Origin of the sequence: Corynebacterium callunae (assembly GCF_046592015.1) — a bacterium.
GTDB classification, from domain to species: domain Bacteria; phylum Actinomycetota; class Actinomycetes; order Mycobacteriales; family Mycobacteriaceae; genus Corynebacterium; species Corynebacterium callunae_A.
In genome coordinates this window covers 1-99,931 of record NZ_JAWVOB010000011.1, presented here as the reverse complement: position 1 = coordinate 99,931, position 99,931 = coordinate 1, and the positions used below count along the sequence as shown (strand labels likewise).

Sequence of the window (99,931 nt, the reverse complement as noted above, 5' to 3'; positions counted from 1 at the left end):
CTGCACCCTTTTTTGGTGTTTGTGGGGTGGTGGTGGTGGGTGGGTGTGCCCTCTTACTCAGGGGTGGGCGGCGGGGAGAGGCGTCGAAAAGCAGCTTATTCAGCGACCAAAGACTCCAGGAAGAGATCAGGGTGTTCTTTCTCAATGAAGGAGAGACGCCACTTGTCGCTGAACAGAGCAATGAGCTCGCCGTCGGTGCGGGTGAAGATTTCCACGCCACGCTGCTTGGCAAGTTCCGGTGCGGACTCGGCGTTGGTGCGACGAGCGACGGTGTAAGGAATTGGGTCGGCAACGGTTTCGACGTTGTACTCGACCTCCATGCGGGCCTGCATAACCTCGAACTGCATTGGGCCGACGGCGGCCATGACTGGGTTGGCATCGCCACGCAGGTCGTTTTTGAGGATCTGAACAACGCCTTCGGAATCCAGCTGCTCCAGGGCCTTGCGGAATTGCTTGTATTTGCCCAGGGACTTGGCGCGGAGAATACGGAAGTGCTCGGGGGCGAACTTGGGCATGGGGGTGTACTGGATTTTGCGACCCTCAAAGATGGTGTCGCCAGGTGCAAGAGCACCAGCGTTGACCAGGCCGACGATATCGCCAGGATATGCAGTTTCGACGGTGGAACGGGTGCGACCAAAAACGGTGAGCGCGTATTTGGTGGAGAAACTACGGCCGGACTGGGAGTGGGTGACCTGCATGCCGCGGTCGAATTCGCCGGATACTACGCGCATGAAAGCGAGGGTATCGCGATGGTTTTTGTCCATGCCAGCTTGGACCTTGAAGACCATGCCGGAGAAATCATCAGTGGGTTCGCGGTGCTCGTCCATGGCAGTGGGGGAAGCTTCAAGAGCCTTGGGGTCAGCGTCGCGACCTGCAGGTGCAGGAGCGAGCAGGCACAGAGTATCCAAGATCTGGTGTACACCGAAGTTGAGCATGGCGGAGGCGAAGATCAGTGGGGAAGTGGTGCAGTTGAGGAACATTTCCTGATCGTGCACGGCGCCGTCGGCAGCAAGGAGTTCTGCTTCCTCAGCGGCGTTTTCCCAGACGTCGCCCTCGCGTTCAGCTGCTTGTTCAGGGGTGTAGAAATCTTCGGGAGCGATAGTGGAACCGCCGGCGGTACGGGTGAATTGAATGTATTCCTCTGCTTCGCCTTCTTCGTTGATGCGGGCGAGTCCGCGGAAATCGCCAGCTTCACCAACGGGCCAATAGAGAGGAGTCGGCTGCAGCTCGATTTCCTTCACGATCTCGTCGACAAGCTCTAGGGGGGTGCGGCCCACGCGGTCCCACTTGTTGATCACCGTAATAATTGGCAACCCGCGGGCTTTGCAGACGCGGAAGAGCTGGAGGGTCTGAGGCTCGAGGCCTTTGGCGGCGTCGATAAGCATTACGGCGGCGTCGACGGCCATGAGAACACGGTAGGTGTCCTCGGAAAAGTCGGCGTGGCCGGGGGTGTCGACGAGGTTGATCATGAAGGGTTCGCCCTGGTGACCCTCGGGTGCGTACTCGAATTGGAGGGCGGAGGAGGCGATGGAAATACCGCGGTCTTTTTCCATTTCCATCCAGTCGGAAACGGTGGCTTTGCGGCCAGCCTTGCCGTGGGTCGCGCCGGCTTCGGAAATAATGTGCGCGTGCAGCGCCAATGCCTCCGTCAAAGTGGACTTACCAGCATCGGGGTGGGCGATGACGGCGAAGGTACGGCGGCGATTTGCCTCGGCGGCAGTATTGGCGGGATTGGCAGTGCTCATGGCTATTAAGAATAGCGGTTGAGGTGGCTTAGTCCCTAGCTGGACCCTTCTTGGAGGTCAAGGGCGTGCAGGATAGGGAAACCCGATTTGGAACTAGGGCTTAAACGGCGCCTGGAGATATACCGGAACTTGGAGAACGGCTGCAGTAAGGATGTAGTAAGGCTGCAGAAAGCTCTGCGTGCATTTTATGTGGCGATTAGTGTGAAAGAGCATAACCGGCATGCTAAATTCTACCTATTAACCTATAGATAGATGTGTTTTCGCGTGTTCCCGGCATAGAGCTTCCTATTTGGAGCTCTTCAAAAGGGGCGTTTGAGCGTGTGGTCCTTCTGGAATTGAAAAGGTGCTTCATTTGTATTTACAAGCTCGTGACCAGGAAAAATTGATGATTGTGGTTGCTGCCGATCTTGCTAGGAGGAGGCAAGCCCGGGGGCTGAAGCTCAATTATCCGGAGGCGATTGCGATTATTTCCTATGAACTAATCGAGGGAGCTCGCGACGGTCGTACTGTTGCGGACCTCATGAGCTGGGGCACCACGATCTTGAAGAAAAGCGATGTTCAGGAGGGGATTGCAGAGATGATTCCTGAAGTTCAGATTGAAGCGACTTTTCCGGATGGCACCAAACTAGTAACGGTTCATAACCCGATTCGCCTTCCCTGACTTTCACGCCCGCCTTGTAGCTCAGGTTCCTAAAACCTCCTAGCACCCCTCAAAAATAAAACGTTCACAAAATAGCGATCCTCCAATTGCCGTTTCCCACCCTATTAGCTTTCTGCACAAGATTCACAAGATTCGTTCTGCACAAGATCCACAAGATTAAGGAAGAAAAATGATCCCGGGAGAGTACTTCTGCGCGACAGATCCGATTATTTGCAATCCAGGTAGGGAAGCGGTGGAGCTTCAGGTCACTAATACCGGAGACCGTCCAGTCCAGGTTGGTTCGCATTATCACTTTGCAGAGGCGAATCCGGCCCTCACCTTTGACCGTGTGGTGGCGCAGGGAAAGCGCCTAGATATTCCGGCAGGTACTGCAGTGCGATTGGAACCGGGAGATAAAACCACCGTTAGGCTCATCGACTTTGGGGGATCCCAGGTGGTGCGAGGTTTTAGGAACCAAGCAGTCAACCAGCCGCAAAAACCTTAAGCGCCCCAAAACGCCGCCCAACCCCCAACCTCCAACCCCCAACCCCCAAAAACCAAGAACCCCAAAAAACAAGCCCCCAAAAGACAGAACCAAGGAGCACCCACATGTTTGAAATGAGCCGGGAACGTCATGCTGCCATGTACGGCCCAACTACCGGGGATCGGGTGCGCCTCGCGGATACGGAGTTGCTCGCAGAGATCGAATACGACCTCACAGTTCCAGGTGAGGAGGCAGTTTTTGGCGGTGGCAAGGTTATCCGGGTGGGGATGGGACAAAACGGCGAGTTCACGCGCGTGGAGAATCCGGAGGTCCCGGACACTGTTATAACGAATGTTGTCATTCTGGATTGGTCGGGTATTTATAAAGCCGACCTTGCTATTAGGGACGGAAACATCACAGCGATTGGGCATGCCGGAAATCCAGAGACCATGGATGGGGTGACTATTCCCATTGGCGTGTCCACCGACATTATTGCTGGTGAGGGCAAGATCCTGACCGCGGGTGGCATTGATACCCATATTCATTTTATTTCCCCAGATCAGATTAATACGGCGTTGACCTCGGGAATTACCACCATGATTGGTGGTGGAACAGGACCTTCGGAGTCGACAAAGGCCACCACAATTACCCCGGGCCCATGGCATATTCATCAGATGCTGCGTTCTTTGGAGCAGTTCCCCATGAATTTTGGACTCCTTGGAAAAGGGCACGCTACCTCTTATGAGGCACTTGCTGAGCAGATTAAAGCAGGCGCAATTGGGCTGAAGGTGCATGAGGACTGGGGTGCCACGCCAGCCACTATTGATCTTTCCCTGCAGATCGCTGATGATTTTGATGTGCAGGTGGCGGTGCACACTGACACCTTGAATGAAGCGGGCTTTTTGGAGAGCACGGTGGAGGCTATTGCAGGCCGTGTAATCCACACTTTCCATACCGAAGGTGCTGGTGGCGGGCATGCGCCGGATATAATTGCACTGGCTGCACAGCCTAATGTTTTGCCGGCTTCTACTAATCCGACGTTGCCTTATACGGTGAATACGGCCGAGGAGCACCTGGATATGCTCATGGTGTGCCATCACTTGAATGCGGATATTCCTGAGGATGTCGCCTTCGCGGATTCGCGTATTCGTACCGAGACCATTGCCGCTGAAGATGTGCTGCACGATCTTGGCGTCTTTTCTATTACTTCTTCGGACTCGCAGGCGATGGGCCGGGTAGGAGAGGTAGTTATCAGGACGTGGCAGGTCGCTGATGCGATGAAGCGTCAGCGTGGACCGCTCGCAGGTGATAGTGAGCGCGCGGATAATAATCGGATTAAGCGTTATGTGGCTAAGTACACGATCAATCCGGCAATTGCGCAGGGTATTGATGCTGTGGTTGGTTCGGTTGAGCTGGGCAAATTTGCGGATCTGGTGTTGTGGGAGCCGAAGTTTTTTGGTGTGAAGCCCTTTATGATTCTTAAAGGTGGCCAGGTGGTGAGCTCGATTATGGGTGATCCCGGCGCCTCCATCCCGACGCCACAGCCGGAGATTTATCGTCCACAATTTGGGTCCTATGGTGCAGCGCCCTTCCAGAATTCAATCACCTTTTTATCGCAGGTCGCAATTGCAGCCGGGGTGCCTCAGCAGCTGGGTTTGAAGCGAAAAATCGAGCCTTGTCGCGGGATTCGCACGCTCTCCAAGCAGGATCTCAAACTTAATGGGGAAACCCCCAGCATCTCAGTTGATCCAGAAACTTATGAGGTGCGGGTGGATGGTGAGCTCATCACTTCCGAGCCCTCCGCCGTTTTGCCCATGGCCCAGCGTTATTTCCTCTTTTAGAAAGCCCATCATGATCATCACCAAAATCCTCGGCAATATCCACGACGATCCCAGCCTAATCACCCGCCACACGGAAAAGATCACGCTTGTCGACGCCGCCCTCGTCAAGCGTATTCAGCGTGTTCACAGCGACCACAACACCGAGGTGGGGTTGCGGCTGCCCTCCGGGCATCCACCGCTGCGCGATGGCGATGTGCTGTTTAGCGATGGGGATAATTCTATTGTTATTTATGCTGCTCCCACCGATATTTTGAGGATCACTCCCCAGGATATGAAGGAGATGGCGTTTGTAGCGCACTCTTTGGGCAACCGCCATTTGCCAGCGCAATTTAGCGAGGATGCGCTCATTGTGCAGTTCGATTCCACAGTGGTGGATTTCTTGGAACATCACAGCGTTGCTTATGTTCGCGAAGCCGCTGTAATGCCACAGCCTTTCCGTCATGCAGAGCACACCCACTAATTCGTTACAGCGCACCCTGGCTGCCATGCAGTTAATGGATTCCGCGCTGCCTACCGGTGCTTTTAGCCATTCTTTCGGCTTTGAAACCTATATGCACCGCGGAGATATTACCAATGCTGAAAGTTTTGCGCGCTGGCTGGAAGTTTTTTGTCGCGAACAGCTGACCTTTACGGATGCAGTGATTGTGCGCGAGGTGTTTGAGGCAGAAAATTTCGCGGAGATTATTGCGCTGGATCATCTGGTGCGAGCGCAAGCGGTGCCTGGGCAGGTGCGCCATGCGGGGCGAACAATGGGCGTGCGGATGTTAGAAATTGCCAGTGAGGGTTATTCTTCGCAATGGCTCAGTGAGTATCAGGTTTGCGTCGAAAAGCACCTGGCGGTTGGACACCCTGCCCTTGTGTGGGCGCTGGTGGCGCGCGACCTGGGGTTTGAAGTGGCTGAGGCGGTGGCGCAGCACCTTTATGCGACGGTGATTTCGCTGATTCAAAACGCGGTGCGCGCGGTGCCGATTGGGCAAAATGCCGGGCAGCGATTAGCCACGCAGGCACAGGAGTGGGTGAGTGAAGCGGTAGAAACCTCCGCTGAGCTGGGCTTAGAGGATTTGGGGGCGATTACCCCGGGTTTAGAAATCGCGCAAATGCAACATGAAAATCAACGTGTACGAATGTTTATGAGTTAGAAGGAAAAATGATCAGAATCGGAATCGGCGGACCAGTAGGCGCCGGAAAAACCCAGCTTATTGAGCGAATCACCCGCGCATTGGACGGCAAATTGTCCATGGCGGCGATTACCAACGATATTTACACCATTGAAGACGCCAAGATTCTTGCCAAAAACGGCATTTTGCCCGTTGAGCGCATCGTGGGCATTGAAACCGGCGGCTGCCCGCACACCGCAATTAGGGAAGATACCTCGATGAACGAGGCGGCCGCCCGCGATTTACAGCAGAGATTCCCAGATTTGGAGCTGCTTTTTATTGAATCCGGTGGCGATAACCTCTCGGCAACCTTTTCTCCAGAGCTGGTGGATTTTTCCATCTATATTATCGATGTCGCCCAGGGCGAAAAGATTCCGCGTAAGGCGGGGCAGGGCATGATCAAATCTGACCTCTTCATTATTAATAAGGTGGATTTGGCTCCTTATGTGGGCGCTGATCTTGAGGTCATGGTGAAAGATACCCTGCAATTCCGCGGGGATCGGCCTTTTGCGCTGACAAATTTGCGTACCGACGACGGACTTGATGCGGTTTTGCAATGGATTTCCCATGACGTGCTTATGCTGGACCTGAAGTAACTTTTGCGGTGGACAACAATCCAATTAGAGGAGAACTACAGCTTCGGATAGCCCGCGATCCTGAGAGCGGACGTAGCTATGCCAGTTCGCAGTTTCATCGGGGTGCCTTGAGGGTTTTGCGGCCTCACTACTTGGGTGGGTCCGGCGCTGGAGTCGGTGCCGGGGACGGGCAGGTGAGCTATACGCTTATCAATCCCGGTGGCGCTTATCTGGGCGGGGATAGATTTGAAATTGATCTGCACTTAGAGCCAGGTTCGAGTTTGAACTTGGGGACCCAATCTGCAACCAAGATTTATCGCACCCCGCAAGGTCCGGCCGTGCAAAATACGCGGATCTATTTGGGGGAGGGGGCAGTGCTAGAAAACCTGCCCGATCCAGTGATTGTGTACCGCGAGGGTTCTTATGTGCAGTCCACGCTGGTGGAGATCGAGCCGAGCGCGATGTATATCGCAGCTGAAAATCTCACACCTGGGTGGTCACCGGATGCTCGGCATTTTGCTTTTAATAAATTGCATATGCGAACCGAGATAAGAATGCAGGGTCGCCCGCTAGTAGTAGATAATTTGCGATTGGTTCCTAGCCGGGGAACCTCCGGATTAGGAATCATGGAGGGTTTCAGCCACTCGGGTTCCTTGATGGTGGTAGCACCGGAACTATTTTCGGGCGACGCGCGGGAAGAGCAAGCATATGCACAAATTTTCGAGGTGCTTTCCACCGTGACTTCCAGCTTGGAGGCAGCTGTGAGGTGTGGGATTTCGAAGATCGAAGGGGGATTTGTGCTGCGTTCTTTAGCTCATTCTTCAGAGGTTATAGATTTAATCCACCAGGAAATAATGGCGTCCGCGCGCGACATTGTAGGAGTGTCTAGGGTAATTTTTCGAGGCCAGGGGCTATAAAATTCCTCCCCACCCCAATTTGGGGGTATCAAATCAGTGGTGCAGATCACTTCATTCACAAGTCTGAAAATTTACCTATAGCATGACAGAAACTCTTAAAACTATAGAGTGATAGAAATTTGACTCTGGAGGATCCATGTCTGCAAATATGTCTCTTAACTCGACCGCAGGTTCGACTGCCAATGCGACTGCCCATGCATCCGCGTCTGCAAAAGCGACCGCGAAGGCAACTACAAGGGTGTCATCGAAGGTAGTAAAGCAAGCGTTGTCGATCTCAGCAGTTTCAGTCATGGCTTTGGCAATGGCGTCCTGCACCCGCGCCGCTGATGTGGAAAGTGGAGCAGCGGCCAGCTCTTCCTGTGTGGACACCTCCGGGGATTCCATCAAGATCGGATTTATCAACTCCCTTTCGGGCACGATGGCAATTTCCGAAACCACCGTCAATCAGTCCCTGCACATGGCTGCAGAGGAAATCAACGCAAATGGCGGCGTATTGGGTAAGCAGCTGGAGATCTCTGAGGAAGATGGCGCCAGTGAGCCAGCTACCTTCGCAGAGCGCTCCCAGCGTTTGATCCAGCAAGAGTGTGTGGCAGCAGTGTTCGGTGGTTGGACCTCTGCATCACGTAAGGCAATGCTGCCAGTTTTTGAGGGCAATAATTCCCTCCTTTTCTACCCAGTCCAGTATGAGGGCATGGAGTCTTCTCCAAATATCTTCTACACCGGTGCGACCACCAACCAGCAGATCATTCCAGCTTTGGACTACCTCAAAGAGCAGGGTAAGCAGAAGCTCTTCCTAGTGGGCTCTGACTACGTGTTCCCACGTACTGCTAATGCCATCATCAAGGAATATGCAGCAGCTAATGGCATGGAAATTGTCGGCGAGGATTACACCCCACTGGGTTCCACTGACTTCACCACCATTGCCAACCGCATGAAGGATTCCGGAGCAGACGCGGTATTTAACACCCTCAATGGCGATTCCAACGTGGCTTTCTTCCGTCAGTACAACTCCCTGGGCCTGACTGCAGAAACCTTGCCGGTCATGTCCGTTTCTATCGCCGAAGAAGAAGTTGGCGGCATCGGCGCCTCAAATATCGAGGGCCAGCTAGTTGCTTGGGATTACTACCAGACCGTTGATACCCCAGCGAACAAGACCTTCGTGGAAAACTTCAAGAACCTTTATGGCCAGGATAAGGTCACCTCTGACCCCATGGAAGCTGCATACACCAGTTTGTACCTGTGGAAAGAAATGGTTGAAAAGGCCGATTCCTTTGATGTCAACGCTATCAAGGAAGTTGCAGACGGCACCTCCTTTGAAGCCCCAGAAGGAACCGTGGTTGTGGATGGCGAAAACCAGCACATCACCAAGACTCCTCGAATCGGTGTCATCCGTCCTGACGGACTCATCGATACCGTATGGGAAACCGACGCCCCAGTTGATCCAGATCCATACCTTGAGAGCTACGACTGGGCAGCTAACATCGCGACCGCCACTTCCTAAGGATTCTAAAAAGATCCAAAAATCCTAAAAATTAACAAAGGATTATCCGCATGGATATTTTATTAAATCAGCTGGTAGCGGGCCTTTCTGTGGGTTCGGTACTGCTTCTGGTTGCGGTGGGGTTGTCCCTCACCTTCGGGCAAATGGGCGTAATCAATATGGCCCACGGCGAGTTTATTATGGTCGGCGCCTATACCGCTTATGTGGTGCAAATGGTGGTGAGCTCAGCGGGACTTTCCCTACTGATCAGCATCCCGCTGGCCTTTATTATCGGTGGACTTTTTGGAGTCTTGCTGGAACAAGTGTTGCTGCGTTATCTCTACCATCGCCCGCTGGATACGCTTTTGGCTACCTTCGGTGTGGGTTTGATTTTGCAGCAGCTAGCCCGCGATATTTTCGGAGCACCAGCAGTGGATGTGCGCGCACCGGAGTTCCTCCGCGGCAATGTCGAAGTACTGGGAACTCTCATCCCAACTTCCCGTCTCTTTATTCTCTTCCTTTCGCTGGCAGCGGTTGGCGGTCTTGCGGTTTTCCTCAACCGCTCTATGTGGGGCCGTCGCATCCGTGCGGTGGTGCTTAACCGTGATCTCGCGGAGACTAACGGCATTGATACCCGCGCAACTGACCGCATGACTTTCTTTATCGGCTCAGGGCTCGCCGGCGTGGCGGGTGTGGCCATCACCTTGGTGGGAGCAACAGGTCCCACCATTGGCCAAAACTATATTGTTGATGCCTTCCTGGTGGTTGCCGCCGGCGGTATCGGTCGCATCAAGGGTGCGGTCATTATGGCCTTTGCCCTCGGCATTATCCAAGCATTTGTGGAATACACCACCAGCGCCAGCATCGCGAAGTTTATCGTCTTGATCGCCGTGGTTGCCTTCCTCCAGTTCCGCCCTCAAGGCCTCTTCCAAACTAAAACTAGGAGCCTGGTATGAGTACTGCAACCTCAGCACCTAAGACCGAAAAAGCTGCTTTTCGACGAAAAACTCCCCAGCTTAAGGTCACTAATGCTCTCACCCTGCGCCAAGCTGGATTAGGGCTCGCAGTTCTCGCCGCTGTGCTTTTGTGCGCACCACTTGTTCTCACATCCTTCCAGCTCAACCTCATGGCTCGTCTGGTGTGTTATGCCATCGTGGCAGTGGGAATCGGATTGGCCTGGGGTAGGGGCGGCATGCTCACCCTGGGACAAGGCGTGTTCTTCGGCATCGGCGCTTATATCATGGCCATGCATATGCTGCTCAGCGATGCAGCCCTAGCTGGCCAGGAGATTCCCTCCTTCATGATGCTCTCGGGAGTAACCGAGCTGCCCTGGTGGTGGAAGCCATTTGCCAATCCAACGATAGCCCTACTTTCCGTAGTTCTTTTACCTGGCCTGGTAGCTTTTGTCCTCGGTTTCTCCATCTTTAAAAGGCGCATCAAAGGCGCATACTTTGCCATCTTGAACCAAGCACTCGCCGCAGCAGTGGTGGTGCTCTTGGTGGGACAGCAAGATGCCCTGGGTGGCTCCAATGGATTGAGCGGTTTTAAGTCTTTCCTCGGGTTTGCCCTTTATGATCCGATCAACCGCACCATGTTATACCTCACTGCCGTGGGATTCTTGTTGAGCTTAATCGCACTGTCCTATTGGCTGATGCGCAGCCGTTATGGCGAGCTCCTCGTTGCAACCCGCGATGCAGAAGAACGTGTGCGCTTCCTCGGATATGATCCAGCGCTGATCAAAACCGCAGCTTATGTCATCGCAGCGATGATGGCAGGCATTGCAGGTGCGCTTTATGTGCCCATTATGGGCATTATCTCGCCAGCTGAAATCGGCGTGGTTCCCTCCATTGTGTTTGTGATCGCAGTTGCCGCCGGTGGCCGTGCCTCACTATTCGGTCCGGTTATTGGAGCCTTGGTCTTGGGCTGGTTGCAGTCCAGCTTGGCCCAAACTTTCCCTAGCGTGTGGTCCTATTTCCAGGGCGCAATTCTGGTGCTGGTCATCGTTTTGCTACCGGGCGGTATTGCCTCATTGAGCTGGAAAAAAATTAGAAAAGAGAAGGCGTCATGAGTCTGGACATTAAAGACCTCTCAGTAAAGTTTGGCAGTTTCACCGCCGTTGATGGAATCTCATTCCAGGTCTCTCCCGGCGAGGTGCACTTCCTAATCGGTGCCAATGGTGCGGGCAAAACCACCTGCATTGACGCCATTAGCGGTTTGGCTCCGGGCGAAGGCTCGGTCAAGCTAGACGGCAAGCAAATTCTTGGCACTCCAGTTCACCGCATTGCGCGGATGGGCGTAGGCCGAACTTTCCAAACTGCCAGCGTGTTTGAAGAACTTTCAGTGTTGCAAAACCTCGACATCGCTTGTGGCTTGCACCGACCACTTCGTTCCCTCTTCGGTATTAGGCACAAGATTGATCCCCGGATTGAGCATGCGCTGGAGGTAACCAAGCTCGGTGCCTTGTTAAATAGCCAGGCTGGATCCCTCTCCCACGGCCAAAAGCAATGGCTGGAAATTGCCATGCTGCTGGTGCAAGATGCCCGGGTACTCATGCTCGATGAGCCAGTAGCCGGCATGAGTGAAGAGGAAAGGGTAGAGACCGGGCAGCTTTTAACTTCGGTGTCTGCCAACCGAATTGTGCTGGTAGTTGAGCACGATATGGAGTTTATGCGACGCTTCGCCACCTTCGTCACAGTGATGAACCGCGGAACCATCCTCACCGAGGGCACTGTCGATGAAATTCAGGCACACAAGGGCGTGCAATCCATTTATTTGGGAACAGCAGCAGGAGCTGGTGAATAATGTTGGAGCTAAAAAGCGTTAGTGCAGGTTATGGCCGCACAGAGGTGCTGCATGCGCTATCGCTAGAAACCAAAACTGCCGGAATTCTCTCAATTTTGGGACACAATGGTGCCGGAAAATCCACCATGTTGCGCGCAGCGGTGGGCCTGATCAAGCCCACCAGTGGGCAGGTCTTTTTTAAGGGCGAGGACATCACCACTTTGTCCCCACACCAGCGCGTAAAGCGTGGAATGGCCTACGTACCACAAGGTCAGCAGTCATTTACCCAGCTCAGCTGCATGGAGAATCTGCGCGTGGTGGCAGATCTGCAAGGCCGCGCCGGGCGCAGCCGGATCGAGGAAGCCCTGAGCCGCTTCCCGACTTTGGAGCAGGTGCTTGACCGCCAGGCTGGGTTGCTTTCCGGCGGCCAGCGCCAACAGCTGGCCATTGCCCGCGCGCTGATCACCGCGCCAGAGCTTTTGCTTCTCGACGAACCAACCGAGGGTATTCAGCCTTCGGTGGTGGCCGAGATCCAGCAGACGATTATCGATTTGGCCAAAACCGGTATGAGCGTCCTACTAGTGGAGCAAAATATGGGGTTCGCCCTCGAAGCCTCAGACAACTATGCAATTGTGGCTCGAGGTCGCGTGGTGGAAAAGGGTGATGCCAGCGAGGATTCTGCAACCAAGCAGTTCAAGGTGCGGGAGTCGCTAGCTATTTAGCATGCACCGTGTTCTGTGCCGTCGCCAAGCCGTGTTCAAGGATTAACATAACGGCTTCGGCGGCTAATTCTATTCCGGGCTGAGCACCAGCAACCGGCTCCAAAACATAATCAGGAACAGCCATTCCAGCAGGTGCTCGTGAGATTCCAATGCGCACGCGCAGATAATCGCGGGTTCCAAGCTCAGCGGTTAAGGATTTCAGCCCATTGTGGCCATTTTCATTGCCGCCCTTTTTTAGACGCACGGTGCCAGCGGGCAGATCAAGTTCATCGTGGACCACAATAATGTGATCGGCGGGAATACCCAGCTTTTCTGCCAGCGGTGCAACGGCCTCGCCGGAGTTGTTCATATAGGTGGTAGACCGCAGCGCTAGGGCGCTGTGGGGAAGTGGAGTGGAAGCAACCTTCAGGCCCCGGATTGGGGTGAGGGGCTGCGGCGAGTGGGCGTCGATAAGCATGTCAAGGCTGAGGTAGCCGACGTTGTGGCGGGTGTTTTCATATTTGGCGCCGGGGTTGCCGAGGCCGATGACGAGCCACTCGGCCGCGGGGAGAGCAGGGCTGAGGCGGGCTTTGATTTTTTCCAGAAAACTCACGGATTTTATTTTAGCCCGCGCCAAAAACTCTATGATGGGCGCCATGACCGTCCTTGAAAATGTGGATTTTCCAGTTTTGATTGCGCCGATGGCGGGTGGGCCGTCGACTCCGGCGCTGGTAAATGCGGCCGCGGAGGCGGGCACGCTGGGATTTTTGGCTGGTGGCACCCAGACTCTTGCGCAACTGCAAGCAGACCTAGGCCAGGTCAAAGCGCCTTTTGGGGTGAATCTTTTTAGGCCACAACAGGAGCATCCCAACCCCGAAGATATCGCTGCCTTGGAGGAAACGCTGGCGCCGGAGTTTCAGAAATTTGGGATGCAGGGTCCACAATCAGTCAGTCCTGATTTGAGTAATGGCTGGTCATCGAAGTTTCAAGCGGTGCTAGCGGCGCAGCCTGCGGTGGTGTCGGCAACTTTTGGCTGTTTTAGCGAGGCCGAATTCCAGCAGCTTAAAGCCCGCGGAATTGAAGCGTGGGTAACGGTGACTACCCCCGCGGACGCCCTGATAGCCCAGGAAAAAGGCGCCGACGCCCTGGTGGTGCAGGGCCCTGATGCCGGCGGACACCGTTCTACCTGGTCAATTGCCGCGGAGCCGGACACCCGCAGCCTCCCTGAGCTCCTCCTTGCCGTGCGCCAGGCGGGTGTCTCTATTCCGCTTGTCGCCGCGGGCGGACTGATGCGTGCGGAGGATGTGTGCAAAGCACTGCAGGCGGGCGCGGTGGCGGCATCCTGTGGCTCGGCCTTTTTGCTTTGCGACGAAGCCGGCACGAGCACCTTCAACCGGTGGGTTCTTAGCCACGCGCAGGAAGAAGGTGTGGGCTCGATTAGCTCCCGCGCTTTTTCTGGCAGGTTTGCAAGGGGAGTCTCCACAAAATTTGCACGCGAACACGAGGGGTTACCCCCGCTTTACCCATACCTCAATAAAATGATCACACCATTGCGTGATGCTGCGGTAGCCGTGGGGAACTGGGAATATGCCTACTGCCTGGTCGGATCGGGGGTTGCGCAAGTTGGTAGCGGAAGTGCGAAACAGATACTCATGTCTTTGAACCCTTCCGGTTTGAGTTAATGTTGGGGGGATTGTTCTCAACTACCCACGAAGGACGTTTAAATGACCCACAACCACAAGGACTGGAATGAGCGTATTGCCGTTGCGGAGGAGATGCTGCCTCTTATCGGGCGCCTGCACCGCAACAACAATGTGGTGGTATCTGTATTCGGTCGTCTCCTTGTGAATGTTTCCGACATCGACATCATCAAGTCCCACCGCTATGCCCGCCACATCATCTCCAAAGAACTTTCCCTGGAAGGATCTTTGGAGATTTTGCGTGAGCTAGTCACCCTGAACCTTGGTACTGCCTCGATTGACCTGGGACAGTTGGCATATAACTTCGAGCAGGCTCGCACCGCTGGTGAAGCAACCGAACTCCGCGCCTTCCTGGAAAAGGAACTCGCCCCTGTCATCGGCGCTGATTCTGAGAGCAAGCACACCGACATTGTGCTCTACGGCTTTGGTCGCATCGGTCGCCTCTTGGCTCGCATTCTGGTCTCCCGCGAAGCTGTCTACGGCGGCGCTCGTCTGCGTGCAATTGTGGTCCGCAAGAATGGTGAAGAAGACCTGGTTAAGCGTGCTTCCTTGCTGCGTCGCGATTCCGTCCACGGCGCTTTTGATGGCACCATCACCATCGATGATGAAAACAACATCATCTGGGCAAATGGCACTCCTATCCAGGTCATTTACTCCAATGATCCAGCAACTGTGGATTACACCGCCTACGGTATTAGTGACGCCGTGGTGGTTGATAACACCGGCCGTTGGCGCGACCGCGAGGGCCTCTCCCAGCACCTGCAGTCCAAGGGTGTATCCAAGATTGTGCTCACCGCACCGGGCAAGGGCGACCTCAAGAACATCGTTTATGGCATCAACCACGGCGATATCACCCCTGAGGATCAGATTGTCACCGCCGCATCTTGTACCACCAACGCAATTACCCCTGTGCTCAAGGTGATCAATGATCGTTATGGCGTGGAATTTGGACACGTGGAAACCGTGCACTCCTTCACCAATGACCAAAACCTCATCGACAACTTCCACAAGGGCTCTCGCCGTGGTCGCGCAGCGGGCCTCAACATGGTGCTCACCGAAACCGGCGCTGCCAAGGCTGTGGCCAAGGCTCTACCAGAACTCGAAGGCAAGCTCACCGGCAACGCCATCCGTGTTCCCACCCCAGATGTATCCATGGCTGTGCTGAACCTGACCTTGGAAAAGGAAGTGGATCGCGATGAGGTAAATGAATTCCTGCGCCGCGTTTCCCTGCACTCCAACCTGCGCCAGCAGATCGACTGGATCCGTTCTCCTGAGGTTGTCTCCACCGACTTTGTTGGCACCACCCACGCGGGCATTGTTGATGGCCTGGCCACCATTGCCACCGGCCGCCACCTGGTCCTCTACGTCTGGTACGACAATGAGTACGGCTACTCCAGCCAGGTTGTCCGCATTGTAGAGGAAATTGCAGGCGTGCGTCCTCGGGTTTACCCAGAGCGCGCCCTCCCCGCAAGCCTCTAGCCTCTAGCTGTTAGCCTCTGGCTTTCAAAAGGCTGAACCCCAGCGCCTCCTCGTTTAAAAGGGTGGAGCTGGGGTTTTCTCTTGCTCAAATTCTAGGAAAACATTAGGTAACCCAAGCCTTAAGCGACTAGGCTTAACACTATGAGTAAGCGGAATAGGACTAGCTCTTCCAGAGTCAAAGTCACCCACAATCCGCTGGGAATGAAGGTCAAATCGACCTGCTGTCGCAAGACCCCGCGGTGCACCGGCTGTCCGGTGGTTTATACCCGTCTGCTGCGTGCTGGAGTCTTGGAAAATGATGACGCAGACCTGCCGCGTCGCCTCAAAGAGGCCCGGCGGAAATAAGGCTCGGCTATGAGCACCAAGGCCCTAAAAATCCGCAAAAAGCTGGAAAAGGGCAAGGTTAAGAAGAAGTGTTGCCGCGATAATCCGCGCTGTTCCAGCTGTCCCACGGTGGCTCATCGGCTGCGCAAAGCGCAGGCCTTGACCCTTGATGATGCCGCGCTGCTTAAGGCTTTCAAGCACGCCCGGCGTTGGTAGCTTGCAAATGCTTTTCGACGAGATCCGCGGCGTCGGCAGCCATGATGGGGATATCCGCTAGTTCTTGTTTGCTAAAAGGTTTGAGCACATAACTGGCTGGATCCATACGTCCTGGAGGGCGTCCAATTCCTACACTGAGCTTGAAGTACTCTTTGGTGCCCAAGGATTTGGTGGTGGATTTAAGACCGTTGTGTCCGTGATCACCACCGCCTTGGCGTAATTTGATTACGCCAAAGTCCTGTTCCAATTCATCATGGGCCACGATGATGCTTGCTGGAGCAATCTTAAAAAAGTCACAGAGCGCCCGGATTGGGGTGCCGGAGAGGTTCATAAAGCTGCGTGGTTTGGCCAGGATCATGCCAGGCAGCTGCGCGATTTCGGTATTGGAGCGCTTGTGCACACTAAAGCTGGCGTAGTTGCGGGAAGCGAGTTCCTCTACAACTTCAAAGCCAATATTGTGGCGGGTTCCAACATATTTGGGTCCGGGATTGCCAAGTCCTACAACTAACAGCGGGGAGTCATTCACAACTCCTATCAAACCACGTTGGGTGAAGATGCAAAAAAGCGAGCTCCCGTCCTTCTCCCAACCCTGAGCGATTGTGCACTATCGACAGGGCTAAAAGGAGTGGGGAACTCGCTTAAGTATGTGAGAGTCTTACTCGGACTCGGAAGCCTCAGCCTCGGTTGCCTCAGCCTCGTCCTCATCGGACTCTTCTGGCTCTGGGTAAACAACGTTAGCGATGAGGGTCTCTGGATCCTCAACGAGGGTGGTGTCAGCGTCGAGCTCGATGTCGCCAGCGGTGATCTGTGCGCCGAACTCGAGGCCCTCAACGGTAACCTTGAACTCTTCAGGGATGGAGAGAACGTCAGCCTCAACCTTGATGGTGTCGGCATCCTGAACAACCATGGTGCCTGGAGCTGGCTCGCCCTCGACAACAACAGGAACGTCAACCTCAACCTTTTCGCCGCGCTTGATGGCGAGCAGGTCAACGTGGTCGATGTTGAAGGTCAGAACGTTCTGGTCGATGTGCTTGACCATGGTGAGGTGCTTTTCGCCCTCGATGTCGAGCTGCAGGACAGCGTTGACGCCGTGTTTACGGACCAAAGCTGCAAAGGTGCGGTGATCAACGGTGATGTGCAGGTTGGACTCAACGTCTGCGCCGTAAATAACAGCAGGGATCTGGCCGGCAACGCGGGCACGACGAGCGGAACCCTTGCCGAACTCGGTGCGTACAGCAGCCTCGATGGTTTCGTACTTAGCCATGTGGGATTCTCCTAATGGTTTTGGATGAATACTCGGCCGCGAAATCAAAAATAGCCCGCGACCGACTCGAATGTCTTGGTCGAGTCTTCGCAGGCAGCGGCACTAAAAATAATCTAAATGCCCGAATGAAGTCTAGATCGCGTCGATAACGGTAAATTATTGCTAATTTGCCCTCGCCGAGACCATAAAACCCTAGCATGAGCCCCGGTATTATTCCAAAAACTCACGCATAATGGAGTCGCATTCTCCCGCCAAACTATAGAAAGTTGCCTCCCATGGCTCGTCTTGCCCACGACATGATCTTTATCAACCTTCCCGTTTCCGATCTTGCAGCCTCCAAGCGCTTTTATGCAGGCCTCGGCTTTAAAGAAAATGAAATCTTTCGCGATGAGCACACAGCTTCCTTTGAGGTCAGCGACATCATTGTGGTGATGTTGCTGGAAACCGAGCGTTTCCAGGGCTTTAGTACACGTCCCGTGGTGGAAAAGAACGGTCCCCGCGAGGTGCTCAACTGCCTATCGGTGAGCTCCATCGAAGACGCTGATGAGTTTGCACGTCGCGCCGCAGAGTTTGGTGGCACCATCACCCGTGAGCTAGCAGCGGAAGGCCCCATGTACGGCGGCGCCTTTGATGATCCTGATGGACACGGCTGGGAGCTTATGTACTTTGATCCAGCTGCGCTGGCTCAGATGCAGGCTGAGGCCGGTCAATAATTCTGAGCGCTTCTCGACGGCTCAACGCGGCCAAGTCAGTAGCGGCAACGAAGGCGCGCACCCAGGAGGGATCGTGCCTGGAGAGGTCGCGCAGCGCCCACCCGATGGCTTTGTTGATAAAAAATTCTGGGGAGCCGAGGTTTTGGCCAATAATCCAGGCTAAGAGGACAGTGTCGGTGTTTTTCTTCCGTCCCAGCTGATGGATAATGGCGACTCGGCGCACCCAGAAGTTCTTGTCCACGGCCCATTCACGCATGGCCATATCATCATGATTGGCGCCGATGGGCTTGGCTAAAGCATCCACGGTATCCCACCAGGACTTGCTTTGGACAAGTGCTTTGGCCAGGCCCAAATCACTAATGCCCACGCGACGAATGTGATCGCAAGCGGCGTATTGGTATTCGCGCTCGGCTGCATTAAAGCAGTCTGCTACAAAGTCTTGGTCCAGGGTTTTCATCTCGCACAAAAGCTGCTTATAGGCATCTTTGCGAGCTGCTGAGGAAATACCCAAAAAAGAAAACTGATCCCGCATATATGCTGCCATTCCGGCAGCACGAGCGGGATCAGCCAAAGGCTCTAGTGCCTGCCGGACCTTGATAAAAGCGTCCGACTCGGTCATTAGATTATGCTTCGCCTTCGAAGAGGGTGGTCACAGAACCATTCTCGAAGATTTCGTTGATGGTACGAGCCAACAAAGGCGCGATGGAGAGAACGGTGAGGTTGCTCCAGCCCTCGGTGGACTGTGGCAGCGTGTCGGTGGTGATGACTTCCTCGGCACCGCAATCGGACAGACGCTGACGTGCTGGGTCCGAGAACACACCGTGAGTACAAGCAATAACGACAGACTTGGCGCCAGCCTTCTTCAGGACTCCCACGGCACCGGCAATGGTTCCACCAGTGTCGATCATGTCGTCGAGAAGCACGCAGTCCTTACCTGCAACGTCGCCGACCACGCGGTTGGCAACCACCTGGTTGGCAACCTCGGTGGAGCGGGTCTTGTGCACAAACGCCATCGGCGCATCGCCGAGGGTGTTAGCCCACTTTTCCGCCATCTTCACACGACCTGCGTCAGGGGAGACCACGCAGATGTTTTCCAGGTTGTACTTTTCCTTGATGTAATCAGTCAGGATCGGCATGGCGTGCATGTGATCAACTGGGCCATCAAAGAAGCCCTGAATCTGGTCGGTGTGCAAGTCCACAGAAACAATGCGGTCTGCGCCTGCGGTGAGCATGAGGTCTGCAATCAAACGAGCAGAAATTGGCTCACGGCCGCGGTGCTTCTTGTCCTGACGGGCATAAGGGTAGAAAGGCAAAATCGCGGTGATGCGCTTTGCAGATCCACGCTTGAGGGCGTCGATCATCAGCAGCTGTTCCATGAGCCACTTGTTCAGTGGCTGGGTGTGGGACTGCAGAACAAAGCAATCGGAGCCACGAACTGACTCTTCAAAACGAACGTAGATTTCGCCATTGGCAAAATCGCGAGCGGTCATTGGAGTAACTTCAATGCCCAGTTCGTCTGCTACGGCCTCAGCTAGGTCTGGGTGTGCTCGACCCGAGAACAGCATGAGGTTCTTATTATTTTCTTTCCAGTGAGCAGTCATGGTGCGGTCTGCTTAGCCTTCCTGGTTGAGGGACTTTTGTGCTGCCTCTGCGGCATCAGCTGCAGCAGTTCCCGGGCGCTTCTTTTGCACCCAGCCTTCGATGTTTCGCTGGCGTCCGCCGGACACGGCAAGGGCTCCCGGTGGAACATCGTCCTTGATTACTGTACCGGCTCCAGAATACGCGCCATCACCCACGGTCACTGGAGCGATGAACATAGTGTCAGAACCAGTACGAACGTGGCTTCCGATGGTGGTGTGATGCTTGTTCACACCGTCATAGTTAACAAAGACAGAAGAGGCGCCAATGTTGGTTTCTTCACCGATGGTGGCGTCACCAACATAGGTGAGGTGAGGCACCTTGGAGCCACGTCCGATGGTGGCCTTCTTGGTCTCCACAAAGCCACCGAGCTTGCCTTCGGCACCCAAGGAGGTGCCTGGGCGAATGTAGGTGAAAGGTCCTACAGTTGCGTTTTCACCAATGGAGGAGTCAGATCCGTGGGTACGAATAACAGATGCACCATCGTCAATGGTCATATTGCTCAAGGTGGTATCTGGTCCGAGCTCAACGCGGTCACCGATAACAGTGTTGCCCTTGAGTTGGGTACCAGGATTGATGATGACATCGCGGCCGATCTTAACGGCGACATCGATCCAGGTGGTAGCAGGATCAATGATGGTAGCTCCGCCACGCATAGCTGCCTCGACGGTGCGTCGATTAAGCTCTGCACCTGCTTCTGCCAGCTGCACGCGGTCATTTACACCTGCAAGTTCGCGGGCATCTGCTGCGGTATGTGCACGTACTGGATGGCCTTCGGCACGCGCAATGCCCAAGACGTCGGTCAGGTAGAGCTCGCCTTGGGCATTGTCGGACTTAAGTTGGGAGAGTGCATTGCGCAGGATGGCTGCGTCGAAAGCAAAAACGCCGGAGTTTACTTCGGTGATTTCACGCTCGGCCTCGGAGGCATCCTTTTGCTCAACGATGGCGGTAACTTCGCCTTCTTCATTGCGCACAATGCGGCCATAGCCGGTGGGATCATCAAGATGCATGGTGAGCACGGTGACGGCGGTGGGGACTGCGGTGTGTGCTTCCAGCAGAGCTGCCAAGGTATCGGCGGTGAGCAGTGGAACATCGCCATTGGTGACGATGATGGTTCCTTCAAAGCCTTCAAGCTGATCCATAGCGCACTGGACTGCGTGGCCGGTGCCATTTTGTTCTTCTTGGATGGCGATGCGGACTTCGCGCTCAAGCTGTTCGGCAACTGCAACAACGGCAGGACCGACCTGGTCACGGCCGTGGCCAATGACTGCCACGATGTGCTGTGGGTTGAGGCCCGCTGCTGCATGCAAGCTGTGGGAAAGTAGGCTACGACCGCCGATACTATGCAAGGTCTTCTGGAGATCGGACTTCATGCGGGTTCCAGCACCGGCTGCCAATACAACAACCGCGCTGGCGGAATCACTTGCGCTCAAGATGGTCTCAAATCCTTATAAGCTAGGGCACATTTACTTTATTTAGCATAGTGCCCATAAGCCCTTAGCAGCCTTATTTGGGGCTAATGTTTTCCCAAAGGCTTAAGATTTTTCTTAAGCGCCCTGTGAGACTTCCTTCAGTGATTTGGCAAAAAATACCCCACATAGTCCAATAATTGCTAAGAAGATGAGCGCAATATCATTGCCCAACACCGATAACGCACCAGACAGCGCTCCCACCAGCAAGAGGATAAGCCCCATGAGGGTGTTGGCATCTGCCACATAGCGGGTTCTTTGATCACCTTCGGCCATGTCTAAAACATAGGTTTTGCGGGCTACTCGCACGGCAGTATGGGCGATATTGACCAAGAAGAAAGCCAGTGGGTAAATCCACTGAGTAATGCTGGAACTAACCCAATATGAGCAAGAAACCACCACCAGCAAGATTATGGAAGCCCACAACGCACCCACCGCCATGACGTTTTTGGAGGAGCGATCGGACCACACTCCAGAAATCCGGCCGCCCACAATGGAGGCGAGCCCGGAGGCGATGAGGAAGAATCCTAAAGCGCTTAAGTTGTGGCCTGATTCTGCAGCCAGCGCCACTATGAAGGCGGTGGACAGGGACGTCACCAACATCATGGAACGCACAATGACAAATTTGCGGAAATCTTCATCGGTTCGCACAGTGTCAAAGCAGCGTTTAAGCCAATTTTCTGCGCTTTTTCGAGGGCTAGGGGTGCAGTCTGGGGTTTCGATCCGATTAAAAACGAGAGCGGCAACCAACCAGCTAAAAGAACACACAATCACAACGGTGCTGAGCAACCAGGTAGCGGCGTTATCGCCCACCCACCACGCCAGGCCAAGGCCGGTGAGCAGACCAAAAGCACCACCAATCATGGTGGCACGGCCGGTGATTTCTCCACGGTGGCCTTTAGAGATGGTGGCACCCTGCACGTCTTTGGATGAGATGGAACATAGTGCGCGACAGAGGGATAAACAGGCCAAAAGTGCAATCACCACCAAACCCAGTGCCCAGCCGTGTAGTACTAAGGCTGCGAGGCCAATGCCTAAAGCGCTGAGGAATTGGCCGAGTGAACCAATAACCCACACCCGCACCCGTGATTTTTGGGACAGCACCCAACCGGTGATCGCAGCTTGGGGCAGCATTGATCCGGATTCGCGGATCGGAACAAGCAACGCTAATAAAAAGCTTGGTGCGCCACCCATCTGCAGCAACCAAGGGAGCACGGTTTTTGCTGCCACAATTTGATCGCCAATATTTTGCAGGCCATTAGCCCAAATGAGGCGGGTGCCATTGCGTTTTTCTGTAGCGTCCATATCCACGATCTTAAACCGGCGCCCCGGTGGGGCCGGTACACCCGAACTGCAGAGCGGCGTCGAAAAGCGCAAAGGAGGGCATAACAGTACCTGGTTAGCTTCGGTGAAGAAGTATTGACTAGAAGACATGAAAGCAACGATTCTTTATGGCCCTGGTGATATCCGGGTGGAAAATGTCTCTGATCCGGTAATTCAACTTCCAACTGATGCCATTGTGCGCACCACGCGCAGCTGTGTTTGTGGTTCTGACCTGCATGGTTATCACGGGGAGGCCACAGGCGTTGCGCGTCCCATGGGGCATGAGCTCATTGGTGTGGTCGAAGAGGTTGGAAGTGCAGTGACCAGTGTGAAACCTGGGGATTTTGTTATTGCACCTTTTTCCTATCAAGACAATACCTGTGTGTTTTGTCAGGAAGGCATGCAGACTTCATGCCAGCACGGCGGTTGGTATGGAAATCCGGAAACTGGTGGTCTGCAGGCAGAAGTTGCTCGAATTCCGCAGGCCGATGGCTCTTTGGTGAAGGTTCCAGGCATTAACACTGACACTGCCGATGAAAGTCTGCTGGCTTCTTTGCTCACCCTTTCGGATGTGTATCTCACTGGCTACCATGCGGCATTTATGGGTCAGGTAGAACCAGGCAAGATCGTCACCGTCATTGGCGATGGTGCAGTTGGCCTTTCTGCAGTTTTGGCTGCGCGTCAGCTTGGTGCTGAGGAAATTATCCTGATGGGCCGCCATACTGAACGCACAGATTTGGGCCGCGAATGGGGAGCCACCGAAGTTGTTGCAGAACGTGGCGAAGAAGGAATTAACAAGGTTCTGGAGTTGACCAAGGGACTGGGATCTCACGTGGTCCTCGAAGCAGTGGGACTCATGCCAGCCTATGAACAGGCCTATGGAATTGTGCGTCCAGGAGGCATTATCTCCCGCGTTGGTGTGCCGCAGTATGAATCAGCCCCCGTTGGTTTTGGTTCACTCTTTGGCAAAAATGCTCGCCTTGCTGGTGGCCCTGCTCCGGTGCGCGCATATATGGAACCAGCCATTGAGCAGGTTCTTAACGGCGAAATTAACCCTGGCCGCGTGTTTGACCGCACTATTGCCCTCGATGATGTGGCAGCAGGTTACGCAGCTATGGACAACCGCGAAGCGCTGAAAGTGATGCTTAAGCCTTAAGCCTTATCCCTAAATTCTTCATAAAGGAAAACATGAACACCCCAAAAACCAGCCCAAAAACTCCTTCAGAAACCACGGTTTTATTTGTCGGTGCCACCGGCAGCATCGGTGAACTTGCCGTAGAACAGGCGGTCAAAAAGGGATTTCAGGTCCGCGCCCTAGTGCGGGATCGGGGCAGGGCTGAGCGGCTTTTGGGCACAGAGGTGGAGTTGGTGGTGGGCGATCTCACCCAGCCCGATTCTCTGCATACAGCGGTTGTGGGCGTGGACGCCGTGGTATTAACCCATGGTTCCAGCACCCGCGAAAGCGATGTGCGCGATATTGATTATGCTGGTGTGGCTAATATTCTGACGGCAGCCAAAGCTTCCTCGGAGCCCGCCTCAGAGACTTTAAAGATCGTTTTGATGACTGCAGTGGGCGTCACCCGGCCAGGGATGCCCTATGCCACCTGGAAGTGGCGCGGTGAGCAGCTGGTGCGTGCCAGCGTTTTTGATTACACCATTGTGCGCCCCGGCTGGTTCGACTATAACGATGCTGGTCAGCGCCAGATTCTGATGCGTCAAGGTGATACCAAGCGCTCGGCGTCCCCGTCAGATGGCGTGATTGGGCGCGATGAGATTGCACGGGTGCTCGTCGAGAGTATTTTGAGCACGGAAACCAGCCGTAAAACTTTCGAAATAGAGGCAATCAAAGGCCCTGAGCAGCAAGATCTCAGCGCTGATTTTGCCGCTCTCCAACCAGACTCAGAGGGCTCTTTGTACGGCGTTGAAGATTCCGGCATCCCGGAACTCAGCGCCGAGCCACAGAAGTTTTTGGATGACCTCTCCCGCATTCAGGCCAGTAAAAAAGATTAAAAGCGTGCTTGTCGACGCCTACCGCCAGCAACACTTTGGATTGCTGGCGCCTATATATCTGTATAGGAATATGCAATGATGAACCCGTGGTACAACCTCAAGGACATTTAGATGCAACGTTGATCGCCGCCGATATTTATGATGAGGCGCGCGACGTTGATCCTGAACGTATGGGCAAGTTGTCGCGCGATGGTTGGCGATACGCACTTAAGCGAGTGCTGCGAGACATCATCCCCGAAGGGCTGCTAGATCTCGCAGCGCTGCTTACCTTCTTTTCCATCCTTTCCTTGGCGCCAGCGCTGTTGGTGGGTTATTCCGCCATCACGTTGTTTTTGGCCAGTGATTCTCTCGAGGTGCTCACCCAGCTCAAGGCACAGATCCATAATTACGTGCCACCCGAGCAAGCTGAGGTAGTACTCGGAGTTGTTGATGCGGTGGCAGGTTCAGCAACGGGTGGTCGCGTGGGCGTGATCATCGGTGTGATTGTGGCGCTGTGGACTTCCTCGGCCTATGTCCGCGCATTTTCCCGCTGTGCCAATGCGGTTTATGGACGCACCGAAGGTCGTCCGCTTTTTAAACATTGGGGCATGATGCTGCTGCTCAACCTGGGATTACTTTTTGGCGCCATGGTTATCGTGGTGTCCTGGGTGATTAATGAAACCCTGGTCATGGGCGTGCTCGGCCCGATTGCCGAACCGCTACATCTCACTTCCTTGCTGAATTTCCTTAGCGAGACCTTCATTCCCATTTGGAATTGGGCTAAATGGCCAGTGATTGTAGTGGTTCTCATAACCTTTGTGGCAACCCTTTATTATTGGGCGCCCAATGTAAAACTGTGGAAGTTCCGCTGGCTCAGCCCCGGATCTATCTTTGCGGTGTGCGGCATTATCATCGCCGGTGGCGTGCTTAACCTATATTTCACTTTCTTTGCAGCCTTTAATACCTACGGCGCTGTCAGCTCCGTGATGGCCATCATTATCGCGCTGTGGATTTTTAATATCTGCCTGGTGCTGGGCCTCAAAATTGATGCTGAGGTGGGTCGTGCGCGTCAGCTGCAGGCCGGAATCCCCGCAGAGGAGCACAATATGGTGCCACCACGTTCTATTGATGAGGCTGCCAAGATGAAGCAGCGCCAACATGAACTCAACGAGGAAGGTCGAGACTTCCGCGAAAACCAGCAGAGCTAAACCCAGCAGAGCTAAGGGCTAAAGCCTAAGTCAGTGTTGCCTAAGATAGCCTGGTGAGATCATGAGAGAAAGGCTTCCATGACATCATCACAGGCAACCGGCGCCGGTATTTTAAAGCGCAGTATTAAACGTCAATGGAAAAATTCGCTAATTGGAGCGGCTTTCCTCGGGCTCTGGCAACTCAGCGAGGCACTCGTGCCCATTGCCATCGGTCTTATTGTTGACCACACCATCTTGAACCCCAACCTCTCACTTTTTGGCATAGGGCTGGTGGGCTTTGCCCTGCTTTTTGTGGTGCTTAGCTTTTCCTACCGTTTTGGCGCGCGTGCCCTCAACGTGGCAATAAATTTTGAGGCCCACGCCCTGCGCGTAGAGGTGGCCGAACACGCACTAAAGCGCCTAGCAGCCAAAGACTTGGTACCGGGGGAGGTGATGTCACGCTCCACTGCGGATGCTGATTCCGCTACTCGAGTATTTGGCCAGATCGGCACCGGCGTTTCAGCCGCAACTGGTTTTATCGGTGCAGCAGGTTATTTATTGTTCACTGATTGGCTGGTAGGTCTGGTGGTACTGGCCTTGGCGCCGGTGATCTCAGGGATTGTGGCCTTTGCTAGCAGGGGAATCTCTCAGCGCAGCTCCACTCAGCAAGAAGCCTTGGCGGCGGCGGGTGCACAGGTCGGCGATATTATGTCTGGCCTGCGTGTACTTAAAGCAATCGGCGGGGAACACTGGGCTAACCAGGCTTATAGGCAAGCCTCCCAAAAATCCGCCTCCGCAGCTATTAGCACTGCCAGAGCAGCTGGCAAAGTGGCTGGAGTGGGGGAGTTGTCTATTGCCTTAAATCTGGCATTGGTGCTGCTAGTGGCTGGATGGCGGGTAACAACAGGAGAACTTAACCCAGGTGAGCTAATTGCCATCATTGGTGTGGCGGTTTATCTCTCGGAACCGATTCGTTTGCTGAGTAATTCAATGAAAGAATCCGCCATCGCCCATGGCGCAGCGGCCCGCATTGCAGAATTTTTAAACTCCGCAGCTACAACGCAACAAACCCCAGACCTGGAGCTTAAAAAAGGTGCTTTTGTGGTGCTGGAACCAGGCACCCTCGAGCTACCTGCCAGCCATGAACAGGTACTAATTGCCCCACATCGGGCAGATATTTTTGAGGGTAGTATCCGCTCCAATATTGCGCTTAGCCATGATCCGGAGATCGCAGTGAGCTCGGAAATAATTGCGGCCGCAGGTATTCAAGAACTCAATCTAGATACCCCAATTCACGATGCCGGCAGCAATCTCTCAGGCGGTCAGCGCCAAAGATTAGCCCTGGCACGGGCTCTTTATACCGAGAGCGAGGTCCTTATTTTGCAAGATCCCACCAGCGCGGTGGATTCGGTGACAGAAGTGGCCATTGCAGCGGGAATTTATCGCCTGCGCCAGGGAAAAACCACGCTGGTTTTTAGTTCTTCACCAGCATTCAAAAGTGTGGCAGATGAGGTTAAACAATGAGCACAATTTTGCCTTCAGCCACCCCGCGCCGGGCATTTCAGGTGGCAGCCACAACCCTTAGAACACGAAATGCCGAGCTCATTGGAGTTATCGTCCTTGGGCTCGCAACTGCGATTGCTGGTCTAGCCGGTCCGTGGGCAGTGGGAAGAGTCGTCGACAAGCTTTTAACGGCGCCGGATTATGGCGAGGTTGCCTTGTACGCAGGCCTTATTATGGCAGGCGGGGTGGTGGCCAGCCTGGGAACCTGGTGGGGCACGGTGTTGTTGGCGCGGGTGTTGGAACCTGCCATCGCGCAGCTGCGTGAAGCGGTGCTGGAGGCGGCGCTGAGCCTGAATGCCCACACCGTGGAGCGCGCCGGGCGCGGCGACTTGGTGGCGCGCATTGCCGATGATTCCCGCGAGGTTTCTACCGCGGCCAGTACTGTGATGCCGCTATTTGTGCAGGCCACCTTTAGTGTTGTGGTCTCTGCACTGGGCATGGCAGCGGTGGATTGGCGTCTCGGACTGGTGGGCTTGGTGGCAATTCCTTTGTACTGGACCACATTGAAGGTGTATTTGCCCCGCTCAGGGCCGATGTTTACGCAAGAACGTGAAGCCTTCGGCGTGCGCACTCAGCGACTGCTGGGCGCGGTTGAGGGCGCTGCAACTTTGCAGTCCTATAACGCAGCCGAAGTGGAATTAAGCCGTATTGATGGGGCCTCTGCGCGAGCCCGGGATATCTCGATTTCTGTTTTTAGGTTCATTACCTGGGCGTTTTCCCGCAATAACCGCGCAGAGTGCATCACGCTCATCCTGATTTTGGCGGTGGGTTTCTTCCTCGTCGACGCCAAGCTCATCACAGTCGGCGCAGTATCAACCGCAGCGCTTATTTTCCACCGCCTTTTTGGTCCCATCGGCGTGGTCGTCGGCATGTTCGCCGATATCCAATCCGCCGGCGCCTCCCTCATCCGCATGGTGGGAGTCATCGATAGTGCTGAGCAGCTGCCGCGCGGCACCTTAAAGGTGCCTGCCCCTATTTCTTTAGAGCTTGTCGACGCAACCCAGCTTTATGAAGGCCAGCCCGCGTTAAAAAATATCTCCCTGACTGTGCATAGTGGTGAGCATATAGCCGTCGTGGGGGCCAGCGGTGCGGGTAAATCAACGTTGGCACTAATCGCAGCTGGCATGCTTCAGCCCACGCACGGCCGAGCGCAATTATCTGGCATTGATATCGCCCAGGTAGATCCGATGCTCTTGCGCTCGTACATCGCCATGGTGAGCCAAGAAGTGCATTGTTTCCGGGGCTCGGTGCGAGACAATATTCGCCTTGCGCGGCCAGCAGCCAGCTTTAAGGAAGTAGAAGCAGCGGTGCGCAAGGTGGGGGAGCAGTGGGTTGAGCGTTTGCCCCAGGGTTTGGACACCATCATTGGCGATGGCGGATTTAAGCTCAGCGCGGTGGAAAGCCAGCTTCTGGCCTTAACTCGAGTGGAGCTGCTTGATCCGGCGATTGTCATTTTGGATGAAGCCACTGCGGAATCCGGCTCTGACCAGGCGCGTTTTTTGGATGCTGCGGCCGCAAGGGTCTTAGCGGGACGCGGTGCCATTATTGTGGCGCATCGCCTTGACCAAGCAATGTCTGCTGATCGGATCATTGTGATAGACGCAGGCGAAATTGTGGAGGCTGGTTCTCATGAGCAGTTGCGCGCCCAACAAGGCCGTTATGAAAGGTTGTGGCGCGCCTGGAGTGCCTGAGTTTGGAGTGATTTCTTGGGAGAAGCCAATGATTGACCATTTGCAAGGTTAATCAAAGTGGTCTAAGGTTAACTTTAAGTTAACAAACGGGGTTAAGAAGATGAACCCCATTATTTCAGGGCAGCGCCCCCGAACCATTGGGGAGCGCGCTTTGAATTTTCTACCTCACTTCTTCTTCAAGAAAGGATTAACACTGTGAAGCACATCCATTCCGAGATTTCTCGCATCGAACGCAGCCATGACTACCTGTGGAGCATTCGTCAGGACCTCCACGAGCGCTTTGGTGACGAGCTGAAGGCACATATTGTAGACAGCATTCTCGATGCTGCCGCAGCAGGTTATGAGGGTCGTATCTCCTGTTTCCGCAAGATCTTCATTGAGAAGGAAGCTCGCGCACAGCTGGAGACCATTCGTTCTTCCCAGCCCAGCCACCTCATGGCACGCGCTGCTTAAGGCTTGAACTAAATAAAAAACAAGATCCCGGCTCCTTATGCAATCAAGGAGCCGGGATCTTTTTAGAGCTGTACTTAAATCAGCAAAAAGCCGGCAGCAAGAAGGGCGCCTGCTAGTAAAAAATTTAACTGGAAGGCGCCCGCTCCCTGCTTTAAGGCAGGTTTTTGCTTTCCCACCAGGACTCGAACCTAGAATGACGGTACCAAAAACCGTAGTGTTGCCGATTACACCATGGGAAACTGCAGTAACTGACTGCAACGATAGAGTTTACATGAAAGTTTAAAAAATCCAATTATTGGGGTCAGTGTTACTGCGATATTCTGGATTATATGGTTCGACAAAGGATGACCGGAATCGAGCGTCGGGAGCAATTGATCTCCATTGGACGTGAGGTTTTTGCAGAGCGCGGCTTCGAAGGCGCAAGTGTGGAGGAGATTGCTGCCCGTGCACATGTGTCCAAGCCCGTGGTCTATGAACACTTTGGCGGCAAGGAAGGCCTCTATGCGGTGGTGATTGACCGCGAAATGCTCAAACTAGAAGCCATGATTACCGGCTCCCTGCAAAAAGGACGCTCGCGTTATCGCATCGAGCAAGCCGTGCTGGCGCTGTTGACTTATGTGGAAGACGATACCGATGGCTTCCTAATTATGGTCCGCGATATGCGACCCGGGGAAAATCGTTCCTATGGCACCTTATTAAACGACGCTACCACCCAGGTTTCGCATATTTTAGGCAACGCCTTCCAGCGCTCCGGCTTAGATTCCACCAAAGCCATCCTCTATGCCCAGGCATTAGTGGGTATGGTGTCCATGACAGCCCAATGGTGGCTTGATGAGCGCAGCCCCAGCAAAGAAGAAGTGGCCGCCCACATTGTGAACCTGTGTTGGAATGGGCTGACCGGTATGGAAGCAGACCCCAAACTCACTCCCCAAAGTGGCGATCAAGGCGCAATTTTTGGCAAAGAAGCTGAAATTATTAACGTAATCAAGGAGATCGAAGCGTGACACCAATGTTGGCAGGCCTGCTTAAAGTAGCCGCAACGGACCCCAAGCTCAAGGGCCTGATCAGCAATGTCGGCGCCCCGCAGCTGCATATCACTGGTATTGACCAGGCCCGTCCGTGGGCGCTGGGCACGCTTGCCCACCACGCCCCGGTGCTGGTGGTCACCGCCACCGGCCGCGAGGCCGAAGACCTCACCGCCGAGCTCAAGGCCATGCTCGGCGATAAAGTGGCCTGGTTCCCCTCCTGGGAAACCCTGCCACATGAACGCCTCAGCCCGGGCGTTGATATTGTCGGGCGCCGCGCCGAGGTGCTTAATAAGCTTGTCGACGCCTCCATCGTGGTCACAGCAGCCCGCGGGTTTTGCCAGCCCGTGCTCAAAGAAGCAGCCGGCCGCACTCCTTTAACATTGACCGAAGGTGGCGAATTTGATTTTGCCACCCTGTCTAATGAACTTGTTTTCCGTGCTTATAAGCATGTGGATATGGTGGCCAAAAGGGGAGAGTTTGCTACCCGCGGTGGCATCTTGGATATTTTCCCCACCACCTCTGATTATCCGGTGCGTGTGGAATTCTGGGGCGATGAAGTCTCTGAGATCCGTCAATTCTCAGTAGCCGATCAGCGCACCATCCCTGAGATCACCATCAACAACATCGATATTTATCCAGCTCGCGAGCTACTTATCACTGATGAGGTAGCCAAGCGGGCAGCTGAGTTGATGGTTAAATATCCAGGCAATCCCACCTTGGTGGAAATGCTTTCGCGTATTGCTGACCATCAAGATACCGATGGCATGGAAGCGCTCATTCCTGCGCTTATTGATACTCCTATGGTTCCCATGCTGGAACTTATGCCGGAAAACACCCATATTGTGGTGATCGCTCCGGAAAAGGTTCGTACTCGTATTGCTGATTTGGAAGCTACCGATGCGGAATTCCTCATGGCCGGGTGGGAAGCTGCTGCCATGGGTGCCGATGGTCCAGTTGCAGTAGAAGGTCTTGATCTTGAAGGCTCTAGTTACCGCAGCTATGAGAGCCTGGAGAAGTCTGCGTCGAAAAGCGCTCTGAGCTGGTGGACCTTCGCACCACCGGGTATGTTTGAGGCCGCCGAGGCGCTCTCTTTGCCTTTGGAGTTTGAACCCGGGCCCACGCCACGCGGTGAACTGCCCAAAATCGATGAGATGATGGCGCAATTATTGGCGCACACCAGCGCCGGTGGGCGCGCGGCCTTTATCGCCCCGAATGAGGGCGCCATTAAACGCATGGTTGAGCGCTTTGCTGAGAAGGGAATTCCCACCCACGTGGCCGGCCCGGGTTGGGAACCCAGCCCCGGTGAAGTCACCCTTTATCATGCACTGAGCCATGCTGGCCTGGTATTTCCTAAGGTGCGCAAGCACCGCGATGCCGAGGCTATGCCGCTGGTAGTTATTACTGAAACCGATCTCACCGGTAACCGCGTTGGTGATATTGCAGGCGCTAAGCGGCGTCCTGCACGTCGACGCAATAAGGTTGATCCGCTGGCCCTGGAGCCGGGCGATCTGGTGGTGCATGAAACCCACGGAATTGGCCGTTTTGTGAAGATGACAGAACGTACCATTTCCGCAGGTGATGAGACCTCGCGCCGGGAGTATATTGTGCTGGAATATGCACCATCCAAGCGTGGACAACCAGGCGATCAGCTTTATGTGCCCATGGATTCCCTGGATATGCTCAGCCGTTATGTCGGTGGCGAGAAGCCTGCGCTTTCCAAAATGGGCGGCTCCGATTGGAAAAATGCTAAAACCAAGGCCCGCGCTGCAGTTCGGGAAATCGCTGGTGAGCTGGTGGAACTTTATGCCAAACGCCAATCGGCGCCGGGCCATGCCTTCGCGCCAGATACGCCATGGCAAAAAGAGATGGAAGATAACTTCCCCTATGTCGAAACTGAAGATCAGATGCTGGCCATCGATGCAGTTAAAGAAGACATGGAAAAAAGCGTGCCCATGGACCGCGTCATCATTGGTGATGTGGGCTATGGCAAAACCGAGGTGGCAGTGCGCGCTGCTTTTAAGGCAGTTCAAGATGGCAAGCAGGTAGCTGTCCTGGTACCAACCACCCTGTTGGCGCAGCAGCACCAGTCCACCTTTGAAGAGCGTATGGCTGGGTTCCCCGTCAAGATCCAAGGGCTGTCCCGTTTTACCTCCCGCGCTGAGTCCAAAGAAACCTTGGCTGGTTTGGCCTCTGGCGATGTAGACATTGTTATCGGTACGCACCGCCTGCTGCAAACCGGTGTGCACTGGAAAAACTTGGGCCTGGTGATTGTGGATGAGGAACAGCGTTTTGGTGTGGAACATAAGGAGCACATCAAGGCCCTGCGTACCCACGTTGATGTGCTGACCATGTCCGCGACCCCAATCCCTCGTACCTTGGAAATGTCTATGGCTGGTATCCGAGAGATGACCACCATTTTGACGCCCCCTGAGGATCGCCATCCCATCTTGACCTATGTCGGCCCCTATGAGGATAAGCAGGTTGCGGCCTCTATTCGACGTGAGCTTTTGCGTGATGGCCAGGTCTTTTTCATCCACAATAAGGTTGCCGATATTGAAAAGAAGGCCCGTGAAATCCGCGACCTCGTGCCTGAAGCCCGAGTTGTGGTGGCCCATGGCCAAATGAGCGAGGAGCTGCTGGAGCAAACTGTTCAAGGCTTCTGGGACCGCGAATATGACGTTTTGGTTTGTACCACCATTGTGGAAACCGGCCTGGATATTTCCAATGCCAATACCCTGATTGTGGAAAATGCTCACCATATGGGTCTGTCTCAGCTGCACCAGCTGCGTGGGCGTGTGGGTCGTTCCCGTGAGCGCGGTTATGCTTACTTCCTCTATCCCAAGGGTGCAACCTTGACCGAGGCCTCCTATGACCGTTTGGCTACCATCGCCCAAAACAATGACCTGGGTGCCGGTATGGCCGTGGCCATGAAGGACTTGGAGATGCGTGGCGCCGGTAACGTCCTGGGCGCCGAGCAATCCGGCCACATTGCCGGCGTGGGCTTTGATCTCTACGTTCGCCTAGTTGGCGAAGCAGTAGAGGCCTTCAGGGCGCTTGCCGACGGAAAACCCGTGGATGGCACTGTGCAGGGACCAAAGGAAATCCGCGTGGATTTGCCGGTGGATGCGCATATTCCAGAGAAGTACATCAACGCCGAGCGCCTGCGTTTAGAGATCTACCGCAAGCTGGCACAGTCCGAATCCGAGGTGGATCTACGCCTGGCGGTCGAAGAAATGGAAGACCGTTATGGTCCCATTCCAGAAGAGGTGTCCAGGTTGTTGGCAGTTTCTCGTTTGCGTCACCTCATGCGCCAGGCTCATCTCACCGATGTAGCAGTTCAGGGCACCCGCATTAAGATCCACCCCGTTGACCTAGCGGATTCCCAGCAGGTGCGCCTAAAGCGACTCTTCCCTGGAGCTACTTATCGCGCAGCTGCAAAGGCCATCCAGCTGTCTTTCCCCAAGGCAGGAAAGAAGGTAACTGATCCGCTGCTGCGCGATGTGGATCTTTTGCAATGGGTTGCGGACTTTATTTCCAAGATGTTTAACCTGGAAGAAATTGATGTCCGGGGTTCGCGTCCTGGAAAACAACCTCCGAAGAAAAACTCAGTTATCTCCGTGTCCCAGTAATTTGAGGCTAGAGAGCAAAGACCAGGGGAATCCATCCACATAGCAGCCCGCAATTGCCACGCCAATTGCGGGCAGGGCTAGTTCATCGCGATAGCTTAGGTACCAGCCGTGATGCTCTGGCTGGAACTTATTTTTGGAGGCAGCCAGGGATCGGAATCCATAAAAGGGTTCCATGGTGCGACCCATAAGATCCAAGGTTTTACCCAAAGCACCGGCATCTTGAAGCTCTGGGGGAGTGCTTAGTGGTGCTCCAGAAAGGGATACCCACTTAAGTCCGCGCTCTTTGGCATGGATGACTGCCTCAGACATAAGGAACTCAATGACGGAGCGGAAACCTTGAGGATCTCGGCGCATCACGTCGAGGGTGTATCCAATTACTTGGCCATTTTCATAAACCGGCAGCCAGCTGGTGATGCCATGAAGATGGCCTTGTTCATCAACTGCAAGCAGGAGCTGGGTGTAGGGATCTCGTAGTTCATTGACGGTGCCCAAGGTAAAGCCCATTTCCGGCAAGGCTTTTTCCGAGACCCACTCTTCTGAGAGGTCGAGGATCTCATTGTGCATTTCAGTGCTTGACTCCGCCCAAGTGGTCCATTGAGTGGTGATGCCTTCTTTGAGTGCACGGTTGCGGGCAGTGCGTACGTTCTGGAATTTTTTGCCTTTAAACTCCGCGAGCTCAGTGCTCAGCACGGCTTCTTCAGCAAGGCGCAAGCGTCGGTGGCCACGCAGCTTTAGCTCATCGGTGAAGTCCTCGCGCACCGAATACCAGGCCACTTGCCAGCCTTGGGTCATCATAAAATCCTCAAATTGCTGCGCGATCTCCATCCGCGCCGAGCCAACTCCGCCAGCGCCAGCCGCAGAAGTCCCAGTAGAAGTCCCAGCAGAAGCCGCAGCGCTCACAATGGGTTCGCCCAGGCTAATGGCCACGCCATTTCTGAGGCGGTAGGCAACGTAGCCCTTGTTGTCGGGAGCCCACCAATAGGAGTTTCCAGCCCAAAGCGTCATCCACGACAGGTGATCACCACTGCCTTGCCGCAAGATCTCGGAAGCCCGAGCGCGGTCTTGGGCAGCCTGGGTATTGGGCACACCCACCAACAAGCGGTAAATAATAAAGGCCGTGGCCAGCCAAAAGAGCGTTCCGGTCCATTCAAAAAGTGCCCAGGCTACGGCACTATGCGGGAAGAGATAATGGTTTAGAACTGTAGCCACCGTTGGTGGGAGATAGCGCAGAGGCAGCTCCTGCAAGGCCAGCAGGAAAGTCGCCTGTGGATGAAATGCATGGGGGATTAACAAAGCCCCTGCCAGCCACAAGATGGAAGTGGCAATAAACGCGAGTCCAATTTTGCCCAGAGTGCGGATAATGTTGGAAGATTCGATAGAGATCATAAAAGAACGGCGGAAAACCAGCAGCAGCCCCAGCACAATCAGCCACGGAATAAGTGCCTTCAAAATACTAAAAAGCCCAACGATATCGGTGATATCAGCGGTGAGACGGTTCATTTGGAAGAGCAAAACCGCCAGTGTGGCAATTTGTGCGGCCACAGACATCCACCAGGCGGCCCGGCGCCCGCGGCTAAGTCCCACTGCCAAAATGAGGGTCAAAATCACGGGGATCAGGTTGGCCAACATGGGAGTAAAACCATGTTGCTGCAATTGGGAAATTGATTCTTGGCAAGCGGTGGAGGTTGAGTCCACACGGCAAAGGTGGTGCATGCGTTCTTCAGTGACCACAGGTGCCCAAATAAGCCTGGTAGATGCTGAAAATGGGCCTTTGGTGAGGGGATTAAGTGCGGAAATTACCGGACCCAAAGTGCTGACGGACATCACGATAGCAACAATGATGCGGGTTTCGCGCACTGTCCAGGGGCCGGGACGGAAGGAGTTCCAAAAATTGAGTCCAGCTCTGCGCACGCGCAAAATTTCGCCCCACAAAGTACCCACCACCACGGCACTAAAAATCGCGGAATCGGCAACCGTGCCGGTATAAAACAGCAGGGTCAAAGAGATGCTAAAAAGCACAAGCCGGATACGCCGGCGCCACAGGAGCGAGCGATATCCTGAGGCCACCGCGGCGATGCCAAAGATCCAAAAATCCGGGGTGAGCAGGGTGGTAGAAAAAAGACTCACGGCACCGATCTCAACCTGTGCGCCCTCAAAAACCTCCACCAAAAGCAGACTGAGCGGAATGGACAGCAGGTAGAGCACGGAGGAAAAGAGGGCAAATTTGCGGCTACCGAGGGTCTTCTCCGCCGGAATAGCCAGCAGCACCAGCCATAAAGAGGACATCACAGCACCGCGCAGCGTGGCGGTAGTTAGCCCCGCAGTTGGCAGCAGCGGTTCACCCCATTGCCATTGCGTGCTCATACCCAGCTGATTGAGCAGCTGCTCACTATTGGAACCAAGCAGTCCCCACAGCAGCCACATCAGCGCCAGCGCAATAAAACTCAGCGGGGCTTGGCGTAGCTGGACCAGCACCCAGTGCTGGGCATTTTTAAAGCTTTTCGACGTCTGCTTCTCTTGGATATCCATTAGTTTGCTCCCAATCCGCCACGTTGGGCGGCCCACTCAAAACTATCGGCGAGGGCGACCCGCCACACTTGGAAGGAATGCCCACCGGGCACGCTATCAAATGAGGTGGACATGCCTGCCTGCGTTGCTAAATCATTGAGGTTTTGCAGGGCTTTCATGGCTTCTTTATCTGATGCGCCTGCGATAAATTTGCCACTTAAATGGGCATAACGCTTGTCTCCTGAGCTAGTTGCCGAGGTGAGTAAGTCAGCGGGATTTACGGCAATAAAGGCGGACTCGTCTCCGTCGAAAAGCTTGGTTACGGTGTCGGCGCGGGTGCCGAGCGTTGGCTCGGCCTGGCCGGAAAAGTCGAGGAAGGAGCCGTAGGCGGTGGGGTAGTTGGTGGCGATTTGGAAGGCGCAGGTGCCGCCATAACTTAAGCCACCAATAGTCCAGGTACTTTTATTCTGGTTGACCCGGAAATTCTCTTTAATGAGTGTGGGGACATCCTGGGACAGGTAGGTCATAACCTTGAGATCTGGGCCGTCCACACAAGCAGGGTTGCCAGCGAAGGAACCTGTGCCATCAACGCTGATCACGATGGGGCTTATGCCATCGTGGGTGGCCTGATAATTATCGGCAGTGGTTGAGGCATCACCGCTGCTAAACCATTGTGCAGGTTCACCGGGATTGCCCGCTAGCAGCACTATTACTGGCAATTGGATCTCGGGGTGGGTCCAATAAGCAGGCGGAATATAGGCGTAGGCATCGCGGGCATCAAAGCCTGAAGTCAGGCCGCTTTCGGTGCCGTCGAGGGATACCGTAACTAGGGCGCCTACCTGTTGCTCGGGATTTTCGGGCAGCGTTGGCGGCGCTGTGAGCTGGCTAAATTGCTCATAAGTCATTGCCACATTGGTCGGCTGAGGATTAAAAGAGCCGAGAGTGGGGTAGGACTGGTAGATCAAATTGCCCACCGCACCTGCAGTTAAGAGTGAAATAACGGTGAGGCAGGCAAAAAGAATACGTTGGCCACGCTGGAGGAAAACACTCAACAGCGTCCACACCGGTAGTACGCAGGCGGCGTAGATAACTAGGGGAGTGGCATCTGGAAAAGGCTTCCAGAGTTTTTCTACTAGCAGCCACGCCCCAGCGACCACGATTAATGCAGATCCCAGTGCCATTAGGGTGCGTTTGCGGCGGCGTGCCTTAAAAAGGCCACTAGCTGCGATCACAAAGGTTAAGGCAATCAAAGCCAAAATTACGGTGGTTGCCGTGGCATTAGTCAGCGAAATTGTACGCCATTCATTCACACCGTAATTATGCTCTGAATTTGTGCTGTTGCCTGCAGTATTAATATGAGCTCAGAGAATTTTTTCTCTGAGTAATGTGGCAAAAACTTGTGAGAAAGCTTAAAGGCTGAGAGTGCCGTTCAACAGTCCGATTGCGCCGGATGCAGCAGCAATAACCAACACCACAACCACACCCCATTCGAAGGTATTAAACACTTTCTCTTTTCGGTACAGGCGAGTCCACACATAAGGGATCAAACCTGGCAACAAAGCCATTGCGCCAAAGAGGACATATTGGGGATCGGCGGCATAAAACAGCCACAGCGAATAAACAGTTGCGATCACGCCAATAATAAGGTGCTTGCGGTTTTCCGCAGCGGGAATCTCGGGGCCGGAATCATCAAAACGAGTGCCTGCATGTGGGTGGGTAAGTCCCTTGCCACGCGTTGCCAAAAGCACCAAGTAGATCGCGGAGAAAAGATAAGGCACGAGGTAAAGGTTGGTAGCTAGCTGCACCATGGATACGTAAGTGGTTTCATTGAGGAAGAACACCACAATAAAAAGCTGGATCACAATGGTGGAAATCAGCTGAGCCATCCACGCGGCACCTCGGCTATTAATGGAACCAATCTTGCGGGGAATAAGGCCATCCATGGCCATCATGGCCAGGGGTTCCGCACAAAGCATCTGCCAGGACACATAGGCACCCAGCACTGATAGACATAGACCTGCAGAGATCAACGCTGCGCCCCAAGGGCCAACTACTGCTTCCAAGACAGAAGCCATGGAGTTGTCGGGAAGAGCTGCCAATTCTGCTTGGGTAAGCACACCGAAGCTCAGGGAAGAAATCGAAACCAGCAGGAGTAGCACGGCAACAAAGCCCAGGACTGTCGCACGGCTGACATCATTGCGGGAACGCGCCTGACGGGAATAAACGGAGGCACCTTCCACGCCAATAAAGACCCAGACGGTATAAACCATGATGCCGCGGACCTGCTCAAAGACACTGCCGATGCTGCCATCGGTAGCCCAAAAATCGATGGTGAACTTATCCCAGCTAAAGCCGAGGAAAGCAACCAAAATGATAAAGCAGAGCAGAGGCAGGATTTTTACCACGGTGGTCAGTGTGGTTAGGAAGGCAGCTTGGGTCACACCGCGGGCAACCACAGCGAAAACCAGCCAGGTCAAAAGGCTAACTGCAATTGCTAGGACAATAGGGTGGTCACCGGAAAAGAGTGGAACATAGTGGCCCAGCGTGGAGAAGAATAGGGTGGCATATCCAACCTGGGCGATGACCGAACCCAGCCAATATCCCCAGGCGGAGGAAAAGCCGACAAAGTCACCCAAGCCCACGCGGGCATAGGCATAAACGCCAGAGTCGAGGTTGGGCTTGCGGCGGGCAAGGACGTGAAAGACGAAGGCCACGGACAACATGCCTACGCCGGCGATGACCCATCCGATGAGCATCGCGCCGGGGCCAGCAACGGAACCAATATTTTGGGGTAGGGAAAAGATTCCGGCACCGACTGTTGATCCAATAATTAATGCGATGAGTGTTCGCATAGAAACTGTTTGGCTGGTGGCTGCAGTTCCGGTTTCAGTTTGATTGTGCACCTAACTAACTTAATCGACCAGCCCAAGGAAGCTAAATTGGCGTATTCTCGGATCCACAAGACCTCACATAGCTAGTTAGATAGGAACCTTCATGGGGATTTTTGATAGCGCAAAAGATAAGGCAGCTGAATTCCTCAACTCTGAGGCGGGCGAGGAAAAGTCCGACCAGCTGCTAGACAAGGTTGCAGAAGCTGCTGCAGGCCGTTTTGGCGAAGACAAGGCTGAGCAGATTAACCGCGTGCGTGACATGGCTGATGATCGCATCGGAACCACCGAGGATCCTGCCAACTAATCTGGACAGTTATGACTGTCATTTTGATTGATCCTACTCACCCCGTCCTGCCCGTATCCTTTTTGGAAGCGGTGTTGGGGCGGGGTGAAGCGGTTGAAATAGACCCAGATCTTTCCCTCGACCTTTCCACCTGGGGCATCAAAACGTCGAAAAGCGCCCCCTGGTTTATTACTGCCAACCCCAACCACGGACGCCCCGAGGTGCTTTTCGACGCCCGCCCGCACCCAGTGGTGGAGGCGGTCAGGGTCATGCAGGCGGCTGTAGGCCGCGGTGATTGGGAAAGAAGGCAAACTCATGAGAGTTTGATTCCTTATCTGCGGGAAGAATCTGAGGAATTTATTGAGGCGATTCGCAGTGGCAATGATGAGGAAATCCGCAAAGAATTAGGCGATGTGTTTTTGCAGGTGCTTTTTCATGCAGAAATCGCCGACAGGCGCGGACAGTTTGAGCTATCCGATGTGGCGGCGAGTTTTGTGGCCAAGATGCGTTCGCGTGCGCCCTACCTGTTTGATGGTTCCACCGGAATTGTTACTGAAGCAGAGCAGGAAAGATTGTGGGCGCTGGGCAAGGCTCAGGAAAAATTAGCCAAGGATAAAGCTTGAGGAGAGGTTTGAAGACAAAACCTGCAGTTGGGTCATGAAATCCTGAGGATCTTCCTGCACGATGCCACAGGTTAGAGCGCGGTTGGCAATGCGCTCCGAGTACGCAGCTGCAACCAGGTTCATTGGGGAAGGAAGCTGATCTACGGCAGCGGAAGTGCGAAGGGTGGAAGCTAGTTCGGAGCGAGTGGACTCTGCATTTGCCAGCCCAGACTGGTAGATAGCGGTCTCGAGGATCTGGCAATCGAAGTTATCAATTGCTTCATTGATAACACTGAAGTCTTGAGCGGAAGCGGCTGGGGTAAGGCCAGCGGTGAGTGCGATAGATGCAGCTGCGATGGTGGCAAGACGTAGCTTTTTCATGATTGTTCCTTAATGGCTCTGAGATATTTCTGAGGTTTTTGGGCAGGCATCACAAAAGATGACAAACGCCACAATAGTCAGAATCTTACGTTAAAGATGTGACTGGTGTGGCGTTTGTTTTCATTGATGCTACTGGGGTTGCCCCCGCAGCACGAGAAAATTAAGAGGAAAGGGTGGAGGTTAGCTCAGAGATGTAGGTATCTTCCTTGACCAGGCCACAAACCTGAGCGTGGTCTGCGATGGCTGCTGCTTGATCTGCATTCCAGGCGCCAACCTGTGGGTACTGAGCGGTCAGCCAGCCTTCGCCCTTAGCGGTGATAGCTTCTGCGAGCTCGCGGTTGTACTGGCCTTCTTCCAGGACGCCACCCTCAGAGAGCGCGACTTCCAAAGCGCCACATGGGATCCAGTTGTAACGATCGTCAAGAGTCTTGTTGATGGAGGACATGCTTGCAAAGTCAACGGCAGATGCTGGTGCGGCCATTGCTGCAATAGCGAGTCCAGCAGAAGCTCCGGCAATGGCAAAACGACGTGAAATCTTCACGGTGATTATCTCCTTAAACTAGGGACATTCAATTAAGAATGTCGGAACGTTTAAGGCAATTATAATAAAGTCCTTTGAAAAAATTTATCTCCCATTAGGTTAATATATATGTATATAAAAGCCTAAATTTGGTGGTTTTAGGGGGCGTGGTTGGGGGTTATGTGAGCTTCCTAGATCCTGTAATTCTGAAAGAATTTAATTATAAACTTAGAAAATCTCAGCTTTTTCTAACATTGGATGGTCGCCGAAAAAGCTGAGAATGCCAGACTTGGGCACACAATCGGTACTATCGAATCTCATGAGTTCAGGCCTTCAGAAGACATTGGGATGTGGCTGCAGTGCAGTGTTAGCAGTGGTCATAGTGATCTCTTTTGTTGGCTGGGCCCTAAGTTTGATGGATAACGTCGCCCCCAGCCGACAATTGGAGCAGATTCCCGCAGACGTTCCACCGGCGCGCGGTGAAGTGGTTCCAGAAATTGATATTGAGGCCGCGGGGCGAACCTCTCAGCATCTAGGTTTTTGGGCTGAGCCGATCGCAATCGACACTGGAATCTCGCCACAAGCACTCATGGCTTATGGAAATGCCGAATTGGTGGCAAGAAAACTTTGGCCAAATTGCAACATTGCATGGACCACTCTTGCTGGAATTGGACAAATAGAAACCCGCCACGGAACCTACAATGGCAAGCTTTTTGGCGGCAGTTCGCTTGATGAAAATGGTTATGCCGATCCTCCCATTGTAGGTGTACCACTTGATGGCTCCCCCGGATTGGCAGAAATCCCTGATTCTGATGGCGGAAAGTGGGATGGCGATACGCAATTTGATCGCGCCGTGGGGCCGATGCAATTTATTCCGGAATCCTGGGCGCGTTTAGGGCTTGATGCCAATGGCGACGGTGAAGCTAATCCCAACCAGATTGATGACGCCGCCCTAAGTGCTGCCAACCTTCTGTGTTCAGCCGGGGGAGACCTTTCCACACCTGAGGGCTGGACCACAGCGGTGCATTCCTACAACATGTCTAATCAGTACCTGCTTGACGTCCGCGACGCCGCGGCATCCTACGCCTTGCGACAGCCAGCAATCTAAAACCATAAAAACACAGTTTTTCGACCGCCATCTCCGCTGGGAAAATGTTGGATCATGTTGATTCGGACATAAATGGGCAGGAAAAGGGGTGTTATTCTCCACAAAATCCATGTCATTGCGTCATCAAAACGAGATTCATGCAACAATTGGAAACAGACGTGATTGAAAGCCTTGCCTTTATGGTTGGAAACTTTCATTTACGTAAAAAATTCTGGATAGCTCCCAAGATGGCATAGGAGGCCACAGTGGCTGAAATCATGCACGTATTCGCTCGCGAAATTCTCGATTCCCGAGGAAACCCAACCGTAGAGGCAGAGGTTTTCCTGGATGATGGATCCCACGGTGTCGCAGGTGTTCCTTCCGGCGCCTCAACCGGTGTCCATGAGGCTCACGAGCTGCGTGACGGTGGCGATCGCTACCAGGGCAAGGGCGTTCTCAAGGCTGTAGAGAACGTTAACGAAGAGATCGGCGACGAGCTCGCAGGCCTCGAAGCAGACGATCAGCGTCTTATCGACGATGCCCTCATCAAGCTGGATGGCACTGCAAACAAGTCCCGCCTCGGCGCAAACGCCATCCTTGGTGTTTCCATGGCAGTGGCAAAGGCTGCAGCAGACTCCGCTGGCCTGCCACTCTTCCGCTACATCGGCGGACCAAACGCACACGTCCTGCCAGTTCCAATGATGAACATCATCAACGGTGGTGCACACGCTGACTCCGGCGTTGACGTACAGGAATTCATGATCGCTCCAATCGGTGCTGAGACCTTCGCTGAGGCGCTGCGTCAGGGTGCTGAGGTTTACCACGTTCTTAAGTCCGTTATTAAGGCAAAGGGCCTGTCCACCGGCCTGGGCGACGAGGGTGGATTTGCACCTTCCGTTGGCTCCACCCGTGAGGCACTTGACCTGATCGTTGAAGCAATCGAGAAGGCTGGCTTCACCCCAGGCAAGGACATCGCTCTTGCTCTTGACGTTGCTTCCTCTGAGTTCTTCAAGGATGGCAAGTACCACTTCGAGGGTGGCGAGCACACCGCAGAAGAGATGGCTAACGTTTACGCAGAGCTCGTAGCTGCATACCCAATCGTTTCCATCGAGGATCCACTGCAGGAAGATGATTGGGAGGGTTACACCAACCTCACCGCTCAGATCGGCGACAAGGTTCAGATCGTTGGTGACGACTTCTTCGTAACCAACCCTGAGCGTCTGCAGGAAGGCATCAACAAGAAGGCTGCTAACGCACTGCTCGTTAAGGTTAACCAAATTGGTACCCTGACCGAGACCTTCGACGCTGTTGAACTGGCTCACCGCAACGGCTACCGCACCATGATGTCCCACCGTTCCGGCGAGACCGAGGACACCACCATTGCTGACCTCGCAGTTGCACTGAACTGTGGCCAGATCAAGACCGGTGCCCCAGCTCGTTCCGACCGTGTTGCTAAGTACAACCAGTTGCTGCGCATCGAGCAGCTGCTCGGCGACGCTGCAGTTTATGCAGGTCGCAGCGCATTCCCACGTTTCCAGGGCTAATACGCTTTTCGACGCCACACTCCACGCCCCAGCAGCCTCCCTGGTTGCTGGGGTTTTGGGCGCGTTAGGGCGTCGAAAAGCACCTTTTTGGGTGTTATGACTAAGATCAAGGGTTATGGCAAAGCAGAAGAAGTCTCATAAAGGAATCGTTCCTGTCTCCAGCAGAGAACGGCCGTCAGAGACGGTTTCTGCAGCTCGCGCACCCTTTAGATTGGGAGCAATGGGATTAGCAGCACTAGCGCTTGCGGTCCTGGTAATCCTTTTTGTTATTGCGATCCCCGTGCGCAACTATTTTCAGCTTCGTTCTGACATCGCGCATACTCAGGCTTCCATTGAAGCCAAACAACAGCAGATTGCGCAGTTGGAGTCTGACCTGGAGCGTTATCAGTCTGAGGCCTATATCCGCGAACAAGCCCGCCTGCGCTTAGGCGTTGTTGAACCAGGGGAAACGGCCTTTAGGATTTTGGATCCTGCGCTGGAATCAGATACCTCTGTGACCTCTGATGGCACCGAAGCTGAACCGCTCGGACCCTGGTATGAAAACCTCTGGGATTCCGTTACTGAGCCCGAGGCAGTAGGGGAGGGCGAGATCGCTCCGCCACCACCAGTAGATGTCCCTGAGACCGCTGTCGTGGAGACACCTGTGATTGAGACACCTACGCAATAGGAAACATCGATAGGGACGTCAGCCTAAACTCATGACAGAATAGATAACATGAGTGTTACTGATGCAGATTTAAAAGCTGTCGAAGAGCAGCTAGGAAGGGCGCCACGTGGCGTCCTTGATATTTCCTACCGCAGCCCAGACGGTGTCCCCGGCGTAGTTATGACCGCCCCTAAGCTTGACGACGGCACCCCTTTCCCAACGCTGTATTACTTAACCGATCCTCGTCTCACCACCGAAGCGTCCCGCCTTGAGGTCGCTTTGATTATGAAGTGGATGACTGATCGTCTGGCAACAGATGCTGAGCTGCGTGCCGATTACCAGCGCGCCCATGAGCATTACCTAGCCAAGCGCAATGCCATTGAAGATCTTGGCACCGATTTCTCCGGTGGCGGCATGCCTGATCGTGTGAAGTGCTTGCACGTCCTCATCGCCTACGCACTTGCCGAAGGCCCGGATCACTTCCGTCTGGGAACTGAAGCAGTTGCCTTGGCTGCAGAACACGCAGACTTGCGTGGCACCGCCATTCCTGCAGATTGGCCAACTTTGGAAGAACTCGGAATTGATATCACTGAGTTTGATTTCTCCCGAGCAGGTGGCGTTTAATGACGCGATTTGCTGCCGTGGATTGCGGAACCAACTCCATTCGCCTTTTGATTTCTGAGCTCACCGCTGATGGACTTCAAGAACTAACCCGCGACAATAAAATTGTGCGCTTGGGCAAGGGCGTTGACGCTACGGGACAACTTGATCCCGAGTCCATTGCACGCACTCGTGTTGCACTCGAGGAATACGTCCAGGTGATGGAGGAATTTGGCGTTAAAACCGTACGCATGGTTGCCACCTCAGCCACCCGCGATGCTTCCAACCGCGAAGAATTCTTTGATATGACCCGAGAGCTGCTTTCTCGAATTCAACCCGGTGCTCAAGCCGAGGTTATTAGTGGGGAGGAAGAGGCTGCGCTGTCCTTCCGCGGTGCAGTGGCCGACTTGCCAGCTGAAGATGGTCCATTCTGTGTGATCGACCTGGGTGGCGGATCCACCGAATTTATTGTCGGTGAGCACAATGGAGAAATTCTAGGTTCACACTCAGCTCAAATGGGCTGTGTACGACTTACTGAGCGCATTATGCGTAGCGATCCTCCCACTGCAACCGAGGTGGAAATCGCCCGCGACTATGTGGCTGAGCGCATTGAGGACGTCAAAAAGATTGTTCCCATCTCCAAAGCCCGTACCTTTGTGGGCTGCGCCGGCACCTTCACCACCATCTCGGCATGGGTACAAGGGCTCGAAAGCTATGACCGCAACGCGATTCACCTGTCAGTGCTCAATTTTGATGCCCTCCGGGTGGTAACCGATGAGATTATTTCAGAATCCTCAGCGCAGCGCGCCAGCAATCCAGTAGTAGATATTGGACGCGCGGACGTGATTGGCGGTGGCTCTGTTGTAGTGCAGGCGACGATCAAACTTGCAGCTGAAGAAGCTGGGGCCAATTCCATCGTGATCTCTGAAAAAGACATTCTCGATGGTCTCATTCTGGGATTGGTAGATCAGGTCCTCTAATTTGGGTTCTTGGAATTAATTCCCGACCCCAATTCCGAGGTTTATGGCACTATGTTCTATGATGTTCAAGTGTCTTAAACCTCGGTTTGGCACTTACCGGAGGTTTCTTTAAGAGGCCTTCGCCCCCATAGCCCAATCGGCAGAGGCGGTTGACTTAAAATCAATACAGTGTGGGTTCGAGTCCCACTGGGGGCACAATGACCAGCGGAAACGCTGGTAAATAGACACTATTTTGGCTTAAAGGCCGAAATAGTGTCTTTTTTGTGTCAGTTTATTGTTTCGCGGCGTTGGGGGACTTGCCGAGCTGGGCTGTCTTGAGGGGACTTGCCGTGTTGGGCTGCGTTGGGGGACGTTGCAGGACGCTGGTTTAAAAGCATTAATTGCAGTTTTCACTTTATTTATGAGGCTGCGCTTGCTCAATCTATTCAAGATTGCAAAAAGTCTTAAGTTAATTCTAGAGCGGGGCTGGGAAGTAACGCATTTTCCGGGTAGATGGGAAATGCCTGGTCAAGGTGGGGTAATGCAAGTGTGAATCGTTGGCCGGGGGTGAAATAAGTGGCGGTGAGACCTGGGCTTTTTAAAGCAATCACGCCGTTGCACTATCAATCGAAGTCGAACTGTGGCACACTGGAACATGGTCGCGGTTTCTATACGCAGTGTTTAGGCGCTTGCAAGAGATGTACACGCGAGCGCCCGGTTTTCCACAATCATGCAGTAACTGCGGAGGTTGAGGTCGCCGAGGAGTTTTAACGACCTGGGTGTCAGTGAATCATGCTGACGCACATAGCATCACCTCTTAAGAAATAAGGTATTAAAATGGCACAGGGAACTGTGAAGTGGTTCAACGCTGAAAAGGGCTTTGGTTTCATCGCTCCTTCCGACGGATCCGCTGACGTATTCGTCCACTACTCCGAGATTCAAAGCGGCGGCTTCCGCAGCCTTGAAGAGAACCAGCAGGTTGAGTACGAACTTGGCGAAGGCGCCAAGGGTCCTCAGGCTCAGCAGGTTCGTGCACTTTAAGCTTTAGGCTTGATTGCATACTAAACCGTTACACCTTCGGGTGTGACGGTTTTTTCACGTTCCTGGGGGATGACCAGGGGATAAAACTAGGGTTTAACTGAGTTTGGTAGGAGTCGTTAAGGTCAGTATTTCAGGTAATAAGGCACTATAAAGGGAAACCTTAAATTCCTAGAAAGTGCCCGCATGTCTTCCGATGATTATGACGATTTTGACTTCAATCCCGATGTCACGGTGGTTTATGATTTCCCCGATGCAACAACCGAGATCACCATTGAAATTCACCCACATGAGAATCGTGCTATCGATATTCAACATATGACCATGATTAATGGGCTGAGGGAATCAATCACCACATTTTGTCAGCTTCACCATTATTACCGAGAACAACCCGAATTATTTCCAGGCGCACACCAGGTGGTGGGTGCTGTGCAATATTATGTGGAGCTCGCCAATGCGCATGCGCTCATTGACGCTTTGCAAGACGATCGGCCACAAATAGATTTCACCCGACGTGTCCTATTGCTAAACAAACTGGTTGAGAGCCTCAGCATTGTTGTTCGTCGAAATGTAACCGCCTCCCAAGCTTTAGCGTGGGCACAAACCGCACTCCAAGCTGCGGAGGAGTTTGATTTGGAAGGCTCTGCCGATTTTCTTGACGGGCTCCATCGAGACATCCCTTATGATTACTCCCGGTATTTGCCCACTGATCCAGATGAGCAACAAGCGGTGGAGGGGCGGGAGGTCTTGGCAAAGGTGAATAATGCCGGTCAAGATTACCCATTTTTTATATTTGTTGATGATGCTCAAACCAATGAAGAATACCTCGAGGCCGACGAGCTCGATGATAAGTCCAAGCTTGTTGTGTTAAAAGGGGAGTGGCCTTTGACCTGGGATGACGTACATCCTCGGCGGAGAATCTTTATGCACACTGTGTAACTCCACCCGCCAATAACCAAGCCTCGCAGCTGCATTGTGAGCAGTTGTGGGGCGAGGTCATTTTTCCCTAATTCTTCGGTTTCTTAGGAACGGGGGTAGGGAATCGCGCGGGAATCAAAGCAGGTCGAAGAGTAGGAAACCTGGCAGGTTTGCTCGCCTTAGGATTCCTTTTTAGCCAGCTGTGGGTAAAGATCCTCCAAAGCGCCAGATAGGCCAGCTCGGAAATGCTTGGCGGTGGAGTCAGCAAGAATTTCATAGTTGCCGGCAGCAAGGCTATCAAAAACCTGATTTATCAAGTCTTCCGGGGCAAGCTTTGGAGCATCGGCATGCGCAGCCATTGGGGTATCAACAAATCCCATGTGCACACCCATGACATGGATGCCGGCAGGAAGCAGGTCCAAGCGCAGCGAGTTGGTGACAGACCACAAAGCGGCCTTAGTGGCGGAGTAAATACCAGCACCGGCGTACCAAGATAGTGCTGAGTGAATATTGATGATTGCGGTATTGCCGCTGTTCTTCTCCAGGATTGGCACAAATGCGCGGGAGGGGAAGAGCGGCCCGAGGAAATTGGTTTCGGTGCTGTTGCGAATCTCTTAGTCGGTGTGCTCCAAAATGCGCGTGGAAGGGGTTGAAACACCCGCATTGTTGATCAAGACCGTGACATCTGAGGCTTGCTCGGCCACTTCCTTGATGGAGTCAGGGTTGGTCACATCGAGTTGTAGAGGGATAACTCGCTCATCATCCCAAGTGCGTGGGGAGCGAGCTGTGGCATAAACTTTGGCCGCTCCGCGCGCGAGCGCGACTTTAACAAATTGATGGCCAATGCCACCATTGGCACCGGTGACAAGGACAACGGCGTTGGTGGGGGAAGTCATGATGGAGATCCATTAGCTTGTTCTATCTGCGGAAATTATAATGACTAACCTCATAACTGAGTCTAGTCATAGTTTATTTCCTCGACTGTCACTGCTACTATTCCCGTGATTCCCAACCTTTGCTGGGCCACAATAAAAATTATTCGTGGCTAAAATCATTGCCCTCATTCCAAAAAGCCCATTAAAGTCTCGATAATATCTATTCCATTTGAAGTGAGGTTAGCGTAACCTACATTGAGAAGTTAGAGTCGGAACATCCGGCGCAGTCAAGGAGGATTACTAATGAACACAGCCAGCCTAATTTGGTGCAGTGCGGGAACAACCACCATCCACGTGGCAGATGCTAGTTTCTTGATGGTCGCCGGAGACCTCCTCTACGTTCCCAACGGCATCTTTTGGCAAGAGCGAGATACCGCCCTCATTTTGGAGATCACCTGTGCTGATAACTCTGTCACAGGGCCTGCACGACGCATGCACCTTGGCAAGGCGTGGAATGAACGCCTCATTTTTGAATACAGCAGGAGCCTCCTCGGCGAGCACACGCTCTCCCCGGAAATCAAAGCGCTTTTCCAAGACCGCATCTCTGCACCGCCCCTGCCAACTCCGCGTAAAGCGCGCGCAGTTGCCCAGGTTTTGGCGTCCAACCCGGCCGATCAAACCAGCCTTGAGGATTTTGCCACGCAGCAAGGCGTGTCCGCGCGGACCCTCCAGCGCCAGTTCCTGCAGTCCACAGGACTGTCTTTTAGTGAGTGGCGCGCTGCTCAGCGCGTGTTTGTCGCCTCCAGCTTGCTGGCCCACGACTTCAGCATTGCAGTGGCCGCCAACCTAGTTGGCTTTGCGGCGACCAGCAGCTTAACGCGTGCTTTTCGACGACACACTGGTACGACTCCATCAGCTTTTAGTAGTGCCCAAATCGGCATGGGAACAGTGGGACGAGCTCCACATATTCCAGCTCAAACAACTTTCGCCGAGGCTCTTAATGACCAACAATTGTGGATCCACAGTGGAACCGCAACAGTAACCACTGATGGCTATTGCCGATTCCTGGGACAAGGCGATATGGCCACAATTCCCGCTGGAACCCATACCCGAATTGATGTGGCGGCCGGCTCAATCGCGTTGCCAGTTCCAATCGGCGTGGCAGAAGCAGGCATGAACCTCGACCGCGTGGTTAACCTGCATAAACAACAACGGCTGGAGCTTCGTGTAGTGGAAAGACCAGCTTTTTCAATAAATGCGCATTAAATAATTGTTTGAGGGAACTAAAAGCCGGCTATCGACGTTGATTTCTATGAAGTAAAAAAATCAACTGAAAGGATCGGGGACCCTCTTGCGAAGCAGCAATCCCGTTTTTAGTTCCCTCAAGGAAACTCAAAGGCCTCATGGCCAAAACCCATACGGCGGTTACGACAACTTCGGTGGTGTCTACCAGCAAAACTCTGCTCCTCAGGTTGCAGAGCGCCCCATGACCGTCGATGACGTGATTACCAAAACCGGAATCACTCTCGCGGTCATTGTCGTTTCAGCTTTGGTCACCTTCGGTGTGTGGCTTTTTAACCCAGCTCTCGGCATGATGCTCACCCTCATCGGTGCAATCGGTGGCTTTATTACCGTCCTGATCAGCACCTTCGGCAAGAAGTACGGCTCTGCAGCTGTCACCCTTACCTACGCAGTATTTGAAGGCCTCTTTGTCGGCGGTATCTCCCTTTTGCTCTCGGGCTTTAGCGTAGGAGCTTCCGATGCTGATGCTTTGATCGGCCAGGCAGTACTTGGCACTATCGGTGTTTTTATCGGCATGCTTTTTGTTTATAAGACCGGTGCTATCAAGGTCACTCCAAAGTTCAACCGCATTCTCACCTCCATGATGATTGGTGTGCTGGTTTTGGCTTTGGGTAACTTCTTCATGGCAATGTTCCTTGGCACCAGCCCGCTACGTGATGGCGGAATCATCGCCATTATCTTCTCCCTCTTCTGCATCGGTTTGGCAGCTTTTAGCTTCCTTACGGACTTTGATGCAGCGGACCGTATGGTCCGTCAGGGCGTTCCTGCCAAGATGGCATGGGGCGTAGCACTTGGCCTGGCAGTTACTCTGGTGTGGCTCTACACCGAGATCCTGCGTTTGCTTAGCTACTTCCGTAACGATTAATCAAGATAAACAAAAATCCGGTGAGTTCCTTAAAGGAATTCACCGGATTTTTTATTGGGCCAAATTAGAGGGTGATAACTTCACCGTCAACGCTGACCTGAGCGAAAACCAGACCCTGGGAGGACTCGGTAGGGAAGGAGAGCTCGACGTCTACATCCGCAGTTTCAGTCTTTTCACCGGTTGCAGAAGTAACAACGCGAGTAGCGGTACCAGTTGCAGAGGTGGTACCCCAAGCTTCCCATTTGATCTCGGTTAGCTGCTCGCTGTTGTCGAGGCAGTTAAGAGAGATGGTTGCAGGCTGCTGCTCAGGAGCGCCAACGCAGTCAATATAGCCAGGGGCATTAGCAGCTACAGCTACGGTGCTGGCAGTGGCGTGGGAGGTAGGAGCCTCAACACCAGTTGCGGTTGCGACCTTCTGGTCAGAATCTTGCTGGTGTGGGGGAGTACAAGCTGCCAAAGCCAAAGCAGCCACAGCTGCAGTAGCAGATGCCATAAACTTCTTGGAAATTGAAGACATTGTTAGATAAATTCCTTAGTCCTTGTCGCGCAGCACTGCTGCCTTTTCAGAGTTATAAGGTTCTGCGGAAACCACAGTGACAGAGATAACCGAACCATTAGGTGCGGTGTACTCGCGAGTATCACCCTCCTGAGCACCCAGGATTGCAGCGCCGAGTGGGGACTGCTCGGAGTAAGTCTCCAAGTCAGGGTTCTCAGAAGCGGCAGCGCGGGTACCGATAAGGAAGGTTTCCTTGTCGCTCTTGTCACCGTCATAATAAACGTGGACCACAGAGCCGACGTGTGCGACACCCTCGATGATGCCCTCACGCTCGGTGGTAGCGTTAGCCAATACCTCAGAAATCTGCTTAATGCGGGCTTCTTCTTGATCCTGCATTTCACGGGCTGCGTCATAGCCTGCGTTTTCCTTCAGGTCGCCTTCTTCGCGGCGCTCATTGATTTCTGCAGCTACGGCTGGGCGGTGGGCGATCAGAGCATTGAGCTCTTCTTCCAACTTTGCCTTGGTTTCAGGGGTGATGTACTGCTTTTCTGCACTTGCCATGGTGTTTACCCTCCCGGGAACTGTAGAGGTGGATCATTAGCCAATTGCGCTCATGTCATGATTTAAGCCCCGGTTTACCCCGGGGCCCTAAACACTTAATGTGCGTGGATATCGACTAACAATGTCAACGTACGCTTTCTGCTGCAAATTTTAGCACAGTGAAATTTTGAAGTTTTAGAAGTTCATATGTGAAGGAATCACCGTCGAACATCCATAAACGCCACCAGAAACGGCGATGTCACGAGTGGGGATCAGAGTGGAGATTCGAACAGTGGAGTGTTCACTCGGCTCAACCAAAACTTCTCGACGACCAACCTCAGCGTGTGAGTAGTCTTTTGCCGTTACAATGCAATATGCCTTTTGGCTGGGATCATCTCGGGTGACGTCCACTTCAAAGCGGAAGGTGTCATCATCAATGCGTTCAAAAGCACCCATTTGGCCGGATACAGTTTGGGCTTCACGCTTATTCATATAGCTGGCAAAGGCTACAACCAATGCAATGATCAACAGGACTGCGATAACCGCGATGGCTTTACCACCTAAATTCCGGCCACCGGGATTCCCCGCCGTAGCATTGTACCTACTGGCAGGACGCTGAGCGCGTGGAATTTTGGAATTAGATGAAGCGTTGGAATTTGTGCTCATGGCGAAGTTCGTCGACGTCCTCTTCAAAGCCGTGCATGGTAATTGTTGCACCGAATAATTCGGCGCACAGAGTGGGGATAGTCAATATATTAGTCGTCATTGTGAAAACTGATAACCGGGGTCTGCCAACATAGGGTTATCATGGATTGAATACAAATCAACTAATTTTTAGCAACGTGAAAATTGCTGCAGAAAGGATGAAACACGTGAGTGGTCTACGCCTAATGGCGATCCACGCCCACCCTGACGACGAGTCGAGCAAGGGCGCGGCCACGATGGCTCGTTATACCGCAGAGGGCAATCGAGTCATGGTTGTCACTTGTACGGGAGGTGAGCGCGGTGACATCCTCAATCCAGCGATGGACAAGCCCGGAGTTTTGGAAAACATCTCAGAGATTCGTCAAGAAGAGATGGCCAAAGCAATGCGCATCTTAGGAACCGAGCATCGTTGGTTGGGATATGTTGACTCCGGGTTGCCCCAAGGTGATCCGCTGCCTCCACTACCAGCAGGCTGTTTTGCTCTTGAAGATCTCGACAAAGTCACTCGTGACCTGGTCGCCGTTATTCGTGAGTTCCAACCCCATGTGATCATTACATATGACGAGAATGGCGGCTACCCGCACCCTGATCACATCAAGGTGCATGAGGCTTCTATGCAAGCATGGGAAAAAGCTGGGGATGCCAACTATGCTCCAGAAGCTGGCGCTCCTTGGGAACCGCTGAAGCTCTATTACACCCACGGCTTTATTCGTCAGAGAATGCAAATGTTCCACGATTTGCTCATTGAGGAAGGAAAGCCCAGCCCATACACCCCAATGTTGGAGCGGTGGCAGGCCAACCAGGCGGATATTATGGCGCGAGTAACCACCCAGGTTCCGAGCGCGGAGTACTTTGAGCAGCGTGACGCAGCCTTGCGTGCCCACGCAACTCAGATCGATCCAGCTGGTGCTTTCTTTGGAACTCCAGTGGAGGTACAGCAGAAGTTGTGGCCCACGGAGGAGTTTGAGCTGGCTAAGACCAGGGTAAAAACTTCTATCCCTGAGGATGATCTGTTTGCTGGAATCGCTCCCGATGCAGAATAATGCTTAAAGACGACATCCTTTAGGAAGGACTTTCCAGGCGTGATTGATTTCAGTCCCGTGTTTAATACTGCTGCTAGTGCGTATAACAACACCCAAATCCTTATTTTTGCGCAGCAACAAGAAGGTGGCCCACTGGGGCCTGAGTTCGGAAAAGCTTCTCCAGTTGGACTCTTTATTATTGTTGCCATGCTGGCGGCGGTGTTGACCCTGGGCTGGATGTTCCACCGCAGATGGTCTCGTATGAACCGTCGACGCATCTTTGCAGAGCGTCATGGACTTGATCCTTTTGATATTGAAGGAGTGCGAAAGGCCATGGCAGAAGCAGGTCTGAATGAAAAGTCCAAAAAAGGGTTTTTTTAAATAAGTTTTGTGTTAAGGTCTTGAACATGTTCGCAGCACGATTTTATTTTATGCCCGGCTCCGGGGTTCCCCGCGCAAGCTGGCCATTAATTGTGCCAAGTTAACGCGAACAAGTTCCGGAGTCGAGCAGCACCTCCCCGCAAGGGTTGAGGGGCTGCTTTTTTGTTTCCCATATAGTCTGCTAGCCCCGAAAGGCACCACATCCCATGAGCTCCCCAGTTTCCCTCGACAACGCAGCGTCCACCAGCAATAAGCGCGTCGTAGCTTTCCACAAGCTGCCCACCCCAGCTGAGCTGATTGCTGCCAATCCACTCACCGCACAGCAAGCCAATAAGGTTGAGCGCGATCGACAGGATATTGCAGATATCTTCGCTGGTGAAGATGATCGCCTCGTTGTTGTTGTAGGACCTTGTTCAGTCCACGATCCTGAAGCTGCCATTGATTACGCCAACCGTTTGGCACCTTTGGCTAAGCGCCTTGATGAGGACCTTAAGGTAGTTATGCGCGTGTACTTCGAAAAGCCACGCACCACTGTGGGTTGGAAGGGTTTGATCAACGATCCACACCTCAACGAAACTTACGACATTCCAGAAGGCCTGCGCATTGCGCGCAAGGTGCTTATCGACGTAGTAAACCTCGACCTTCCCGTCGGTTGCGAATTCCTTGAGCCAAATAGCCCGCAGTACTACGCTGACACCGTCGCTTGGGGCGCAATTGGAGCTCGTACCACCGAATCTCAGGTACACCGTCAGTTGGCTTCAGGAATGTCTATGCCAATCGGTTTCAAGAATGGCACCGACGGCAACGTCCAGGTTGCCATCGACGCCGTGCAGGCGGCGCAGAACCCACACTTCTTCTTCGGCACCTCTGATGACGGAGAGCTCAGCGTGGTAGAAACCGCTGGCAACAACAACTCCCACATTATTTTGCGCGGCGGTACCACCGGCCCGAATTATGATGCAGCTTCGGTGGAGGCCGCCGTCGAAAAGCTTGGTGACAATGCGCGTTTGATGATTGATGCCTCGCACGCCAACTCCGGCAAGGATGATGTTAAACAAATTGGTGTGGTGAAGGAGATTGCGGCTCAAATTGCGGAGGGTAATTCTGCAATTGCCGGCATTATGATTGAATCCTTCCTGGTAGCGGGTGCGCAGAATCTTGATCCTGCAAAGCTGCGTATCAATGGTGGTAGCGGTCTGGTTTACGGCCAGTCTGTTACCGATAAGTGCATTGATATTGACACCACTGTGGATCTTTTGGCGGAATTGGCAGCTGCGGTGCGTGAGCGTCGCAACGCAAACAAGTAATCTGCAACCGATTCGGAGGGTAGCTCCCATGCCACCTGGGTGTGGGGGCTAGACTAAGAACTGTGTTTAACCTGCCCCGACTGCTATACCCGGTTTATGAGCGCCGCCTGCTAAAAGCACTCCAGGACGCCAAACAGCCCGGTCACGTTGCCATCATGTGTGATGGCAATCGGCGCTGGGCGCGTGAAGCTGGATTTACCGATGTCAGCCACGGACACCGCGTAGGTGCCAAAAAAATTGGGGAAATGGTCCAATGGTGCCAAGACGTGGACGTTAACCTCGTCACCGTTTATCTCCTGTCCATGGAAAACCTCGGCCGTTCCTCTGAAGAATTACAGCTGCTCTTTGACATCATCGCCGATGTTGCCGATGAGCTAGCACGGCCGGAAACCAACTGTCGGGTGCGGTTGGTTGGCCATTTGAATTTGCTACCCGACGATGTGGCAGCACGTTTGCGCGCAGCGGAAAGTACCACCACCAATAACACCGGAATTACGGTGAATATGGCAGTGGGTTATGGTGGCCGCCAAGAAATTGTGGATGCGGTGCGGGAACTACTCCAAGAAGGCGCAAATGCCGGCAAGGACATTCCTGCCCTCATCGATAGCGTTAATGCAGATGCGATTTCCATCCATCTTTATACTTCTGGGCAGCCTGACCCAGATTTAGTGATTAGAACCTCCGGTGAGCAGCGCCTTTCAGGCTTTATGTTGTGGCAGTCGGCCTATTCCGAAATTTGGTTTACCGATACCTACTGGCCCGCTTTTCGACGCATCGACTTCCTCCGCGCCCTGCGTGATTATTCTCAACGCAGCCGACGCTTCGGCAAATAGGGCAAATAGGGCAAATGGGGCAAATAGCCGAAAATCGGGGGATTGAGCTCCTAAGCTGGACTTCAGAAGATCTTGCTGATGTCCAGCCAAATGAGGAGAAACATGCCTAAGGCCATCGTTGCCTATGAAACCACCTACGGTTCCACGCGCGAATATGCTGAAGAACTTGCAGCACGTTTGGGAGTTGCATCCTTAAGCTTTAAAGAAGCTGCAGCTGCGCTTAACCAAGATCCCACTGCTCCGGTGATCGTCCTTAGCCCAGTCCATGGCCCTATGCACCCAGGCGCAAAATTTGTTTCTGATACTGATTTTGGACTGCATCCGGTGGCCTTGTGCACCGTGGGAATGACTTTAGATGAGGTAGCAGAGAAGAAGGACGGCGCTGCCAAGGTTATTGGTTCCAAGGCAAGCACTGTAAAGCGTTTTTATTTGCCGGGTCGCTTGAATTACTCAGAGCTTTCCACCGCGCATCGCACCACAATGTGGACCATCGTTAATATGCTCAAGGCCAAGCCCATGAAAAGCGCCAATGACAAAATGATGATCAACACCTTTGATACCGATGTTGATCGCGTTGATTTTGGTCGTCTCGATGAGATCGTGGCTTGGGCACAGGGCTAAACCCCGCCCTACGCCGACACTGTGCCGACCCACACAGGCCCCTGATTCGCACCGCACCGCACCTAAAGCTTGCGCATGCGCACGCGCTCAACCAAATGGTCGCTACCTTTTTTGAGCACCAAAGATGCACGCACGCGGGTGGGCAGAATATTTTCCACCAAGTTGGGCAGGTTAATGGATTGCCACAGCTCACGGGCAACTGCGGAGGCGTCCTCATCGCTCATATTGGCATAGTGCGAGAAGTGCGCGCCGGGGCGTCTAAAGGCAGTGTGGCGCAGCTGGAGGAATCGGTCGATATACCACTTTTCAATATCGTCGGTACGGGCATCAACGTAGACGCTGAAATCAAAGAGGTCCGAGATCATTAGCGTAGGGCCAGTTTGTAAAACGTTGAGGCCTTCGACGATAAGAATGTCCGGTTGGGAGACTGTCGTAAATTCTCCCGGTACACGGTCATAGGCGGTGTGGGAATACAGCGGTGCCTTCACATCGAATTTGCCGGATTTCACATCGGTGACAAAACGCAGCAGTGCTCGCTGGTCATAACTTTCGGGAAAACCTTTACGGGACATCAACCCGCGCCTATTTAATTCAGCTGCGGGGTAGAGGAATCCATCGGTGGTGACGAGGTCTACGCGGGGGTGTGAATTCCAGCGTTGTAGCAGCACTTGTAGCAAGCGGGCAGTGGTTGATTTTCCTACTGCAACAGATCCTGCCACTCCAATAACAAAAGGCACATTGGTTCGGGGCAGGGGAACACTGGTGGAGGCACTCAAAAAGGTCTCAGTAGCTGCGGTTAGTTGCTGGCGGGCACTAACCTGCAGGTGGATTAAACGAGACAGTGGAAGATAAACCTCAGCAACTTCTTCGAGGTCAATATTTTCACCAATACCGCGCAGTTCAATAACTTCATCTTCGGTCAACACCTGGGGCATGGACTTTCTAAGCTCGCGCCATTGGGGGCGATCAAAGTCCAGGTAGGGGCTGAAATCCGGAGTGCGATTGGAGCTGCGCGCAAGCTGCGCAGCCGCAGCGGTGTGTTCTGCCATGTAGTCCATTGTGCACCTTTACGAGGAAACACAGCCCACGAGGGTCGGGTTGACCAGCCCCGGAGCTCCAACAAGACTCCAACCAAACTCTAACCCAGGTCAAAACCATCCAATCTTCAAGAAATCACACCTAAAGCCACTCAAACGCAGATATACCCACAATCGGAGCCCCCGAGGTGTGCCGTACTTTCAAAAATGGGGTTTTAAGGTCTATGCTGGAGGGCGTATCTATCCCGCGAGTGAGGTCTTACGCGCGGGATTCGTCTTGTGAAAGGTTAGCTGACCTGATGACCGATGCCCACCAAGCGGACGATGTCCGTTACCAGCCACTGAGCGAGCTTGATCCGGAGGTGGCTGCGGCCATCGCTGGGGAACTAGCCCGCCAGCGCGACACCCTTGAGATGATCGCGTCTGAGAACTTCGTACCACGTGCTGTTTTGCAAGCACAGGGTTCTGTTCTTACCAATAAATATGCCGAGGGATATCCCGGCCGCCGTTATTACGGTGGTTGCGAGCAAGTAGATATCATCGAGGATCTTGCACGTAACCGTGCCAAGGCACTGTTTGGTGCTGATTTTGCTAACGTGCAGCCACACTCTGGCGCACAGGCTAATGCTGCTGTGTTGATGAGCCTTGCCGAGCCAGGCGATAAGATCATGGGTCTTTCCCTTGCTCATGGCGGTCACCTCACCCACGGTATGAAGCTGAACTTCTCCGGCAAGCTCTATGAGGTTGTTGCTTATGGAGTAGATCCTGAGACCATGCGCGTTGATATGGATCAGGTTCGTGAGCTGGCTCTGAAGGAGCAGCCAAAGGTAATCATCGCCGGTTGGTCTGCATACCCTCGCCACCTCGACTTTGCTGCTTTCAAGTCCATTGCGGATGAAGTTGGCGCCAAGCTCTGGGTCGATATGGCTCACTTCGCAGGTCTGGTTGCAGCTGGTCTGCACCCAAGCCCAGTTCCTTTTGCAGATGTGGTTTCCTCCACCGTGCACAAGACCCTTGGTGGTCCTCGTTCCGGCATTATTCTTGCTAAGCAGGAATACGCCAAGAAGATCAACTCCTCTGTTTTCCCTGGTCAGCAGGGTGGTCCTTTGATGCACGCTGTTGCTGCAAAGGCTATTGCAATGAAGATTGCAGCTACTGAGCAGTTCCGTGAGCGCCAGGAGCGCACCTTGGAAGGTGCTCGCATTTTGGCTGAGCGTCTCACCGCTGCGGATGCTAAGGCAGCCGGCGTGGACGTCCTTACCGGTGGCACCGACGTGCACCTGGTTCTGGCTGATCTGCGTAACTCCCAGATGGATGGCCAGCAGGCTGAGGATTTGCTGCATGAGGTTGGCATCACCGTCAACCGCAACGCGGTTCCTTTTGATCCTCGTCCACCAATGGTGACCTCTGGTCTGCGCATTGGTACCCCAGCGTTGGCAACCCGCGGCTTTGACGCTGCTGGTTTCACCGAGGTTGCTGACATTATCGGTACTGCCTTGGCTCAGGGCAAGGCTGCCGATGTTGAGGCGCTGCGTGGACGCGTCGCAAAGCTAGCTGTGGAGTACCCGTTGTACGAGGGCCTGGAAGACTGGACTATCGTCTAATCTAGGTTTTCGCTTTGTGTGAAGGCATCGTCGGCTGCGGCCGCACGGTGCCTTTACCTTATTTCTGAGGATTTTTGTGCGCGTACTTATTGTCGATAATTATGATTCATTCACCTTCAACCTCGCCACCTACGTGGAAGAGGTCAGCGGGCAGGCGCCGACCGTGGTGCGCAATGATGAGATAATCGATGAGAAGCTTTTCGACGCCGTCATCCTCTCGCCGGGCCCGGGCCACCCCGGAGTTGCGGCCGATTTTGGTATCTGTGCAGGCATAATTAAGCGCGCCCAGGTGCCCATCTTGGGCGTGTGTCTTGGCCACCAGGGCATTGCGCTGGCGCACGGCGCCCGCATTGACCTCGCGCCCACACCGGTGCACGGGCAGGTTTCCACCATCAGCCACAACGGCAGTGCGCTTTTCGACGCCATCCCGGACTCCTTCGAGGTCGTGCGTTATCACTCTATGATCGCCAGCGACCTGCCCGAGAGCGTGGAGGCGACTGCTTGGACCGAGGACGGCTTAATCATGGCGCTGCAGCACAAAACTCTGCCGCAGTGGGGCGTGCAATTTCACCCTGAATCCATCGGTGGGCAGTGGGGGCATCAGATCATCCGCAACTTCCTGCAGCTAGCACGCAGCTACACCTGGGAGATTTCCGAACGCGTGCTGGATATCGCGGTCGACCCTGCCCGAGTTTTTGCCACCCTTTATGGCAGCTCCGAGCACGCGTTTTGGCTTGATGATGTGGAAGGCACCAGCTATCTTGGCGATGCCAGTGGCCCTTTAGCCCGCACCCTTAGCTACCGCGCTGGAAGTGGAGATTTTTTCCAGCAGCTAGCAGCAGACCTCGCCCGCAATACGGTTGCCCCAGGTCCAGGCTTTAGGCTCGGCTGGGTGGGCTATATCGGCTATGAGCTTAAAGCTGAGTGCGGGGCAGGGGCAGCTCATCACTCCAAGCTGCCAGATGCGCATATGATTTTTGCCGATCGTGCCCTGGCCATTGAAAAAGACCGCGTGCGCCTGATGTCCCTGCGCCCGGATGAGCAGTGGTTTGCCGAGGTTGAATCTGCTTTAGAGCAGTTGCTGCCACTGCCTGCGGTGCAGATTGCGCCCATTGAGCTTAAGGTGCGCGATAGCAGGGAAGAATATCTGGCCAAAATTGCCCAAGCCCAGGATCTAATTCGCCGCGGTGAGTCCTATGAGATCTGTTTAACCACGCAACTCTCAGGCACCTGCGAACAAGATCCTTTTGAGCTTTACTTAGGCTTACGCGCAGCGAACCCCACCGCTTATGCTTCCTTCCTCAAACTGGGGGAGACAAGCATTTTGAGCTCATCCCCAGAGCGATTTATCACCATAGATGCTGCTGGCCACGTGGAATCAAAGCCAATTAAAGGCACCCGCCCGCGTGGAAAAACACCTGCCGAGGACGCTTTGATAGCTGCCGAACTGCAAGCAAACCCCAAAGACCGCGCCGAAAACCTCATGATTGTGGACCTGGTGCGCAATGACCTTGCCCGCGGCGCCCAGCCAACCACTGTTAAAACCGAGAAGCTTTTCGACGTTGAAACCTTCGCCACCGTGCACCAATTGGTGAGTACTGTCTCTGCACAATTGGGTAACAAAAGCGCTATGGAATGTATCCGCGCTGCCTTCCCCGGTGGTTCCATGACCGGTGCTCCCAAACTACGCACAATGGAGATTATTGATGCACTAGAAGCCGCACCTCGCGGAATCTACTCCGGTGGCCTTGGTTATTTTTCTCTCGATGGCTCGGTGGATTTATCGATGGTCATCCGCACCTTGGTGGTGCACGCCGGTGAGCTGGAATATGGTGTGGGTGGTGCCATTTTGGCACTTTCTGATCCAGCTGCAGAATGGGAAGAAATCCGCGTGAAGTCCACTCCTTTGCTGCAGCTTTTTGGAGTGGAGTTTCCATGAGCTTTTTGCGCTGGGATGGCGTTGCATTAGAGCCGGGTGCCGCAGAGAAAGCGTTGGTGGTGGATTCTTATCTGCTGCGCGATGGCCGCGTAGTGCGCTGGGATCTGCATGAACAGCGCTTTGCCCGCAGTATCCCGGTGGATGCTTATCTTTTTTTAGACACCGTGCGTGCCGCTCTGCCACAGACGGGGGAGTGGTTTCCCCGCGTTGAATGGTATGGCGGAGAATCCTTTGGAGTGCATATCCGCCCAGCACCTGCTTTGCGGACTTCAACGAGCCTGTGGCTTTCTGATCTTGATGATCCCCGCACCCAGCCCCTGATTAAAGGCCCAGACCTAGATATTTTGGGCCGATTGCGGGTTATGGCCCAGGATCGTGACTGTGATGACACCCTATTAATCAGCGCAGATGGCACCGTCTTAGAAGCCGCCAATGGGGCAGTGGTGTTTTGGCAGGATGAAAATACAGTTATCCTGCCAGCCTCGCCGGTGTTGCCTTCGATTACGGTGCGGGCCACAATTCCGCTGTGGGAAAAAGCTGGAATTAAGGTGCAGCGTGCCAATATTAGGCATCTTGATCTTCCGGCCTGGTGTGGCAGCGCCTTGCACGGCTGGACTGCGGTGGAATATTGGGGCCGTGGGGACGGCAAAATAACTGCAGCGCCTGCTCCGCTGGTAAAACCGTGGAATCAGGCGCTGTGGGGCGCGTCGAAAAGCGCTTAGCTTTCCTGCTCTTCGCTTTCTTCTTCAGCGGTGGTACGACCCTCAGCCAGCTGGGTGCGCGCCAGGCGCAACCACTCGGGCTGATTTTCGAGCAAAGCCTTGATATCGGCGGTGGTCAGGGGCTTGTCCAGATCGTTCTTCTTCAATGCCGCAATGGTGATGCCCAATTTTTGGGCCACGACTGGACGAGGGTGTGGACCCTCGCGGCGTAGGGTTTGGAGCCACTCCGGTGGATTTTCCTGCAGTTGCTTCAGCTCTTGGTGAGTAACAGCGCTGCTTTGGAACTCCTCTGGCGTGGCGGGCAAATAGAGACCCAGCTTCTTGGCTGCGGTCGCCGGCTTCATGGCCGTGCCCGATGGCTTGCGTACAGATTCTTCGTTCACGCCCTCAACGGTAGCATTAGTTTCATGCTTATCTTAAGTTTCACCACCGGCACCGAACCTGGAAAGTGGTTTATGCGATTCCGGGAACGTACTCATCATGGCGGACTTGAGACGCTTGACTCCGACGACGCCCTGGGCGAGATGCTGGCCGGCAAGGCACAACTTGCGCTAACCCGCCTCCCAGATGCGCGTATCGACGAAAACCTGCACGTGGTTGAGCTTTATTCCGAAAGCCCAGGTGTGGCGTTTCCCAAAGACTATTTCCTCGCCGCCGAAGAAGGTGACGTAGACCCCGCTGAGCTCGAGGGTGAGATCATCAACTGGGAGATTCCAGAAAGTGGTGAAGTTGACGCCGCAGCTGTGCGAGAAGCTTTGCAGATTGTGGCTGCCAATGTGGGAATTGTTATTGCTCCACGTCCGCTCATCAAGGTGTTGAGCAAGAAATTAGTGGAACACCGCAGCCTCAAAGGGGGCAAAAAAACGACCATTGCCCTGGTGTGGAAAAAATCCGATGATAATGAAGAAATTCAAGATTTTGTCGGAATTGCCCGCGGACGAACCGCTAATTCCAGCAGGCAGCAGACCATAAAACGTAGCGCCCGCGAAAAAACCCTTGCAAAACAGGCCCGTAAGCAGGCAGAAAAGAAGTCCGGCGCGCGACACCAGCAGGGGCGAAAACCACAGCGAAAACGGCGATAATTTTTAGTGTGCATGTCCGGTTGCCGAGAGCAGAAAAGATAAGGACAATTGCGTTCATGGTTGAAAGAGACTTTCTGATCCGACCAATCCGTGAGGGTGATTTCCCTCAGGTGCGGGAAATCTACGAATTGGGCCTGGAGACGGGACATGCGTCATATGAGACATCTGGTCCCACCTGGGAGCAGTTTAGCTCAACAAAAATCATGGACACTGTTCTCGTTGCAGTAGAAAAAGACGATCCAGACTTCATTCTGGGTTGGGTATCTGCTGCGCCGATTTCTACCCGCCAGGTTTTCCACGGGGTAGTGGAAGACTCCATCTACATCCATCCCCAGGGCCAAGGCCGTGGCGTGGGTGGCACCTTGCTCAGCACCCTTATCGAGCTTTGCGAATCCCGCGGTATGTGGGCGATCCACTCCTGGATCTTCCCCGAAAACGAGGGCTCCGCAAAGCTGCACGCCTCCCGTGGCTTCCAAAAGGTGGGCACCATGCACCAAATGGCGCGCATGACCTATGGAGAATTGGAAGGTCAGTGGCGTGACTGCGATCTATGGGAGCGTCTACTCGCTACTCCGGAGTAATCTGCCGGAAGCGAATTTTATCGCCTGGAGCCAATTGGGCAGCCAGGTTTGAGGCCTGTGCCGAAAGCACCGCTATTACTGGATAGCCACCAGTAACTGGATGATCAGGCCCAAAAATCACGGGATGACCGCCGGGTGGAACTTGAATCGACCCGCGGACCATTCCTTCACTTTTTAGCTCACCTGCTTGAGCCCGGACCAGGGGAGTAGGGGAGTTAAGACGAATGCCAATGCGGTTGGAATCCTGGCTGACTTCAAAAACCTGATTATAAAAATCCTCTTGTGATTGCTGGCTAAACCACTCGGCACGCGGCCCGTGGATGACCTCTAGCGTGGTGATTTCTTGCAGTGGCCAGCGCAAAGGCAGATGGCGCAATAAAGGCCACCACGACGTGGAAAGAGTGTCCTTGGCGATGGAGAGCATATCTCCACTTTTTAGCGGCGCTGGTCCAATATGCGACAACAGATCAGCCGAGGCAGAGCCTAGGACTTTAGGAGCATCAAAACCACCACGAACCGCCATATAACTCCGCATACCTTTGGTTGGGAGTTCCAAGCGGATATGATCGCCTGATTCCACATCAATGATGGTATTGCTGAGGGCTTGGTGAGGTATTGCAGTTTGAGTTGCTTTAGTCTTGGCTTTGGTGATGGTGGCTCGGGCCTGGGCGCCGCAGAAAATAACGGTGGCAGGGTGAAGAACTTCTAGTTCAAAACCGCCGAGCACAATTTCAAGCACCGTGGCCGTGGGTTGATTGCCCAGCGCATAATTAGCCCGCGCTGCAGCAGCTCGGTCAAAAACACCTGAGGTTCCCACACCTGAGCTGGAAAAACCAAAACGACCAAGATCCTGAAAAAGTGCCTGTGGTCCAGTGGCAAGGACTTTAAAACTCAACTGTTAACCTCCACAAAGCGAACGCTATCTCCCGATTTCAATAATGAAGGCTGCGCTCGGTCAATATCCCACATGGCAAATGGCGTGGAACCAAGCAACTGCCAGCCACCTGGGGACTGCTGCGGATACACCGCGCTAAATTCTCCAGCTACTGCTACTGAACCAGCGGGAATTTTGGTTCTGGGGGATTCCAAGCGCGGAATATCCCACAGTGGCGATTGCGGCACAAGGTAATAAAAACCTGGAGCAAAGCCCCCAAAGGCCGCCGTCCACAGCATTTCACCGTGGGCCTTTTTGACCTCGGCAACACTGAGCTGAGTGTGTTGTGCGACAGCTTCCAAATCTGGTCCGTTGTAGATGACGGGGATTTCTATAATGTCTTGCACCTGCGCCTGAGCTGCACTGTGTTGAGCGAGCTCGATGCCGGACAGCTGCTCTTTAAGCTGGCCAAGGGAGGTTTGCCGAGGATCAAAGGTGACCAACAAGGTCTGCGCAGCCGGAATGGTGTCTACAACTCCCGGAAGTTCTTGCGCAAGCACCGAGGAGTTAAGAGAAAGCACCGCATCAAGCACGGTTCCTTGGACAGCTTGAGCATCCGCCTCATTGAGGTCGATGATGAGTGCTTGATCACCACAGAACTTAACGTCCATGGGAGACCTTGATGCCATTGGCCGATAAAGTGCTGATGATGTCTTTGATCAATGCGAGCGCTGCTGGATTATCGCCGTGCACACACAATGAATCTGCCTTAACTAGGACATCCTCGCCGGTGATCGCCTTAATGGGCTTGCCTTGAGCAAAGGCAAGAGCTTGGGCTGCAGCTACCTGGGGATCATGGTGCACCGAGCCGGGTTGACTGCGGGAGACTAATTGACCATCGGCAGTGTAGGCGCGGTCAGCGAAAGCTTCTTCCTGCACTTGAAGCCCCATTCCGCGAGCTTGTTCCACGATGTTTGAGCCTGCCAGTGCCATGAGCTTTAGGGTGGGATCTACTCGGGTGATGCCTTCAATGACGGCATCTGCTTGGGATTCATTTCCCGCAATGGTGTTGTATAGCGCGCCATGCGGCTTGACATAGTCCACCACTGCGCCTGCAGCGGTAGCTACTGCTTTAATGGCACCAATTTGGTAGATGGTTTCTGCCACTAGGTCTTCATGGGAGTAATCAATGAATCGACGGCCAAATCCAGCCAAATCGCGGTAGCCAATGTGGGCGCCAATGCGCACCCTACGAGCATATGCAGCGCCGACTGTTTTGAGCATTACTGCGGGATCACCGGCGTGGAAACCACAGGCGATATTTGCGCTGGAGACGAGGTCAAGCACGGCATTGTCATTGCCCATGGTCCAGTTTCCAAAGCTTTCGCCGAGGTCACTATTGAGGTCAATGGTGGTCATAGGGTGGCACCTTTCAGGAGTGTGCATGCTTTTGGCTGAGGGGAGTGGCACTGTTTGCTGAGCTGGAAATGGAGCTATTGGCTGATTTATTGGCTGAGCAGATCGAAGACGTTGCCGAAGGAGACGTAGGCCAAGAACCAAGCGATGGCTAGCCCGATTATGCCAATAACAATCAGCCACTTCGGGTATTTATAGCCCTTGAGCAGATCCTTTTGGCGGAAAATAGCGACGTAAATCATGAGGGTAAAGCCAACTGGCAGGACCAAGCCATTAAAAGCTCCAGCGAAAACCAGCAGGATTGCAGGCGCAGTTCCAAGGAATACGAAGACCGAGCAAGAGATGAGGATGAAAACGATGGTCACCCAGTTTTGCAGCTTCCTTTTCTCCGGGCGGTTGGCAACTAGGAAAGTGGCCGAGGTGTAGCTTGCTCCAATAACGGAGGAAATTGAGGCGGCCCACAGGACTGCGCCGAAGATACGTAGTCCAACTTCGCCGGCTGCGTGTTCAAAGGCGGCTGCTGCCGGGTTGGTTTCACCCGTGAGTGAGATGCCGCCAGCTACAACGCCGAGAACAGCGAGGAAGAGGACTACGCGCATAAGTCCGGTGATCAAAATACCGGTGACAGAAGAGTTGGAAACGGCCTTGATATTGTCAGGCCCGGTTTGTCCGGAATCCAACATGCGGTGAGCGCCAGCGTAGGTGATATAACCGCCAACTGTGCCGCCAACGAGAGTGGTGATCACAAGCCAGTCAATGGTGTCTGGAAGTACGGTATTTTTCAGTGCGGAACCCACGGGAGGACCAGAGACAAAAGCTACATAAACGGTTAGTGCAATCATGATGATGCCGAGGACAACGAGGAACTTGTCAAGCGCATCACTAAGGCGTTTAAACAAGAAGATGGCAATGGCGATAGCCGCGGTAAGGACGCCACCAATTTTGACGTCTAGTCCCAACAAGGAATTAAGCCCCAGACCGCCACCGGCAATATTGCCGATATTAAATACTGCGCCACCGATGCAGACCAGTACTGCAAGCAGCCAACCAAGTCCTGGGATAACAGTGTTTCCCAGTTCCTGTGCACGCATTTCAGAGATACCGATGATGCGCCAAACGTTGAGCTGCACCGCGATATCGATCAGGATTGAGACGAGGATGGCAAAGGCAAACGCTGCGCCGAGCTGATTGGTAAATACTGCGGTTTGGGTGAGGAATCCCGGTCCAATGGCCGAGGTTGCCATGAGAAAGATAGCGCCCATGAGGGCACTGCGCCCGGAGGCGCTGGCAGCTGCTTGTTTAAGAGACGGGCTTTGGGCCTTAGCTAAAGCGGCAGCGTCTTGGTGTTCAGTCACTGTCTCACTCCTTTCAATGCGGTTTTTAAAGGTCAATCCCCAAGACCTGGTGGATTTCGGCGGATTGTTGAACAATTCTGGTGAATTGAAAGTGAGTTTAGACCCCCTGTGGCTGTCGACACAATACCTAATAGGGAATTGGTATTTTTTAATTCCACAATGGGCTGCACATCCCATAAAATCGTGGCTATGACCACCGCAATGGCTACCTCACAAGAGCTGGCAGCACTGATTACCTCCAAAATTGATCGCGGAGAATTAACCTCCGGTACCCGCCTTTCTGAGGTGTCTTTGGCAGAGGACTTAGGAGTGTCACGTAATACCTTGCGCGAGGCTTTTAGGGTGTTATCCCAGGACGGCTTGGTTGATCATATCCCTAACCGCGGAGTTTTTGTCCATCGTTTTTCCAAAAGCGATGTCAATGACATTTATGCCTATCGCCTCTTTGTAGAATTGGCTGCAATTAGGTCAGCCCAAGATCATCCAGAGCAGGTAGAGCGTTCGCTGGTGCAGATGCGCCACGCCTATCAGAACGCCGTAGCAGCCAATGAGCAAGGTGATTGGCAAACTGTGGGTTCGGAAAATAGTGCCTTTCACCTTGCAATTGTTGAGCTGGCAGAGGTGAAGCGGTTAGTGGTTGAGGCCCGCAAGGTGTTGGCTTTAGCGCGGATTGGATTTTTGGAGACCCGAGAATCGGAAACTTTCCATTCCCCATATGTGAACCTCAACGGTGAAATTTTGCAGCGTCTGGAACGCCGGGACTTTAAAGCTGCGGAAGATTTCTTGCAGGAGTATTTGGAGCGTTCGCGTCAGGACTTACTTTCCCGTCTGCCGGAAAAGTAAGATTAGACTAGGATTATCTATTTAGCAGTGTCCTAGCAGAGGTTAATTCCTGAGCAAAGGCGTGAGTTAAGCGTTGAACGCCCCTTCCTTTTGCTTGTAGCTTGGGCTATAGCAACAACAAGGCCACGGAAGGAGATTGACTCCATGGCATTTGGATTTTTTCAACGGCGAAGGAAAAAGAACCAAGAGGAAACCCCTCAAGGCGGTTCAAGCGTGCCGGAAAACGTCTCGGACTTAAGCACGTCCAATGTGCGTCAACCAGGCGAGCCTATTGAACAAAAGGTAGATAGGGATAACCAAGGCCAGCTCACCCCAGCTGATCTTTTGCCTGATATGGACCTGCCGCAGCTTAACCGCACCCGCGCTGATCTCTTGCGACGCGAGCTGGAATATCGTTTTGCCCTCCAAGATGCGCATATTCACATTGAGGGCAGCACCGCGCGTGTTTTGCGAGCTGATGGCGGTTCGGCGCAGGTTTCTTTGCGAACCTTAGCCATGAATGCTGCTGGTCTGGGCGATATAGATCAGCTCCCGGAGCTTGTCGAAAGCTTTGTTCATGGCACTTTAGCTGATGCCACCTTGAGTGATATTTCCACCGCAACGCTGTACAAGAGCTTGCGTTTGCGCCTGCTGCCCACCCCAGAAGCGGAGCCTGAACTGGAGGAACTAGGTCTCAAAGATGACATTGAGGAACAAATCCGCGATGATTCAATTCTGCGGTCTTTTACCTCCGATATGTCCATCGCTTTGGTGCTCGACACCGAGCATGCAATTCGGATTCAGCCACTCCAGGAGCTCGAACGCTTTGATGCCATTGACGTGCTAGAGCGGGCTGCGGACCGCAACACCTGGCAAGAGCTTCTCGACGCCTCCGTGGATGCCAACTACATCACCTCGGAGGAGGGCGGCGAAGGTGCCAACTTCTGGGCTTTTGAATCAGATTCTTATTACCTAGGCAGTGCACCGCTGTTCTTGTCGGACCTTTTGCGCATGTGGGCTCCAGATCTTGATCAGAGCAATGGCGTAATTTTTGCTGTTCCAGATCGTGACCTTCTCATTGCAAGGCCAGTGACCACCGGCGAAAACCTCATGAACGGCATTACCTCGATGGTACGTATCGCCATGCGTTTTGGCCTCGGAAGCCCAACGTCGATTAGCCCGCGTTTGCACCTGCTGCATGAAAACAACATCAATACCTTCACCGATTATCGATTCATTCACCCAGAAGGTTCAGGGGAGTGGGAGGACAGTGTCTTTGAAACTCCACCTGCTGGTGCCATCGGTATTGAAGTACGCCCGGATGCCTATTTGATGGAGCGTTTACAAGAAGGTGGCTTTGGAGATTTTGGGGAAGAGCCCCGAGAATTCGATATCTAACACAAACCAAAAGGTGGGTCCTAGCAAAAGCTAGGACCCACCTTTTAATTGTTCACTTTAGAACTTGTTAGCACGCTCGGTGTGTGCCATGGACAGAACGTCGAGACGCTTGTCCAGTTCTTCTTCGGTGAGCTTTTCGCCATCAACAAAGCCGAGATCGATAACGGTCTGGCGGATGGTCTTGCCTTCCTTCAGCGCGGTCTTTGCGACCTTAGCTGCAGCTTCATATCCGATTGCGGAGTTCAGCGGGGTAACGATGGAAGGTGAAGACTCAGCGAGGTTCTTCATGTGCTCTTCGTTTGGCTCGATGCCATCAACCAGGCGGGTTGCAAAGACGCGAGCGGTATTAGCCAGCAGGCGAGCAGATTCGAGAACGTTGCGAGCCATCACTGGGATGAAGACGTTGAGCTCGAACTGACCCTGGGTGCCAGCGAAGCCAACGGCTGCATCGTTGCCGATAACCTGAGCGGAAACCTGGGTTGCGGTCTCGCACAGAACTGGGTTGACCTTGCCTGGCATGATGGAAGAGCCTGGCTGCAGGTCTGGGAGACGGATCTCGCCAAGGCCGGTCAGTGGGCCGGAGCCCATGAGGCGGATGTCGTTAGCGATCTTGTAGAAGGAAACCGCAACAACGCGCATTGCGCCGGAGAACTCAACAAGAGCGTCACGGGCAGCCTGTGCCTCGAAGTGGTTTTCAGCTTCCTTGAGCTGCTCCACACCGGTGAGCTTGATGAGCTCTGCAACAACCTGACCGCCGAATTCTGCGGAGGTGTTGATGCCGGTACCTGCTGCGGTACCACCAATTGCAAGCTCGCCGAGGCGAGGAAGGGTTGCTTCAATGCGCTCGATACCAAGCTGGATCTGGCGAGCGTAGCCGCCGAATTCCTGGCCGAGGGTAACTGGGACAGCGTCCATAAGGTGGGTGCGTCCGGACTTAACAACCTCAGACCACGCGGTTGCCTTCTTAGCCAAGGACTCGTGCAGCACCTTCAGGCCTGGGATGAGGTCATTAACAGCAGCTTCGGTAGCAGCAACGTGGGTTGCGGTTGGGAAGGTGTCGTTAGAGGACTGGCCCATGTTGACGTGGTCATTTGGGTGAACCTCAACGCCATTAGCCTTTGCGATAGAAGCAATGACTTCGTTGGTGTTCATGTTGGAAGAGGTGCCGGAACCGGTCTGGAAGACGTCGATTGGGAACTCTGCATCGTGCTTGCCGGATGCGATCTCCTTGCCAGCTGCGATAATGGCATCGGCCTTCTCTGCGTCGAGAGCTCCGGTGTCCTTATTAACCTGCGCACAGGCTGCCTTGAGCAGACCCATTGCGCGGATCTGTGCGGATTCCAAACCACGACCTGAAATAGGGAAGTTCTCCACGGCGCGCTGAGTCTGTGCTTGCCACAGTGCCTTTGCCGGGACCTTCACTTCACCCATGGTGTCGTGTTCAATACGGAATTCCTGCTCGGTCATGAAATCACTCATTTCTTACTGAGAGTTAAATACGGCTGTCCCAAGCTTACCCTCACCTTTAGTGATCCACATTGGCCTCCCCCATAAATGTGGCATATCTCTTTAGGTGGGGGTAAGGGGTAAAAACGACAACCTCTAAAAAATAAAGGACAGCGCTCCAAAAGTGGAGTCACTGTCCTTTAAAAGTGGGGGTTAAGACTAGTTGCTCTTGCGGACGGTTTCCATAGCTTTGGTCCAAACAACAACCTGCTCAAGCATGGCGTCAACGGTGGTTGCGCTCTGCTCGGTTGGCTTGAAGGTTGGGTACTCGAAGTCGGTGAAAAGGCCAAACATGCCGGTCTTCTGAACGTGTGCAATCTGCAGCTCGGAGAGGATTCCACGCAGGTGCTCGGTTGCACGAACACCGGAAGCGGAACCGTAACCAACGATGCCGGCAGCCTTGTTGTTCCACTCTGCGGAGAGGAAGGAAAGGGCTGCTGGGATGGAGTGGTTGTACTCGCCGGTGACAAAGATGAAGCCGTCGAATTCAGCAATCTTTGCAGCCCAAGCCTTGGTGTGCTCGTTGCTGTACTGGCCGTAACCTGCTGGCAATGCCTCATCAAGCAGTGGGAAGTTGAAGTCAGCGATGTCGACCAACTCATACTCTGCATCGTTGCGCTGGGTAGCGCGATCGAGGACCCACTTTGCAACGTCAAGGTTGACGCGGCCTGGGCGGGTGGTGCCGGTGATGATAGCGATCTTGCTCATGATTTCTCCTTATATTCGCTCTATGTTGACATGTCAACAATTGATATGGAAAGTATAAATTAACTTTCCGTAGCACGCAAATTTTTTCAAAAATGCGCTGTGAACTGCATAAATGGCGAGCTGATGATCCGTCTTCCATTCATGCTGAATGTTCTCCTTGTTGCCCCCGGTACGGCTTCCTTAGAGTAGACCGCAATCTAGACAAAGATGTCTATTTTGAAAAAGGAGTTTAATTAATGACTACGTCCAACCAGGAACAACAAGTAGACCGCAAGGTCTTGTTCAACGCTTTTGATATGAACTGCGTTGTCCACCAATCACCCGGGTTGTGGACCCACCCAGATGACCGAGCTCGCGACTATAACACCATCGACTATTGGGTAAACCTCGCCCAAACCCTGGAAAAGGGACTATTCGACGGCCTTTTCATCGCTGACGTTTTGGGAACTTACGACGTCTACGGTTCCAGCAATGAAGCAGCACTGAGCGCTGGTGCCCAAGTTCCAGTCAACGATCCCATCCTTCTGGTCTCGGCAATGGCACATGCCACCAAGAACCTGGGCTTTGGTATCACCGCAGGCACTGCCTATGAGCACCCTTATCCGTTTGCGCGTCGCCTGGCCACGCTGGATCACCTGACCAAGGGTCGTGTGGGCTGGAATGTTGTTACTGGATACCTGCCCTCAGCTGCACAAAACCTGGGCGATACCGATCAGCTTCCGCACGATGAGCGCTACAACAAAGCCGATGAATACCTTGAAGTTGTCTACAAGCTACTCGAAGGCTCTTGGGAAGATGACGCCGTTCAAAATAACACTGAAACCGGTGTATTTACAGATCCGGCCAAGGTTCATGCCATTAACCACCACGGCAAATACTTTGATGTCCCAGGCATTGCCATCACTGAGCCCAGTGTGCAGCGCACCCCGATGATCTACCAAGCTGGTGCATCACCGCGCGGACTAAAATTCGCCGGCGAAAATGCAGAGGCAGTGTTTATTAACTCCAATACTGTTGCCGGCATGAAGAATACGGTGGCAAAGATCCGTGCAGCGGCAGAAGCTGCCGGCCGCGATCCTCACTCCATCAAGATTTTCGCCATGCAGACCATTATTACCGGCGCCACCGAAGCTGACGCGGCCGAAAAATTAGCAGAATTTAGCCAATATATTGATCCAGTTGGTGGCCTCACCCTCATGTCTGGATGGACCGGTGCAGACCTCTCCCAGTACGAACTGGATGAGCCCATTACCAATATCGAGTCCAACGCCATTCAGTCCACCGCTGCCACCATTAGTAATGGCACTGGCGAAGGCGCCTGGACTGTGAGCAAGCTAGGCGAAGCAACAGGCATCGGCGGTTTTGGTCCCGTCATCGTTGGCTCTGGCGCCAATGTGGCTGCAGAACTTGCACGCATCCAAGACGTCACCGATGTTGATGGCTTCAACTTGGCCTATGCCATCACCCCTGGAACCTTTGAAGACATTGTCGAATTTGTGGTTCCTGAGCTGCAAAAACTTGGCCGTTATAAGACGGAATACGCACCGGGTTCCCTGCGCAACAAGCTCTTTGGCCAAGGCGATCGCCTTGATGAATCTCACCGCGGTGCCTCCTATCGCCTGGGCGCTAAGAACTCCACTGCCACCACTGATCTCACCTCTATTTCTGCACAACTCGTCTCTCAGGGAGCTAACTCATGACCACACCGCAAGAAATCATCGATAATCTCAAGCCTGTTTTTGCTGAGATCGCAGCAACTGCTGCTCAGCGCGAAGTAGATCGCGAATTCAGCCGCGAGTTCGCCGCGCAGCTTAGTGCGGGTGGATTCACCAAGCTGCGCGTTCCGCAGGAATTTGGCGGTCTGGGCTTTAGCTTGACAGAAGCTTTTGAAGTACTTGTTGCTCTAGCCAAGGCTGATTCAAATATTGCCCAGGGCCTGCGTCCGCACTTCTTGGCGGTGGAAAGTCTCTTGACAGCGCCGGATTCGGAACACCGCAGCAAGTGGCTAAGAAAAATCGCCGAGGAAGGCGTGGTCATTGGCAATGCGCTCACAGAGGTGGGCAATAATCCAGGGGAGCTCAAAACCCAGATCCGCCCAGAGCGTGACCACTATGTGCTCTCAGGCACCAAGTTTTATAGCACTGGAAGCCTATACGCGGACTGGATTCAAGTCCACGCCCTAGATGAGGAGGGTAAAGATGTTTTCTCCTTTGTTGATCGTGATGCCTCAGGTGTGGTCCTGGTGGACGATTGGGACGGATTCGGACAGCAGCTTTCTGCCTCCGGCACCAGCTTTTTTGAGAGGGTGGTAGTAGATCCCCTCGATATCGCCGTCCGCGATTACACTGCCCCCAGCCCATTCCAGGCGCTTGCGCAGTCCCACCACCTCTCCACCTTGACCGGAATTTCGCAGGCCATTACCCGCGACACGGTGAATTATGTGCAAAACCGCACCCGCATCTTCAGCCATGGCAGTGGGGAATTACCCCGCTTTGATCCGCAGGTACAGCAGGTCGTTGGCGAGGTTAAAGCGAAGTCCTATGCCGTGGAGAAAATTTTCTACGGTTTTGTTCAAGAGCTGGATCTTGTCGTCGATAAGGCACAAGCCGCAACTGTCAGCGAGGCTGAGCTTTCGCAGATCGACCTCAGCGCCTACCAAGCCCAGCTTTCAATAGCACCTTTGGTGCTATCTCAGGCCACTGAGGCCTTTGAGGTCGGTGGCGCCTCCGCGGCGTCAAAGAAGTTGGGCCTGGATCGGCACTGGCGCAACGCCCGCGTGCTAGCCAACCACAACCCCATTATTTATCGTGCGCGCTTGCTTGGCGCGGACGCCCTCAACGGTGGCCACGTGGCCTCCCAGTACACGATCGGATCAGTATCATGAGCAAAGAGATTTCAAATAACTACGCACCTGTCCTCGAAAAAATTCGAAAGGGCGCAGGAGCCCGGGAACTTCAGCGCAAGCTCCCCGTGGCTGAGATTAAAGATCTGGTAGCACTAGGTTTTGCAGGCCTGCGGGTACCAACAGAATTTGGCGGCGCTGGTGCCTCTCTGGAAAGTGTGGTGGAGCTGCTGGTGGAAATCGCCACCGCAGATTCCAACATTGCGCAGGCTTTGCGCGGACATTTTGCCTTTGTGGAGTTGCTGCTGGAAGCTCCGGAAAGCGAATTCCGCAGCCATTGGCTTAAAGAGGTCGCCTCCGGCAAGTTGGTGGGCAATGCCGAAAGTGAAAAGCGCGGCGTTTATGGCGATCCGCACACCTTTATTGATGAGGTGGAGGGCGATAACGGCACCATCTTTGTCCTCAATGGCACCAAGTTTTATACCACCGGCACCTATTTTGCCGATTACACCTGGACCACCGCACTCCTGCGCAGCCTCAATGGCGAAGAAACCCTGGTCAGCCTTCCTGTTGACCTCAGCGCGCCGGGAGTTGAGGTGATTGATGATTGGAATGGCTTTGGCCAAAAGCTCACCGCATCTGGAACCACCACTTTTAAAGACGTGGAAGTTGATCAGCGCTGGATCATTCCGCGCACCGATACTCCCACCCTTGTGTGGTCATATCTGCAGCTCAACCTACTTACGGTGCTAGTGGGCAGCGCACAGGCAGCAGTAAATGAGGTGGTCACCCGCGCACTTTCCTCCACCCGCAACGCCTGGAACCCGGGTGTGGAACACCGTAGCGATCCCGCAGCCACCCTGGCCATCGGCGATGCCCAGAGCCGAGTCACTGTGATTCGCGGAGCGCTTATCGACGCCTCCCGCCGCGTGGCAGATGCCGCTGCGGTGGCAACCCCTGAGGCCTTCAACGAGGCTGACGCCGTAGTGGCAGCACTCTGGCCCATTGTCTCGGAGCAGGCTTTGGTGGTTACCTCCTCAGTATTTGATGCGGTTGGCGCCTCCGCTGTGGCTCAGGATCATGCCATCGACCGCCATTGGCGAAATGTCCGCACCGTCTCCTCCAATAACCCAGTGTTCCTAGCCAAGAACGCAGTGGGGGAGTACGCCCTCAACGGCACCCCAGTTGGCACGAATATTGGCAAGGCTTTGCAGCGTCCCGTGGCGCTGAGCAGCTAAAAATCTGCGCAATTGAGGTCCCCGCATGCTTTGGCGTGTGGGGACCTTCTGCATTTTCGGCCCATTTACAGAGGTATTTTTTCCAGCCTGGTTATATCCGTTGAGGAAAATATAGACAATGTAGTCTACTTTAGGGATGACTGAACATAACCCCATCACTTTGCACTGGTTCCTGCCCACCTATGGAGACTCCCGCGGAATTACTGCCGGTGGACACGGATCTGGATTCCTCACCGGCAGCCGTCCCGCAGACCTGGATTACCTCACCCAAATCGCATTAGCCGCAGAACACAATGGCTTTGAATCTGTGCTTACTCCCACTGGCCTGTGGTGTGAGGATGCTTGGATCACCACCGCAGCTCTTATTTCTCGTACCTCAAAACTAAAATTCTTGGTTGCTATTCGCCCTGGTCAGGTAAGCCCCACGATCATTGCCCAGCAGGGTGCCGCCTTCCAAAAATTCTCCGATAATCGTCTGCTAGTTAACGTAGTTGTGGGCGGCGAAGACCATGAACAGCGCGCCTTTGCTGATTATTCTTCCAAGGAAGAGCGCTACCACAAGGCCGATGAGACCTTGGAGATTATCGATCACCTCTGGTCCAGCCCTGAGCCACTGAATTTCCAGGGCGAATTCTTAAGCGTTGATGATGCCGTGCTGAAGGAACAGCCTGAGGTCTCCCCACCGATTTACTTTGGTGGCTCCTCCCAACTGGGCATTGAAATTGCAGCTCGTCGTGCCAATGTGTACCTCACCTGGGGCGAGCCTGCGGAAAAGGTTTCAGAAAAACTCGATCGAGTGCGCGCCGTAGCAGCGCAAAACCAGCGCGAGCTGGACTATGGCATTCGCCTGCATATCATTGCCCGCGAGACCGAGGCAGAAGCCTGGGAGGTAGCCCAGCGTCTGCTTGATCAACTTGATCCGGAAGAGGTTGCGCGCATCCAGGCTGGTTTGGCTCGCTCACAGTCCGAAGGTCAGCGTCGCATGACCGAACTCCACGGTCAGGGCTCTGCTTTTAGCGCTGGTGCCGGTGCCCGCACCCTCGAAATCGCGCCAAATCTGTGGGCTGGTGTGGGGCTTGTGCGCGGTGGCGCTGGAACTGCGCTGGTGGGTTCTTATGAGCAGGTGGCACAAACAATTTTGCGTTATCGAGACATCGGGTTGGACCACTTCATTCTCTCCGGCTACCCACACCTGGAGGAAACCTATCACGTTGGAGAAGGCGTGGTACCTGAGCTGCTCAAACTCGGTGTGGCCGTGAAAAACCACGAGAATCGCCGTTCGGCAAAAGTGGCAACCCCCTTTATCTCCCGATGACCCCGGCGCTTTTCGACGCCGCTCAGCAGGTAGCCTCCCGCTTCACCACAGCGGGCATTAGCGCCGCAGTAGTAGCGCTTAAAGAATCTGGATTATTGGCAGCCCATGTACCGGCCAGGCTGGGCGGACCGGAATTGGCGCTTTCAGAAATCGCAGAAATCACCCGCATCCTGGCAATAGCTGATGGTTCTTTGGCGCAGATCCCTCAAAGCCACTTCACCTTTAGCTGCTGGCTTTTTATGGGCGATCACCCAGACCAAGAAGAACTATGGGCCAAGCGACTTTTGGGTGGTGCCCTTATTGCTAATGCTCAGGCTGAATTTGAACCACTCACGCTGCAGGATGGCCGCCTAAATGGAGTGAAGAAGTGGTGTACCGGATCAACCTGGGCTGATTATCTGGCGGTGACGGTGCGTTCCGATGATCTGGGTGTATTTATTCCTGCCGATGCTCGCGGCGTGCGCATTATTGATGATTGGCGTGGCTTAGGCCAGCAGGGCACCGGTTCTGGAACCATTAAATTTGAACAGGTGGCTGTGGACCTCACCTATAGTCGAGCGCACGCCCTGGCACTGCCGGCTTATGGTGCCTTTGCATACTGCTATTGACGCTGGGATTATGCGTGCTGTGGTGGATGAAACCACCAGGCGCGTGAAATCCGATGATCGGCTGGTGTATTTCCAATCGGGCGAATTAGTGCAGCAGGCCTGGGTTGCAGAAGCAGCACTTGCTCAGGCAGCACGCGGGGTTGATGGGGTAGTGGCAGGTGAGGTAGATGCGCAAGCAGCGGCTTTAGGGGTGGCTGCTGCGAGATCGTGGATCGCTAAAGCAGCGGTGGAGGTGGCCTCTGGAAGATATGAACTCTTAGGCGCTTCTCAAGCCACTCAAGATAGTGGGATGGATATTTTCTGGCGTGATCTGCGTACCCATACCTTGCATGATAAGCGCCGGGAAAAGCTGGAAATCTTGGGCAAAACCGCAATTAGTGGGGAGCTTTCACAGCTTGGAACCAAGATGTAGACCACTTGGTCTAAACATGAAATCGCTTTGAACTGGGTCAATGGGACTTCTTTTCACGTTGGAAGGAATGGTAGGCCAGATCGTAGACTACATGGTCTACTTAGTTCATGACTTCAACACATGTTTCCGTAACCGACCTTCGCACTGTTCTCCGCAACGTGCCCACACCAGTTGCTTTTATCGCTACTCACACCGAAGTGCCTCGCGGCATGGTTGTTGGCACCTTCGTCAGCATTAGCTTGGATCCACCACTCGTGGGAGTATTCCTGCAGAAATCTTCTTCTTCCTGGCCTGAAATTGAGCGCGCTTTAGTGACTGGTCAAGAATTAGGAATTTCCCTGCTCGGTGCTCAGCATGCAGATCAGGTTCGTAAATTAGCTGGCCCTGCTGAGCAGCGTTTTGAAAACCTTGAGTGGTTCGGCACCAGCGGGGGAGCAATTCACCTGCATGGCGCCGATGCTACCTTGACTACCAGGCTTAATGATCTTCAAGATATTGGCGATCACTACTTCGCAGTTTTAGAGGTCGCACATGCAGCAACCGATGCTGATAATTCTTCGGCTTTGGTATTCCACCGCTCCCGCGTGAGCTCGCTTTAGTCCAAGATCCACAAAGCCCTCTGCGGAAAAATTTTTCCGCAGAGGGCTTTAACTATATGTAGCTACTTTCGGCGCAGCCTTCCAAACTTCCGCTGGAAGGCGACGTCGAAAAGCGTGGTTTTTTAAGAATTGCGGGTGTAGTCAACCACGGAGTATTCCTGCAGCTTTGCCAGCTGGTGGACGGACTCAATGTGGCGGATGGTGCCGGACTTGGAACGCATAACCAGGGAACGAGTGGTAGCGCCATTGGCGCGGTAGGAAACGCCGCGCAGCATATCGCCGTTGGTCACACCGGTTGCCACGAAGTAGCAGTTCTCGGAGCGCACGAGGTCATTGGTGTGCAGCACCTTGCCGAGCTCGAGGCCAGCGTCATAAGCCTTCTGGCGCTCAAAATCATTCATTGGAGCCAGGATGCCCTGGATTTCGCCGCCCATGCACTTCATAGCGCAAGCGGTGATAATTCCTTCAGGAGTTCCGCCGGTACCCATCATCATATCCACGGAGTTGGAGTCCTGAGCTGCAGCAACAGCACCTGCAACGTCGCCATCAGAGATCAAACGAACCTTGGCGCCAGCGCGGCGGATATCGGCAATGAGCTCGATGTGGCGAGGACGGTCAAGAACCATGACGGTCACGTCGGAAGGGTTAACGCCCTTGGCCTTAGCCACTGCGTTGATGTTGTGGGAAACAGGAGCTTCGATATCAACCTTGCCAGCAGCGTCGCGGCCGACAGCCAGCTTCTTCATGTAGAACACAGCGGAAGGGTCGTACATGGAACCGCGCTCAGCAGCTGCCAATACGGAAATTGCGTTGGGGCGACCTTCGGCCATCAAGGTGGTGCCATCAACTGGGTCAACAGCGATATCAACCTCAGCGCCGAGGCCGTTTCCTACCTCTTCGCCGTTGTAGAGCATTGGGGCTTCATCTTTTTCGCCTTCGCCGATAACAACGACGCCCTTCATGGCTACAGAGTTAATGAGGCTGCGCATAGCGTCAACAGCGGCGCCGTCACCCTCATTTTTCATTCCGCGACCAACCCAGCGGCCGGAAGCAAGTGCTGCAGCTTCGGTGACGCGCACCAATTCCATGGCGAGGTTACGATCCGGCAATTCGGGGTGCTTAGCGTTCATAAAAAGAGCCTCCTGAGGGCACTGAAGTTGTTCTAGCTGGGCATTTAGCGTCCGATACTGGAGTTAAATTTACCAAGCCGCAAAGGGTTAAAACAGTAAAAAGATGAGTTTGGGTGGCGCGAGCGTAACTTTTGCCAACCACACCTTCCATTGTTGCACTTTTTGCTGTCTGGATATGGTTTTTGGGCACCCAAAAGGGGGGCTTTGGCTTAACTCATTTAAGTCATGCCATACTAACTAGGTGGCTGAGAAACGACCGAAGATATTTGAGGGCAGTAGGGACATCTTCCTCTCGCTCGTAGTTTCTGGAATTATCATGGTCCTGGCGGTGAGTTTCACAGGCATGTGTTCTTTTAATACCGGGACCCCGGAAAATGGGCAGGTGCCTGAGGTCGATGCCTCCACATTTATGTCCATGGAGGCGCGTTCCATGAGTGACCACGCCACCCGTTTGCCGGCGACCCCGGAAGGTTGGGTTACCAACTCCGCACGTCGCACCATGGTTGATGACACCCCAGCTTCAGTGGTGGGATATGTCACCACCGACGGCGGCTATATTCAAATGACTCAAACCGGCGAGAATGTTGCGGACGCCGTTGCAGGTTATGACGATCGCTGGCGAGATCCCGCCTCCACCTATGACCTCAATGGGCAGGAGATTTCCATTTATTCTTCTACCGAGGATGAGGTGCGAGATCTTCGCGTCATGGATTTGGGTGATGAACGCGTCATCGTTACAGGTGCTGCCACCGATGAAGAATTTAACGAGCTACTCACTGCAGTCGCCGAATCTGATCCGCTGCCTACAAACTAAAAAATGCTTTTCGACGTGCACCTGCCTCAGCACCTGAGGCAGGTGCTTTTTTCGGCGTTATGTTCGAGGACTTCACAAACTTGGAAAGCCCATGTCCTGGGCGCCCACTAGGGTGTTCAACTATGACATCCCACATCTCTTCAGACCGCATTATTGACCGCAGCCGCGGCGTGTTATTAGGCCAGCTTATTGGCGATAGCTTGGGAAGTTTGGTGGAGTTTCAAACAGCTTTCGAAATCACGAAGGTATATCCAGCTGGGGTTCGTGACTTGGCAGCCGGTGGACCTTTTAATTTGGACGCCGGTCAGCCCACCGATGATTCCGAAATGGCGCTAACTCTGGCTCGTAGTTTGCGGGCTGTGGGAGATTACGATCCGCTGGAGGTGCATGAATCCTATGTGGAATGGGCACTTTCTGAGCCTTTTGATATTGGGCAAACCACCTTCTCCGCACTGCGACGTGATGAGCTCTCGATGGAATCACAAGCAAATGGGGCATTGATGCGCGTTTCTCCCATTGCCATTGCCTTTGCCGGTGATCCGCTAGGAGCGTCCCGGGCAGCACTACTGGATGCTGCGATGACCCACCCCAACACCATTTGTCTAGAAATTAATGCGCTTTTTGCAGGTGTACTTTCTGAGGCAATTACCTCAGAGTGGGATGCTGCCCGCACCTTTGCGGAGTTTGAAAACCGCGCTACGCCTGATTTAGCAGAGCTCATCAGTGTGGCCAAGGAAGTGCCTCCCACTGACTTTATGACGCACCAAGGTTGGGTAAAGATTGCCTTCCACAATGCTCTCTTTGAACTCGCCAACGGCGAAAGCTTTGAAGAGTCTTTGGTTCGTACAGTGGGTCGTGGAGGAGATACTGATACCAATGCGGCCATTGCCGGCGCCTTGCTCGGTGGGATTTATGGACTCTCCGCTATGAATCGAGAATGGGTTGGTACTGTGCTTTCCTGCAGGCCAGATGCAGATTCCCGTCGGCCTCGTCCTGAGCAGTACTGGCCTGGGGATGCAATTGAGCTTGCGGATAGCCTTTTAGCATTAGAAAAACCTAATTTCTAAAGCCCTGCGCATTCTTGGAGTTTGCCCTAAAATGGTGTTTCTAGCTGGGGTTAGAAGCAGTTTCGAGGCGTTCTGGATTTCGCCCTCATTTTGATAGTGGGGGTAAGGGGGAGCAAATTCAGAAGATTTGCTCAAAATATGGCGCTCAGTATTTCCTAGTGATAATTTAATACATGATTTCTAAAGGACACCGCTTTGCTTGTTGGCTGAATTTGGAGCTCTTTGATTCATTTTGGGTCTCAAGGGAAAGAAATAAGGACCTTTTTATGGCTAAAACTCAGCTATTATCTGCCCGCTGGTTAACCAGAGCATTCACCTCACTATTTCTAGTGGTGGTTTTTGTCCTCGCTCAGGTAATGCCAGGAATTGGTTTATTAACTCCACCTGCAGCTAATGCGCAAACTGGCGCAAGTTGTCACTATCGCGTCAGTGGTTACCTCGATACCTCACTGTGCTGGATCGAATTAACCACTATTAATAAAACCAGTGCCGGTGCAGCTAACGGACAGAGGGTTACGATCCAGATTGATAGCACCCACACCATGAGCTTCACGGTGAAATACAATCAGGGAAATACTTTTCCTGGCAGCATCATCGGCAATGTGATCACCAAGGCGCTTCCCCTGTGGAGTGGTGGCGTTATGGGAAACACCATTAATGGCACCACCTATTACAAGGCTCCAACGGGAGTGCCGGCGTCTACTCCAATGGCCTTTTATTCATCTGGCATTTCGGGCACCAACCAGGTAAATCCCCAGGTTGAGCTGCGCGATATTGTAGTGAGAAATTCTAGTGGCTTTTCCCCAAGCTTCGGCATGGTGATCGCTGATGCAGAGTCAACAAACTCAGGTGAAAATATCACCATGCTTTCCGATACTGGAGTTTCTGTACTCGGAAAGTTCACACCTTCTGGTTATACGGCTCCTTGCGCGAATAATGGCCCATCAACGGTAACCGGTACCGGTGGTTCAGCAGGCGTTGCAATGAGCGGTTTGCGCTGTAATGGTATCGCCGGAAATGTTGGCATGCTCTTGGGACAGTCCACCAATCCAACCAATATCAAAGTGGAACTTAATTCACCTACTGGTGGTCTCCAGGGAGTTTCCTTCGCAGTATTGATGGGTGGAGCCAAAGGTACGGTTGCAACCGATCAGAAAGCTGATCAAGGTTTGACCACCAAGACTAATTTCAACATGGAAATGGCTATTGGCGGTGTAGCTCTTGGTTCCACTGTTACTACCACCGGAACTGCGGTTTCTTCTACTTCGGGAACATTCCTTCTGGATTCCACCAGAAAAACGGTGACCTTTAAATCCACGCCAACTACTAACGTATCCACCGCATGGTTGCGGTATACTCCAACGTGGACTTGCACAGTCACTGGATCAACTGGCACAACTGTCTCGCGGACCCCGACCATTACGCAAGTGGGGAATACCTCACAGGCCGGTGTGACAGTCAATGCTGGTGAAACCGCCAATTGTGATGTTCTCTGGGTAAGTAAGTTTGACCTAAATGCCACACTTGATCTGGGCAAATTTGTCATCGGTAGTGCTTCCACTTACAGTCCGCCTGCGGGAACGGCCTATACCTTGGCTTATGTTTGTACCCCACCTACTGGATTCGCAGCTGCATATCCTGGATACACCGCTTTGACCGGCAGTGTTTCTGTCACTGATAACCAGCGCAAGACCGTTTCTGGCCTGCCTGTCGGCGCAAGCTGTGTGATCACCGAAACTTCTCCCTATACGGATAGAAGCACCAGCCTTGTTACTGGTTGGACTACTGCAACCACCAAGCCGACTACCACAACGGCGGCTGCTTCCCACACCGTAACTTTGGTCAGCGGTACCAATAGCGTTGCTGCCGTCAACCAGTACACCCCTGTAATGGGAGACTTGATAGTAACCAAACAAATCACCGGTACTGCGCGTAGTCAATTCCGCACCACCGCATTCCAAATTGAGTACCGTTGCCAAGACGATACTGCTGGCGTGTGGAAGCCAGTTAACCTCCCGGCCGTGGGCAGTGATGATACTGAAACGATCACCCTCAGTGGGGTTATTCCAGTGGGTAGAAATTGCCAGATTCGTGAGGTTAATCCGCCCACTGCAGCAAATACCAGCGCTGCCACAATCCAAGCAACCGTGGGAACCGGCACTGCTACCACCGTGACCGCTGGGCAATCGACTGCCTTCACCGTGCCAGTACCAACCACTGTGGGCGTTAAATCCTCCCAGCAGATTAAGTACGTCAATAAGTATGACTGGAACTCCGTTGCTGTGAGCCTGGCTAGCTCCAAGTTGGGTACCGCGCGTGACCTCTACACTGGCGATTTTGGCTATGACGTTGTCTGTACCCTCAATGGTGCCAATTCCTACCAAGGGATTGTGACTATTCCTGCAGCAAGTGTGGGCACGGGCTACTCCCTGACTAACTCCCAGGTCACTCCAACTGGTGCTGGCACCGGTAACCCTCAAACCTTCCAGGCTCCTCCGGGATCCTTGTGCAAGGTTACTTTGAGGGCCCCTGCGAGCACTGCAATTGCAGCACTTGCGCCAACCGGTGGACCTTCTACCATTAACCGTGAGCCCTATACCTATTTCTTGGACAACAACGGAAATACCCGCGTATCTACCTCCGGTACAGCTGCAGATGGATCCACCAATATGACTACTAATGGAGTAAGCCTCAATGGCAGCACCATTAACGTCGGCGGGACAGTAGGAGATGCTTGGAAGACTCACTCCTATAGCTTCGTGGTTCCTGCACCTGTGGATTCTCCAACGGCTCCGGTCTACCGGGTTTCTGCAGCTCATGTCTACAACCTGGATGCCCGAGATGTGATCGTAAACAAGGTTGTCCAGCCGGAAAGTGTTGATGCGGGCAATTTCAACTTCACCTATACCTGCGGGCCAGCAAATAACCCCAGTGCATCCGGAACTGCCACCATCGCTGACGGTGAGAACTTCACCATCAAGCAGGTTCCAGTCAATTCCAGCTGTTCAGTGTCTGAGGATCTTGGTGATAACCAAGCAGGACCAATTACCTCTTGGGCAACAGGAGCACCAGGAGCTAATCCAGCCACTGCGCTGCCAGGTGAAATTGTGGCAACTACTGACGGCCCTGCCTCTCGCACCACCTTTAGCGTGCCAACGACTGCAGTTAGTGACACCACCACTACCGCCTGGCAGGTAACTGCCACCAACCGTTATGCCGTAATTGATGTGGAAAAGACCATCACTGGTGGCGGGGTATCCAGTGGGCAAAATACTCCACTTGATACGGCGGTGTTGGGCACAGACCAAACATCTATGACCATCACCTATACCGTGACAAACAATGGACCATTTGCTTTTAAGGAGTTTGTACTTTCCGATCCAAGTCTGCAGGGCTACACCCTTACCACAGTAAATGGACAACCAGTCACGCTTGGCACTGATGGTCGTCTAAACGGACTGAACTGTGCTCAAACTACTTCACTGGAACCCGGCGCAAGTATTACCTGCCAGGTTATCGCACAGCTAGAAGCAGATACTGCGGTTAATTACCGAGGAGCTGTGAATGTCATCGGTTATGTTGATGCAGCTGCTGGTCGTGGACTCCAAGCAACAGATGAAGATACCTTCGGTGCGCTCCGAATGCCTGCTGCAGTGTTCGGCCTACCAATAACTGGTGGCTTGGGTGTCTGGGGCATCCTCGGTGGAGGTGCCATCCTGCTGCTACTCGGTGGCCTTGGATACTTCTGGATGAAGAAGCGCGATAGCGATAGCTAACTCCTAAAACACGAGGAGAAAATACAAAGAGGGCGACAATAACTGTCGCCCTCTTTTTCCTATTAAATGGTTGCCTTATTCTCCAGCAGCGGAGTTAAGTGCTTGCTCAACGCGCTTGGAAGCGCCAGCAAGGTGTTCTTCGCAGCGCTTAGCCAAAGCCTCGCCACGTTCCCAGTACTTCAAAGATTCATCAAGGCCCATCTGGCCAAGTTCGAGGATCTTGACAATCTCCACCAATTCATCGCGGGCGCGCTCATAGGACAGGGTTTCTACCGGCTCAAAGGCAGTTGCTCCGGTGCCAGCTCCGATTACATTAGGGTTGCTCATGGTTTTAGTCTCCTTATAAAAGTGTCTTAGTTGGCGGGCTGGGTGCCCATGCTTGCAGCAGTAATGGATCCATCGGCAACGCGGATGCGCAACTGGCTGCCAGGTGGGGATTGTTCAATGCTGGTCACAACCTCTGCTTCGCTACCATCTCGGGGAATTACCTGGACCACGGCATATCCACGGGCCAAGGTGGCTGAAGGCCCCAGCGCAGAAACCTGAGCTCTTAAAGCGGTAACCCAGGCCTGTTCGGTGCGCAGCAGATGGGTAATATCGCGGCGCATCAAGTTGCGGGCGCGCTCAACTTCTTCTTGGCGGCGCACAATCGGTGAGAGGGGATCGGCCAATACAGGTCGGGAACGCAATGCCGAAAGGGCTTGGTGTTCGCGCAGTACCCAACCACGCAGCGCTGCAGCAGAGCGTTCACGTAGCTGTGCAATAAGCAGGCGTTGCTCGGCCACATCGGGAACTACTCGCTTGGCAGCATCGGTGGGGGTAGCAGCGCGCAGATCAGCTACGTTGTCCAGAACTGGGGTATCGGGTTCATGGCCAATGGCTGATACCACGGGGGTATGTGCAGCGGCCACCGCACGCTGCAGGGCTTCCTCAGAGAAGGGGAGGAGATCCTCAACTGAGCCACCGCCACGAGCAATGATGATCACATCTACTTCGGGGTCATTGTCTAGTACTCCGAGAGCTTCAATAATTTCAGGTACTGCCGTGGCACCCTGAACGGCAGTGTTAATCACGTGGAACTGCACTTCTGGCCAACGATCTTTGGCCACACTGAGAACGTCCCTTTCAGCTGCTGATCCGCGTCCGGTAATCAAGCCAATACGATGGGGCAAAAAGGGCAAGGCCTTCTTGCGGGAGACGTCGAAAAGCCCCTCGGCGGCCAGCCGTTTGCGCAGCTCCTCGATGCGGGCAAGCAGTTCACCGATGCCCACCGGCCTAATATCAGTGACCCACAGGGAAAAGGTGCCGCGGCCGGCATAAAATGCCGGCTTGCCGTAGACGATGACGCGGTCGCCATCTTTGAGGGGCGTGGGGCGGTTCCTGATAATTTCGGTGGGGCAGGTCAGCTGTACCGAGACCTCTTGTTCCACATCTCTTAGGGTGAGATAGGAGAGTTTCCAATTGGGCTTCACATTGATTTGGGCCAATTGCCCCTCAACCCACAGATGGCCGAGTCTTTCGATCCAGCTTTTGACCTGATTATTTACTTCGCGTACGGGCCAGGGTGTTTCTGGTGTTGATTTAGCAGACGGCACAGCCTTGTGACCCTCCTTAATTTCCTTGCATAAAAGTGAATTCCCCCGCCTTTGGTGGGGTGGTTGACTTACCAGTCTAGGTGTTTGGGGTAAACCTTGGATACGCTGGGAGGTATGAGCTCACCTGTAATTAGCCCAGAAATTAAGACTGGAAAGAAGATCCTGCTGGCAGCCCCTCGCGGATACTGCGCCGGCGTGGATCGTGCCGTAGAAACTGTCGAGCGAGCGCTGGAAGAATATGGCGCTCCTGTTTATGTTCGTAAAGAGATCGTCCACAACCGTTATGTCGTAGATACCCTGGCAGAAAAGGGTGCCATCTTTGTTGATCAGGCATCTGATGCGCCAGAGGGTGCGAACATGGTGTTCTCTGCTCACGGCGTGAGCCCTGCAGTCCACGCTGAGGCTGCAGCCAAAAATATTAAGGCCATCGACGCCGCCTGCCCGCTGGTTACCAAGGTGCACAATGAGGTTAAGCGCTTTGATAAGCAAGGCTTCCACATTCTCTTCATCGGCCACCAAGGCCACGAAGAGGTGGAGGGAACCATGGGCCACTCCATCGAAAAGACCCACTTGGTTGATGGCGTAGCTGGTATTGATACCCTGCCTGAATTCCTCGCAGATGAGCCTAACTTGATCTGGCTCTCCCAGACCACCTTGTCGGTGGATGAGACCATGGAGATCGTGAAGGAGCTTAAGGCTAAGTACCCACAGCTGCAGGATCCTCCATCCGATGACATTTGTTATGCCACCCAGAACCGTCAGGTTGCAGTCAAGGCCATTGCCGAGCGCTGCGAGCTGATGATTGTGGTCGGTTCCAAGAACTCCTCCAACTCCGTTCGCCTGGTTGAGGTAGCCAAGCAAAATGGCGCCGACAACGCCTACCTGGTGGATTATGCCCGCGAAATCGATCCCGCTTGGTTCGAAGGCGTGGAGACCATCGGCATTTCTTCTGGTGCTTCCGTGCCTGAGATCCTGGTCCAGGGCGTAGTAGAGCGCCTCGCCGAGTTCGGCTACGACGACGTTGAGGAAGTCACCTCAGCAGCCGAGAAGATCGTCTTCGCCTTGCCTCGCGTTTTGCGCCACAAAGACTAAGCAAAAAGTCCCGCTTTTAAGCAGGACTTTTTCTAGCTATAAAGGTCGTCGTCTAGTGATCCACGGCGTCTAGGTGCTTGTCGACGTTCCCCTGCCTCAGGGCGTTGCGGTTGTTCACGGGGGCTCAACGTTTGCTGAGGCTGAACACGTGGCTTGGGGGCCACGACTGGACCTGGAGTAGGCGTAAAAGGAACTCCACGGGCAGCTTGTCGCTGTGCCACCTCTTGACGGCGCTGCTGGCTCTTGAGGATCAATTCATCAACAGTGACCTGCGTGCCGTCAGCGGCACCTTGAGCCCGTCGGCTGCGCACTCGGGTGGTTTGTGCTCGCGCGCGCCGGGCTGCCTTGGTATTAGCCTGATCTGCTTCTCTTTGTGCTCGACGAGTGCGCTCTTCTGTGGACTGCAGCTGCTGCTGATTTTTGCGCAAAAGTCGGATGCGAACGATCGCAATAATCGCGGCAACGGCGGTGACCAGCATCAAGGTGGGGAAAAACTGGGCTAGGGGATAAATCGCAGCCAGAATTTCAGTGGTCGATACACCGGGGGAATTACCGCTGGGTCCTTGTTGGGAGACAAACCAGGAAGTAAGGGGCGTAAAAATTCCAAACAAGATGGGAACGGAGGCCACCGTAATAAAAAGACCGCGGGCCTCGACCAACAAGGTGATGATGAGCGTGGCGATGATAAAAATCACCTGGTAAGGAGTGCCAATTTCGCCAAGTAGAAGGCTTAGGAGCAGTCCCGTAACAAGGGAAGCAAAAACCACTGCAGGTCCAGACCAGGTGGGCAATCCCACAAAGGGGGCATGCGATGTTGATCTGGAGCTTTTTCTCGGCGAAACGGATCCATGTGACACGTCTGATCACTTTACCGGTCAGGCGCTAAAAACCAGAGTTACCGCTCTTAATTTAAGATTAATCATTTATTTCGGCGTAGTTTATCGAAGGCTTGGGTGGTGATATTGCGTGCTGTGGAGAGTCGTTTTTTCAATGCGCTGCGGCGCAGTTCATCAAAATCAACCTCGGAGCGATCTCTTTCCACAAAGTCGGGCACGCTTAAATCATTGGCCTCAGCATGGGCAATGAGATGTTGGTAGTGGCGCTCGCGGAAAATTCCACCTTCGGCCTCCATATGACGGCCAGCTAATTGACCATAGGGGCTTTGATAATGCAGATCATCGGCAGATTTTTCACCGGCGCGTAGGGAAGTCATGTCCTGGAAATAACGGAAAGCCACCGCGATCATTGCAGCTACTGGAACCGCCAAGAAGGCACCAACAATTCCAAAGAGTGTGCCACCCACGGTTACCGACAACAACACAATGACCGGGTGCAGATTCATGGCCTTGGACTGCAACAGCGGGGAGAGAATATTTCCTTCAATCTGCTGCACCGCCACCACCAAAATCAGCACAAAGATTGCCTTGGTAAAACCGAGGGATACCAATGCCACCAGCACCGCGAGAGCGCCAGCGGTAAACGCACCAATGATCGGGATGAATCCGGCTACGAAGGTGATAACAGACAGTGCCAACGCCATTGGCACGCCAATGACCAAGAGTCCCAAACCGATAAAAACGGCATCAACTGCAGAAACCAAGGCCTGCGCACGCACAAATCCAGAAAGTGTTTTCCATGCGCGGGTGAGCAGTTCAGTGAGGTGCCAGCCAGAGGTTTCACCGACGATATGTCGGGCCCAGGGGAGGAACCGATGGCCGTCTTTAAGGAAGAAGAAGGTTAAGACCATCACCACACCTAAGGTGACAACCACGCTGGTGGCCATGCCGAGGCCGGAGAAAATTTCACCAGCAATGGCACCAGCTTGGTTTTGCATCCAGGTAGCTATCTCATTGAAGAAACTGTTGAGATCTTCAGAATTGAGGTTAAGCGGTGGACCTTGCAGCCACAGCTGGACGCTCAGGATACCTTCAAAGGCTTGGAAATAAAGGGCCTGGGATTGTCTGCCGATGCTTGGTGCAATCACCCAAAAAACCGCGCCGATGGCGGCAAAAAAGATACCGATGGTCAAAAATGCGGCAATTGCACTAGGGACTCCGTGTTGGCGCAGCCATTTATTAGGTGAGGACAACACCGTGCACAAAATCAGAGCCAGCGTAACTGGCAGGACTCCTTGCCAAAATTGGCCGAGGGTCCACCAACTGACATAGGCTGCAGCAGCAATGAACAGAATCCGCAGGCACCACATGGACAGGCTTCTGATGTAATCCGCGATGACAATTGACCTATCGATGCGGTCGATCGTGGAGTAGTTGCCCTCAGACTCCATGGGGTGAGCGGTTTTTCCTGACGCTTCTCCAGGCGTGCCAGTTATGGGGTTGTCTTTGCCTTGGCCGACAACACTTTCAAGTTCCTCTGGGAATTCATCCATCCTTGCCACAATTATCCATTCTGCCTGCAAAACATCGACAAAGGGAGAGACACTCCCAGAAGTGAAATTCTGGAAGTGTCTTTAGTCTATCTAGTGGCGATGGAATTCCTGATCAATGAGGACCTCATCGGTGGCATATGTGGAGGTGCCGAAGTCTCCAACGCTCTCATCAGGGGAACGTCTGAGGGCAATTGTGCTTAAGACCAATCCGCCCCAGATGATGAGGATAAACAACACCATCATGATAATTGCGGTAGTACTCATTACTTGGACTTCCCTTCGCTATCAAAGGCGACAACAGGATCATTGGATGCCCAACGGCGTGGGCGGTGCAACACGCGACGGAATTCAGGCTCCACACCGAAGTCAGAGCCGGGAGGGCCATCAACGAGGGTGCCCTGAGGCCATGGGATAAGCGGTCCGACGATAGCCAGAACCACAATGAGACCAATGACGCCCCAGCCATAAAGGCCATTTTGGAGCAGGGTGTATCCGCCATAAGGCTCATCAACCAGGGTGATTAACTCTTGGAGGAGGTTGTATCCCAGCACCAAGGTGGTGACGTTAACAACGCAGATACGCCACACGGTGTTGACCTTAAAGGAGGAGATTGCGTTGAGGTGGAGTGAGAACTCGTCAATACGGCGATAGATCCAATCAATGACAACCACAGCGATCAAGGCGATAGCCACGATGCCGATGTTGTTGGTGAACTTATCCATAATGTCCAAGGTGGCTAGACCAGAGGTGGTGGAGAAAAGGCCCAGGGACAAAACGGCCATGACTACACCGACGCTAATCGCTGCGCCCTTGCGGCTCATATTGAACTTATCTTTCACCGCAGAGATAACCACTTCCAAAAGTGAGAAGAGGGAAGTGAAACCTGCCAGGGTCAAGGTGGTGAAGAAAAGGAAACCGAAGAGCACACCAAAAGGCATTTGGTTGATGATCGTTGGGAAGGCTACGAAAGCCAGGCCGATGCCGGAGGTAGCGACCTCATCAACACCCACACCAGCGTTCTGAGCCATAAAGCCCAATGCGGCAAAGACACCGATACCTGCCAACACCTCGAAGGAAGAGTTAGCAAAGCCAGTGACCAAGCCAGTACCAGTGAGGTTGGTACGAGGCTTGAGATAGGAGGAGTAGGTCAGCATAATGCCGAAACCTACGGATAGAGAGAAGAAGATCTGGCCATAGGCGGCGATCCATACGGTGGGATCTTTAAGAGCTTCCCAGTTTGGGGTGAAGAGTGCATCAAGGCCAGCGGCTGCTCCAGGAAGGAACACTGCCTGGATAACCACAATGATGAAGATGATGACCAACACCGGCATGAAGATCATGTTGGCGCGGCCGATGCCCTTATCCACACCCACTGCGAGCACTGCAATGGCAGCAATCCAGACGATGAAAAGGGCGATGGCGATCTGCGGGACAATATCTAAGGAGAAAACAGCAGTTTCATCAAATTGCAGGAAGTCACTGAAGAAGTAGGTATCTGGATCAGAACCCCATGCCTTAGTGAAGGATTTCACGGCATAAAGACCAGCCCAGCCGATAATTGCCGCATAGTAAATGGTGATAAAGAAGGCGATTCCGACTTGGATCCAACCAATAGCTTCGGTTTGTTTTTTAAAACGCCGAAAAGCAAGGGGCGCTGAGCCCCGGTAACGGTGGCCGAGTGCGAAGTCCAAAAAGAGCAGCGGGATACCCGCAGTCAAAAGCGCAATCAAATAGGGGATGAGGAATGCTCCGCCGCCGTTGTCGTAGGCGACGTAGGGGAAACGCCAGATGTTTCCCAGGCCGACGGCGGAACCGATTGCCGCCAGAATAAAGACGGATCGGGAAGAGAAAACTTCGCGACGCTCAGCCTTTTGTGGAGTTGACATGTCAGGGTCTCCAGTCATACAACAGGAATATTAAAGTGCCCTTAGCGCGGAGCAATCCTTTATTGGGTTTGCGTCCTAACATTCCTTATCTCTTCCTATGGGTGGGGGAGAGGTGAGGCTATGGGATTTATTGGTTTAGATGAAATTAGCACATGGGTGTTTTGAATCACTATCTATCTATATGATCGGCGATTAAGTGGGGGTATTTAGCGCATTTAAGGCAGCCACCTTTTAGTAAATCCGCTCCGGTTGCTAGGATTGGTGGCCGTGACCCTTACTCTTGGAATTGTCGGTTTGCCCAACGTTGGCAAGTCCACCCTGTTCAACGCTCTTACCCGCAACGATGTTCTGGCAGCGAACTACCCCTTCGCTACCATCGAGCCAAACGTGGGACTTGTGGAACTTCCCGATGCGCGTCTAGGACGCCTCGCTGAAATCTTCGGCTCCGAGCGTATCCTGCCTGCCACTGTGTCCTTTGTTGACATCGCTGGCATCGTTAAGGGAGCTTCCGAAGGTGAAGGCATGGGTAACGCATTCCTTGCCAATATCCGTGAAGCAGACGCCATCTGCCAGGTTGTGCGCGCCTTTGCTGATGAAAACGTGATCCACGTTGATGGTGAAGTAAACCCAGCTGAAGATATCTCCGTTATTAATACTGAGCTGATCCTGGCTGATCTGCAGACCGTGGAAAAGGCATTGCCTCGCCTGGAGAAGGACGTCCGCAAAGATAAGAGCCTGGCTGATGTGGTGACCGAGGTGAAGAAAGTACAGGAAATCCTCAGCGATGACCGCACGCTCTTCTCTGCAGCTAAGGCTGGTGAAGTGGACCTTTCCCTCGTCCGCGACCTGCACCTGATGACGGCAAAGCCTTTCCTCTATGTCTTCAACTCCGACGAAGCTGTGCTTACCGACGAAAAGAAGAAGGAGGAGCTACGCGCTTTGGTAGCTCCAGCTGACTGTGTGTTCCTTGATGCTCAAACTGAAACTGAGCTTCTGGAACTTGATGAAGAAGATGCCGCAGAGCTTTTGGAAGCTGTGGGACAGACCGAGCCAGGCCTGCACTCTTTGGCACGTGCTGGTTTTGAGACCCTTGGTCTGCAGACCTACCTCACCGCAGGACCAAAGGAATCCCGTGCATGGACCATCCGCAAGGGTGATACTGCACCTCAGGCTGCTGGTGTGATCCACAGCGATTTCGAGCGTGGCTTCATTAAGGCTGAGATTGTGTCTTTTGTTGATCTCGATGCAGCAGGTTCCATGGCTGAAGCTAAGGCTCAGGGCAAGGTCCGCCAAGAAGGTAAGGACTACATCATGGCTGATGGCGATGTGGTGGAGTTTAAGTTTAACGTTTAAGTTTTTTGGCCTAATCGCCCTCAGTTCCTTGGGAACTGAGGGCGATTTGCTCGTTAATTACTAGCGGTGCGCGTGAAGATGTGCCTGTTCGCCGTCATGATCAAAAATGGTAAGAATCTCTGCCTGGCCTTGATGAGCTTCCAAAAGGTGGGGAGTCATCGTAGAAAATTCCACGGCTTGGCCTGGCGTTACCATGATTGTCCGGGTTCCCAAAGTGAGTTTAATAATGCCGCTGAGTACGGTAAACCATTCATAACCTGGGTGTACCGCGGGCTCAAAAGCAGGGCGGTCCTCAGTGATACGCATCTTGCCGATGGTGACTCCGCGTCGGTCACGTTCTCGGGAGAGTAGCCAGAATGTGGTTCCATCGATCATCTCTGGTTCGGGGCGAATTACCACGTCCTCATCACCTTCAGGTTCGACAAGCTGATCAAGTGTAGTCCCGAGTGCTTTGGCGATGGCCACTAATTGTTCGAGCGCGATTCTTTGGTGGCCGGTTTCAATCCTGCTTAGTGTTGACGCAGAAATGAAGCACCGCCCCGCGAGTGTTTCAAGTGTCCAATTGCGAGCTAGCCTTAAGCCACGGATCCGCTGTCGGACGATAGTTTCGGTGTCTTTTTGCATCATATGCAAGAGTGTATGCGTTTGATGGGATAGTTGCCTAAAGTCACTGTTATGACACAACACCAGCACCACTCTGAAAAAGAGCCTTGGCATAATCTCCCAGCGGGCTTTGCGGACTTCCTTGAACTTGAGGCACGCCTTAACGCACCACTGCGCAACTCCGCTTTGAGCCTTTCAGCAGCTGCACTTTCTTCCCAACCCCAACACATCGTTGATCTGGGATCAGGAACCGGAGCTAATGCAATCGCACTGGCTAAGCGATTCCCTGACGCTCAAGTCCATGCTTTAGATGTATCCGCAGAACTGCTTGAGCGCGTGGAACAAGCTGCACTAGAAGCAGGCGTCAATGATCGGGTAAAAACTCACCACGCAGACCTTAATGAAAAATGGGCTGCGTATCTCCCAACCGATGTGGATCTTGTGTGGGCAGCGCTAGCGATGCACCACCTCCAAGATTCGGCCAAAGTAATCGCCCAGATTTTCCAGTCTCTGCGCCCAGGTGGCGTCTTTGCGCTGATTGAAATGTCGGGAGAAACCCGATTTGAGCCCCAGGAACTCCAGAATTTAATGCCGAGCGCCCCAACACATCACCTCACCGACTGGAAGAAGTTGCTGGAGGAGGCGGGTTTTTCCGTGGTTCACCAAAAGGAGCAAGACTTCATTGCCCAAGCTTCCACTCCAGATGGAAGTGGCTATGTGGAAAGGCACATGCGCGGGCGTGGAATAGAACTTGAGGAACATATATCCAAACAAGAGGTTTCGTTTCGGTCTGGCAGGACGGTGTGGGTTGCCGTTCGCCCGAACGAGGAGGGCGGCGTCGATAAGCAAAAAACCATCACCGCTGATGTGGCCGTAATTGGTGGCGGTCCGGCAGGGCTGACGGCGGCGGTTGCATTGGCGCGTTCGCGCCGCAATGTAGTGGTAATTGATGCTGGTTTGCCACGCAACGCCCCTGCTCAGGGGGCTCATAATGTGTTGGGAAATGAGGGAATTTCGCCTTTGGAACTGTTGGCTAAGGGCCGTAAAGAAGCAGAATCCTATGGCGTGAAGTTTATTATGGGGCAAGTTTCCCAGCTCAGCGGGGAGATCGATAATTTTGAGGTGCAAGTTGGTGCGGGGGACTACCGTATCAATGCGCGCCGGATCATTCTTGCCACCGGGTTGGTTGATGATTTGCCCAAGATTCCGGGTGTGGAAGCAGGCTGGGGAGAATCTGTGCTGCACTGCCCGTTCTGCCACGGATGGGAGGTGCGGGATCGGAAAATTGCGATCTGTACCCGTGATGAAATTGCTATCCACCAGGTTCTGCTTTTTGGACAGTTGAGTGATAAAGTCACTGTCTTTTTACATGATGCGCCGGAACCAACCGCGGAACAGCTAGAGCAATTAGCTGCGCTCAATATTCCGCTGGTGCGCACCAAGGTTGAGCAATTGCTTATGGATGGTACTCAGGTTCGTGCGGTTCAGCTAGAAAGCGGGGAGACCTTTGAAGCTGATGCAGTTGTGGTGGTTCCGCGCTTTAATTCCCGCACTGACCTCTATGAATCGCTAGGGGGAACTGCGCAGGAGCTTCCATTTGGGTGCCATATTCCGGTAGATCCACGCGGGATGACTCCGATCGCTGGGGTGTGGGCTGCGGGAAATGCCGGAGACCCCATGGCTACAGTTTCTGTTTCAGCTGCTGCAGGTGTTAGTACCGGCGCAGCTGTCCATGGTGACCTGGCTTTTGCTGACCTTAATTGTGCGGTGGAAAAGAATCGGGTGCATTCTCATTAAGAATTAACTTGCAATATCCGTCCTTTAAGGGTGGGTCTTTCCGGTGATAGCAGTAAGAAGACCTTGCTCCAAATGTGCTTTTGGAGATATGTAAAATCAGGAATGCCACATATTAAAGAAAGTAGGGAAATCATGCATTATGTCGTTTTACAGGTAGTTCTTAAAGAAAAGCTCATCGGAACCGGTTCCGGTAACTTGACCGCGTTGGAAAGTACTATCAACCAGCAAGCGGCAAAGGGGTATCGCCTACACACGATTTCAACTACTAGCAGTGGCAGTAAGGGCCTCATCGGCGGTGACCGCATCCAGGCAACTTTGGTGTTTGAAAGCCTTACCTAGAGTAAATTCAGCCTCTTCGCACGCATAGCCATAAAGTAGATCAAAGGGGACTCGAACACGAACACCATTGATGCTAATAGAGTACGCCGAGCAGTTCTCATCGTTGCGACCCTCAACTTTGGCTATTTCTTTGTCGAGTTCACCATTGCTCTGGCTGCTAATTCAGTATCACTACTGGCAGATAGTGTTGATTTCCTTGAAGATACCTCTATCAACCTGCTGATTTTTATCGCATTGGGGTGGACTCTGGCTAAACGTGCACTCGTGGGCAAAGTCATGGCAGTGGTGATTATAGGTCCTGCAGTTATAGCTGGCTGGGAAGCGGTGCAACGTTTTAGCAATCCACAAACCCCGGAAGTAGCTGCGGTCATTCTCGCGTCGCTAGGCGCAATTGTGGTTAATGGCACCTGCGCAGTCATTATCTCCCGGGTAAGAAAACACAGCGGTTCTTTGGGGAGTGCCGCATTTTTGTCGGCTCGCAATGACGTGCTGATCAACGCTGCCATCATTGCCATGGCATTGATCACTGCATTAACCGGGTCCGGTTGGCCAGACTTAATCCTCGGTGTGTTTGTCATTTTGCTTGCTTTGCACTCAGCCCATGAGGTGTGGGAGGTTAGTGAGGAAGAACGCCTGGCCTCCAAGGCCTTGGCTGGCGAAGCACTAGACTAGCAAAAAGCTAAAGGGCCTAAAGCATCAGTTTTTCGTCGAAAAGCAGCTATTGAAGGAGGAGTGCGCAGGTGGGGTCGCCGGAGAATATTTTGCTGCAGCTAGCTCCGGAAAATGAGGAGCAGATCAACCAGATCTATACGCAGCTGGCTGAGCAGGGTTTTCCGGCGCAGCAGCAAACTCCGCACATAACTGTCACTTTTTCTACGCAGATGCCAGAGCCCGTGGTGCAGCGCGCAGCAGAACTTCTGCCAGCGTTGCTGCCTGCGGATTTTCTCCGGGTGGGCACGGTGGTTTTTGGCACCAAACGCAAACAAACCGTGGCCTGGTTGCTGGAAACCACGGAGGAATTAGAAGCAGCTGCCCGCGAGATCAGCGCGTTAAATCCAGATGGGCGCGGCCTGCGCTGGACTCCACACCTGACCATGGGTCTGCGGCTACCACGGGAAATGGTGGGAGACTATATTATTGCGCTGGACCAAGCGACCTCCTCGCACTTTAAGCAGATGAGTGCAACGCAGGCGGTGCTATGGCAGCCGGGGCAACAACGCTTGACAATATTGTCCTAAAAACCGCTTTTTAGATGTAGTTTTAAGGTATGTCTGGCACGCCCAACACCCGAAAATCCCCGCAGCCGCCACACGCTCAACCACCCAAAGCTCAGCCCCACGCAAAGCCCCAAAAGTGGATGAACTTGCTGCCGGGTATTGCGGTGATGCGCAGCTATCGAATGTCGTGGTTACGCGGTGATGTGCTGGCTGGTGTAACAGTAGCTGCATATTTGGTACCTCAGGTGATGGCCTATGCAGTTATCGCGGGGCTGCCGCCAGTGGTTGGACTGTGGGCTGTGTTGGCGCCGATGGCTATATATTTCTTCCTCGGCACCTCCCGCAAACTATCCATCGGGCCGGAATCAACCACCGCGCTGATGACGGCCGCCGGAGTGGGCGCGCTGGTCGGGGCAGCAGGAACCGATCCAGCCAGCACTCAAAGGTACGCCGAGGTCGCAGCCCTATTAGCAATTGCAACCGGCATAGTCTGCCTTTTTGCAGCCATCAGTCGCCTTGGATTTGTCAGCCGACTCCTCTCGCGGCCTGTGCTTATTGGCTATCTCATTGGTATTGCGCTGCTCATGATCATCAGCCAATTGTCCAAAGTGACCAAGGTGCACCCCCAAGGCGCAAATACCTACCAAGAGCTCCGCTCCTTTGCCGCACAGCTTTCCCACATCCACCTGCCCACGCTCATCTTTGCAAGCCTCATCCTGGCAGCTCTTTTTGCGGGCCGAAAATTCTTCCCACACATTCCCTCAGCACTGGGTGTGCTTCTACTAGCGGCAATCGCGGTCACCACACTAAACCTGCAAAATTACGGCATCGAGGTCATTGGCGAGGTACCTGAGGGCTTGCCTCAACCGCAGCTGCCTCACCTCGGAGATCTGCAGTTGTGGTCACTTTTCCCCTATGCGATCGGTATTGCCATTGTCGGTTTTTCCGACAATATTCTTACTGCCCGTGCCTTCGTGGCAGAAGAAGATGAGCCCATTAATCCCAATCAAGAGCTCCTCGCACTGGGAGCCGCGAATATTGCCAATGGATTTTTCCAGGGTTTTCCGGTTTCTTCCAGCGGTTCGCGCACGGTGCTAGGTGTTGCTGCCGGCGCGCGTTCACAGGTGCATTCCCTGGTGGTCATCGCGCTGATGGTGCTGGTGCTGCTTTTTGCAGGCCCCATTTTGCAGACGTTTCCGCAGGCAGCGCTTGGCGTCTTGGTCATTTTTGCTGCCAGCCAACTCATTGACATTAAAGAGGTGCGTCGAATAGCGCGGTTTAGGCGCAGTGAACTGGTGCTTACCCTGCTCACCGCAGCTGCCGTGGTGGTTTTGGGGGTTCTTTATGGCATTGGCGTGGCCATCGCGCTCTCCATTTTGGACCTCATTCGGCGTATTACCAGACCTAACGCCGACGTCCTGGGCTTCGTGCCGGGAATTCCGGGCATGCACAGTATGGACGATTATCCCAACGCCACCTCGGTGCCGGGGCTCGTGGTTTTCCGCTACGATTCGCCCTTCTTTTTTGCCAATGCCGAGGATTTTTATACCCGCGCGCTGGAAGCTGTGGACGCCACACCGCAGCCAGTGCACTGGTTTTTGCTCAACGCGGAGGCCAACACGGAAATTGACCTGACCGCCGTCGATGCTCTGGAAAAACTCCGCAAGACCCTGCATGAGCGGGGCATTCGCTTCACCATGGCGCGGGTAAAAATGGAACTGGCCCAGCAATTAGCGCCCACCGGCTTTTTGGAACACGTGGGCAAAGATTATATTTTTGCCACCCTGCCCACCGCCGTTGCTGCCTATGAGCAGGCCTTTCCCCAAAAATAACGCTTTTCGACGCACCCCTGCAGGTGCCACTTGAGCCCCGTAACCGGAGGCTACGGGGCTCAAGGATGTTGG

98 protein-coding genes, 1 tRNA gene and 1 pseudogene are annotated in these 99,931 nt (G+C 53.6%); 66 read left to right on the top strand and 34 right to left on the bottom strand.

Annotated features, from left to right (window positions below):
- Positions 1-95: 95 nt before the first annotated feature.
- Complete coding sequence (locus SFC07_RS12020; protein WP_411208543.1) at positions 96-1,745, bottom strand: peptide chain release factor 3; 1,650 nt, start codon at positions 1,743-1,745, stop codon at positions 96-98.
- A 352-nt stretch (positions 1,746-2,097) separates the two neighbouring features.
- Between SFC07_RS12020 and SFC07_RS12015 the strand changes: the two genes are divergently transcribed.
- The 12 genes from SFC07_RS12015 (at position 2,098) to urtE (ending at position 12,342) form a co-directional block, all read left to right on the top strand.
- Entirely contained in the window at positions 2,098-2,406 is a 309-nt protein-coding gene (locus tag SFC07_RS12015) for an urease subunit gamma (protein ID WP_411208541.1), read from the top strand.
- Between the two features lie 169 nt (positions 2,407-2,575).
- The gene (locus SFC07_RS12010) at positions 2,576-2,890 is read left to right on the top strand and encodes an urease subunit beta (protein ID WP_411208539.1); all 315 of its coding nucleotides are present in this window, start codon (positions 2,576-2,578) and stop codon (positions 2,888-2,890) included.
- Positions 2,891-2,994: 104 nt separating this feature from the next.
- Positions 2,995-4,710: an urease subunit alpha gene (gene ureC, locus SFC07_RS12005; RefSeq protein ID WP_411208538.1), complete on the top strand. Its 1,716-nt coding sequence runs from the start codon at positions 2,995-2,997 to the stop codon at positions 4,708-4,710.
- Positions 4,711-4,720: 10 nt separating this feature from the next.
- Positions 4,721-5,170 (top strand): urease accessory protein UreE, encoded by a 450-nt coding sequence (gene ureE, locus SFC07_RS12000; protein ID WP_411208537.1) that lies wholly within the window; start codon positions 4,721-4,723, stop codon positions 5,168-5,170.
- On the top strand, positions 5,151-5,849 hold the full coding sequence (locus tag SFC07_RS11995; RefSeq protein WP_411208536.1) for an urease accessory protein UreF: 699 nt from the start codon (positions 5,151-5,153) through the stop codon (positions 5,847-5,849). Before ureE ends, SFC07_RS11995 begins: the two co-directional genes overlap by 20 nt.
- An 8-nt stretch (positions 5,850-5,857) precedes the next feature.
- Complete coding sequence (gene ureG, locus SFC07_RS11990) at positions 5,858-6,463, top strand: urease accessory protein UreG (RefSeq protein WP_411208534.1); 606 nt, start codon at positions 5,858-5,860, stop codon at positions 6,461-6,463.
- Positions 6,464-6,636: 173 nt separating this feature from the next.
- Positions 6,637-7,359, top strand: coding sequence for an urease accessory protein UreD (locus SFC07_RS11985; protein WP_411208532.1), 723 nt, complete (start codon positions 6,637-6,639; stop codon positions 7,357-7,359).
- A 238-nt stretch (positions 7,360-7,597) separates the two neighbouring features.
- Positions 7,598-8,860 carry an urea ABC transporter substrate-binding protein gene (gene urtA, locus SFC07_RS11980; protein ID WP_411208550.1) on the top strand — a complete coding sequence of 421 codons (1,263 nt, stop codon included), beginning with the start codon at positions 7,598-7,600 and terminating at the stop codon, positions 8,858-8,860.
- A gap of 50 nt (positions 8,861-8,910) precedes the next feature.
- On the top strand, positions 8,911-9,795 hold the full coding sequence (urtB, locus tag SFC07_RS11975) for an urea ABC transporter permease subunit UrtB (RefSeq protein WP_411208531.1): 885 nt from the start codon (positions 8,911-8,913) through the stop codon (positions 9,793-9,795).
- Entirely contained in the window at positions 9,792-10,907 is a 1,116-nt protein-coding gene (gene urtC / locus SFC07_RS11970; RefSeq protein WP_411208530.1) for an urea ABC transporter permease subunit UrtC, read from the top strand. The genes urtB and urtC overlap by 4 nt, the downstream gene beginning before the upstream one ends.
- Positions 10,904-11,641 (top strand): urea ABC transporter ATP-binding protein UrtD, encoded by a 738-nt coding sequence (gene urtD, locus SFC07_RS11965; protein ID WP_411208529.1) that lies wholly within the window; start codon positions 10,904-10,906, stop codon positions 11,639-11,641. Before urtC ends, urtD begins: the two co-directional genes overlap by 4 nt.
- A complete protein-coding gene (gene urtE / locus SFC07_RS11960; protein ID WP_411208528.1) occupies positions 11,641-12,342 on the top strand; it encodes an urea ABC transporter ATP-binding subunit UrtE in 702 nt (233 codons plus the stop codon). The genes urtD and urtE overlap by 1 nt, the downstream gene beginning before the upstream one ends.
- Here urtE and pth (SFC07_RS11955) read toward each other — a convergent pair.
- Positions 12,335-12,979, bottom strand: a complete 645-nt coding sequence (gene pth, locus SFC07_RS11955; RefSeq protein ID WP_411208527.1) for an aminoacyl-tRNA hydrolase — start codon at positions 12,977-12,979, stop codon at positions 12,335-12,337. The genes urtE and pth (SFC07_RS11955) overlap by 8 nt on opposite strands.
- On the opposite strand from pth (SFC07_RS11955), the gene SFC07_RS11950 reads away from it, so the two are divergent.
- The 4 genes from SFC07_RS11950 to SFC07_RS11935 all read left to right on the top strand — a co-directional run bounded on the left by SFC07_RS11950 (position 12,978) and on the right by SFC07_RS11935 (position 16,040).
- On the top strand, positions 12,978-14,003 hold the full coding sequence (locus SFC07_RS11950; RefSeq protein WP_411208525.1) for a nitronate monooxygenase: 1,026 nt from the start codon (positions 12,978-12,980) through the stop codon (positions 14,001-14,003). The two genes, pth (SFC07_RS11955) and SFC07_RS11950, sit on opposite strands and share 2 nt — an antisense overlap.
- Before the next feature lie 42 nt (positions 14,004-14,045).
- Entirely contained in the window at positions 14,046-15,500 is a 1,455-nt protein-coding gene (locus tag SFC07_RS11945) for a glyceraldehyde-3-phosphate dehydrogenase (RefSeq protein WP_411208523.1), read from the top strand.
- 141 nt (positions 15,501-15,641) lie between these two features.
- On the top strand, positions 15,642-15,845 hold the full coding sequence (locus SFC07_RS11940; protein WP_411208521.1) for a hypothetical protein: 204 nt from the start codon (positions 15,642-15,644) through the stop codon (positions 15,843-15,845).
- A 9-nt stretch (positions 15,846-15,854) separates the two neighbouring features.
- Positions 15,855-16,040 (top strand): hypothetical protein, encoded by a 186-nt coding sequence (locus SFC07_RS11935; protein ID WP_411208519.1) that lies wholly within the window; start codon positions 15,855-15,857, stop codon positions 16,038-16,040.
- Here SFC07_RS11935 and pth (SFC07_RS11930) read toward each other — a convergent pair.
- Together pth (SFC07_RS11930) and SFC07_RS11925 are read right to left on the bottom strand one after the other, a co-directional pair.
- On the bottom strand, positions 16,018-16,566 hold the full coding sequence (pth, locus tag SFC07_RS11930; protein WP_411208517.1) for an aminoacyl-tRNA hydrolase: 549 nt from the start codon (positions 16,564-16,566) through the stop codon (positions 16,018-16,020). The genes SFC07_RS11935 and pth (SFC07_RS11930) overlap by 23 nt on opposite strands.
- A gap of 129 nt (positions 16,567-16,695) precedes the next feature.
- Entirely contained in the window at positions 16,696-17,304 is a 609-nt protein-coding gene (locus tag SFC07_RS11925) for a 50S ribosomal protein L25/general stress protein Ctc (protein WP_411208515.1), read from the bottom strand.
- 275 nt (positions 17,305-17,579) lie between these two features.
- On the opposite strand from SFC07_RS11925, the gene SFC07_RS11920 reads away from it, so the two are divergent.
- Positions 17,580-18,017: a VOC family protein gene (locus tag SFC07_RS11920; protein ID WP_411208513.1), complete on the top strand. Its 438-nt coding sequence runs from the start codon at positions 17,580-17,582 to the stop codon at positions 18,015-18,017.
- Here the strand turns inward: SFC07_RS11920 and SFC07_RS11915 are convergent.
- The 4 genes from SFC07_RS11915 to SFC07_RS11900 form a co-directional block, all read right to left on the bottom strand.
- Positions 17,962-18,636: a DNA alkylation repair protein gene (locus SFC07_RS11915; protein WP_411208511.1), complete on the bottom strand. Its 675-nt coding sequence runs from the start codon at positions 18,634-18,636 to the stop codon at positions 17,962-17,964. The two genes, SFC07_RS11920 and SFC07_RS11915, sit on opposite strands and share 56 nt — an antisense overlap.
- 4 nt (positions 18,637-18,640) lie before the next feature.
- Complete coding sequence (locus SFC07_RS11910; RefSeq protein ID WP_411208509.1) at positions 18,641-19,618, bottom strand: ribose-phosphate diphosphokinase; 978 nt, start codon at positions 19,616-19,618, stop codon at positions 18,641-18,643.
- 12 nt (positions 19,619-19,630) lie between these two features.
- Positions 19,631-21,088, bottom strand: a complete 1,458-nt coding sequence (gene glmU, locus SFC07_RS11905) for a bifunctional UDP-N-acetylglucosamine diphosphorylase/glucosamine-1-phosphate N-acetyltransferase GlmU (RefSeq protein WP_411208507.1) — start codon at positions 21,086-21,088, stop codon at positions 19,631-19,633.
- A 114-nt stretch (positions 21,089-21,202) separates the two neighbouring features.
- Complete coding sequence (locus tag SFC07_RS11900; RefSeq protein ID WP_411208505.1) at positions 21,203-22,429, bottom strand: MFS transporter; 1,227 nt, start codon at positions 22,427-22,429, stop codon at positions 21,203-21,205.
- Between the two features lie 127 nt (positions 22,430-22,556).
- Between SFC07_RS11900 and SFC07_RS11895 the strand changes: the two genes are divergently transcribed.
- From SFC07_RS11895 to mfd, 8 genes are all read left to right on the top strand, one after another.
- The gene (locus SFC07_RS11895; RefSeq protein ID WP_411208504.1) at positions 22,557-23,603 is read left to right on the top strand and encodes an alcohol dehydrogenase catalytic domain-containing protein; all 1,047 of its coding nucleotides are present in this window, start codon (positions 22,557-22,559) and stop codon (positions 23,601-23,603) included.
- 32 nt (positions 23,604-23,635) lie between these two features.
- Positions 23,636-24,457, top strand: a complete 822-nt coding sequence (locus SFC07_RS11890) for an SDR family oxidoreductase (protein ID WP_411208502.1) — start codon at positions 23,636-23,638, stop codon at positions 24,455-24,457.
- A gap of 86 nt (positions 24,458-24,543) precedes the next feature.
- Positions 24,544-25,644, top strand: a complete 1,101-nt coding sequence (locus SFC07_RS11885) for a YihY/virulence factor BrkB family protein (RefSeq protein WP_411208500.1) — start codon at positions 24,544-24,546, stop codon at positions 25,642-25,644.
- A gap of 78 nt (positions 25,645-25,722) precedes the next feature.
- A complete protein-coding gene (locus SFC07_RS11880) occupies positions 25,723-27,147 on the top strand; it encodes an ABC transporter transmembrane domain-containing protein (RefSeq protein ID WP_411208498.1) in 1,425 nt (474 codons plus the stop codon).
- Positions 27,144-28,877: an ABC transporter ATP-binding protein gene (locus SFC07_RS11875; RefSeq protein ID WP_411208496.1), complete on the top strand. Its 1,734-nt coding sequence runs from the start codon at positions 27,144-27,146 to the stop codon at positions 28,875-28,877. Before SFC07_RS11880 ends, SFC07_RS11875 begins: the two co-directional genes overlap by 4 nt.
- A gap of 195 nt (positions 28,878-29,072) precedes the next feature.
- On the top strand, positions 29,073-29,330 hold the full coding sequence (locus SFC07_RS11870) for a hypothetical protein (protein WP_411208494.1): 258 nt from the start codon (positions 29,073-29,075) through the stop codon (positions 29,328-29,330).
- Between the two features lie 329 nt (positions 29,331-29,659).
- Positions 29,660-30,334 carry a TetR family transcriptional regulator gene (locus SFC07_RS11865; RefSeq protein WP_411208492.1) on the top strand — a complete coding sequence of 225 codons (675 nt, stop codon included), beginning with the start codon at positions 29,660-29,662 and terminating at the stop codon, positions 30,332-30,334.
- 5 nt (positions 30,335-30,339) lie between these two features.
- Entirely contained in the window at positions 30,340-33,987 is a 3,648-nt protein-coding gene (gene mfd, locus SFC07_RS11860) for a transcription-repair coupling factor (RefSeq protein ID WP_411208549.1), read from the top strand.
- Here the strand turns inward: mfd and SFC07_RS11855 are convergent.
- From SFC07_RS11855 to SFC07_RS11845, 3 genes are all read right to left on the bottom strand, one after another.
- On the bottom strand, positions 33,964-36,516 hold the full coding sequence (locus tag SFC07_RS11855) for a bifunctional lysylphosphatidylglycerol flippase/synthetase MprF (protein WP_411208490.1): 2,553 nt from the start codon (positions 36,514-36,516) through the stop codon (positions 33,964-33,966). The genes mfd and SFC07_RS11855 overlap by 24 nt on opposite strands.
- Positions 36,516-37,805: an alpha/beta hydrolase gene (locus SFC07_RS11850; RefSeq protein ID WP_411208488.1), complete on the bottom strand. Its 1,290-nt coding sequence runs from the start codon at positions 37,803-37,805 to the stop codon at positions 36,516-36,518. The genes SFC07_RS11855 and SFC07_RS11850 overlap by 1 nt, the downstream gene beginning before the upstream one ends.
- A gap of 99 nt (positions 37,806-37,904) precedes the next feature.
- Positions 37,905-39,398: an amino acid permease gene (locus tag SFC07_RS11845; RefSeq protein ID WP_411208486.1), complete on the bottom strand. Its 1,494-nt coding sequence runs from the start codon at positions 39,396-39,398 to the stop codon at positions 37,905-37,907.
- Positions 39,399-39,489: 91 nt separating this feature from the next.
- On the opposite strand from SFC07_RS11845, the gene SFC07_RS11840 reads away from it, so the two are divergent.
- Together SFC07_RS11840 and SFC07_RS11835 are read left to right on the top strand one after the other, a co-directional pair.
- Complete coding sequence (locus tag SFC07_RS11840; protein ID WP_411208485.1) at positions 39,490-39,690, top strand: antitoxin; 201 nt, start codon at positions 39,490-39,492, stop codon at positions 39,688-39,690.
- 11 nt (positions 39,691-39,701) lie between these two features.
- On the top strand, positions 39,702-40,292 hold the full coding sequence (locus SFC07_RS11835; protein ID WP_411208483.1) for a MazG nucleotide pyrophosphohydrolase domain-containing protein: 591 nt from the start codon (positions 39,702-39,704) through the stop codon (positions 40,290-40,292).
- Here SFC07_RS11835 and SFC07_RS11830 read toward each other — a convergent pair.
- Positions 40,272-40,652, bottom strand: a complete 381-nt coding sequence (locus tag SFC07_RS11830; protein WP_411208481.1) for a hypothetical protein — start codon at positions 40,650-40,652, stop codon at positions 40,272-40,274. The genes SFC07_RS11835 and SFC07_RS11830 overlap by 21 nt on opposite strands.
- Positions 40,653-40,812: 160 nt before the next feature.
- Entirely contained in the window at positions 40,813-41,193 is a 381-nt protein-coding gene (locus SFC07_RS11825) for a porin (protein ID WP_411208479.1), read from the bottom strand.
- Positions 41,194-41,491: 298 nt separating this feature from the next.
- Between SFC07_RS11825 and SFC07_RS11820 the strand changes: the two genes are divergently transcribed.
- From SFC07_RS11820 to SFC07_RS11785, 8 genes are all read left to right on the top strand, one after another.
- A complete protein-coding gene (locus tag SFC07_RS11820; protein WP_411208477.1) occupies positions 41,492-42,280 on the top strand; it encodes a lytic transglycosylase domain-containing protein in 789 nt (262 codons plus the stop codon).
- A 245-nt stretch (positions 42,281-42,525) separates the two neighbouring features.
- On the top strand, positions 42,526-43,803 hold the full coding sequence (gene eno, locus SFC07_RS11815) for a phosphopyruvate hydratase (RefSeq protein ID WP_411208475.1): 1,278 nt from the start codon (positions 42,526-42,528) through the stop codon (positions 43,801-43,803).
- A 115-nt stretch (positions 43,804-43,918) separates the two neighbouring features.
- Positions 43,919-44,470 (top strand): septum formation initiator family protein, encoded by a 552-nt coding sequence (locus SFC07_RS11810; protein ID WP_411208473.1) that lies wholly within the window; start codon positions 43,919-43,921, stop codon positions 44,468-44,470.
- Between the two features lie 48 nt (positions 44,471-44,518).
- On the top strand, positions 44,519-45,073 hold the full coding sequence (locus SFC07_RS11805; RefSeq protein ID WP_411208471.1) for a DUF501 domain-containing protein: 555 nt from the start codon (positions 44,519-44,521) through the stop codon (positions 45,071-45,073).
- Positions 45,073-46,029, top strand: a complete 957-nt coding sequence (locus tag SFC07_RS11800; RefSeq protein WP_411208469.1) for an exopolyphosphatase — start codon at positions 45,073-45,075, stop codon at positions 46,027-46,029. The genes SFC07_RS11805 and SFC07_RS11800 overlap by 1 nt, the downstream gene beginning before the upstream one ends.
- A 121-nt stretch (positions 46,030-46,150) precedes the next feature.
- A tRNA-Leu gene (locus SFC07_RS11795) sits at positions 46,151-46,224 on the top strand.
- Positions 46,225-46,845: 621 nt separating this feature from the next.
- On the top strand, positions 46,846-47,049 hold the full coding sequence (locus tag SFC07_RS11790; RefSeq protein ID WP_015650801.1) for a cold-shock protein: 204 nt from the start codon (positions 46,846-46,848) through the stop codon (positions 47,047-47,049).
- Positions 47,050-47,232: 183 nt separating this feature from the next.
- On the top strand, positions 47,233-47,985 hold the full coding sequence (locus SFC07_RS11785; protein ID WP_411208467.1) for a hypothetical protein: 753 nt from the start codon (positions 47,233-47,235) through the stop codon (positions 47,983-47,985).
- Positions 47,986-48,143: 158 nt separating this feature from the next.
- Here SFC07_RS11785 and SFC07_RS11780 read toward each other — a convergent pair.
- Positions 48,144-48,860 (bottom strand): annotated as a pseudogene (locus tag SFC07_RS11780) (SDR family oxidoreductase).
- Between the two features lie 282 nt (positions 48,861-49,142).
- Between SFC07_RS11780 and SFC07_RS11775 the strand changes: the two are divergent.
- Together SFC07_RS11775 and SFC07_RS11770 are read left to right on the top strand one after the other, a co-directional pair.
- On the top strand, positions 49,143-50,105 hold the full coding sequence (locus SFC07_RS11775; protein WP_411208465.1) for an AraC family transcriptional regulator: 963 nt from the start codon (positions 49,143-49,145) through the stop codon (positions 50,103-50,105).
- An 85-nt stretch (positions 50,106-50,190) separates the two neighbouring features.
- Complete coding sequence (locus SFC07_RS11770; RefSeq protein WP_411208464.1) at positions 50,191-51,006, top strand: Bax inhibitor-1/YccA family protein; 816 nt, start codon at positions 50,191-50,193, stop codon at positions 51,004-51,006.
- Positions 51,007-51,070: 64 nt separating this feature from the next.
- Here SFC07_RS11770 and SFC07_RS11765 read toward each other — a convergent pair whose 3' ends face one another.
- The 4 genes from SFC07_RS11765 to SFC07_RS11750 all read right to left on the bottom strand — a co-directional run bounded on the left by SFC07_RS11765 (position 51,071) and on the right by SFC07_RS11750 (position 52,808).
- The gene (locus SFC07_RS11765; protein ID WP_411208462.1) at positions 51,071-51,523 is read right to left on the bottom strand and encodes a hypothetical protein; all 453 of its coding nucleotides are present in this window, start codon (positions 51,521-51,523) and stop codon (positions 51,071-51,073) included.
- A gap of 15 nt (positions 51,524-51,538) precedes the next feature.
- Positions 51,539-52,063, bottom strand: a complete 525-nt coding sequence (gene greA / locus SFC07_RS11760) for a transcription elongation factor GreA (protein WP_411208460.1) — start codon at positions 52,061-52,063, stop codon at positions 51,539-51,541.
- 174 nt (positions 52,064-52,237) lie between these two features.
- Positions 52,238-52,708 (bottom strand): DUF4307 domain-containing protein, encoded by a 471-nt coding sequence (locus SFC07_RS11755; RefSeq protein WP_411208459.1) that lies wholly within the window; start codon positions 52,706-52,708, stop codon positions 52,238-52,240.
- A complete protein-coding gene (locus SFC07_RS11750) occupies positions 52,680-52,808 on the bottom strand; it encodes a hypothetical protein (protein ID WP_411208457.1) in 129 nt (42 codons plus the stop codon). The genes SFC07_RS11755 and SFC07_RS11750 overlap by 29 nt, the downstream gene beginning before the upstream one ends.
- 106 nt (positions 52,809-52,914) lie before the next feature.
- On the opposite strand from SFC07_RS11750, the gene mca reads away from it, so the two are divergent.
- From mca to SFC07_RS11725, 5 genes are all read left to right on the top strand, one after another.
- Positions 52,915-53,790, top strand: a complete 876-nt coding sequence (gene mca / locus SFC07_RS11745; protein ID WP_411208456.1) for a mycothiol conjugate amidase Mca — start codon at positions 52,915-52,917, stop codon at positions 53,788-53,790.
- Between the two features lie 39 nt (positions 53,791-53,829).
- Positions 53,830-54,150, top strand: a complete 321-nt coding sequence (locus SFC07_RS11740; RefSeq protein WP_411208454.1) for a hypothetical protein — start codon at positions 53,830-53,832, stop codon at positions 54,148-54,150.
- A 206-nt stretch (positions 54,151-54,356) separates the two neighbouring features.
- Complete coding sequence (locus SFC07_RS11735; protein WP_411208453.1) at positions 54,357-55,457, top strand: 3-deoxy-7-phosphoheptulonate synthase; 1,101 nt, start codon at positions 54,357-54,359, stop codon at positions 55,455-55,457.
- Positions 55,458-55,519: 62 nt separating this feature from the next.
- Positions 55,520-56,290 (top strand): isoprenyl transferase, encoded by a 771-nt coding sequence (locus SFC07_RS11730; RefSeq protein WP_411208452.1) that lies wholly within the window; start codon positions 55,520-55,522, stop codon positions 56,288-56,290.
- Between the two features lie 102 nt (positions 56,291-56,392).
- Positions 56,393-56,911, top strand: a complete 519-nt coding sequence (locus SFC07_RS11725; protein WP_411208451.1) for a flavodoxin domain-containing protein — start codon at positions 56,393-56,395, stop codon at positions 56,909-56,911.
- 62 nt (positions 56,912-56,973) lie between these two features.
- Here the strand turns inward: SFC07_RS11725 and coaA are convergent, their stop codons facing one another.
- Complete coding sequence (coaA, locus tag SFC07_RS11720) at positions 56,974-57,960, bottom strand: type I pantothenate kinase (protein ID WP_411208450.1); 987 nt, start codon at positions 57,958-57,960, stop codon at positions 56,974-56,976.
- Positions 57,961-58,247: 287 nt separating this feature from the next.
- On the opposite strand from coaA, the gene glyA reads away from it, so the two are divergent.
- From glyA to SFC07_RS11705, 3 genes are all read left to right on the top strand, one after another.
- The gene (glyA, locus tag SFC07_RS11715; RefSeq protein WP_411208449.1) at positions 58,248-59,552 is read left to right on the top strand and encodes a serine hydroxymethyltransferase; all 1,305 of its coding nucleotides are present in this window, start codon (positions 58,248-58,250) and stop codon (positions 59,550-59,552) included.
- A gap of 76 nt (positions 59,553-59,628) precedes the next feature.
- Positions 59,629-61,491 (top strand): aminodeoxychorismate synthase component I, encoded by a 1,863-nt coding sequence (gene pabB / locus SFC07_RS11710; RefSeq protein WP_411208448.1) that lies wholly within the window; start codon positions 59,629-59,631, stop codon positions 61,489-61,491.
- Complete coding sequence (locus SFC07_RS11705) at positions 61,488-62,213, top strand: aminotransferase class IV (RefSeq protein WP_411208447.1); 726 nt, start codon at positions 61,488-61,490, stop codon at positions 62,211-62,213. Before pabB ends, SFC07_RS11705 begins: the two co-directional genes overlap by 4 nt.
- Here the strand turns inward: SFC07_RS11705 and SFC07_RS11700 are convergent.
- Positions 62,210-62,557 carry a DUF5997 family protein gene (locus tag SFC07_RS11700; RefSeq protein ID WP_411208548.1) on the bottom strand — a complete coding sequence of 116 codons (348 nt, stop codon included), beginning with the start codon at positions 62,555-62,557 and terminating at the stop codon, positions 62,210-62,212. The genes SFC07_RS11705 and SFC07_RS11700 overlap by 4 nt on opposite strands.
- Before the next feature lie 63 nt (positions 62,558-62,620).
- Between SFC07_RS11700 and SFC07_RS11695 the strand changes: the two genes are divergently transcribed.
- Both SFC07_RS11695 and SFC07_RS11690 read left to right on the top strand, forming a co-directional pair.
- Positions 62,621-63,295 (top strand): LysR family transcriptional regulator substrate-binding protein, encoded by a 675-nt coding sequence (locus SFC07_RS11695; RefSeq protein ID WP_411208446.1) that lies wholly within the window; start codon positions 62,621-62,623, stop codon positions 63,293-63,295.
- Between the two features lie 56 nt (positions 63,296-63,351).
- Complete coding sequence (locus SFC07_RS11690) at positions 63,352-63,876, top strand: GNAT family N-acetyltransferase (protein WP_411208444.1); 525 nt, start codon at positions 63,352-63,354, stop codon at positions 63,874-63,876.
- On the opposite strand, the gene SFC07_RS11685 is transcribed toward SFC07_RS11690, so the two are convergent.
- From SFC07_RS11685 to SFC07_RS11670, 4 genes are all read right to left on the bottom strand, one after another.
- Entirely contained in the window at positions 63,863-64,771 is a 909-nt protein-coding gene (locus tag SFC07_RS11685; protein WP_411208443.1) for a biotin-dependent carboxyltransferase family protein, read from the bottom strand. The genes SFC07_RS11690 and SFC07_RS11685 overlap by 14 nt on opposite strands.
- Positions 64,768-65,421: a 5-oxoprolinase subunit B family protein gene (locus tag SFC07_RS11680; protein ID WP_411208442.1), complete on the bottom strand. Its 654-nt coding sequence runs from the start codon at positions 65,419-65,421 to the stop codon at positions 64,768-64,770. The genes SFC07_RS11685 and SFC07_RS11680 overlap by 4 nt, the downstream gene beginning before the upstream one ends.
- Positions 65,411-66,169, bottom strand: coding sequence for a 5-oxoprolinase subunit PxpA (locus SFC07_RS11675; protein ID WP_411208441.1), 759 nt, complete (start codon positions 66,167-66,169; stop codon positions 65,411-65,413). Before SFC07_RS11675 ends, SFC07_RS11680 begins: the two co-directional genes overlap by 11 nt.
- An 86-nt stretch (positions 66,170-66,255) precedes the next feature.
- A complete protein-coding gene (locus tag SFC07_RS11670) occupies positions 66,256-67,521 on the bottom strand; it encodes an NRAMP family divalent metal transporter (protein ID WP_411208440.1) in 1,266 nt (421 codons plus the stop codon).
- Positions 67,522-67,710: 189 nt separating this feature from the next.
- Here SFC07_RS11670 and SFC07_RS11665 point away from each other — a divergent pair, with 189 nt between their 5' ends.
- Positions 67,711-68,364 (top strand): GntR family transcriptional regulator, encoded by a 654-nt coding sequence (locus tag SFC07_RS11665; protein WP_411208439.1) that lies wholly within the window; start codon positions 67,711-67,713, stop codon positions 68,362-68,364.
- A gap of 144 nt (positions 68,365-68,508) precedes the next feature.
- Entirely contained in the window at positions 68,509-69,741 is a 1,233-nt protein-coding gene (locus SFC07_RS11660) for a hypothetical protein (protein ID WP_411208438.1), read from the top strand.
- Between the two features lie 57 nt (positions 69,742-69,798).
- Here the strand turns inward: SFC07_RS11660 and SFC07_RS11655 are convergent, their stop codons facing one another.
- Positions 69,799-71,208, bottom strand: coding sequence for a class II fumarate hydratase (locus SFC07_RS11655; RefSeq protein ID WP_411208437.1), 1,410 nt, complete (start codon positions 71,206-71,208; stop codon positions 69,799-69,801).
- 198 nt (positions 71,209-71,406) lie between these two features.
- Positions 71,407-71,955: an NADPH-dependent FMN reductase gene (locus SFC07_RS11650; protein ID WP_411208436.1), complete on the bottom strand. Its 549-nt coding sequence runs from the start codon at positions 71,953-71,955 to the stop codon at positions 71,407-71,409.
- Positions 71,956-72,191: 236 nt separating this feature from the next.
- Between SFC07_RS11650 and SFC07_RS11645 the strand changes: the two genes are divergently transcribed.
- The 7 genes from SFC07_RS11645 (at position 72,192) to SFC07_RS11615 (ending at position 78,969) form a co-directional block, all read left to right on the top strand.
- On the top strand, positions 72,192-73,655 hold the full coding sequence (locus SFC07_RS11645; protein ID WP_411208435.1) for an LLM class flavin-dependent oxidoreductase: 1,464 nt from the start codon (positions 72,192-72,194) through the stop codon (positions 73,653-73,655).
- A complete protein-coding gene (locus tag SFC07_RS11640) occupies positions 73,652-74,839 on the top strand; it encodes an acyl-CoA dehydrogenase family protein (protein ID WP_411208434.1) in 1,188 nt (395 codons plus the stop codon). The genes SFC07_RS11645 and SFC07_RS11640 overlap by 4 nt, the downstream gene beginning before the upstream one ends.
- Complete coding sequence (locus tag SFC07_RS11635) at positions 74,836-76,035, top strand: acyl-CoA dehydrogenase family protein (RefSeq protein ID WP_411208433.1); 1,200 nt, start codon at positions 74,836-74,838, stop codon at positions 76,033-76,035. Before SFC07_RS11640 ends, SFC07_RS11635 begins: the two co-directional genes overlap by 4 nt.
- A 136-nt stretch (positions 76,036-76,171) precedes the next feature.
- Positions 76,172-77,350, top strand: coding sequence for an LLM class flavin-dependent oxidoreductase (locus tag SFC07_RS11630; protein WP_411208432.1), 1,179 nt, complete (start codon positions 76,172-76,174; stop codon positions 77,348-77,350).
- A complete protein-coding gene (locus tag SFC07_RS11625; RefSeq protein ID WP_411208431.1) occupies positions 77,347-77,958 on the top strand; it encodes an acyl-CoA dehydrogenase family protein in 612 nt (203 codons plus the stop codon). Before SFC07_RS11630 ends, SFC07_RS11625 begins: the two co-directional genes overlap by 4 nt.
- Positions 77,942-78,370, top strand: coding sequence for a hypothetical protein (locus tag SFC07_RS11620; RefSeq protein ID WP_411208430.1), 429 nt, complete (start codon positions 77,942-77,944; stop codon positions 78,368-78,370). Before SFC07_RS11625 ends, SFC07_RS11620 begins: the two co-directional genes overlap by 17 nt.
- 107 nt (positions 78,371-78,477) lie before the next feature.
- Positions 78,478-78,969: a flavin reductase family protein gene (locus SFC07_RS11615; protein ID WP_411208429.1), complete on the top strand. Its 492-nt coding sequence runs from the start codon at positions 78,478-78,480 to the stop codon at positions 78,967-78,969.
- 122 nt (positions 78,970-79,091) lie between these two features.
- On the opposite strand, the gene glpX is transcribed toward SFC07_RS11615, so the two are convergent.
- Positions 79,092-80,099: a class II fructose-bisphosphatase gene (gene glpX / locus SFC07_RS11610; RefSeq protein ID WP_411208428.1), complete on the bottom strand. Its 1,008-nt coding sequence runs from the start codon at positions 80,097-80,099 to the stop codon at positions 79,092-79,094.
- A gap of 241 nt (positions 80,100-80,340) precedes the next feature.
- On the opposite strand from glpX, the gene SFC07_RS11605 reads away from it, so the two are divergent.
- The 3 genes from SFC07_RS11605 to SFC07_RS11595 all read left to right on the top strand — a co-directional run bounded on the left by SFC07_RS11605 (position 80,341) and on the right by SFC07_RS11595 (position 85,756).
- Positions 80,341-80,913, top strand: a complete 573-nt coding sequence (locus SFC07_RS11605) for a DUF4245 domain-containing protein (RefSeq protein WP_411208427.1) — start codon at positions 80,341-80,343, stop codon at positions 80,911-80,913.
- Positions 80,914-81,035: 122 nt separating this feature from the next.
- Positions 81,036-81,980 carry an ADP-ribosylglycohydrolase family protein gene (locus SFC07_RS11600; RefSeq protein WP_411208426.1) on the top strand — a complete coding sequence of 315 codons (945 nt, stop codon included), beginning with the start codon at positions 81,036-81,038 and terminating at the stop codon, positions 81,978-81,980.
- Positions 81,981-82,246: 266 nt separating this feature from the next.
- Positions 82,247-85,756 carry a DUF5979 domain-containing protein gene (locus SFC07_RS11595; protein ID WP_411208425.1) on the top strand — a complete coding sequence of 1,170 codons (3,510 nt, stop codon included), beginning with the start codon at positions 82,247-82,249 and terminating at the stop codon, positions 85,754-85,756.
- Between the two features lie 75 nt (positions 85,757-85,831).
- Here SFC07_RS11595 and SFC07_RS11590 read toward each other — a convergent pair whose 3' ends face one another.
- Positions 85,832-86,083: an exodeoxyribonuclease VII small subunit gene (locus SFC07_RS11590; protein WP_411208424.1), complete on the bottom strand. Its 252-nt coding sequence runs from the start codon at positions 86,081-86,083 to the stop codon at positions 85,832-85,834.
- Positions 86,084-86,109: 26 nt separating this feature from the next.
- Positions 86,110-87,351: an exodeoxyribonuclease VII large subunit gene (gene xseA, locus SFC07_RS11585; RefSeq protein ID WP_411208423.1), complete on the bottom strand. Its 1,242-nt coding sequence runs from the start codon at positions 87,349-87,351 to the stop codon at positions 86,110-86,112.
- 114 nt (positions 87,352-87,465) lie between these two features.
- Between xseA and SFC07_RS11580 the strand changes: the two genes are divergently transcribed.
- Positions 87,466-88,443 carry a 4-hydroxy-3-methylbut-2-enyl diphosphate reductase gene (locus SFC07_RS11580; RefSeq protein WP_411208422.1) on the top strand — a complete coding sequence of 326 codons (978 nt, stop codon included), beginning with the start codon at positions 87,466-87,468 and terminating at the stop codon, positions 88,441-88,443.
- A 32-nt stretch (positions 88,444-88,475) separates the two neighbouring features.
- Here the strand turns inward: SFC07_RS11580 and SFC07_RS11575 are convergent, their stop codons facing one another.
- The 4 genes from SFC07_RS11575 to SFC07_RS11560 form a co-directional block, all read right to left on the bottom strand.
- Positions 88,476-89,300: a DUF6542 domain-containing protein gene (locus SFC07_RS11575; protein WP_411208421.1), complete on the bottom strand. Its 825-nt coding sequence runs from the start codon at positions 89,298-89,300 to the stop codon at positions 88,476-88,478.
- A gap of 62 nt (positions 89,301-89,362) precedes the next feature.
- Positions 89,363-90,832 (bottom strand): AI-2E family transporter, encoded by a 1,470-nt coding sequence (locus SFC07_RS11570; protein ID WP_411208547.1) that lies wholly within the window; start codon positions 90,830-90,832, stop codon positions 89,363-89,365.
- A 90-nt stretch (positions 90,833-90,922) separates the two neighbouring features.
- Entirely contained in the window at positions 90,923-91,096 is a 174-nt protein-coding gene (gene metS / locus SFC07_RS11565; protein ID WP_411208420.1) for a methionine/alanine import NSS transporter subunit MetS, read from the bottom strand.
- Positions 91,096-92,718, bottom strand: a complete 1,623-nt coding sequence (locus tag SFC07_RS11560; RefSeq protein ID WP_411208419.1) for a sodium-dependent transporter — start codon at positions 92,716-92,718, stop codon at positions 91,096-91,098. Before SFC07_RS11560 ends, metS begins: the two co-directional genes overlap by 1 nt.
- A 267-nt stretch (positions 92,719-92,985) precedes the next feature.
- Between SFC07_RS11560 and ychF the strand changes: the two genes are divergently transcribed.
- Positions 92,986-94,071 carry a redox-regulated ATPase YchF gene (gene ychF / locus SFC07_RS11555; RefSeq protein ID WP_411208418.1) on the top strand — a complete coding sequence of 362 codons (1,086 nt, stop codon included), beginning with the start codon at positions 92,986-92,988 and terminating at the stop codon, positions 94,069-94,071.
- A gap of 60 nt (positions 94,072-94,131) precedes the next feature.
- On the opposite strand, the gene SFC07_RS11550 is transcribed toward ychF, so the two are convergent.
- Complete coding sequence (locus SFC07_RS11550) at positions 94,132-94,698, bottom strand: helix-turn-helix domain-containing protein (protein ID WP_411208417.1); 567 nt, start codon at positions 94,696-94,698, stop codon at positions 94,132-94,134.
- 48 nt (positions 94,699-94,746) lie between these two features.
- On the opposite strand from SFC07_RS11550, the gene SFC07_RS11545 reads away from it, so the two are divergent.
- From SFC07_RS11545 to SFC07_RS11525, 5 genes are all read left to right on the top strand, one after another.
- The gene (locus SFC07_RS11545) at positions 94,747-96,471 is read left to right on the top strand and encodes an FAD-dependent oxidoreductase (protein WP_411208416.1); all 1,725 of its coding nucleotides are present in this window, start codon (positions 94,747-94,749) and stop codon (positions 96,469-96,471) included.
- Positions 96,472-96,603: 132 nt separating this feature from the next.
- On the top strand, positions 96,604-96,810 hold the full coding sequence (locus SFC07_RS11540) for a DUF4177 domain-containing protein (RefSeq protein WP_411208415.1): 207 nt from the start codon (positions 96,604-96,606) through the stop codon (positions 96,808-96,810).
- Positions 96,811-96,849: 39 nt separating this feature from the next.
- A complete protein-coding gene (locus tag SFC07_RS11535; protein ID WP_411208546.1) occupies positions 96,850-97,482 on the top strand; it encodes a cation transporter in 633 nt (210 codons plus the stop codon).
- Positions 97,483-97,550: 68 nt separating this feature from the next.
- Complete coding sequence (locus SFC07_RS11530) at positions 97,551-98,048, top strand: 2'-5' RNA ligase family protein (protein WP_411208414.1); 498 nt, start codon at positions 97,551-97,553, stop codon at positions 98,046-98,048.
- A gap of 119 nt (positions 98,049-98,167) precedes the next feature.
- The gene (locus tag SFC07_RS11525) at positions 98,168-99,859 is read left to right on the top strand and encodes a SulP family inorganic anion transporter (RefSeq protein WP_411208544.1); all 1,692 of its coding nucleotides are present in this window, start codon (positions 98,168-98,170) and stop codon (positions 99,857-99,859) included.
- The last annotated feature ends 72 nt before the right edge of the window (positions 99,860-99,931 follow it).

Bases quoted from the DNA above. Each gene is read 5' to 3' on its own strand.
- SFC07_RS11705 (WP_411208447.1), top strand. From the start codon at position 61,488: ATGAGCTTTTTGCGCTGGGATGGCGTTGCATTAGAGCCGGGTGCCGCA.
- SFC07_RS11895 (WP_411208504.1), top strand. From the start codon at position 22,557: ATGAAAGCAACGATTCTTTATGGCCCTGGTGATATCCGGGTGGAAAAT.
- SFC07_RS11935 (WP_411208519.1), top strand. From the start codon at position 15,855: ATGAGCACCAAGGCCCTAAAAATCCGCAAAAAGCTGGAAAAGGGCAAG.
- SFC07_RS11925 (WP_411208515.1), bottom strand. From the start codon at position 17,304: ATGGCTAAGTACGAAACCATCGAGGCTGCTGTACGCACCGAGTTCGGC.
- SFC07_RS11750 (WP_411208457.1), bottom strand. From the start codon at position 52,808: ATGACGACTAATATATTGACTATCCCCACTCTGTGCGCCGAATTATTC.
- SFC07_RS11910 (WP_411208509.1), bottom strand. From the start codon at position 19,618: ATGACTGCTCACTGGAAAGAAAATAATAAGAACCTCATGCTGTTCTCG.
- SFC07_RS11630 (WP_411208432.1), top strand. From the start codon at position 76,172: ATGACTGAACATAACCCCATCACTTTGCACTGGTTCCTGCCCACCTAT.
- SFC07_RS11655 (WP_411208437.1), bottom strand. From the start codon at position 71,208: ATGACCGAGCAGGAATTCCGTATTGAACACGACACCATGGGTGAAGTG.
- SFC07_RS11725 (WP_411208451.1), top strand. From the start codon at position 56,393: ATGCCTAAGGCCATCGTTGCCTATGAAACCACCTACGGTTCCACGCGC.
- greA (WP_411208460.1), bottom strand. From the start codon at position 52,063: ATGGCAAGTGCAGAAAAGCAGTACATCACCCCTGAAACCAAGGCAAAG.
- SFC07_RS11645 (WP_411208435.1), top strand. From the start codon at position 72,192: ATGACTACGTCCAACCAGGAACAACAAGTAGACCGCAAGGTCTTGTTC.
- ureE (WP_411208537.1), top strand. From the start codon at position 4,721: ATGATCATCACCAAAATCCTCGGCAATATCCACGACGATCCCAGCCTA.
- SFC07_RS12010 (WP_411208539.1), top strand. From the start codon at position 2,576: ATGATCCCGGGAGAGTACTTCTGCGCGACAGATCCGATTATTTGCAAT.
- metS (WP_411208420.1), bottom strand. From the start codon at position 91,096: ATGAGTACTACCGCAATTATCATGATGGTGTTGTTTATCCTCATCATC.
- SFC07_RS11540 (WP_411208415.1), top strand. From the start codon at position 96,604: ATGCATTATGTCGTTTTACAGGTAGTTCTTAAAGAAAAGCTCATCGGA.
- SFC07_RS11865 (WP_411208492.1), top strand. From the start codon at position 29,660: ATGGTTCGACAAAGGATGACCGGAATCGAGCGTCGGGAGCAATTGATC.
- SFC07_RS11625 (WP_411208431.1), top strand. From the start codon at position 77,347: ATGACCCCGGCGCTTTTCGACGCCGCTCAGCAGGTAGCCTCCCGCTTC.
- SFC07_RS11835 (WP_411208483.1), top strand. From the start codon at position 39,702: ATGACTGTCATTTTGATTGATCCTACTCACCCCGTCCTGCCCGTATCC.
- SFC07_RS11920 (WP_411208513.1), top strand. From the start codon at position 17,580: ATGGCTCGTCTTGCCCACGACATGATCTTTATCAACCTTCCCGTTTCC.
- SFC07_RS11680 (WP_411208442.1), bottom strand. From the start codon at position 65,421: ATGGACGTTAAGTTCTGTGGTGATCAAGCACTCATCATCGACCTCAAT.
- SFC07_RS11640 (WP_411208434.1), top strand. From the start codon at position 73,652: ATGACCACACCGCAAGAAATCATCGATAATCTCAAGCCTGTTTTTGCT.
- SFC07_RS11820 (WP_411208477.1), top strand. From the start codon at position 41,492: ATGAGTTCAGGCCTTCAGAAGACATTGGGATGTGGCTGCAGTGCAGTG.
- mfd (WP_411208549.1), top strand. From the start codon at position 30,340: ATGTTGGCAGGCCTGCTTAAAGTAGCCGCAACGGACCCCAAGCTCAAG.
- urtC (WP_411208530.1), top strand. From the start codon at position 9,792: ATGAGTACTGCAACCTCAGCACCTAAGACCGAAAAAGCTGCTTTTCGA.
- SFC07_RS11890 (WP_411208502.1), top strand. From the start codon at position 23,636: ATGAACACCCCAAAAACCAGCCCAAAAACTCCTTCAGAAACCACGGTT.
- SFC07_RS11950 (WP_411208525.1), top strand. From the start codon at position 12,978: ATGACCGTCCTTGAAAATGTGGATTTTCCAGTTTTGATTGCGCCGATG.
- SFC07_RS11735 (WP_411208453.1), top strand. From the start codon at position 54,357: ATGAGCTCCCCAGTTTCCCTCGACAACGCAGCGTCCACCAGCAATAAG.
- urtD (WP_411208529.1), top strand. From the start codon at position 10,904: ATGAGTCTGGACATTAAAGACCTCTCAGTAAAGTTTGGCAGTTTCACC.
- SFC07_RS11595 (WP_411208425.1), top strand. From the start codon at position 82,247: ATGGCTAAAACTCAGCTATTATCTGCCCGCTGGTTAACCAGAGCATTC.
- SFC07_RS11600 (WP_411208426.1), top strand. From the start codon at position 81,036: ATGACATCCCACATCTCTTCAGACCGCATTATTGACCGCAGCCGCGGC.
- SFC07_RS11700 (WP_411208548.1), bottom strand. From the start codon at position 62,557: ATGAAGCCGGCGACCGCAGCCAAGAAGCTGGGTCTCTATTTGCCCGCC.
- SFC07_RS11945 (WP_411208523.1), top strand. From the start codon at position 14,046: ATGACCCACAACCACAAGGACTGGAATGAGCGTATTGCCGTTGCGGAG.
- urtB (WP_411208531.1), top strand. From the start codon at position 8,911: ATGGATATTTTATTAAATCAGCTGGTAGCGGGCCTTTCTGTGGGTTCG.
- SFC07_RS11765 (WP_411208462.1), bottom strand. From the start codon at position 51,523: ATGTCTTCAATTTCCAAGAAGTTTATGGCATCTGCTACTGCAGCTGTG.
- SFC07_RS11840 (WP_411208485.1), top strand. From the start codon at position 39,490: ATGGGGATTTTTGATAGCGCAAAAGATAAGGCAGCTGAATTCCTCAAC.
- SFC07_RS11900 (WP_411208505.1), bottom strand. From the start codon at position 22,429: ATGGACGCTACAGAAAAACGCAATGGCACCCGCCTCATTTGGGCTAAT.
- SFC07_RS11785 (WP_411208467.1), top strand. From the start codon at position 47,233: ATGTCTTCCGATGATTATGACGATTTTGACTTCAATCCCGATGTCACG.
- coaA (WP_411208450.1), bottom strand. From the start codon at position 57,960: ATGGCAGAACACACCGCTGCGGCTGCGCAGCTTGCGCGCAGCTCCAAT.
- SFC07_RS11635 (WP_411208433.1), top strand. From the start codon at position 74,836: ATGAGCAAAGAGATTTCAAATAACTACGCACCTGTCCTCGAAAAAATT.
- ureC (WP_411208538.1), top strand. From the start codon at position 2,995: ATGTTTGAAATGAGCCGGGAACGTCATGCTGCCATGTACGGCCCAACT.
- SFC07_RS11830 (WP_411208481.1), bottom strand. From the start codon at position 40,652: ATGAAAAAGCTACGTCTTGCCACCATCGCAGCTGCATCTATCGCACTC.
- SFC07_RS11690 (WP_411208444.1), top strand. From the start codon at position 63,352: ATGGTTGAAAGAGACTTTCTGATCCGACCAATCCGTGAGGGTGATTTC.
- SFC07_RS11560 (WP_411208419.1), bottom strand. From the start codon at position 92,718: ATGTCAACTCCACAAAAGGCTGAGCGTCGCGAAGTTTTCTCTTCCCGA.
- SFC07_RS11695 (WP_411208446.1), top strand. From the start codon at position 62,621: ATGCTTATCTTAAGTTTCACCACCGGCACCGAACCTGGAAAGTGGTTT.
- SFC07_RS11810 (WP_411208473.1), top strand. From the start codon at position 43,919: ATGGCAAAGCAGAAGAAGTCTCATAAAGGAATCGTTCCTGTCTCCAGC.
- SFC07_RS11940 (WP_411208521.1), top strand. From the start codon at position 15,642: ATGAGTAAGCGGAATAGGACTAGCTCTTCCAGAGTCAAAGTCACCCAC.
- SFC07_RS11590 (WP_411208424.1), bottom strand. From the start codon at position 86,083: ATGAGCAACCCTAATGTAATCGGAGCTGGCACCGGAGCAACTGCCTTT.
- SFC07_RS11880 (WP_411208498.1), top strand. From the start codon at position 25,723: ATGACATCATCACAGGCAACCGGCGCCGGTATTTTAAAGCGCAGTATT.
- SFC07_RS11915 (WP_411208511.1), bottom strand. From the start codon at position 18,636: ATGACCGAGTCGGACGCTTTTATCAAGGTCCGGCAGGCACTAGAGCCT.
- glyA (WP_411208449.1), top strand. From the start codon at position 58,248: ATGACCGATGCCCACCAAGCGGACGATGTCCGTTACCAGCCACTGAGC.
- SFC07_RS11580 (WP_411208422.1), top strand. From the start codon at position 87,466: ATGAGCTCACCTGTAATTAGCCCAGAAATTAAGACTGGAAAGAAGATC.
- SFC07_RS11570 (WP_411208547.1), bottom strand. From the start codon at position 90,832: ATGGATGAATTCCCAGAGGAACTTGAAAGTGTTGTCGGCCAAGGCAAA.
- SFC07_RS11550 (WP_411208417.1), bottom strand. From the start codon at position 94,698: ATGATGCAAAAAGACACCGAAACTATCGTCCGACAGCGGATCCGTGGC.
- SFC07_RS11800 (WP_411208469.1), top strand. From the start codon at position 45,073: ATGACGCGATTTGCTGCCGTGGATTGCGGAACCAACTCCATTCGCCTT.
- SFC07_RS12020 (WP_411208543.1), bottom strand. From the start codon at position 1,745: ATGAGCACTGCCAATCCCGCCAATACTGCCGCCGAGGCAAATCGCCGC.
- SFC07_RS11875 (WP_411208496.1), top strand. From the start codon at position 27,144: ATGAGCACAATTTTGCCTTCAGCCACCCCGCGCCGGGCATTTCAGGTG.
- SFC07_RS11805 (WP_411208471.1), top strand. From the start codon at position 44,519: ATGAGTGTTACTGATGCAGATTTAAAAGCTGTCGAAGAGCAGCTAGGA.
- SFC07_RS11545 (WP_411208416.1), top strand. From the start codon at position 94,747: ATGACACAACACCAGCACCACTCTGAAAAAGAGCCTTGGCATAATCTC.
- glpX (WP_411208428.1), bottom strand. From the start codon at position 80,099: ATGAACGCTAAGCACCCCGAATTGCCGGATCGTAACCTCGCCATGGAA.
- SFC07_RS11790 (WP_015650801.1), top strand. From the start codon at position 46,846: ATGGCACAGGGAACTGTGAAGTGGTTCAACGCTGAAAAGGGCTTTGGT.
- SFC07_RS11665 (WP_411208439.1), top strand. From the start codon at position 67,711: ATGACCACCGCAATGGCTACCTCACAAGAGCTGGCAGCACTGATTACC.
- SFC07_RS11995 (WP_411208536.1), top strand. From the start codon at position 5,151: ATGCAGAGCACACCCACTAATTCGTTACAGCGCACCCTGGCTGCCATG.
- SFC07_RS11855 (WP_411208490.1), bottom strand. From the start codon at position 36,516: ATGGATATCCAAGAGAAGCAGACGTCGAAAAGCTTTAAAAATGCCCAG.
- SFC07_RS11615 (WP_411208429.1), top strand. From the start codon at position 78,478: ATGACTTCAACACATGTTTCCGTAACCGACCTTCGCACTGTTCTCCGC.
- SFC07_RS11755 (WP_411208459.1), bottom strand. From the start codon at position 52,708: ATGAGCACAAATTCCAACGCTTCATCTAATTCCAAAATTCCACGCGCT.
- SFC07_RS11775 (WP_411208465.1), top strand. From the start codon at position 49,143: ATGAACACAGCCAGCCTAATTTGGTGCAGTGCGGGAACAACCACCATC.
- pth (WP_411208527.1), bottom strand. From the start codon at position 12,979: ATGGCGCCCATCATAGAGTTTTTGGCGCGGGCTAAAATAAAATCCGTG.
- SFC07_RS11650 (WP_411208436.1), bottom strand. From the start codon at position 71,955: ATGAGCAAGATCGCTATCATCACCGGCACCACCCGCCCAGGCCGCGTC.
- SFC07_RS11675 (WP_411208441.1), bottom strand. From the start codon at position 66,169: ATGACCACCATTGACCTCAATAGTGACCTCGGCGAAAGCTTTGGAAAC.
- ureG (WP_411208534.1), top strand. From the start codon at position 5,858: ATGATCAGAATCGGAATCGGCGGACCAGTAGGCGCCGGAAAAACCCAG.
- SFC07_RS11660 (WP_411208438.1), top strand. From the start codon at position 68,509: ATGGCATTTGGATTTTTTCAACGGCGAAGGAAAAAGAACCAAGAGGAA.
- urtE (WP_411208528.1), top strand. From the start codon at position 11,641: ATGTTGGAGCTAAAAAGCGTTAGTGCAGGTTATGGCCGCACAGAGGTG.
- SFC07_RS11525 (WP_411208544.1), top strand. From the start codon at position 98,168: ATGAACTTGCTGCCGGGTATTGCGGTGATGCGCAGCTATCGAATGTCG.